This window comes from Ruegeria sp. YTSA219 (assembly GCF_059609985.1).
This window is the reverse complement of sequence record NZ_JBXWMT010000004.1, coordinates 115,344-230,686: the sequence shown is the minus strand read 5'-3', so window position 1 is coordinate 230,686 and position 115,343 is coordinate 115,344. Positions and strand designations below refer to the sequence as shown.

The following is a 115,343-nucleotide window of genomic DNA, read 5'->3' as shown; positions in this document are numbered from 1 at the left end:
GACGGTGACGCTCCAACTGCCGCCGCTTACTGTGCCGCTGTAGCTTTGCCCATCCAGAGATACTGTCACCACCTGACCGTCCTGAACATTTCCTGTTGTGCCACTGATGGTCAGGTCGGAGGCGGTTTCGGCAGCGTTGATGACCGCACCAACGGACAATGGCGCGATATTCACCGAAGGCCCCGTCAGATCGACCGGTACCGAAGCCGTGGCCGGGACCGATGGGTTGCCTGCCACATCGTCAACGACAACACTTACCGAGGCCGGATTTCCGGTGGAGAGCGAGCCGAGATCGCCGCTGGGGATGGTGACACTCCAAGTACCGCCTGACACGGTGCCGGTATATGCTTGGCCATCGAACGTCACAGTGACCGTCTGCCCGTCTGCGGCGGATGTCGACCCGGTGACAATCAGGTCAGAGCCGATGTCCCCCAGGCCAATCGAACCGCCAGAGACCGGATCAAGCGTGATCGTTGGAGCGCTAAAGTCTGTGTCAAAGCTTGCGCTTGTCTGTATCGCCGGATTTCCTGCGCGGTCGTCGACATCGGCAGTCACTGAAACGGTCACCCCGTCAGGCAGGGCGGCCAGGTCTGTGGCCGGCACGGTAACATTCCAGTGGCCGCCGCCATTCACTGTCCCAGTATAAGTCTGCCCGTTTACAGATACCGTTACTGTTTGACCTCTCTCGGCGTCAGAAGTGCCCGAGATTGTAAGATCAGTCGCTTGCTCGGCGGCATTCAGAATGGCCCCGTCCGAAAAGCCCGTAATGCTGACCGTTGGTGGAAGAGTGTCCACATCAAATCTTACCGTTTCGACCGATACTTCCTCACCCGTTCCATCCAGGTTGCGGACGGTGACTGTTGTCACACCTTGAGGAAGGCTAGCCGCCTCAACCGCCGTAAGGGAAATACTCCAACTGCCATCTGGATTGGGCGTTGCCGTCTTGGTCAGTGACCCGATTGTCACCTCGACCGTTGTGGTTCCGGTCGGTGCCATCAGGTTTGCGCTGGCGCTGTTCAATGCGTTCGCTTGCAGACCAGCAAGGTTCAGGCTCTGGAAATTTGGAGCGGGCGCCGGAGCCTCGTCATCTCCACCGCCGCCGCCACCACCTCCCCCTGCTGCGGCTGCACCCGCCAGACCAAGGCCCCCCAAAACAGCACCGGCGCCGCTAACGCCGCCAGCGGCTGCTGCGGCTCCCCCGGCTTCGGCGGCCAGTGCGAATTGCGCGATTTCCGCCGCCGCATCTTCGGCAATCATGATGGAGCCGCCATCCAGGATATGAACATTCTCTGCCGAGACCAAAATCGTGCGCCCATCTTCCAATTTGAGGAGAACATCGCCATTTGCCAGCAGCTTTGCGCTGTTAACGCCGGGAATCGCATCAGCGAATTGGAAGGTGTCCAGTTCTTCGGTCGTGGCCTGTGCCAACGCAGGAAGGGCAAGCAAGGCCGAACTTAGACTGCCTGCGATACCGCGCCCGACCCAGCGACGCATTTTGTTGCCGATCCACTTGCGTATCTGTTGCCGCTGACCCGCATCGGGCCGGGTACTTGCAGGATTGCGTGTCATATCAGGTGTTTTGGTCATCTTGCCCTCACATGCTGTTTCCGCGCTGAAATCATGGGCAGCGACGTTTTGTTCATGTGTGTTGCCCATCGGATGTTCATGCGGTCGGACCAGAAAAAATTGTGTTAAACTGAAACCGAACTCCTCGTTTTCACCACAATCCCGCTTTGGTATTGGACCGGGCATCAGATCATCCTGTTCAAGAGCCAGGTTTTGGCGTGGGGTGATTTGGTATGATGCTTCAGTTCGGCGGAGTAGTTGCAACAGGGAGCGCAGCGCTCAATTCAGGTATCGGCGATACGGCTTTAGAAACGTTTAACGGGGAAACGTATCTGTACAGCCTGACCGGACAGGGAGGGGGCATTGTTGTATGGCACCTCGTCGAAGGCGCGGTTCCCCAGCAGCAAGACATAGAATATTTCAGTGGTACAATCTCGGGCACAGTTGGACGTTCCGGGGTAATGGTTTCTCTGTTGGGGGGCGATCAGATCGTTCTGGATGTCAGGTCCGCAACCGGCCTTGTCAGCTACGAAATCCTTCCAGACGGATCTATCGGAGAATTACAGGAAACCGGGACCCTGAACGGTGGGGGTGGCTATTCGGCCTTAGTGCAGGTTTCCTTTGGATCGGTCGACATTCTGGCCGTGGCGCAAGAGGGCAGCGGGTTGATTTCGACCTATACGGTCGGCTCAGACGGCTCACTGACCTTTGCGGGGGCCGTTGCAGGTCAGGCCGACTCGATCCAGACCGCTCAGTCCGGGTCGGATCATTTTGTCGTTGCAACCGACGCCACCAGCAATTCGATAACGACCTATTTGGTGGACAGCAGCGCGGGAACCTTGAGCCTCGCAGATTCCGGCGATGGGGTCTCGACCTTGGGCATTGGCGCCCCAACGGCCGTCGAAATTGTGCAGGCGCATGGCCATTCCTGGGTCATCGTTGCTGGCAGCGAAAGCAACACGATCAGCGTCATGGAGCTGTCTGGTGATGGCCGGTTGATACCCACCGATCATGTCCTGGATACACTGAATACCCGCTTTGAATCGGCTCAGGACCTGGCCGTGGTCGAAGTGAATGGTCAGGTGTTTGTCGTGGCCGGGGGAGGCGATGATGGGGTGACACTGTTTACCCTGACACCGGATGGTCAACTGGTCTATCTGGACAGTTTTGCCGATACGTTGAGCACCGGGCTGCAAAATGTCGAATCGCTCAGCGTGGCCCATGTCTGGGACGACATTCAGATCTTTGCCGCCTCACAAGAAGAGGCCGGGTTGACGCAGCTTACTTTTTCGGTCGCTGACCCGGGTATCGTAGCGGACGGTTATGGGACAGTCACTGGAACCGCGCAGAACGATATGCTCAGTGGCAGCATCCTTGATGCCTCTCTACTTGGCGGCGGCGGCGATGACATCCTGATAGCGGGGATTGGGGCCACTACGATGACCGGCGGTTCCGGGTCTGATATCTTTGTGATGCAGACCGGAAGCGCGATGACAACGATTACCGATTTTGAAGTCGGATCGGACAGGCTGGATCTGTTTGACTATCCATTCCTGCGCTCACCTGGACAGCTCACTTTTACGTCCACCGCGCAAGGTGCGCAGATCGGGTATCTGGATAATGTGGTTCAGGTGTTTTCGGCGTCAGGTGCTCCGCTGACCAGTTCAGATGTCTTTGGCGCCGGATTTGGCGGGCCAGACCATATTCCGGTGGATTTGAACGGTTTGGGCGGGCTCGACCCGGACAGTTCAGCAGGCATTCAAGGGAATATTACCATTGATTCACAAGCTGCAAATCCCGGTCTGTCAAACGCTGAAATACGTTTCACCCCGGACGGAGGCGGCACGGTTAGTGTCCAAGCCGACGATGAAGGGAGGTTCGATCTGGATCTGCCTTCGGGCACATTTATCGGTGAACTGGATATCATAAAGTCCTATTCGGCTGGGACCGGCGAGATCACGGCCTTGGACGCATTGCAGGTCTTGCGGCTTTCTGTGGGACTGGACCCGACATGGGGGCAGGCAGCACCGGAAAACCTAATTGCAGCCGATATCAATCAAGATGGCCTCATCAACGCTCTGGATGCGCTGGCTATCTTGCAGATCGCCGTCGGATTGCCCACAGCGCATGAGGCAGAGTGGGTGTTTCTGGACGCAGACGCTGATTTGTCGGGGATCACAAGTTCAAACGTGACCTACGAAACCGGTGTCGATGTCGTCGCGGTAGACGGAGTGATCACGACTGACATGACTTCGATCCTGTTGGGCAATCTCGAAGCGGTTTAAAGACGACGGAATCTATTCCCGGAAGGCCCTGTTAAAGTAATCGGCCATCGGTTTTATCAGATATGAAAACGGGGATCGCTCGTCCGTCTTGATCATCGCTTCGACTGGCATGCCGGGTACAAGACGTTGCCCGTTCAGGCGCTCGATCTGGTTGGCATCAGGTAACATTTCAGCGCGATAAAATGTGTGTCCGGTGTTCTCATCAGTGAACGTATCGGCAGAAATCGTGACAACATGCCCTTCGATTTCGGGGGTTTCGCGTTGGTTGAAGGCGGGAAATCGCAGGAGGGCGGGCTGCCCAATATATACTTGGTCCACATGAATCGCATCTACGCGAGCGGCGATCAGCAGAGGAATTTCCTGTGGTACGACATACATCATCGGTTCTGCCGGCTGTACAACCGAATGCAGTGCAAACACCTGGCTTCCATAGACAGTACCGGAAACCGGCGCCCTAATATCCAGCCGCGATAGACGAACAGCCAGCGAGAGCCTGCGTTCAGACAGTTCGGCGATTTTCGATTGCGCATCGCGTAAGGCGGTGATTGCTTCTTCGCGGCGTGTCGCCTGCAGTTCTACAATCTTGATCTCGGTTGCCGCGATTTGGCCTTTGAGCCGCGCGGCAGCCGCTTCGAGCCTGCCTATTTCACCTGTCAGGCTGGCTTCTTCGCGTTGCAAGGCGGATACCCGACTGGCTTGTGTCAGGCCGCGTTGAAGCAGGCTTTGCTGGTCCTGCAGCTCCTCCTGTATCAGATCGACCTGACGGCGCAGCGAGACCAGTTGCGCCAAGGTGCCCTCGATCTCGCTTTCTATCTGAATGCGTTGCTTGCTCAACTGCTGAGTCTGCTGATTTAGGGTATTCAGACGTGCCTCGAACAGGCGTTGCTGGCCGGCGATCAGCTCAGGGTCAATGTCTTCTTGTTTCTGTACGTCGTTCAGCGCGGATGTCAAAACAGTCAGATCAGTGCCATCGCGTTCGGCCTGAAGCCGCGCCTTTCGGACGAGTAATTCAAACAGCTGCGCCTCAACGATGGTCTTTTCCGAGGTCAGAAACGTGTCATCCAGACGTAACAGAATGTCGCCGCCGGTGACGGAATCACCGTCGCGCACAAAAATCTCGCCGACCACGCCACCGTCTGGATGCTCGACTACCTGGCGGTTGCTTTGAACTTCGATGACGCCCTGCGATACAATGGCGCCTGCCAGCCTGGTCTGCACCGCCCAAAAGCCCAACCCGCCGATTAAAATAGCCAGTGCGAGAAACCCGACCAGAGCAGGAAATGTAATGCGCCAAACAGGGCGCGTATCATTATGATTGGGCTTTTGCATTACTCACCCACCCGTGCCAGACCTTTTTTGATCGCATTTGCGTTCTGAACCATGGCGCTTAGCACCTCATCGCGGCTGCCGGATTTCACGACCTGGCCATTTTCAACAACAGCAAGATTGTCGCATTCCGAAATGGCCTGTGGTCGGTGCGTCATGATGATGGCTGATTTGCCCGCGGCCTTCAGTTCTCGGATAGCGGTGTTCAATGCCTCAGTGCCATCAGCATCCAGAGCCGAGTTCGGCTCGTCCAGGATCAGCAGGACAGGATCTCCATACAAAGCGCGCGCCAGAGCAATACGTTGCTTTTGGCCACCCGACAGTTGACTGTCATTGCCTTCCAGAAACGTGTCGTACCCCTTTTCCAATGTCAGGATCAGGTCATGAGCCTTGGCTTTCTTGGCTGCAGCGATGACCGCTTCCGAATCCGGGTTTTGGGACATCCGGGCGATGTTTTCGGTCACTGTTCCGTTGAACAAAGTGACTTCCTGCGGCAGATAGCCGATGTGTTGGCCCAAATCATCAGTCCCGTATTGATCCAGTGTAGCGCCTCCAAGCCTGATTTCGCCAACGGCCGGTTTCCACAATCCTAACAGGGCCTTGGCAAGCGTGGATTTTCCTGACCCGCTTTTGCCGATCACGCCCAAAGCTTTGCCCGGTTCTAGTTTCAGTGAAACGTTCCTGAGTGTCGGTAAATCGGCGCCGGGTGGTACAACGGTCAGTCCTTTGGCGATCAGGCGCGCATCTGGTACAGGCAATTTGGTCCGGTCCGGCTCGGGCGGGGTGGTGTCCAGGAATCGGTTCAGTGAAATCCACGCAGATCGCGCACGCTCCACCAATGCCCATTGGCCCACCGCCTGCTCGACCGGGGCCAATGCGCGCCCAAGCAGGATGGACCCTGCAATCATTGCCCCAGGGGACAGTTCGTTTCTTAAAACCAGCAAAGCTCCCAATGCCAGCATGGCAGATTGCAAGAACAGCCGCATCGACTTGGTTAATGAGGTAAAGCTTCCGGTCCAATCGCTGGCCGAGATGGTCTGTCTCAGCGCATCGGTCCTCTGGGTCAGCCAGCGTTGCGAGATGTCGTGCTGCATTCCTTGCGAGCGGACAACTTCTGCGGCTTGTCTGGCATGTTCCGAGAATGAGCCTGCCCGCGCCGAGGCCTGCTGTGCAGCGGCAACCTTTCTATGAGTGAGCGCCTGATTAAGCAGAGCGATGACAATCAGGATCGCGCCACCCGCAACCGCAAGCCATCCAAGCATCGGGTGGAATAGGAAGATTGCTGCCAGAAAAACCGGTGTCCAGGGGATATCCATTACGGCCAGCAAAACAGGTGAGGAACACAGGTTCTGGATTGCCTCAAGGTCGCGCAAGGCAGTGGCTGGGGCTGCACGGGCCTGCGGAACAAGAGATTTTCGCAGCGTTGCCTCGAACACCCGCTCGTCCAGTTGCGACTGGAACCTCGCTCCGAACCGCGCAACGATACGTCCTCGCGCAAAATCCAGCATGGCCATAAGGCTATATAATAGAGCGACAATCAGAAACAGCGCCGTGAGGGTTTCAACCGCCCGAGAGGCAAGGACCCGGTCATAAACCTGCAGCATGAATAAAGGCCCCGTCAGCATCAGCAGGTTGACAAAGATGCTGAACAGGAAGGCCAGTGCCAGAAATGACAGCCCCTTGTTGCGCACCTTGCGCAACTCATGTCTGGCAGGCAGGGACCTGGGAATTTCAGAGCTCACGTTGTTAGCCTTGGGTTACTGTTCGATACGGGCATTTGCGCCTTAATTTCTTGCACATTAGCCTTTGGTAAGCCTAATGCAAATGTGCGACTTCCCGGTTCAGGGAAATGGGCTGATATGTCAACATGATCACCACAGTCTCAAGCGGGTTTCTGCCAGACTGGGGCGATGGATCGCAAGGTGCTAAACGCTGCACACAAATGAGCAACTTACGATCTGTAGGAAAGCAAAAACTGACGAACCTGAATCCGGCGTCAGCCTGAATTCTTTTGATGCAGGTCAATGCGCAGCGCCAGCGAATGGCGTTCATGTAGAACCGTTCAGGTCGCCTCGGGGTCATTCATCCTTAGAAATCTCATATTGAGACTGTATGAAGAGACCGGAAGTTTCGAAACCCAATCTCAGCTCTTTTAGGAGTTTGATGACATGAAGCTCAAGTTTCCAACTGCATATACAATTCTGTTTGCGTTGATAGCACTGGTCGCCATTGCAACCTGGTTTGTTCCCGCTGGCCAATATGACCGCGTCGCTAACGAAGCCCTGGGACGCGATGTTCCGGTACCGGGCAGCTATCAGGTTGTCGAGCCCAATCCGCAGGGGTTCTATGATGTCGTACTGGCCCCTATCGGGGGGTTCTATGACCCTGTCAGTTATGAAGCGCGGGCGATTGATGTTGCACTTTTTGTGCTGGTGATTGGCGGTTTTTTGGGAGTTGTAACGCGAACCGGGGCGATTGACGCCGGGATTGCGCGCGCAATGGTGCGTCTGAAGGGGCGCGAGAAATGGATGATCCCCATCTTGATGGCCTTCTTTGCTGCGGGGGGCACAATCTATGGCATGGCCGAAGAGTCACTGGCTTTTTACGCGCTGATTATCCCAGTGATGATTGCCGCGCGCTATGACGCGGTAGTGGGTGTGGCCATCATCATGCTGGGGGCGGGGGTTGGCACGCTGGGATCGACGATTAACCCGTTTGCCACAGTCATCGCCTCGGATGCGGCGGGGGTGCCCTTCACCAATGGCATAATGCTGCGCTTTGCGCTGTTGCTGGCATGCTGGTTGGCCTGTGTGGTCTTTGTCATGCGATATGCAGCCAAGGTCAAAGCCGATCCGGATCTGTCCATCGTTGCCGACAAGCGCGAAAGCAATGAGGCGCATTTCCTCAAAGGTGGCCGCACGGGCGGTGAAGCTCCGACCTTTACGAGTATGCATGGGCTGATCCTTTTGATCTTTGCGGCCAGCTTTGGCGTGATGATCTGGGGTGTCGCGGCAGGAGGCTGGTGGATGGCCGAGATGTCCGGCCTGTTCATTGTGTCCTCGATAATCGTGGGATTGATCGCACGGATCGGGGAAGAGGAATTCACCTCGACCTTCGTTGACGGTGCCCGGGATTTGCTGGGGGTTGCGCTGGTGATCGGGATCGCGCGCGGGATCGTAGTGGTCATGGACGCAGGAAACATCACCGATACCATTTTGTATTGGGCAGAAGGTGCCGTGGATGGTTTGGGCAAAGTGGCCTTTATCAATGCGATGTTCGCCTTGCAGGGGCTGTTGTCCTTCCTCGTCCCGTCATCCTCGGGCCTGGCGGTTCTGACCATGCCGATCATGGCGCCGCTAGCAGACTTTTCCGGCGTAGAACGGTCTTTGGTCGTGACGGCCTATCAGTCAGCCAGCGGTTTGGTGAACCTGATTAACCCCACCTTTGCGGTGGTCATGGGCGGGCTTGCCCTGGGGCGTGTGCCCTATGAACGCTGGCTCAGGTTCATGTGGCCGCTTTTACTGATCCTGATCATCATCATCATGGCCGGGCTCAGCCTTTCCGCGTTGGCATGAGGTCGCATTATGCCCACCGACACCCGATCTAAACCCAAAGGAACCCTTGGGTTCTGGATGTGCACCGCGCTGGTGGTGGGCAATATGATCGGGTCCGGTATTTTCCTGCTGCCCTCTTCTCTGGCCGTGTTCGGGCCAATCTCGATGGCGGGATGGGTTCTGACCGCAGGTGGCGCGATTGTGCTGGCCCTGATCTTTGGACGGCTGGCGCGATTGTCTTCCAATACCGGCGGGCCATACGCTTATGCGCGCGAGGGCTTTGGTGATTTTGCCGGTTTCCTGATTGCTTGGGGCTATTGGATCGCGCTGTGGTCTGGGAATGCCGCCGTTGCCGTCGCCTTTGCTGGCTATCTCAGCTTTATGGTACCCGCCATCGGGGAAACTGCGCTCGCGGGATTGGCGGTCTCACTTGGTGCGATTTGGCTGCTCACCTGGGTCAATCTGCGCGGCGTTCGGCAGGCCGGGATTGTGCAAGTGGTGACCACGGTGATGAAGCTGTCCCCGCTGCTGGTGCTGATCCTGCTGGGCCTGGCTCATGTCCAACCTGAAAACTTCCGGCCGGTTAACCTCAGCGGTATGTCGAACATATCGGCGATCTCGGCCTGCGCGGCGTTGACGCTTTGGGCATTTGTGGGGCTCGAATCCGCAACGGTTCCGGCGGGCGATGTCAGGAACCCTACCAAAACGATCCCTCTTGCGACGATTGTCGGAACCTGTGTTGCCGCATTGGTCTATATCGCCACGACCTATGTGGCGCTTGGGGTAGTACCATCCGGCACGCTGGCCGGAAGCAACGCACCGCTGGCGGATGTTGCGCATGTGATGTGGGGGTTTGGCGGTGCGGTATTCATCGCGGTCGGGGCCTGCGTTTCGACCTTCGGCACGCTCAACGGATTTGTGCTGCTGACCGGGCAAGTGCCACTGGGCGCGGCGCGTGACGGGTTGTTCCCGGCCGGTTTTGCCCGGGTGTCACGGACCGGTACGCCTGCATTTGGCCTGATCTCCTCAAGCCTGCTAGCCAGCGCTTTGATCGCTATGAACTATACCCGATCCCTGGCTGAACAGTTTGAATTCATCATTCTGTTGGCCACCCTATCCACGCTGGTTCCCTACCTGCTGTGCGCAGGTGCCGAGATAATGATCCGCGCAAAACGCAAAGAACGCACCCGCCTGCCACCGCAGGCCTTTGTGCTGGCGGGTCTCGGTTTTGTCTATTCATTCTGGGCGATTTTCGGCGCTGGAAAAGACGTCGTTTTCTGGGGCGTCCTGTTGCTGTTGGCTGGGTTGCCCATCCATGTCTGGCTGCGTTGGCAGTCCGGCGCGATTACATCAAAGGAGATATCATGACTGGATTTGGCGCACATTCCGAGATTGGGAAACTTCGAAAGGTGATGGTCTGCGAACCGGGTCTGGCCCATTCCCGCCTGACCCCCGGCAATGCGGCAGAGTTGCTTTATGACGATGTCCTTTGGGTGCACAAAGCCCGCTCTGACCATGCCGATTTCCGCATGAAGATGGAGGATCGCGGGGTTCAGGTTTTAGAATTCCAGACGCTGCTTGCAGAAACGCTGAAGGACAAGGGAGCCCGTAATTGGGTTCTGGACCGCCGCATTACCGAAAATCAGGTGGGCGTCGGTATGCTGAATGAGCTGCGCGGCTGGTTGGATGAGATGGCGGCCAAGGATCTGGCCAGATATCTGATCGGCGGCATCGCGGTCGAAGATATGCCGTTCAAACCCTCAGGTATGTTCGGCAGCTATCTGGGGCCATTGGGCTTTGTGATTCCACCGATTCCAAATACGCAGTTCACTCGTGACAACAGTTGCTGGATCTATGGCGGCGTTACGGTCAACCCGATGTACTGGCCGGCGCGGCGCCCCGAAACCCTGTTGGTGACCGCGATCTACAAGTTCCACCCCGAGTTCCGCGACGCAGATTTCGAGATCTGGTGGGGTGACCCAGACAAGGATCACGGCGCGGCCACGGTCGAAGGCGGTGATGTCATGCCCTGGGGCAATGGCAGTGTGTTGATCGGCATGGGCGAACGTACCAGTCCGCAGGCGGTTGGTCAGGTTGCCCGCGCTCTGTTTGCCAAAGGCGCGGCGGAGAGGGTTGTTGCCTGTCAGATGCCCCGCAGCCGCGCGGCTATGCATCTGGATACAGTGTTCAGCCATTGCGACCGCGAGACCGCGACTGCCTATGTTGATGTCTGTAACGACATCCAGTGCATCAGCCTGCGCCCCGGAAACAAAGAGGACACGATCGACTTCCGGCGCGATGACAAACATCTGTTCGATGTGGCCGCCGAATGTCTGGGGATCAAATCTCTGAACATCGTGCAGACCGGCGGAGACGCATTCAATCAGGAACGCGAGCAGTGGGACGACGGCAACAACGTGGTGGCGTTAGAGCCCGGCGTGGTCGTCGCTTATGACCGCAACACCTATACCAACACGCTGCTGCGCAAGGCGGGGGTCGAGGTGATCACGATCTCGGGCTCGGAACTGGGGCGTGGACGAGGCGGCGGGCATTGCATGACCTGCCCGATCTGGCGTGACCCCGTGGATTATTGAACCCGATTACTGAAAAAGGAGATTGACCAATGGCATTTAACATCAAGGGCCGCAGCTTCCTGAAACTGCTCGATTTCGACCAGCGCGAGCTGCGTTATTTGCTGGACCTGTCGCGCGATCTGAAACGCGCAAAATATGCGGGGTCTGAAATCCAGCATCTGAAGGGTAAGAACATCTGCCTGATCTTCGAAAAATCCTCGACCCGGACCATGTGCGCTTTTGAAGTGGCCGCGATGGATCAGGGGGCTGGCGTCACCTATCTCGGCCCCTCGGGATCACAGATCGGGCATAAGGAAAGCATGAAGGACACTGCCCGCGTGCTGGGTCGCATGTTCGACGGCATCGAATATCGCGGCTTTGGGCAGGAACTGGCGGAAACTCTGGCCGCCAATGCGGGCGTGCCGGTCTATAACGGGCTGACCGATGAGTTCCACCCGACCCAGATGCTGGCCGATCTGCTGACCATGCAGGAATATGGAGAAAAGCCCCTGCATGACATCAAATACGCCTATGTGGGCGACGGGCGGTCCAATATGGGCCATTCGCTGATGATCGCGGGCTGCATGATGGGGATGGACGTCCGCATCGCCGCCCCACGTGATCTGTGGCCGTCCGACGAATTCCGCGGTCCGGCGGAAGAAGCCGCCGCGCGTTACGGCGCGACGCTGACCATCACCGATGATCCTGCGGCCGCCGTGGATGGCGTGGATTTCATCCACACCGATGTCTGGGTCTCGATGGGCGAAGCACCAGAGGTCTGGGACAGCCGGATCAAGCAGCTGACCCCCTATCAGGTCAACAGCGCGTTAATGGCAGCGGCAAACAATCCAAACGTCAAATTCATGCATTGCCTGCCCGCCTTCCACAATACCGAGACAAAAGTGGGCGAAGACATCCACGAGAAATTCGGCATCACCGAAATGGAGGTCACCGAAGAGGTATTCGAAAGCCCCGCCGGTATTCAGTTTGAACAGGCCGAAAACCGAATGCACACAATCAAGGCCGTTCTGGTCGCCACTCTGGGGGCCTGAGTCATGCGCATCGTCGTCGCCCTAGGGGGCAATGCGCTGCTGCGGCGCGGTCAGGCCCTGACCGCCGAGAACCAGCGTGAAAACACGGCCATCGCCGCTCAGGCGCTGGCCACCATTGCCGAGGGGAACGAGTTGATTGTGACCCACGGGAATGGCCCTCAGGTGGGATTACTGGCCCTACAGGGCAACGCCTATAAACCGAATGAGGCCTATCCGCTGGACGTGCTTGGGGCGGAAACCGAGGGCATGATCGGCTATATGATCGAGCAAGAGCTGGGCAACCGTCTGCCGCCCGAGACGCCTCTGGCCACGCTGCTGACCATGATTGAGGTCGATGCCAAGGATCCCGCCTTTGACGACCCCACAAAATTCATCGGTCCGGTATATGACAAACCCGAGGCTGAACGATTGGCCACCGACAAGGGCTGGCAAATTCGTGCGGATGGTGACAAATGGCGACGGGTTGTTGCCTCTCCGCTGCCGAAACGGATTTTTCAAATCAGGCCGATTAAATGGCTGCTGGAACGGCAAACCGTGGTGATCTGTGCCGGTGGCGGTGGCATTCCCACGGCCTATACTTCTCCGGGTTATCTGGAGGGGATAGAAGCGGTGATCGACAAGGATCTGGCCTCGGAGCTGCTGGCCCGAGAGGTCGGGGCCGATTTGTTCATTTCGGCAACGGATGCTGATTGTGCCTATCTGGACTGGGGTACCGATACTCAGCGTGGCATAAAAGCCGCCTCACCAAAGGCCATGGCCAAGTTCAATTTCGCTGCCGGTTCGATGGGCCCAAAGGTCGAGGCCGCCGCCCAGTTTGCGCGGCTTACCGGCAAATCCGCAGCCATCGGCGCACTGGCCGATCTGGCGGATATCGTTGCGGGCAGGAAGGGCACAACCATAAGCAAAGACGCAGCTGAAATCCTATTTCACGACTAACTCAGATGATTGCTGGGGCTGACGGCACTTCTAACAGAACCGCCAGCATGTTCAGTTCCACCTAAGTGGTTCTGTTTGAATTCTGGCAACAAGGGCGAGGCGGCACCGGACGTGTATTCTCCAGAACCAATAACGGCTTGAACTTTCATTTTCTTTGCGCGACTTGAAAGCATGAAGACTTTGAACTGTCCAAACTGCGGTGCGCAAACCCCGATTGCGCTGAAAGGGATAAAGGTTGCCACCTGTGCGTCCTGCGGTACGACGTTGATGATCAATGATGTCCAGGTTCAATCGGCGGGCCAGCAGGGTGAGATGCACGATGCACCGCTTTTGTTCGGGATAGGCGATCAAGTGCAACTGGGTCGAACGTCGACATTGATTCTTGGTCATGCGCGCTATTCCTACGGGCGGGGGTTCTGGGATGAGTTCTGCGGTGTCGATGGTGATGGCCGCACCTGCTGGATATCGCTCGATGAGGGAGATGTCGTTCGGCAGAAACGCTTGACCGAAAAGGACACGCCGAAATTCATGCCTCCGTTCAAGCTGGGCGAAACGCTGGATTTCGACGCGGCCACATTCACGGTTACCGAAGTTGAACATGCCAAATGTATCGCCCTGCGTGGACAGTTCGATGAGGTGCTAAAGGTCGGGGAAAGCCATGAGTTCGTGAACGCATCCGCCGGGGATGAGGCACTGTTGTCCGGCGAATTCTGGCCGGGTCATGCGATCTGGTTCTACGGTCGGTGGTACGACGCATTTGACGTGAAGGTTCAGCGGCAGCCATGACCCGAGATCCAAGTCTTCTTTCGATCAACTGCACCTGCTGCGGCGCCGGTCTGGATGTGCTGGGCGGGGGCAGGGTGATCGTGCAGATCTGTTCCTATTGCGGGGCCGAACTGGATGCACAGAACAACTACCGGACTCTACGCCAGTTCAAGGATCAGAAACGCCCGGAAACCCCGCTTTCGATTGGGATGAGTGGGTCGTTGTATGGTGCTGAGTTCACCATAATCGGTCTGATCGAGCATGCCGAACGCTGGGGCGGACGGGTCTATCAATGGATAGACCATCAGCTCTATTCGCCAACTCACGGCTATGCCTGGCTAACGCTTGAGGCGGGGCATCTGGTGTTTTCCAGACGCTATCGCGGATCGGCCTGGATGTCGGAGCGGTGGGTTGAGACAGCGGAATCTCCTCCCTCTGTGACGACCGAGGATGGGCGCTTTGTGTATTACGAGACCACCACAAGCGCGGTCACCTATGTCGAGGGCGAATTCACCTGGACGCCTTCACTGGGCGAAAAGACAAAGACGATTTCAGCGATGTCTGATACGGCGATGCTGGGGTTTTCAACCACTGGGTCCGAGCGTGAGACCTATCGCTTGTTCTATGTTTCGAAACAGCAGGCCGAAGCAGCTTTTGGGGTTTCATTGAACCTGAACCCACATCGGGTGCATCCGCTGCAACCTTTCATCGAGGGCCCAAACTATAGATTTTTGCTGGTCGTATCATTCGTGTTTACGATCCTCTGTCTTGTGATGGCGGTCTCCTTCTCTCAACGATCAGGTGAGAGGGCGATAGAGCGTCAGGCGCTAAAACGTGGCGACTTCCCCGCCGAGATCACAATCCCGCTTGAAGCCAATAGCCAACTGACGAACGTTACCTTTTCGGGCAATGTTGAAAACAGTTGGATCTATCTGGACATCGAGATGCTTGATCCGGACGGAGAGCCGGTGTTCCAGGCGGGTCGAACAATCGAATATTACACCGGTCGCGACTCGGACGGCACATGGCGTGAAGGCAGCAAATTTGCGAGCCTGACGTTTCGGCCAGATTGCACGGGTGATTACACATTGGCACTGGACGTGCCAGAGCAGGGGCTTTGGAACGGACAGGGCGCAGATCATGTGCCCGGGCAGCCGTTCAGCCAGTTGCAAGTCAGTGTCAAAACCGGACTGTCCAGTGGTCTCTGGGCATTTGCGCTGGCCGGGGTTTTTGGAGCGCTGTTCCTGTTCCAGTTCGGGCGCAAATGGATTCATCAACGCGCCCGGTGGTCGGGAACTGATTGGGTAGATGAGGATTAGAGTGACAGCTTTCAGGATCATTTTCATCGTCATTTCGACCCTGGCCGTGGCTGCCACAGGTTATGTCTCGTGGCATGGGTATTGGGCCGAAAGCCGTGACTTGGACACTTCGGTTCGGGTCGGCAGCGGTGGCGGCGGGTACTATCGGTCAAATCGGATAAAATAGTGAGGAATCAATGGACTATATAGCAGCAATTCAGATTGCAGAGATCATCAGCACAATCTTTTACACCCTTCTGGGCGTGACGCTGATGTGGGTCGTGTGGAAGGTGATCGACTGGATGACGCCCTTCTCGGTCGTGCACGAGATTGAAAAAGATCAGAATATCGCGTTGGCGATCCTGATCGGGCTGCTATTTGTGGCGGTGTCCATCATCATCGCGGCCGTCATCCTGTCATGACCCAGCCCCGCGCGGTTGAGGCGCGTGCCGCGTGGTTGTTGCTGGCCACCTTTCTGGTGGCTGTCGCCGGTCTGATCTATGAGCTGATTGCAGCCACTCTTTCGAGTTATCTGCTGGGGGACTCCGTCCGCCAGTTCTCGTTGGTGATTGGTATCTTTCTGTCAGCAATGGGGGTCGGGGCCTGGCTATCGCGCTTTGTCTCGGATGCGTTTTCCGGATTTGTCTGGGCGCAGATCCTACTGGGCATTGTCGGCGGGTTTTTGGCGCCGGTGCTGTTTCTGAACTACGCGTGGATGGGGCAGGTGGCCTTGCCGCTTTACGGCGCCTTGATTGCCATTGGTATCCTGTCGGGGATGGAAATCCCTTTAATCGCCCGCGTTCTGGAACAGATTGGGGCGCTGAAATTCCGTTTCGAAAACGTGCTGAGCGTCGACTACATCGGTGCGCTGGTCGCCTCGCTGGCCTTTCCACTGCTGGTAATCCCATATCTGGGGTTGATGTCTGCCAGCCTGGCCTTCGGAGGGCTGAACCTCGCCGTCGCAGGCCTGTCCCTGCTGGTATTTCGGGAATGGGCCACGCGAGTCCAGGTTGCGGTTTGGGCGGTGGCCTTTGTGGCAACACTGGGCGCGTTGTGGCAGTCCGAGCGGCTGGTCTCGGTCACCGAGGCTGAGCTGTTCGAGGATGATGTCATCCTGTCCGAGGCCACGCCGTATCAGCAGATCACCGTCACCCGGTACCGCGACCGGGTGCGCCTGTTTCTGGATCATTCGATCCAGTTCGATTCCCTTGACGAACACCGCTATCACGAGCCACTGGTGCATCCGGCCATGGCCCTTGCGCCGCGCGCGCGTGACATTCTGATCCTGGGGGGTGGAGACGGCATGGCCGCGCGCGAGGTGCTGCGCTATCCCGAGGTGCAATCCGTGACGCTGGTGGATCTTGATCCGCGTGTGACGCAGTTGTTTCGCGACCATCCAGATCTGTCCAAGCTGAACGACAATGCTCTCAGCGACCCGCGCGTGACGGTTGTCAACGAAGACGCCTGGAGGTTTCTGGAGCGGGAAACCCAGATTTACGACGTGGTGATCATTGATCTGCCAGACCCCAAATCCATCGCCTTGTCCCGGTTATACACCAAGCAATTCTACGGCTTGCTGGCCGAACGGCTAAGCGGGCAGGGGGTCTTTGTCACCCAGGCCGGATCACCGTTCTTTGCTCGGCAGGCCTTTTGGTCGGTGGCCGAAACGATCGAGAGCAGCCGCAATCCGCAAAGGCCCGGGCGGGGACTGCAGGCGGTTCCCTATCACAGCTACGTGCCGAGCTTCGGCGAATGGGGGTTTGTTCTGGCTACATTTGAACCATTGACCGACCGTAGAATCGAACTGCCGGATGGGTTGAGCTATCTCGACGATGATGTTTGGCGCGCGGCACAGATTTTTGGCGGTGATACCGACCGGGTCGATGCCGAACCTAATACACTGCAATCGCACGCATTGATGGGATATTACTTAGACGGTTGGGACTACTGGTTCCGGTAAACCGCGGTTGACGCGCGTAATTTCAACTCGGGCAGGGCGCAGGTGCTTCTCAAGATATGCGACCGCTTTGTCCGGTTGCGTTGTGCCACACATGAAGATGTCGATGGCGGCATAATCATTTTCCGGCCAAGTGTGGATCGAGATATGGGATTCTGCCAGCAACAACACTCCGGTCACACCGCCATGCCCGCCAAATTTGTGGAACTTGCCCGACAGTATCGTTGCGCCAGCCTCCCGCGCCGCGCGGGTCAGTGCCTCTTCGATGCGCATAACGTCGGTTAGGTATTGGCTGCCGTAATGATCGACCAGAATATGCATTCCCGAGCCAGCCAGCGTGCCTGTGTCAGCGTTTTTGATTGCCGGTATGGTCATGATCCTGGTCCTTTCTGCGATTTGATTTTTCGCAGATTCTTAGGGGTTTGTGCGCGGCAAGTACCTAGTTGGCTTCGCCCTTCAGGGCAATGGAAATGAAATTGAGGGACGCAAAGAGGACTCTTCGAATTTAATAGTTAAGAAAGAAGAGCGTACTCAGGTTAAATTTTCTCTTGATCAAATGGGACGCAGCTTTCCACGATTATGCTCGACCTAAGGTCCAGACTTGCGTGTCATGATTTTGGGGTGAAGGGCCGAGACGATAGGGTTTCACTGGACAGTAATTTGGAATTTTATCCTTGTAAATCTTCCACCAAATGGAATAAATGCAAGGTATGATCAAGCGCGGTGATAGAAAGTCAGTTGAAGACTCTCTCGAGAACCAGGCGGGCGTAGTCCTGCTTGGGCCGCGGCAAGTTGGGAAGACAACTCTCGCGCAGGATATCGCTGAAAGCCGTGACGCTGTCTATCTTGATATGGAGAGATCTGCTGATCGCCAGGTGCTCGAAGAGCCAGACCTCTATCTCGACGAGCAGGTTGGGCGCCTGGTGGTGATCGATGAAGTTCAGCTTATGCCGGGCCTGTTTAAGGCATTACGCGGTCAGATTGACCGACGACGAAGACAAGGGTATCGGACTGGGCAATTCCTGCTGCTGGGGTCGGCCTCGAACACGCTTCTGCACCAAAGCGCAGAATCCTTGGCTGGCCGGGTCAGCTATCACGAACTGACGCCTTTCATCTTGTCGGAAACCGGAGTGGACTCGATCTCTGCGCTGTGGTTGCGGGGTGGGTTTCCAGATAGCTTCCTTGCCAAGAACGACAAAACCAGCCTGGCATGGCGCGAGGATTTCATTCGCACCTATCTGGAACGCGATGTTCCGGCTTTTGGGTTGCGCATCCCGGCGGAAACATTGCGCCGGTTCTGGACAATGCTTGCCCATGAGCAAGGCGGGTTACTCAATGCGGCGAAACTTGCGGGAAACCTGGGTGTCTCTGGCCAGAGCGTTGCGCGCTATCTTGATTTGCTGGTCGACCTGATGCTGGTGCGCCGTTTGCAGCCATGGCATTCCAATGCCGGAAAGCGTTTGGTCAAGTCTCCCAAGGTCTATATTCGCGATTCCGGGTTGGCCCATGCACTTCTTGGGATCGAAACGCAAGAAGACCTACTGGGGCATCCGGTTGTCGGCGGCAGTTGGGAAGGGTTCTGCATCGAAAGCCTGATCACCGCGGCACCGCGCGGAACAGAAGCAAACTTCTATCGCTCTTCAGCAGGGGCTGAGGTAGATTTGTTATTGAAACTTCCCCGCGGCGGCCTCTGGGCCATAGAGATCAAGCGGACGACATCAGCGAAGGTTACGCGTGGGTTTCACATCGCGACAGAAGAATTGGACGTCTCAGAGCGCATCCTTGTCTATGCCAACGACAAGGAAGTGCCGGGGCAGGGAGGTGTGCGGGCTATGCCTCTCATGAGCGCAATGAAACGGCTGGCGTCAGCATAGACGCAAGAGGGACCGCGCCATTGGCTCAACGTCATGCCCTAAATTCGAAGAAAACGTGGTCGTAGAAGCTATCGAATCCGACTGCTTGTAGTAGATTTCCCGAAGGAGTAGTCACGTTGACCGCCAGCCCGACAGGGACAGCCGGTTTACAGACGGTTGAAAGCTCTACAGAAAAACGCCTGTTTTGATTATTCCAAGCCTGCGCTTCTGCCGCGTCTCAACAAATTGAACCGAATGCAGCGAGGGTCTCAAGCCGCTACTGAAAGGGAGCAGTACGGACAGGATACGGGATTTTCAGCGCATCTGCCCCGGTTCGTGGCTATACAATAGACAAGACACTCGTTAAGGGGCTGTCTTTACCCATGGATGATGCATTGATTGCAATACCGCACAATCCCATCTCCTGACCGATGAAAAGAACCACCGCTGTGAAACAAACCATTGCAAATGCGCTGGCTCGCAAGGGCTATGACACCTTAACCCAAGTTCAGCAGGCTGTAACCCGGCCCGAACTGGAAGGGAAGGATATGCTGGTTTCGGCCCAAACCGGATCGGGTAAAACCATCGGATTCGGTCTGGCGATTGCACCGCGACTTTTGGGTGACGCTGAGACTTTCGAAACCTCGGGCGCACCGCTGGCACTTGTTGTAGCACCAACAAGGGAACTGGCGCTGCAGGTAAAGCGTGAACTGAGCTGGTTGTTCGCCGATGCGGGCGCGTTTCTGGCGTCCTGCGTCGGAGGCATGGATATTCGGGATGAACGTCGCGCGTTGGCGCGTGGCGCGCATATTGTTGTTGCCACTCCGGGACGGCTGCGGGATCATATCATGCGGGGCTCGATCGACCTGACGGCCATTCGCGCCGTGGTTCTTGATGAGGCCGACGAGATGTTGGATCTCGGGTTCCGAGAGGATCTGGAATTCATTCTGGATGAAACACCATCAGACCGTCAGACTTTGCTGTTTTCTGCCACTGTCCCACGTGCGATTGCCAATCTGGCGACACGGTATCAGCGCGATGCAGAACGTGTGAGCACCGTCAGCGAAAAGACGCAGCACGCCGATATCGATTATCGTGCTATGATGGTCGGCCCGCGCGACGGCGAGAATGCAATTATCAATGTGTTGCGCTATTATGAGGCGCCGAACGCCATCGTGTTCTGCAATACCCGCGCGATGGTGTCACGTCTGACCGCGCGCCTGTCAAACCGGGGCTTTTCGGTCGTCGCCCTATCCGGAGAATTGACCCAGAGCGAACGCTCGAACGCCTTGCAGGCCATGCGCGATGGGCGTGCCAGGGTCTGTGTGGCAACGGATGTTGCCGCCCGCGGTATTGATTTGCCTAACCTTGATTTGGTGGTCCATGCGGAACTGCCAAACAGCCATGAAACACTGCTGCACCGCTCGGGTCGAACAGGCCGGGCCGGACGCAAGGGCGTTAGCGCACTAGTGGTTGCACCCGCGTCGCGGAAAAAGGCGGAACGTATTCTGAAATTCGCCAAGCTGACCGCCGATTGGGGGACAGCCCCGTCAGCCGAAGAGGTGACCGAACGCGATCAGGTGAGGATGTTCGCATCGGATGACTGGCAAGCAGAGATCACGGAAAGTGAACGCGCAGCAGTTCAGAAAATGGTAGAAAGCTTTACCCCTGAGCAGATTGCAGCAGCTTACCTGCGGCAGTACAAGCTGCGTCATTCCGCGCCAGAAGAGTTGTCGACGGTCGATCAGCAAAGCCAGAAACCGCGCGCGGCCTTTGGCCCCAGCGTCTGGTTTTCGCTGTCCGAGGGGCGCAATCAAAATGCGTCGCCGCGTTATATGCTGCCGATGATCTGCAAGTCAGGCAATCTGACGAAGGATGACATTGGGGCCATCCGGATTGCCGATGATGTGACCTATTTCGAGATCCGTGAGCCCAGCGTCGAAGGGTTTCTGACAGCCGTTGGGCCCGAGATGAAGATCGAAAAGGTCAAGAATCTCGTGCGTCTGGACACGGCACCGGACTTTGCTGCAACTGGCCGGACCAAGCCCATCGGAAAGCAAAAAGGCAAACCGATTACGAGCAAACGAGATACGACTCCGACCGAACGGAGCGGCACTGCAACCTATGGACGTCGCAAGCCTGAACCCGAGGGCCGGGCACCTTCCAGCCCTGCAGAACGTTCCACAAGGGCCGTCAAATCAGCCAAAGTAGAACGCCAGCGTGCTTCGAAAGACGAGGCAGATGCCTTGTTCAAACCGGTTGGTGCAAAGCCAAAGGCACGTAAGGGCGGTAAATCTGAAGCCAAAGGCGGCGATATCAAATCTGCCCGAACAGCATCAAAGGGTCCGCCTCCACCCAAAGGTAAGTCAAGCAGCAAGAAGAACCGAGCGCGAGTCGCAGCGGCCAAATCTACAAAAGGTGGCGATTCTGTCCCGAAACGGCGGAAGACTTAGCCTGCATTCCATTCCGAACCTGGTTTTTTGGCTTTGGGCATTACCTTTAAGGGACAATGGAAGGCATGGGTGAAAGAAACCGCTCCATCACGACCAGGATCGGACTATCCCCCACAATGTACCTTTGGTTCACGGGTCGAGATTGTGTGAGAGGCTCACCATGGAGAGCCGACAAGCCTATCCAGTTGCTGTACCACGCGGGTAGCAGAGATGCTGGTGGAAACCATTAGGCAGAGGTTCTTTCGTATTCGTTTGATCCCAGAAAGTTTAGCAAACTTCACATCAGAACGAGGAAAGTTTCGCGGACAGATCGAAACCCATGTCTGTAATTGTCGAGAGGCAGATGTAACTGCCTCTCGACAAATTGAACCACAATGGCTGCCTATCTGTTGAGGAACTCCATTTCGTACTTATCCTCAACATCTGGCACTGGGTGCTCAGCGTGAAGCGACGAGACAATACCATAGATCATGAACAACAAGATCACAGCGATTGGTAGCCCTGCGACGATGGACGCTGTCTGTAGCGCGCTCAACCCACCGGCCAGCATTAGGACACCGGCAACAACGCCTGCGGTAATACCCCAAAATACACGGAACTTGATTGGCGGATGCTCGTCACCCATCGACAGCATTGTGCACATCACGAGTGTCCCCGAGTCAGAAGACGTGACAAACCACGAAATCAGCAGAACCGTAATCAACACTGTGATCGGGTACACCAACCATGTGTAGCCAAATCCTTTGACCGTTTGGAATACGCCAGCGGCGTAGTCATTGTTGACCGCCTCGACGACACCTGCGTCGTAGAACAGATCAACCCCGGCTGCTGCGCCACCAAAGACACCCATCCAGAGCATCACGACTGAGGTTGGAATAAGAAGAACGCAATAGCAGAATTGCTTGATCGTCCGCCCCTTTGATACCCGCGCAATGAACAGTCCAACAAACGGGCACCATGCGATCCACCAGCCCCAGTAAAAGATCGTCCACCAGCTCTGCCATTGGTTTTCGGGCTCACCGTTGATCCAGAAACCCATGGGTATCACCGTCCAGAGGTAATCTCCAAATCCGGATATGGTTATACCCAACAGGAATGCCGTGGGTCCCAGAATGATGAACAGGAGCAGCAGGCCAACACTTGCCATAACGTTGGCTTCAGACAAGATACGCACGCCTTTGCCAACACCCGATGCAGCAGAAGCCGTGCCAAGACAGGTGATGATTGCGACGAGGATCAACTGATTTGTCTGGGTGTTTGCCATCCAGCCAAGATCCTCAAGACCGGCGGCGATTGGTGTGACGCCCAACCCCAATGAGGTTGCGAGGCCAAAGATTGTACCAAATACGCCAATCAGATCGACAAGATGACCCCAGGGACCATAGATCCGTTCCTTCAGCACAGGATAAAGAGCGGTGCGCAAAGTCAGAGGAAGCCCATGGCGGTACGAGAAATATGCAAGGCAGAGGCCAACCAGCACATAAAGAGCCCAACCGTGGAAACCCCAGTGGAAATTCGTGATCGTTACTGCAGAAACCGCGGCGTCAACCGAACCTGGTTCAATTCCCGCCCGTTCAAGGAATGGGCTGCCTTGGATATGGAACATCGGCTCTGCAACGCCCCAATAGATCAGACCAGATCCCAAGCCCGCACTAAACAGCATGCAAATCCATGAAAACGTTGAAAAATCAGGCTCGTCATCATCCTTGCCCAGCTTCACGTGTCCGAACCGGCTGATCATAAGCCATATTACAAAAAACAGCGCCGCGTTAACGACCAGTACATAGAACCAGTCCAGGCTACCGATGATGAAGTTTTTACCTGTCGCAAAGATCGCACTTGAAGCTTCAACATCACGGATCGTGAAGAACACAAACCCCAATATCATCACCATCGAAGCGATACCCATCGTCGGATTCATACCTTTGAACAAGCCGCTCTTTGCTACAAGATTGTCAGGTTTCTGTGTTGATTGATCACTCATTTTGCACCTCTTAGACCTGTTGTTTCGGCTTACCGTGTTGAACCCGCAGCGCCCTGACGGGCGGAGGTTGCGAGCCAGGACTGGAACGCCTCTTCCAGGCGCCCGTGGTTGGTGGCCCACCACTCGGCGTCCGACAGAATGTAAAGATTGTCTTCATACGCCGGACCGTTCGGGATGCGCTCCAAAACGTCGTCTGACAGGAGTGTCATCGAAGATTTTCGGGTTGGACCATTTGGGAGGTACCCGACCATATCGGCCAGCGAATTTGAGCTGCTAGCAAAGCGAATAAAATCAATGGCCTCTTCTTTATTCTGGCTTCCTTTTGGAATGCCGAACAGATCCAGCTCAATCACACGGCCGTCCATGTTGACCGTAAAATCGGAACCATCTTCCTGGGCGGCCGTTGCACCGGTAGTGGCCCAAATCGATGACATAGCAATGTCGCCAGAGTTCAGCAGACGTACGGGTTCGCGCCCGGTTTCCCAGATTTGCAGGCCGGTTTTTATGTCGTCCATCTTTTTCAGCGCGCGCTCAACACCTTCTTCGGTTTCTAGCGTTGGATACACATCATCGCGGGCTACGCCGTCGGCCATAAGGGCCCATTCCATGATCACTGTCGGATCATTTCGGATGGCACGTGGCCCAGGATAGGTTTCTGTGTCGAAGAAATCCGAAATGGTTGATGGAGGCGTTTCTGCGAATTGAGAATTGTTATACGCATATGCGGTGCCCCATACGATGACTCCTACGCCACAATCATTTAGGGCACCTTCGACAAAATCCTCTCGAAATGGTGTGCCATCGACGCCATCAGGCAGTTCTATGTCAGATATGTTCTCCAGCAAGCCCTCTTCGCAGGCGCGAAGTGAATCTGCTTGCGTAAGGTCGACCACATCCCAAATCACATTTGCGCTTTCGACCTGATCGCGGATTTCCGAGATGCCACCATTGTAATGTGCAACATGCACATCAGCGTTTTTGGCTTGCTCATAAGGGCGCACAAACCCAAGCATCTGACTTCGCATGTAAGGGCCGGTCCAGGATGTGAAGGTGATGGACGGCCCGGGCTCTGGGATTGTGGTTTCGCTCTCAGAGTTACTTTGCGCCATCGCATTACTCAAAGAGAGAGTAGAAAACAGCGCAGCTATCATTATCCGACAGCCCCTGACCGCCTTTAGCCTATAGTACATCATCAAATTCCTCCCTAGTCGCTTCTAATTTTGTATAAGCGCTTTGTTTGGGTCGTTCTCCTGGTCAATTCCCAGCACATTCAGCAAGAATACATCAAATTCACCCTGATGATCAGCAATAATCAAAAATTGCGAAAGCTAAATACGACTATTACGCCAGACAGAGCGACAGATTTGGCAGAGCCACCAAGAAACAAGGCTTGCGGTTACAGGTTGTTTTCCAGAAGCCAGCGATACAGAGAAACCGGTTCCTGTTCATCGACCACAGTTAATTACGGACCTGATCTTGGGGCCTATCTCACCTTCGGCGAAAGAGCCTCAGGGGCGTGCGCGGGCGCTGGAATGACGACGCCCAGGACATGGTGTGCCACTTCGCACACGCGACGGATATCAACATCGCGGAGCTTTGAAGTCTTGATCAACATTCTCATGACAGCTGCATGATCGCCGCCGCCCACGGGCGTAGGCAAATATATCCTGCGCGCTTTGTGATTTGTATGTCGTTCGCTGTGTAACCGTTCAGGATGTCGATAGGGGCCAGTAACTCTGTGACTTGCTGGTTGAAGTCGCAAACCACCAAGCACCGGCCGAGCAATTTGATACAATTTATCTTGCCCTCGACGCGCCTCCAGCGATGCTCGTTGTCTCAATTTTACCTGATGGCGCGACAGAGGTTTCTAGAGGCGCGCAGGGCCTCATTCCTTGCGCCGAGCCGTTTCAACGCTTCATTGTAGGCCAACCAGTTCGTCATTTTGACTTCGTGGGAGTAAAGCAGTTCATACCACACAGCTATCACCTTGGATTCATGCAGTGAATCCTCGAACCAAATTGTGCGGAAAAGTAGGTTTATTGGTCAAACAGCAAAAAATCTTTGCAGTTGAAACCTTGCTTTATTGGTCGGAGTGAGAGGATTCGAACCTCCGACCCCTGCCTCCCGAAGACAGTGCTCTACCAGGCTGAGCTACACTCCGACCGTGGCGGGTGATTTATACCTGAGGGTTTGGATGTGCAAGAGGGATTCTGGGTCTGGTTTGTGATTAGTAACAGGCTTTGGGCAGGCTCAAAATCCCTGTGATTAGCCCCATGTCAGATCAGGTGATCAGTGCGATAAAGTCGGATTTTTGTGCCGCCGTGATCCACTACCGGCCCTGCCGGAAGCAAAGGAAGGCGCGTGGCATGGGCCAGGGATGGGGTGCTTGTTACGATGCCAACGCGCCAGCCTTTGAAGCGTGACATCAGAACCTTGCCGAAACTCCCATACAAGGATCGCAGCCGTTTTTCATCGCCTATCCGGGCGCCATAAGGGGGGTTTACGATCACCAACCCTTCAGCACCTTGCGGGGGCTTCAGATCGCTGATGGAGTGGCAATGAAATGTTGTATTGGTCGAAACACCGGCTTGTTCCGCGTTGGCTTTTGCGGCCTCGACTGCGCCTGCATTCCTGTCGGAGCCGAAGAACTGAACCTCGGGGGCAGGGGGTTCTGACCCGGCGCGCATGTCGGACCAGATGTCGGGATCAAAACTCCTTAGGCTTTCGAATGCAAAATTACGCGTGCGACCGGGAAGCAGGCCCAATGAGATCTCGGCAGCCTCGATGACGAAAGTGCCCGACCCGCACATGGGATCCAGCACCGGTTCGGTCCCGTGATAGCCACATTCGCGCAGGAACATGGCCGCCATTGTCTCGCGCATGGGGGCCTTGGCGACGGAAGTCTTGTGACCTCGCTTGTGCAGGGGCTCTCCGGAGGTGTCGATCGAGAATGTGCAGATGTCTTTCTCAATCCGCAAAAGCACGCGCAGGGCTGCATCTGTCGAGATTGGAGTCCCCAGTGTCTCGGCCAGCGCTCGTTCGATCCTTTGGCGCGCGGCACCCGCATGATAAATGCGCGATTTGCGGCTTGTCGCCTCGACTTTTACCGGCACTTCCGGGCGCAGGAAATCTGACCACGGAAATTTTCTGGCGCGTTTGTCCAGTTGTGCCAGATGGACAGCGGGAAAGCTGCCAATCCGAACCAGAACTTTATTTGCGCCCCGAAGGCAAAGGTTGGCACGCCATACTTCGGGCCACCCGCCCCGACAAACCACGCCACCGGCAATGACCTTAGCATCGGCGAATCCCTGTTCGGTGGCCTCGGCATGCAGCGGCGCCTCTAGTCCGGGCGTTGCTACCAGAAAAATTTCCAGATCGTTCGTTTGTTCCATCAAGGGTGCTTACACCGGACATGATCGGGGCGCGACAGGCAATTTCAGCGAAAGTGATACAAGAAAGTGAATACCGTGAGGGAATTTTGACGGTTACAGGTTTGCTTTTGGTATCATCCCCGCGTAAAGGGGCCACAATCAGAGGGACGGCCGCGGATTTCAGTCGCAATTCGACGCTTTTGCGACGACTGTTTGGAATTCTCGCGTTATTGTCTGACACTAGATAGGTGTTGGCTCAGCCGGCACAGGTAAAGAGGCTTGGAAGACCGTAGCGACATGCAAACTTTCAAACTGAAAAAAGGGTTGGAGCTGCCGGTGCAAGGCGCACCGGAACAAACCATCCATCCGGGTCCAGAATTCAAGACTGTTGGGGTTTTGGGGGGCGATTACCTTGGCTTGAAACCGCGAATGCTGGTTCAGGAGGGGGATGACGTTCAACGTGGCACTCCGCTATTCTGTCACAAGGACGCACCCGAGGCGATGATGGTCGCCCCGCTAAGTGGTAAGATCGTTGCCATCAACCGTGGTGCGCGCCGGGTTTTGCAGAGCGTTGTGATCGAGATTGCGGATGCCAACGACACGGGTATCGATTTCTCGGGTGTTGGTGATGCGGACAGCGCCGAGGGTGTTACCGCCAAGCTATGCGCCGCGGGGCTGTGGACCGCTTTCCGTACGCGTCCCTATTCCAAGATGCCAGTTCCGGGCACTAAGCCAGCAGCGATTTTCGTCACCGCCATGGATAGCGAGCCACTGGCCGGAGATGCAGAACTCATCATCAATGACGCGGGCAAAGCATTTGCGGATGGTCTGGTAGCCGTATCCAAGCTGACCGAGGGCAAAACCTATTTGTGCCAGCAGGACGGTGCTTCAGTTCCGGGTAGCGATCTGCCAGACGTGGAGGCGGCGGCATTCTCTGGTCCGCATCCTGCGGGTTTGGCCGGAACCCACATCCATTTCCTCGAACCGCTTGCGGGCGAAAAGCAGGTCTGGACCATCGGGTATCAAGATGTCATCGCCATTGGCCGCCTGATGCAGACGGGCCATCTGGACCCTAATCTGGTGATCGCCCTGACTGGCCCGGGTGCCCGTCAGCCGCGCCTGATCCGTACGGTGATGGGAGCGTCGACCGAAGACCTGACCAGGGATGAGATTGATGTGGAGGGCACGGCACGGATCATTTCGGGCTCGATCCTATCTGGTCAGCATGCGGATGGCCCAACGGCTTATCTGGGGCGTTTTGCAAGGCAGATGACCATCATCCGTGAGGACCACGACCAGATTCCGATGGGTTGGATCCGCCCGATGCCTTCGAAATTTGCGGTTCAGCCGGTGCTGGGTTCTGCTTTCGCCAAAAAGCTGTACGCGCTCAGCTCGAATCTGAATGGGGGGCGCCGCGCCATGGTGCCTACGGGTACGTTCGAAGAGCTGATGCCGCAGGACTATCTGCCGACGCAACTGCTGCGGGCACTACTGGTGATGGACACCGATACTGCGCAAGCTCTGGGCGCGCTAGAGCTGGACGAAGAGGATCTGGGCCTTGTCGGCTTTGCCTGTCCGGCAAAATATGAATACGGGCTGGCGTTGCGCGACTGCCTGAACAAGATTGAAAAGGAGGGCTGATCCAAATGGGTTTGCGCAGCTTCTTCGATCGGATCGAGCCGAACTTTACCAAGGGCGGCAAGTACGAAAAGTATTTCCCCATCTACGAGATGGTCGAAAGCTTTATCTACACTCCGAAAACCGTGACCTCTGTGGCCCCGCATGCGCGGTCTTACGTGGATATGAAGCGGATCATGACCTATGTCGTGATCGCGACCATTCCCTGTATCCTTTGGGGGATGTGGAACACCGGCTATCAGGCCAACTCGGCCATCGCCAGCCTCGGGCCGGACTCTGCCGCCGGTTGGCGCATCGCTCTGCTGCAGATGTTTGGTATCTCGCTGGACCCCAGCAGTGTCTTTGCAAATGTGATGCACGGGTTGATGTATTTTCTGCCTATCTACATCGTCACACTGGTCGCAGGCGGCATATTCGAGGTCATCTTTGCCACCGTGCGCGGTCATGAGGTGAACGAAGGTTTCCTCGTAACATCAATGCTTTACACTCTGATTATGCCGGCCACTACACCCTTGTGGCAGGTGGCTTTGGGCATTATCTTCGGTGTGGTGATCGGCAAAGAGGTATTTGGCGGCACCGGCAAGAACTTCCTTAACCCCGCGCTGGTTGGTCGTGCGTTTTTGTACTTCGCTTATCCTGCTCAGATGTCGGGTGACTCGGTTTGGACCCCGGTTGACGGGTTCTCGGGTGCAACCGCGCTGGCGGTGTCAGCGGCCGAGGGCGTACAGGCTCTTGCTGCCGAAGGGATCACATGGTCCAGCGCTTTTTACGGCACCATTCAGGGCAGCTTTGGCGAGACCTCGACCTTGGCCTGCTTGATTGGTATGGCCTTCCTGCTGATGACCAAGATTGCCAATTACCGCCTGATCGTTGGCTGTCTGGCCGGGACCATCGGATTTACTCTGCTGCTGAACCTGATCGGGTCGGATACCAACCCGATGTTCGCGATGCCGTGGTATTGGCATGTGGTTCTGGGTGGGTATGCATTTGGCCTGGCCTTCATGGTGACCGAACCGGTTTCCGCCAGCCACACCAACCTGGGCCGCTATATCTATGGCGCCTTGATCGGAGTGATGGTTGTGATGATACGCGTGATCAATCCGGCCTTCCCCGAAGGCATGATGCTGGCCATCCTGTTCGGCAATGTCTTTGCACCGCTGATCGACTATTTCGTCGTGCAGGCCAATATCAAACGGAGGGCGCGTCGCCATGTCTGATCCGCAACCTCAAGAACCCAAGGGCGCATTGGCTCGCTTTCTGGCCGCCTCGCCGGATTCGGTTGGCAAGACGATCTTCGTCGCCGTTGCTGTCTGTCTTGTTGCCTCGATGGTGGTCTCCGCCGCTGCGGTCAGCCTGCGCCCGGTGCAAGAAGCCAACGCGCTGAAGGACAAACAGGTTAACGTTTTGCAGGTGGCTGGTGTCTTCGAGCCGGGCATAGATGTGACCGAAGCCTTCGCTGCGTTCGAGCCGCATGTGCTCGAGCTTGCCACCGGCGAATTTGTCGACGATCAGTTCGATCCGGCAACCTTTGATGACCAGGCTGCTGCAAGTGATCCTGAACTCAGCGTAGCATTGGACACTGACCCGGCGGGTATTGGTCGTCAGGCCAAGTACCGAGTGATCTATCTGTTGCGCGATGATGCGGGCGATTTAGACAAAGTGATCCTGCCGCTGCATGGTTATGGCCTGTGGTCGACGCTCTATGGTTTTATCGCTCTAGAAAGTAACGGCAACGACATCTACGGCCTGCAGTTCTATCAGCATGGTGAGACCCCCGGCCTTGGCGCCGAGGTGGACAACCCGCGATGGAAAGGTCTGTGGAATGGCAAGAAATTGCGCGACGATGCAGGCGAGCTGCAGATTACCGTCGCCAAGTCGCAGCCCGCCGCCGGTCCCGATTTCTATGTCGACGCGCTTGCTGGGGCCACTCTGACCTCGGTTGGTGTCGATAACCTGGTGAAATTCTGGATGGGTGACGCGGGCTACGCCCGGTTCCTGGCCAAACTGCAAGCAGGAGAGTTTTGATGTCTCAGACCAAGAAAGAGATGCTGGTCGACCCGCTTGTCGACAATAACCCGATCACGCTGCAGGTCCTGGGCATCTGTTCCGCGCTGGCCGTGACTTCTTCGTTGCAGGTGGCCTTTGTAATGGCGCTGGCTGTGACCTTCGTGACCGCCTTCTCGTCGATGTTCATTTCGATGTTGCGCAACCAGATACCCGGCTCAATCCGGATCATCGTTCAGATGGTGATCATCGCGTCGCTGGTGATCCTGGTGGATCAGGTTCTCAAGGCCTATGCCTTCCAGATTTCGAAAACCCTGTCGGTTTTCGTTGGGCTGATTATCACAAACTGTATCGTGATGGGCCGTGCCGAGGCATTTGCGATGAAGAACCCCCCGATAGCATCTTTTATCGACGGTGTTGGCAACGGCATGGGCTATGGGCTGATCCTGCTGCTAGTCGGCTTTATCCGCGAGCTGTTGGGGGCCGGGTCGCTGTTCGGTGTCACCATCTTGCAGACTGTGAACAATGGCGGCTGGTACGTACCCAACGGTATGCTGCTGTTGCCACCTTCGGCGTTCTTCATCATCGGCCTGATCATCTGGGCCTTCCGTACATGGAAGCCGAACCAGGTCGAAGAACGCGAATACAAAATCCAGCAGGTAGAGGCGCACTGATGGAAGGGCTTATCTCACTGGCCGTAAAGGCCATCTTTGTCGAAAACCTTGCGCTCAGCTTCTTTCTTGGCATGTGTACCTTCATCGCCGTGTCCAAGAAGATCTCGACCGCGCTGGGTCTTGGGATCTCGGTCATGGTCGTGCAGGCGATCACCGTTCCCGCCAACAACCTGTTGCTGACCTATCTGCTGAAGCCGGGCGCGCTGGCCTGGGCCGGGTTCCCGGATGTGGACCTGACCTTCCTTGGCCTGATCTCGTATATCGGCGTGATAGCCGCGATGGTTCAGATCCTCGAGATGGTCTTGGACAAGTATTTCCCCCCGCTCTACAACGCGCTGGGTATTTTTCTGCCGCTGATCACGGTGAACTGCGCCATCCTGGGTGGCTCGCTGTTCATGGTCGAGCGGGATTATAACTTTGCCGAGGCCACGACCTATGGTCTGTCCTCCGGCTTTGGCTGGGCGCTGGCGATTACCGCTATGGCGGGGGTGCGCGAAAAGCTGAAATATTCGGACATTCCTGATGGCCTGCAGGGTCTGGGGATCACCTTTATCACCGCGGGTCTGATGGCGATGGCCTTCATGTCCTTCTCGGGCGTGAAACTGTAAGGGGGCGGCAATGGAAACCTTTAGCCTAGGCGTCGTTCTTTTCACGCTGATCGTTCTGGCGCTTGTCGCCCTTATCATGGCCGCCCGGTCGCGGTTGGTGTCGACGGGCAATGTCAACATCACCATCAATGGTGAGAAAACCGTGTCCGTGCCCGCCGGTGGCAAGCTGTTGCAAACCCTGGCAGCTGAGAAACTGTTCGTGCCATCGGCCTGTGGCGGCGGCGGGACCTGCGCACAATGCCGCGTACGCGTCCATTCCGGCGGTGGCGCGATCCTGCCGACCGAAGAAAGCCATATCACCAAGCGCGAGGCCGCTTGTGGCGACCGTCTGTCTTGTCAGGTTGCAGTTAAACAAGACATGGATATCGAGGTCCCCGAAGAGGTCTTTGGCGTCAAGAAATGGGAATGCACGGTTCGGTCGAACGAAAACGTTGCCACCTTTATCAAAGCGCTGACGCTGGACCTGCCCGAAGGTGAGGATGTGAATTTCCGCGCTGGTGGCTATATCCAGATCGAAGCCCCCGCCCATGCGCTGAAATACACTGATTTCGATGTCGAGGAGGAATATCGCGAAGATTGGGATCGCTTCAATCTGTGGCAATACGACTCGGTCGTTGCCGAACCCATCGAACGCGCCTATTCCATGGCCAACTATCCGGACGAAAAGGGCATGATCATGCTGAACGTCCGGGTTGCCTCACCGCCTCCGGGTTCCGAAGGGATACCGGCGGGCCAGATGTCGTCGTATATCTTCAACCTGAAACCGGGTGACAAGGTCACGATCTCGGGTCCATTCGGTGAATTCTTCGCCCGCGAGACCGGAAGAGAGATGGTGTTCATCGGTGGTGGTGCTGGTATGGCGCCCATGCGCAGCCATATTTTCGACCAGCTCAAACGGCTTGAGAATCGCGACCGTAAGATCACCTTCTGGTACGGTGCCCGGTCCAAGAAAGAGATGTTCTTTGTCGAGGATTTCGACAGCCTCGCGGAAGAGTTCGACAATTTCGAATGGCATGTCGCCCTGTCGGATGCCCAGCCCGAGGATGACTGGAAAGGCTATACCGGCTTTATCCATAACGTGCTGTTCGACGAATACCTCAAGAACCACCCGGCACCCGAGGATTGCGAGTTCTACATGTGCGGACCGCCGATCATGAACCAGTCGGTCATCAACATGCTGCTGGATCTGGGTGTGGACCGCGAAGATATCATGCTCGACGATTTCGGCGGGTAATCAGTTATCCGGCGCCCTGTGGCGCCGGTTTCATTTTAGGTCTTTTGGTTCGATTACAGGCGCAGGTCGCTTGCCTCGCGTGGCAGGCAGGATTTGATGTCGAAGACTACGCTGTTTTCTTTGCCATAGGCTCGAAACTGCAAAGGATCGAGTGCCCGATATTCCGCATGCGCGACGGCCAGGACGACCCCGTCATAGAGCCCTGGCTCAGGTTGGTCGATCAGGGCCAGGTCGTATTCTTCGTGCGCGGCTTTGGGGTCGGCATGAGGGTCGTGGACATCGACGCTGATGCCATAGCTTTGCAATTCTTCGATAATGTCGACGACACGGGTGTTGCGCAGGTCGGGGCAGTTTTCCTTGAACGTCAGGCCCATCACCAGAACACGGGCGGCGCCAACATTGATACCGCAACGGGTCATACGTTTGACCAGTTGCGACACCACATAGCTGCCCATCCTGTCATTCAGGCGCCGCCCTGCAAGGATGATCTGCGGGTGATGGCCCACGGCCTCGGCCTTGTGCGTCAGGTAGTAAGGATCCACGCCGATGCAATGCCCGCCGACCAGACCGGGGCGGAAGGGCAGGAAGTTCCATTTGGTTCCGGCTGCGCGCAGCACAGCCTCGGTATCGATGCCCATGCGACCGAAGATCATCGCCAACTCGTTCACCAGAGCGATATTCAGGTCGCGCTGGGTGTTTTCGATCACCTTCGCGGCCTCAGCCACGCGGATGCTTTCGGCCTTGTAGGTTCCAGCGGTGATGATCCGGGCATAGAGCGCGTCAACTAGATCAGCGACCTGCGGGGTTGAACCAGCGGTGACTTTGCAGATGTCCGCGATACGGTGGGTCTTGTCACCGGGGTTGATCCGCTCGGGGCTGTAGCCTGCAAAGAAATCCGTGTTGAAAGTCAGGCCCGAGGCGCGTTCCAGCACCGGAACGCAATCTTCTTCGGTTGCGCCGGGATAGACGGTGGATTCGTAGATCACCAAATCACCGGGTTTCAATACGTGGCCAACTGTTTCCGACGCAGCCAGAAGGGGGGCTAAATCAGGCTGCTTACCTGCGGTGATCGGCGTGGGGACGGTTACGACATAGGTATCGCAATCGGCAATCTCCGAGGGGTTGGTTGTGAATTTCAGGCCGCCCGCCGCGCTCAGGTCATGTGGCTCAACCTCATGCGTTGCATCTACGCCAGCGCGTAGTGCCTCGACCCGCGCCGCATTGATGTCAAATCCGATCACCTTGCCAATTTTGCCGAAGGCCACGGCCAGGGGCAGGCCGACATAACCCAGCCCGATCACAGCAATCTTTCGGGAATTGGGGTCGGTTTCAAGCATATGCGTCACTTACCATGATAGTCGCGGAACCATTCGACAAACTGGGCGATTCCATCTTTGAAATTTGTCTGCGGACGATAGCCGGTCAGCTTTTGCAGCAGATCACTATTCGCCCAAGTGGCAGGAACATCACCCATCTGCATAGGCATGTAATTGCGGATGGCTTTCTTGCCGATAGCTTCCTCAATGGCTTCGATAAAATCCATCAGCCGCACTTTGTCGCCATTGCCGATATTCACCACGCGCCAGGGCGCCGCCGGCGACAGGCTGTCACCTTCTTCAATCTCATCTGCGCTGTCCGGCCGCACCGGAGGGACGTCGATCAGCAGTCGGATACCGCGGACAAGGTCTTCGACATTGGTGAAATCCCGATACATGTCGCCGTGGTTATAGATATCGATCGGGCGGTCATCCAGGATGGCGTCCACAAATTTATAGAGCGCAAGATCGGGTCGCCCCCAGGTGCCATAGACGGTGAAGAACCGGAACATGGTCGTGGGCAGGTTCCACAAATGGGCATAGGAATGGCCCATCGCCTCATTTGCCTTTTTGGTCGCGGCGTAAATCGTGAGCGGCGTGTCGGCCTTTTCGACCTCGGTGAAGGGCATGACCTCGTTGGCGCCATAGACCGAGGATGTCGAGGCCATCAGAAGGTGATCCACCTTATGCTCGCGCGCGATTTCCATGACGTTGAACGTGCCGACCACGTTGGAATTGATATAGCTGCGCGGGTCCTCAAGGCTATAGCGGACACCAGCCTGCGCCGCGAGATGCACGATCACCTCGGGCTGGAACTCCTCAGCGACCTTTGCAAGCTGCTCGTAGTTTTCCAAAAGATCCTCGGTTGCGGAAAACCCAGGGGATTGCAAGAGCATCTGATGGCGGCGCTGCTTGAGCGAGACGTCGTAATAATCCGTCATCCCATCGTAGCCGTGAACCTGAAACCCCTCGGCCAGTAGTAGTTTTGCCAGGTGAAAACCGATGAACCCTGCTGTGCCTGTGACTAATACGCGCTTCATTTAACCCTCGACCCAAACCAAAACCGTTTGAAACATCAGGGATACTTTCAGCCCCTCAAGGTCAAGGGGATTTTCCCACAAACCGCGCCATTGGGGCAATCCAGAACCCGAATTCACTTGCGGATTGTTGTTGCCCGCCAGTCAGGGTAGGAAATTGCGATGGTGTGGGATTGGATCAAAACCAGGTGGAAAAAACCTCAGGCGGCACAGAATTCAGTTTCTGACATCGCGCCTGACCAGAGGTTTTATGCCGTGGGGGATATCCATGGGCGATTGGATCTGTTGCAGACTTTGCTGGCAAGGCTGGATCCAGATTGCCCCACAATCTTTGTCGGGGACTACATTGATCGTGGCAATTACAGCGCCCAGGTGCTGCACCAGTTACGGCACCTTAGCCGGGTCCGGGGCAATGATTTCATTTGCCTGCTGGGTAATCACGAGGAGATGCTGTTGCGGTTCACCGATGACCCAAAACGGGTCGGCAGGCTTTGGCTGCAAAACGGTGGCCTGCAAACGCTCGCCTCATTTGGAATTACCGGTGTGGATGAAGACACGGTTGGTGCGGATGCTGTCTCGGTGGCTGACAGATTGCGACGCGCAATGGGAGAAGATTTGCTGTCATGGCTGCACGACCGTCCCCTGACCTGGACCAGCGGCAATGTCACAGTGGTGCATGCAGGGCTGGACCCGGGCAAGCCATTGGATGAGCAGACACGCCAAGTCCGCCTGTGGGGCCATCCGAATTTCTCACGGCAGATGCGGGAAGATGGCCAGTGGGTTGTCCATGGTCATACGATCACGTCAGAGCCCCGCGCTGAGAATGGCGTTGTTTCGATCGACACCGGCGCCTTCTTCAGTGGCAGGTTGACCGCCACTGATATTCGCGCCGGCGAGGTCCGGTTCATCGCAACCAACGAGCAGCCGGAATAGCTGTCAACCGACGATCATCTGCTTCATGCGAAGGGCTTCATACTCCAGCTCTTTGAGGCGGAAATGCACGACATCACCGATCGTGATCACGCCACGAAGATGGCCATCGCTGAGGACGGGCATGTGGCGAAAGCGCCCCTCTGTCATGGTTTTCAGTACATCGTTCAACAGATCCTCGGGCGCGCAGGTCTGTACACTGCGGGTCATCAGATCTTCGACAGATTGGGGGAGGGTCTGGCCCGGAGTATCGGCCATACGGCGCACAATATCACGCTCGGACAGGATACCCTGAAGCGTACCATTCTGATCTGTCACCACCACAGCGCCAATACGCTTTTCCTTGAGGATATTCACCACCGAATGAATTGTGTCTTTCGGGCGCACGGTAAAAACCGCGTCCCCTTTGCCAACAAGCAGCTTTTCGACTGTTGTCTGTGTATGAGAAAGGTTCGATTCAACCGACTGGCTATGCGAGGCAGCCGCGGCCTTGTCGCCGCGTGTCGGTGGCTGGTAAGAGCTTGGGGCCATGGGCAATCTCCTCTTGCTTTGCTTTTCACCTTACCGCAGCCATATGACCTGTATAGGGTACAAATGCCCTAACCGGGGAAAACTGCCAAAAACCAAGGAAATCCGGCCCGTTGTCCAACTTTTATCTGACCCCCCCTGTTGCCGCGCTGATATTTTTTGCGGTTGTCGTTTGTGGCCATAATTTTCGCATGACCTGGAAACAGCAGGCTCCGGGATGGCAGAAGAAAGCATGGCTGTTCGGGGTGCCCGCCGGAATCGGTTTGTTGGCGCTAGGCTTCCTGCCGCTGAAAGCCTGATGCAGGTTTGACTCTGATTGGGGCCGCTGTCATATGCCGGGCACGCTTTTCCTCAGGAGGGACCCATATGCGTTTCTTGCCAGTCCTGTCTGTCGCCACACTTATTTCCGGCTGCTTGTTCGACAAAGAGCCCGAGGTGGTACGCCTGTCAGGCGAAACGATGGGGACGACCTTCAACATCACGGCCATCGGTGTCGATGTTGATGAAGAAGCGCTGGCGGGTGCGGTCGAACAGACACTGGCCGAAGTTAACGCAAAGATGTCGAACTGGGACCCGAATTCCGAGGTTTCGACCTTCTCGGACTCGGGCAGCACTGAACCTGTAGCCGTTTCGGATGAATTTGCGCTGGTGCTTGATGCCGCGAATGATGTGCACGAGAAATCCGGGGGTACATTCGACGTGACTCTCGGCCCGCTGATCGAGCTGTGGGGCTTTGGTCCGCGCAAACCGGAAGATCCGGTGCCCGCAGATGCTGACATCCAGGCGGCTTTGGGCAGGGTCGGACAGGCCAGATTGCTGCAACTGGATCGCGATGCCGGAACTTTGGCGAAGGCCGATGCCGGAGTCGGCATTAACCTGTCCGCCATTGCCAAGGGGTATGGCATCGACGCCGTGGCCGAAACGCTGCGCTCGGCTGGGATTGAGGACTATATGGTCGAGATCGGCGGCGATCTGGTCACAAGAGGCGATAACGACAAGGGTGAAACTTGGCGGATCGGGATCGAAAAACCCCAGGCCGATGCGCAGAATCTGCAGTTGATTGTACAGCTTGATGATCTGGGTATGGCGACATCCGGCGATTACAAGAATTTCTTTGAACAAGATGGTGTGCGGTATTCGCATATCATTGACCCAACTACTGGCCGCCCGATCACGCATCGGACCACTTCGGTCACGGTACTGGCCGAAAATGCTATGATGGCAGATGCTTGGGCGACAGCGATGTTGGCCTTGGGTCAGGAAAAGGGTTTGAAACTTGCCGAGACGCATAAACTTGCCGTGTATTTCATCTCGCGGGATGTGACAGGCGGTGAGGATGCCTATATCACGGTACACAGCACAGCGTTCAAAGAGGCGTTGGGCACCAACTGACGGGTTGAGCTGAGATGAGCACTTTTATTCTGGCCTTCATTCTGCTGCTGATCATCATGGTTGGCATGTCGCTGGGTGTGATGTTGATGGGTAAGACCATCAAGGGCAGCTGCGGAGGCCTGAATGCGATCTCGGGGGCGGATAAATGTGTGGTCTGCCAAAAGGACGTGGACCCTAACAGCCCCTTGCGCGACAAGCTTCAGTGCAAACGCGCCCAAAAGATGCTTGAGCAGATGGAACGGCAAGCCTAATAACTTAGCGCTTCGTTTGGCGGTTGGAATTGGCTAAGCAGGTCCCTGAATAACGGGGGCGCAGATTTGGCCAAAGCAAGAAACATCCTGTTCATCATGTTCGACCAGCTGCGCTGGGACTATCAGAGCTGTTACGGGCATCCGCATCTGCACACCCCCAACATAGACCGCTTGGCTGCGCGTGGTGTGCGGTTCGACAGGGCCTATATTCAGTCTCCTATTTGCGGTTCCTCCCGTATGTCGACCTATACCGGGCGCTATGTGCATTCGCATGGGGCTTCTTGGAACGGTATCCCGCTGAAAGTGGGTGAGATGACCATGGGTGATCATCTGCGCAAGGCCGGGATGGACTGTTGGCTGGTAGGCAAAACCCATATGCGCGCGGATGCTGAAGGCATGGCGCGGCTGGGGCTGGAACCGGACAGTCTGGTTGGTGCGCGCGTGGCCGAATGCGGGTTCGACGTGTTCGAGCGTGATGACGGAATGCTGCCCGAAGGGCCGGATGGGTATTATGACCCGGACGGAGCCAAGGAATACAACAAATATCTATCGGCCAAAGGATATGACAGCGACAACCCCTGGCATGACTTCGCCAATTCAGGTCTCGACGCTGAGGGCAATGTTCTGTCGGGCTGGTTTCTCAAGAACTCGTCCCAGCCGGCGAATATTGCCGAGGAAGATAGCGAAACGCCCTATCTGACCGGGCGCGGGATCGAATTCATGGAAACCCATGACGGCCCCTGGTGCTGCCACCTGAGCTTTATCAAACCGCATTGGCCCTATGTCGTGCCGGAACCCTATGCCTCAATGTACGGACCGGAACATATCCTGCCCGTGGTCCGGTCTGAGGCGGAACGCCGGAATGCCCATCCGGTGCTCCGGGCATTCATGGACACCAAGGTTGGCGAGGCGTTCTCGCGGCAGGATGTGCGCGACGCCGTGATCCCCGCTTATATGGGTCTGATCAAGCAGGCCGACGACCAAATGGGCCGGCTGTTCGCATGGCTGGAAAAGACGGGTCGGATGGAGGACACGATGATCGTGTTAACCTCGGACCACGGGGATTTTCTGGGCGATCACTGGATGGGTGAGAAGACCTTTTTCCAGGACGCATCGGTCAAGGTGCCGTTGATCATCTATGACCCATCCCCCGAGGCTGAGGCAACCCGTGGCACTGTCAGCGACGCGCTGGTCGAGTCCATCGACCTCGCCCCAACATTCTTGGACATAGCCGGAGGCGAAGCGTCGGGTCACATTCTGGAAGGTCACTCCTTGTTGCCGATCTTGCGTGGCCATCAGGTCGAGACACCTCGGGAAGTGGCAATCAGTGAGTATGACTATTCCGCCTCGCCCATGGCGGAAAAGCTGAATGCCTCGGTTCGGGATGCAGTGATGTTCATGGTGGCCAACAAGAATTGGAAGCTGATCCATTGCGAAGGCGGGCATCGGCCACTGCTGTTCGATCTTGAAAACGACCCGAATGAACTAACCGACCTTGGCAACAGTGCTGAACACGCGGATATCATCGCCAAGATGTATGACCATCTGTTCACTTGGGCGCGTCGCCCGTCGCAGCGCACAACACGTTCCGAACAGCAACTGATCGATATGCGCACCAATAGTCGGGGCAGAGGGGTGGTTATTGGAATCTATGACGAAAACGACGCACCACTGGAATTGACCGTGAAATACAGAGGCCGCAAAGCGCGCCCCTATCAGGACCATACCGGCAAGGAATAGCCTTTGTAACATGAATTCTGACCTGATCAGGGCAAAAGGCGGTTCACCCTGCGCGGGGCAGGCGATACAAGACCAACCAAGAGCAGCAAACCCGGAGAGCCGAAATGACCGCCCCGAAACCCGTCGTCCTGTGTATTCTTGATGGCTGGGGCCTGTCCGAGGACACCGAGGCCAATGCGCCTTACCTTGCCGACACGCCAACATTTGATGCGATCATGGCCAAGGGCCCACACGCCAAGCTGATCACCCATGGTCCGGATGTTGGTCTGCCAAGTGGTCAGATGGGCAATTCCGAAGTCGGTCACACAAATATTGGGGCTGGCCGCGTTGTTGCGATGGATTTGGGCCAGATTGATCTGGCGATTGAGGACGGTTCTTTCTTTGCCAACTCCGCGCTGCAGAACTTTATCGGTAAGGTAAAGGCTGCAGGTGGCACCGCACATCTGTTGGGGGTGGTCTCGGACGGGGGAGTGCATGGCCACCTGAACCATATCATTGCTGCGGCAAAGGCGATAACGGATTCTGGTGTGCCCGTTGCCTTGCACGCGGTTACGGATGGCCGGGATGTGGCCCCGAAATCAGTGCTGACCTATATCACAGAGCTTGAGGAGCGCTTGCCCGACGGCGCCCGTGTTGCCTCGGTCTGCGGGCGCTATTTTGCCATGGACCGCGACAACCGATGGGAACGTGTTAGCGAAGCCTATGGTGCAATGATCAAGGGGAAAGGGCGCAGCGCTGTTTCGGCGCGCAATGCCGTGGATCAGGCCTATCAGCAGTCGGAAACGGACGAGTTCATCGTTCCGACCGTCCTCGACGGCTATCACGGCATCAAAGACGGAGACGGGTTCTTCTGCCTCAACTTCCGCGCCGACCGGGCCCGCGAGATTCTGCGGGCGATTGGCGAACCCGGCTTTGATGATTTCGACACCGGCGCGCGCCCACAGCTTTCAGCCCTGCTGGGCATGGTCGAATATTCCGACGGGCACAGCGCTTATATGACCACTGTTTTCCCCAAACGTGACATCATCAATACACTGGGCGAATGGGTGGCAAAAAATGGGCTCAGCCAGTTCCGTCTGGCCGAGACCGAGAAATACCCGCATGTGACCTTCTTCCTCAATGGCGGCAAGGAAACGCCCGAGGCGCACGAAGACCGCTTTATGCCGAAATCGCCAAAAGTGGCGACCTACGACCTACAACCCGAGATGTCATCGGCCGAAGTGACCGCAAAATTCGTCGAAGCCATCGGGGCGGGCTATGATCTGATCATAACCAACTATGCCAATCCGGATATGGTTGGGCATACCGGCGACCTGCAAGCGGCAATCCGCGCCTGTGAGGCTGTGGATCAAGGGCTGGCGCAAGTCGTCGCCGCGTTAGAAAAAGTGGGGGGCGCAATGATTGTAACGGCCGATCATGGAAATTGCGAGATGATGGTCGATCCCGAAACCGGTGGGCCGCATACAGCCCATACGCTGAATCCCGTGCCTGTGGCGTTAGTCGGGGGACCAGCAGGGGTATCCTTGCGGGATGGTCGCCTGTCCGATCTGGCGCCCACACTGCTGGAACTGATGGCGTTGGATCAGCCCCCTGAAATGACTGGAAAGAGCCTGCTTTCATGACGCTTCGTGCGCTGCTTCTGGCGATTTTCTTTGCATCCAGGGCGGTTGCCCAGACCGACCCCGCGACCGCTGCATTGAATGCAGCGCAGATGCTTGAGCAGGCATCAGTATCGTTGACCGAGGCCGAAAGCGCCCGCGACCGGGTCCGTGCCCTGACCGAAACCATACAGGCGTATGAGGCGGGCCTGTCGGCCATGCGGGATGGCCTACGACGGGCGGCAACACGCGAAGCCCAGTTAACAGCCGAGTTGCGCAGTCGGGAAAAGGACGTGGCACAGCTGTTGGGCGTATTACAAACGATCGAAACCACGGCGCCTCCGGTTCTGATGCTACACCCGTCAGGGCCGTTGGGCTCGGCCCGGGCCGGTATGATGCTGTCCGAGGTTACGCCAGGTCTGAACGCAAAAGCGCAGTCTCTTGCGCGTGATCTTCAAGAAGTGCGCACGCTGCGATTGTTGCAGCAAAGCGCCTCGGAAACCTTGGTCGAGGGCTTGACCGGCGTTCAGAATGCCCGCACCCAGCTCAGCACCGCCATCGCAGACCGAACGGATTTGCCGCGCCGCTTTGTCGAGGACCCGATCCGCACAGCGATCCTGATCTCATCGACTGAAACGCTTGACGGTTTTGCCAGCGGGCTTTCCCAGATCTCCGAAGGGCAAATCGCCGAAACGGATGCGGATATATCAAGTATCAAGGGTCAAATTGCGCTGCCGACGCAGGGCATCATCCTGCACCGGGCAAATGAAACCGATGCGGCCGGTGTCAAACGCCCTGGTATCGTATTGGGCACCCGACCGCGCGCAATAGTCACCTCGCCAACGGCGGCCACGATACGGTATCGCGGGCCACTACTGGAGTTGGGGAATCTGGTGATCCTCGAGCCGCAACCGGGGCTTCTATTTGTCTTTTCCGGGCTACAAGAGGTCTACGGAGAAGCCGGTCAGGTGATTCCCCGGGGGACGCCAGTCGGATTGATGCCTGCAGAATCGAAGGAAATCGGCGCAATTTTGTCAACAAGCAGTGATGGCACTGGAACTGACCGGTCAGAAACGCTCTATATAGAGGTAAGACAGGATAACAGCCCCGTGGACCCGGAATCGTGGTTTCGGACCGACAAGGATGGATAAACGAGTATGAAGAAATTTGTGATGGCCGGTTTGGCTGGAACTATTGCAGGCCTGATTGTAACGACGCAGATCGCCGGTCCGTTGCTTGCCCAAGAAGCCGAAAACAAGGCCAGTGTCTATGAACAGCTGGATCTGTTTGGCGATATTTTCGAACGCATCCGCGCGCAATATGTCGAAGAGGTTGAGCCCGAAGACCTGATTGAGGCGGCCATTGACGGTATGCTGACCTCGCTGGATCCGCACTCCAGCTATCTGTCGCCGGATGATGCCGAACAAATGCGGGTCCAGACCCGTGGCGAGTTTGGCGGTCTGGGTATCGAAGTCACGCAGGAAGAGGGCTTTGTCAAAGTTGTCTCGCCGATCGACGATACGCCTGCGGATGAGGCCGGGATCGAAGCCGGAGATTTCATCACCCATGTCGATGGCGAAAGCATACTGGGCCTGACCCTGGACAAAGCGGTCGATCTGATGCGCGGGCCGGTGGGCTCGGAAATCGTGATCACCGTTGTCCGCGAGGGTGAACAGGAACCTTTTGACGTGCCTATCATCCGCGACACAATCAAACTGACGGCAGTACGCGCGCGCACCGAAGGGACCAGTGTGGTTCTGCGTGTGACCACCTTTAACGACCAAACCTATCCCAACTTGCAGGAAGGTCTGGCCGAGCAGATCGAAGAGGCCGGAGGGATCGACAAGGTGAATGGTGTCGTTCTGGACCTGCGCAACAATCCCGGTGGTCTGCTGACACAGGCAATCAAGGTTTCGGACGCATTCCTAAACGAGGGTGAGATCGTATCAACCCGTGGCCGCGATCCAAGCGATGGTGAGCGTTTCAACGCAACAGTGGGTGATCTGGCAGAAGGAAAGCCGATTGTCGTGCTGATCAATGGCGGGTCCGCCTCGGCATCCGAGATTGTAGCCGGCGCGCTGCAGGATCATCGCCGCGCAATCGTTGTGGGAACCAAAAGTTTCGGCAAGGGCTCGGTCCAGACCGTTATGCCACTGCGGAGCGATGGTGCGATGCGTTTGACCACGTCGCGTTATTACACGCCATCGGGCCGTTCGATTCAGGCGCTTGGTGTCAGCCCCGACATCATCGTCGAACAACCCCGTCCAGCCCCGGAGACCGAGGAAGAAGAGGCCAATGGGAACACCCGTTCCGAGGCTGATCTGCGTGGCAGTCTGAACAATGACAGCCTGAGCGAGGATGAAATCCGCCAGATCGAAGAAGATAGGGCCAAGGCCGAAGCCACCGCCGAATTGCGGGAAGAGGATTACCAGCTGGCCTATGCCATCGACATCCTCAAGGGGCTGTCAGCCTTCAACCCGGACGGGCCATCGCAATAAAGAAGCCGGGCCGCCTGACAGGCGGCCCTTTTCCTGATGGGGCCGCTGCCGATCGAGGTAAGGTGGCTGATTAGAGCCCGATGCCACCTATGTTGTCTCCCAACCAACGTCCGCTCTGTGAAAAGCTAGTCAGAAAAACACATCTTGTTTCCATCCAGGTCTCGAACGTATGCAGAGAACTTTGGCCCGCGTTGGTTGGGGGCCCCCTCACAATCACCCCCGAGATCTGTGGCTAAAGCGTGCAGCCTTCTGACTTCTGCTTCGCCACCAACGCAAAATCCAACCATCGTTCCATTACCGTTAGTGGCCGGCAACGTGTCGAAGGGTTTGGCCACGGCGAAGGCAAAATCCTTTCCAAGCCAGTAAGTCATTCTTTCTGAAGGCGACATGCTTTGGAGACCCGATTGCGAAAACAGTGTGTCGTAGAAGGTTCTTGCAGCTGCCATGTCATTCGTTCCGACAACAAAGTAATTCATTTTCATCGATTTAGCTCCTGCAAGTGAGTGGCCTGCGTCAGGCATTGGTTTCAGTGACCCAAGCTATATCGACTAATGTGCCATTTTATGTCTTATTTGATTCATGGCACGGGCTAATACACACAACAGACTGAGGCGATTGGAATTGCTTGCGGTTCAACTCAAGCAAGATGCCCATTGTACGGTTAGAGACTTGGCGCAACAGCATGGTGTCAGCATGCGCACGATAGCCCGCGACCTTGTGCTTATGCGGGACCAAGGCATGCAGATAGACGCTGATCGCGGTCGTGGAGGAGGTGTGCGCCTCGACCGCAACTGGGGCGTTGGTCGCATGAACCTGACATACGCTGAGGCGGTCGATCTGCTAATCAGCATCGCTGTCGCAGAGCAGATGAAATCACCAATGTTGCTTGCGAACTTGGCATCGGTAAGGCGGCAGCTTGTGGCCTCGTTTTCACCCGAGAAACGCAACAAGGTGAACCAGCTCAAGTCCCGTATTCTCATAGGCGTCACGGCTTCGACTTATGTTCAAGCCAGCGCGAGCGCCCCACCAAAAAGGATTGTGCAAGCGGTTCATCAGGCTTTCGTCGATCAAAAGGTCTTGGAGCTGCAATATCAAAGAGAAGACGGTGTTATTTCCAACCGGCAAATTGAGCCTCAGTATCTCTTGTTGAAGTATCCCATTTGGTACGTCGTTGCGATCGACCGTCTGAGAAACGAACCAAGGACATTTCGGTGCGACCGGATGCTTGGGGCCTCAATGGGCGAAACGCGCTTCAAGCTGCTGCCGAAAGAAAAATTTCAACCCTCATTGGTAATTGATGATTCTTCGATGTGATCGGGTCATGGCCAACAGTAAGCGTACAATGACACCTGAATTATAGGCACGCACTTCGTCCGCCCTTCTACCGCCTACTGAGACCGGCGAAAGACTCGTTTTAGCATATCAAGCTCTGCTCGCATCAGGTCCAGTTCGGCGCGCAGGTCATCGGCGGCGGCGTTTCCTGCAATGATCGAGAACCCGCCCAGTTTAAGCCCTGAAACAGAATCTGAGATTACAAAACTATGGACCCCGTCAGACAGGGCCACATCAGGCACCTGTACACGAAGCTCCCATCCGGTGTCGGCTGGTGACAGGTGAACCTCATCCAGCGCGTCACCACGGTAGGACACGCTGATCTCGGGCTGCGTATCAGCCTGCAGGTGGCCCATCCAGGTGCCATTTTCCAGGCCCAGTGATGTGAGTATCAGATCGGTCATGGCTGGGTTCTCATAAATCGGCGCGATGGTGACGACAGACGGTCAGGTCCTGCAACACTATCCGGTTCATCCGAGGATTATCCAGAATGATATCCAGCCAGACTTTGTCCATGCGGCGTTCATTCAGTGGTAAATGTGCAAGATCAAAATCCACGCTGTTTGAAGGACCAGTGGGATCAATTTTGCGCAGAACCTGTTCGGCGTTTGGGCCGTGTCGAATATTGAGCCGCGCGAACAATTCCTGTGGGCGTTCGGCCTCAATATGGCAATCGACTCGGATCAGATGCTGCTGCGTCAGCCCTTGCACAGCCTCTTGTGGAAGCTCGATAGAGAGAGAGAGAAATGATCCCTCGAACCCAAAAACCTCGACCGCCAAGCTGAACGGTGACAGATCATGCTTGCGCGTGTTCCTGATCTGGCGCGTGCTGATTTCCTGGCGCGGACAGTCGTGAAACAGCGTTGCCTCATCGTTGATACGTGCCTTACGCGGGGCCGAGGCGACACCGGGGCGGGGCTGAGGATAGCGCCACAGCTCGGGCCTCCAGCTCCAGTCGGTGCCCAACGGTTTCGGGAAATGGGTTGATCCCGCCACAGGCCGTGTAAGGCGGCTGTTGGCCTGAAGGATCAGCGCATCCAGCTCGGATCGCAAGCGACGTGCATCATCACGCTGCAGCCGCAATTCAGAAAGCACAGCTTCGGGCGCTGCCCGGGCGTCCCGCTGCCAGCGCGTAAGTGCTTTGCGGTGAATATAGCGATCCAGTAGCTTGCCCATGATCCCAATCTATTGCTCCACACATCTTTTGTCGGATATCCACCCGAGGATAAAGCCGATTTGCATCATAGCGTCGGTAAATTACCGAAAATGTGAACACGCTTTTGGCTAGGCAGCAAAGTTGTGACCTGTTACGGAGGGCGCCGTTCTTGCAATCGACCCGGTCAGTGCGTACCGTCTGACACCTGATTGCAGTGGACCATCCGTTACAACCCTATAGCAATATTTCCGAGGCAAAGACGGGGCATGGAACCCACTCTATTCGCATTCATCTGGAAGCATTCCAAGAAACAGCAACTGGTATTGTTGCTGCTGACATTGTTTTCTTTTCCCTTCCTCTATGCATCATTGGAGCTGCCCAAGCAGATCATTAACGATGCGATTGGTGCACCAGGCAGCTCGGTAACTTTCTTAGGAGTTACGGTGACGCAGGTGCAGTATTTGTTGATTCTGTGTCTGGCCTTTCTGGCGACGGTCATCGCCAGCGGTCTGATGAAAATGCGGATCAACACGATGAAAGGTGTGTTGGCCGAACGCATGTTACGCCGACTGAGGTACACGCTGATCCACCGAACTCTGCGGTTCCCGAAATCCTATTTTGCCACCACCAGTCAGGGCGAGTTGGTGTCGATGATCACGTCCGAGGCTGAACCGATGGGCGGCCTGATGGGAGATGCGATCGCACAACCTGTATTCCAGTTTGGTCAGATGATGACCATTGTGACGTTTCTGTTCATGCAAAGCGTGTGGTTTGGTCTTGCAAGTATTGCGCTGATTCCGCTGCAGGCTTGGTTGATTCCAAAATTGCAGCGCCAGATCAACCTGTTGAACAAAGACCGAATCCAGGAAGTTAGGCGCTTGAGCTCAGAAATCGGCGAAAGCGCAGCCGGGATTAGTGATCTGCGCACCAACGGAGGCTGGCGGCACAGATTGGCCCAGTTCAGCCATCGTTTGGGAACTTTGTTCGAGATCCGATTCAAGATCTATAACAAAAAGTTCTTCATGAAGTTTCTCAACAATCTGATCACTCAGATGACCCCGTTTCTGTTTTATTCGGTGGGCGGATACCTGGCGATCACGGGCGAGGTAACAGTGGGCGCGCTGGTGGCGGCGCTGGGAGCGTATAAGGATCTTAGCGGACCTTGGAAGGATCTGCTGACCTATTACAATCAGGTTCAGGACATGTCGTTGCGGTGGGAAATCGTGACCGAACGCTTCGCACCCGACAACATGGTACCCGAAGAGCTGTTCGAGGGCGAGCCTGATTCCATTCCGCATCTGACTGGCGAGATCAAGCTGCAGAATATTACCGTTCGGGATAACGATGGGAAAACTGTTCTCGAGGATATAGACCTCGTCATACCCAAAGGGGCCCGCGTGGCCATCAAATCCTCGAATGCGGCCGAAAGAGGGGCATTGGCTCAGCTGCTGACCCGCGAATTGCTGCCGGTTCAGGGCGACGTCACGATTGCCGGGCATGACATCCAATCCTTGCACCAATCCGTCATCGCGGCGCGGATCGGATATGCCTATTCTCGACCATATCTGTTTGATGGGTCGATTGGGGACAACTTGATGATGCCCCTGAAAACACGCCCTCAGCATGAAGCCGACGCCGCCAGGGCCCCTAGCCGCCGCCAGATCGAGGCCGCGCGAGCGGGGAACTCGGTGGATTCGCTGTCAGATGAATGGATTGATCCCGGTCTGGCCGGGCTCAACAACACTGACGACATCCAGGATTGGTGGTTCAAGCTGGTCGAGGCGATGGGAACGGATGAATTCATGTTCCGCCGCACCCTGCGCAGCCAGTTGAATCCGGATCAGCATCCCGAGTTTGTGCAAAATATCATCGACCTCCGTGGCCCCATCCATGACAAGTTGGTGGAAAAAGATCTGGACCGCTTTGTCTACCGGTTCGATCCGGACAGGTTCAACCCAACTGTGCCTTTGGGCGGCAACCTTCTTTATGCAGCACCGTCGCAGGAAATCTCGCCGGACATTCTGGCCGGCGATAATCGGTTCATGCAGATGCTGCGTACACATGAGCTTGATGACGACGCGCTGAGTATCTCAAGCGCTGTTCTAGAAACGCTGAACCATGCTTTTGGGCGGGACGGAACCGACCATCCGCTGTTCCTGCGCCTGGGCTTGAGCAAGGATATGTTCCACCGGCTGCTGGCGATCGAAGACAAGCGCAAGGCAAAAGGAGTGGACGAGCTGTCGCAGCGCGAACACGCCTTTCTTCTGACTGTTCCGTTCCTGCTGACCGCCGAACAGATAGGCCCTGATTTCCCGGATGAATACAAACAGAAGATTCTGAAAATCCGCACTGAACAGGGCGAAAGGCTACGTGGAAGCCTGCAGGAGATATTTGTACCGGTCACACCGGACACATACATCGCGCGTATGACGGTTATGGAAAATGCGCTTTTCGGGCGGGTGTCTGTGACGGCGGGAGCTCATGCTGACGAGATAGAGGATGTGGTTGCCGAAGTGATCAATGCCGCAGGTCTGCGCAGACAGGCAGCGGCCATCGTCTATGATCTGTCCGCAGGGCTGGGTGGGAACAATCTGACAACCGTCTTTCAGGAACGAATTGCCTTCTCGCGCGCCGGGATTAAACGGCCGGATTTGCTAATCCTGGATAAAGCGTTGGCCAGCCATGACTCTGAGAGCCGTTTACGCACCCGGTTGAAACTGCGCGAACTGCTGCCCGATTCCATCATGATTTTCATGGAGGACAGTTTCGCCCATCCCGAGGCCTATGATCTGTTTGTTGAAATCAAGGATGGCCGCATTGACGGTGTCTCGAAAACGCAGCTCGAACAAGAATCCGGCACCACCGCTGACCTCAGCCGCAAGCTGAAGATTATCTCATCAACTCCGCTTTTTGCCAATATCGACGGCCGCAACCAGAGATTGCTGGCGTTTTCGGCGCAGTGGTATGATGCTGCCGCTGGTCAGGTCATTTTCTCTCGTGGGCAGGCGCCGGATGCGGCCTATCTGTGCATTTCGGGTCATGCGAAGCTTATGTGGCACGAAGAAGACGGTTCGACTCGGTCCATATCTGTCATTGAACCCGGGCGCCTGATCGGTGACCTGTCTGTTATCACCGGTGAGACCAGACAGTTGGATCTTGTGGCAGGCGAAAACTGTTCATTCCTGCGGATTGGTGCAGTGGAACTGCGCGCGGTGATCGAAAGCGATGCAAGCGTTGCGGTTCAGTTGCTTGAAACAGTTGCCGGATACCTGACAACCATTTCGGAAAAGATCAACGCCACCAAGGCATCGACCTTGTTCTTCGATGATGAGGACCAGACCGAAAGTTCCCACCAGAATGTCTGAAATCCGCGCGCCCTCTTACGCCCCGCATGAGCAACTGGTCGCCGACGCACGCGACAAACCACAGCTGTGGCGCCTGCTGGCCGGCCTGGCAACAATCGTAGTCGTTGCAACCGTCTTCAATCTGATCCTGTTTGCAGTCGTAACCGTGGCCGGACCGCAGGAATGGGCCAGCGGGTTGATGAACGGCTCGACCCCGATCTCGATGGTGATCCTGCTGTCAAGCTTTGGGTTTGTCACATTTGGTGTGTGGACCGCAGCGCGACAGTTTCAGAAGCGGTCCCTGGGTTCTATTTTAGGGACTCGGGGCAAAGCGGCCAGACAGTTCTGGCTTGTGCTGCGCGCCCTGATGGTGCTTGGCGTGGTTATCGTAACCGTGCCGCACGTCATTTTGGGCGCGCCGCTTGTTCAAAACCTGTCCTTTTCGGTTTGGCTGGTATTCCTGCCTCTGTCGCTATTGGCTGTGTTTGTCCAAATCAGTGCAGAGGAGCTGCTTTTCCGCGGATATATGCAGCAAAGCCTGGCGGCGCGATTTCGTTCTCCGATCATCTGGATGGGGGTACCGTCGCTTCTATTCGCAGTGGGGCACTATTCGCCCGATGCGGCGGGCGGCAATGCAGAGTTGCTGGTGCTGTGGACTGGTCTGTTTGGACTTTTGGCTGCGGATTTGACCGCGCGGGCGGGAACCCTGGGCCCGGCCATAGCGCTGCATTTTTTCAACAATGTCATAGCGCTCTTGTTTGTCTCGCTACCTGACACCCTCAGCGGTCTTGCCTTATTTGTACTGCCCTTTGATATGACCGATACTCTGACATTGCGGCAATGGTTATATGTGGATTTTGCCGTGATGATTGTCAGCTGGTTTATCGCGCGCCTTGCGCTCAGGCGCTGATTGCAATTCTTTCCGTAGCGTCTTATGTGACGTCAACGCCGTACTAGCAAGGTTCCGACATGAACTGGATCACAAACTACGTCCGTCCCCGGATTAATTCGATCTTCTCACGCCGGGAAGTCCCCGAAAACCTTTGGCACAAGTGTGACGAATGCGGCACGATGCTGTTCCACCGCGAATTGGCGGAAAACCAGAATGTCTGCACCCAATGTGATCATCATATGGCGATCACACCGCGCGACCGGTTCGGGCACCTGTTTGACGGTGGTATATTTACCGAGGTCGATGTTCCCGCTCCCAAAGATGATCCGCTACAGTTCCGGGACCAGAAGAGATACCCCGACCGGATGAAAGCAGCGCAGAAGAAAACTGGCGAGCAAGAGGCGATGCTGGTCGCCAAAGGTGATATCGGACGTACGCCGGTCGTGGCAGCAGCCCAGGATTTCTCGTTCATGGGCGGCTCGATGGGTATGTATGTCGGCAATGCCATCATTGCGGCGGCGCAAGAGGCAGTGAAGTTGAAACGCCCGCTGATCCTGTTCTCGGCAGCGGGTGGCGCTCGAATGCAGGAAGGCATCCTGAGCTTGATGCAGATGCCGCGAACCACCGTGGCGGTTGAGATGCTGAAAGAGGCAAAACTGCCCTATATCGTTGTACTCACCCATCCTACCACCGGAGGCGTGACCGCTTCTTATGCGATGCTGGGCGACGTCCATATCTCGGAACCCAATGCGCTAATCTGCTTTGCAGGCCCGCGCGTGATCGAACAGACCATTCGGGAAAAGCTGCCCGAAGGATTTCAGCGCGCAGAATACCTGCTGGACCACGGAATGCTGGACCGGGTAACGAAGCGTACCGAAATGCGTGACGAATTGATCACGATTACCCGCATGCTGATGAATCAGCCTCCTGCGGTCAAAGGTGATTTGCCCGCGCCCACCCCCGAAGCCCCAGAGAAAGACGCGGATCAGGAATGACTTCGCCATCGTCAGACGTCATCCTTGATCGGATGATGGCGCTGCATCCCAAGATCATTGACCTGACGCTGGATCGGGTGTGGCGTCTGCTTGCCGCACTGGAAAGCCCTCAGACCAAATTGCCTCCGGTCGTTCATATCGCAGGGACAAATGGCAAGGGGTCTACGCAGGCTATGATCCGCGCCGGTATGGAAGGGGCGGGGAAAACGGTTCACGCCTATACCTCTCCGCATCTTGCCCGGTTTCACGAGCGTATTCGGCTGGCAGGTGAGTTGATTTCGGAAGCCGAACTGACAAACGTCCTTGATGAGTGCTATGCCGCCAATGGTGGTGAGAACATCACCTATTTCGAGATTACGACCTGTGCGGCCCTGCTGGCCTTTGCCCGCAAACAGGCTGATTATACCTTGCTTGAGGTCGGCCTTGGCGGGCGCCTGGATGCAACAAACGTAGTGCACGAACCCGCCGTGACGGTTATCACGCCGGTTTCCATCGACCATGAACAGTTTCTAGGCGACACGTTGGGCAAGATCGCAGCCGAAAAAGCCGGGATCATCAAGCCGGGCGTCCCTTGTATCGTCGGCCCACAGCAGGACGAAGCGCTTGAGGTCATCGAATATACAGCGGCCCGTCTGGGCGCCCCATTGCTGGTACACGGTCAGCACTGGCATGTGATCGAGGAAAACGGACGTCTTGTGTATCAGGACGAAATCGGGCTGCGGGATCTGCCGCTACCCAACCTGCTTGGCGCACATCAAATTCAGAATGCGGGTGCGGCAATAGCGGTATTGCGCCATCTCGAACTTGGTGATCAGGCCTATGAGGCCGCCGTTACCAAGGCCGAGTGGCCAGCACGGATGCAGCGTCTGAAATCCGGCCCGCTTGTTGAACAGGCCGCACAGGCCGAGCTGTGGCTGGATGGTGGGCACAATGCCGCCGCGGGAATTGCGCTTGCTGAAGTGCTGAGAAAATTACCGCAATCTCCGACACATTTGATCTGCGGAATGCTCAGCACCAAAGATGTCGCTGGCTATCTTGCACCGCTTGCCACGCAGGCTCAAAGCCTGACCGCAGTGTCGATACCGGGTGAGGCCGCAACGCTTAGCGCTGAAGATACGGCGCAGGCTGCTGACCAGGTTGGCTTGAAAGCCGACACAGCAGAGAGTGTATCCGCGGCCCTGCAGAAAATCACAGACCAAGACCCTCAGGCCCGTATCCTGATTTGCGGATCACTCTATTTGGCGGGCAACATCCTACGCGAAAACGGATAAGTCTTCACCTGGCTGAAATACCTTGGGGGAGGCGCGCAAAACGTGACGGGGCAGCGCCCCTATGCCCCCCAATCCTCGGCCTGCATCTCGCGCAGTCGCGAGGCAGTGCGTTCGAACTCGAACGTCCCTTCACCCTCGACATACAACATCTCGGGCTCTGCGGCCGCCGAACAGATCAGGCGAACCCGCGCCTCATACAAGGCGTCAATCAACGTCACAAAGCGCTTGGCCTCATTGAAATTATTCCGGGACAGGCGCGGGATGTCCTCCAGAACCAGGACTTTGACCGCCTCGGCAACGGCCAGATAATCTGCAGGGCCCAGCATCCGTCCGCACAGGTCATAAAAGCTTGCTCGGGCTATCCCGTTCCGAAAGGCCGGCAATTCGACAGCACGGCCATTTACCTGTAACACCAGCGGTTCCGCCGCACCGCCCGCGAGATCGTTCCAGACGGATCGGATATTCTGTCGAGCCTCGGGGCCGATCGGCGTGAAATAGACTGGCGCACCTTCAAGACGGTTCTGTCGGTAATCAGTGGGCGAGACCAGTTCCCATATCTGAAGCTGTTCCTTGATATGCGCGATGAATGGCAAAAAGAGCTGGCGGTTCAAGCCGTTCTTGTACAATTCATCCGGGTGCCGGTTGGATGTGGTGATGACCACGACCCCGCCAGCATGCAAAAGATCAAACAGCCGCCCGACGATCATCGCATCGGTGATATCGGTGATCTGCATCTCGTCAAATGCCAGCAGTTTTACGGATTTGACAACCGAGTCCGCGACCGGTGCAAGCGCATCCTCAACTCCGTCCTTACGAGCTTTGTGCATTCCCGCGTGGATTTCCTGCATGAAAGCATGAAAATGGACGCGACGGGCGGGGATGTCGCCAAGCGCGTCGACAAACATATCCATCAACATCGACTTGCCACGACCAACTCCGCCCCACAGATAAAGTCCCTGGGGCGGCGGGGGTGCCTTGCGAAAGAAACCACGCTTGACCGGGGTAGCCAAGGCCGCGCGAATGCGTTCGAAATGCGGAAGGACAGCCTCTTGCGCATCGTCCCGCGTCAAAGTGCCATCGGCGATGCGTGTCTCGTAAAGCGATATCAAATCTGACATATCCCGAGGGATACCTTCACCTCAGGGCGTTGAAAAGAAGGCATTTGGAAGATGCATCAATTTTGCTTATCCGCGGCGTCAAAACTCCTGAATTGACCACGGTACAAATTTGCGTACCGTCGCGGCTCTGCCATCCCGAGGATTCAATGCCCCAACACGCGCGCCTGCTAAACCCGATCTTGATCGTCGGCTGCATCATTATCGCAGTCAGTTTTGCAGTGCGGGCATCCTTTGGCGTATTCCAGATCCCCATTGCGACTGAATTCGGCTGGCTGCGCACCGATTTTTCGATGGCGATTGCGATCCAGAATCTCGCTTGGGGAATTGGGCAACCCATTTTTGCCGCCATCGCCGAGAAGGTGGGGGATCGCCGTGCGATTGTGCTCGGGGCATTGACCTATGCAGCGGGCATGGTGTTGTCGGCGTGGTCCGTTACCCCTTTCGAGCATCAGATGTACGCCTGGCTTGTGGGCTTTGGGATTGCCGGCACGGGGTTTGGTGTCGTGCTTGCCGTAGTTGGACGGGCGTCCTCTGATCATAACCGCTCTATGTCTCTGGCCGTCGTGACAGCGGCAGGAAGCTTTGGCCAGGTTTTGGGTGCTCCAACGGCGGAATGGCTTTTGTCTTTTATGCCCTGGCAACAGGTTTTCATCGTGTTTGCCGTTGCCATCCTGGCACTGGTCATGACTCTGCCCTTCATGCGCGCCCCCCAAGCCGCAACCAAAGCCGAAATCGAAGAGAGCATGGGCCAGATTCTGGGTAAGGCCTTCCGGGACCCGTCTTATACCCTGATTTTCCTGGGATTTTTCAGCTGTGGTTATCAGCTTGGCTTTATCACAGCGCATTTTCCCGCTTTCGTTACCGAAATGTGCGGCCCGATTCAGCCGGGTGGAATACTGCATTCCATTGGTATAACGACAACTTCCGCATTAGGGGCTGTGTCGATTTCATTGATCGGGTTGGCCAATATCGGAGGGACATTGCTGGCGGGGTGGGCCGGAATGCACTTTCCCAAGAAATACCTTCTGGCCTCTATTTATGCCGCCCGCACGCTTACAGCGGCGGCTTTCATAATCCTGCCAATCACGCCAATCACGGTTGTTGTATTCTCATTGGTCATGGGTTCGCTCTGGCTGGCAACGGTTCCACTGACCTCGGGGCTTGTCGCACATTTGTACGGGTTGCGCTACATGGGTACGCTTTACGGCATCATCTTCTTCAGCCATCAGGTCGGCAGTTTTCTTGGCGTCTGGCTAGGCGGCCGCATGTATGACCAGTACGGAGATTACACCTTTGTCTGGTGGGTCGGCGTGGCCATCGGCGCCTTCAGCGCCATCGTTCACCTTCCCATCCGCGAGAACCGGCCGCTCTCCGTCGCAGCCTGATCTAGCGGGCCTCTTCGCGGGTCAAAAGCCCCTCTGCCACCAACCGGTCTGCCCATCCTTGCGGGCCCTCAAAATGATGCGTTTGCCAGCCTCGCGCCTGCGCCGTTTCGATATTGTCGATCCGGTCGTCGGTGAACAACAACGCCTCAGGCGCCAGACCACAATCGACCTCTACCTTCTCGTAAATCGGGACATGCGGTTTCACGGTCTGCATGCGACCTGAAACATACAGCCGGTCGAACTCGTTGAGGAATGGATAGACCGTGGTTGCATACTCAAAATTCTGCACCCCGAAATTTGTGAGCGCAAAGACCGAGATGCCTTTGGCGCGCAGCGCACGTTGCAGTCGTACCGAGTGGGGAATTTCGGGCGTGGCCAATTCGATCCATTTGTCGTGCCACATCCGGATTTCATCCCGCCATTGGGGATATTTTTCAGCCCAGCCATAGATGGTGTCCGTGAAGTGATGCCCCTGATCAACCAGATCATTCATTCCATGCAGGTCAACCTCGGCAAACATGGCCCGGCGACGGTCTTCACCAATAACCGCATCGTAGTACTGTTCTGGCTGCCATTCTATCAGGACATTCCCGATGTCGAAAACCACCGCTTCTATTGGCATGAATAATCCTTCTTAGAATCTCTGCTAGGGCTGACTGAATCAATCCTTGCTGCGCTTTTCAAGACAGGAACTGCAGCGCGCAGCGCTGCCCGGCCCAACCGGAGGGGACGCATCTCTGATGCGTCTGTGACGGGCGGGAGGGTCACGCCATTAGTGCCGCCCGCAATTCCCGTTCCAACGCATCCAAAAACCGGGACCTATCGGCCTTGCCAAAAGGCTTGCCACCGCCCCCTGCGCCCAGTGGGTTTGCCGAACGCAGGTCTGCCATCAGGTCGCGCATCGCCAGTTGCTGACCAATATTGGCGGCGGTAAAGGCCTCGCCGTTGTGACGTAATACACGCGCACCTGCTTCAACACATTTCGCGGCTAAAGGAATGTCTGAGGTCACAACCACGTCCCCTGTACCACAACGCTCTGCGATCCATTTATCGGCCTCATCCGCACCTGCGGACACGATCACAACCTGTACCAGAGGATTGGCCGAAGGTCTCAGACCCCCGTTCGAAACCAGAGCCATCGGAATCTTATGTCGGGTCGCTACACGCTCGGCCTCGGCCTTCACTGGACAGGCATCTGCGTCTATGTACAGGGTTGTCACGCTTTCTTTGCCTGTTTCTCGGCAGGCTTCTTCTTGACCTTGAATTCCTCGGGGATGGGCATCCGATTGAACGCATCCAGACCAGCGATCTTATAGGCCTCGGCCAAGGTCGGGTAGTTGAATGTGTTTTGAACGAAATAATCCACTGTGCCTTTCAGGTTCAATACAGCCTGTGCGATATGGATCAGCTCAGTCGCGCCTTCGCCTACGATCTGCACACCAAGAACCCGGCGGGTTTTCAGCGAAAACAGCATCTTCAACATGCCATGTTCCAACCCCATGATATGCCCGCGAGAAGTTTCGCGGAATCGCGCGACGCCAACCTCGTAAGGGATATCGCGCTCCTGTAGTTCCTCTTCGGACATGCCGCAGGTGGATATCTCGGGCACCGAATAGATGCCGTAAGGGTACCAGGGGCTTTCCGGCAGGGTCGGGGTCTCCAACGCGTGACATGCCGCCACGCGCCCCTGCTGCAGCGAGGTTGATGCCAGCGAGGGATGTCCGATTACATCTCCGGTCGCATAGATATGCGGTACCGCTGTCTGATAGGTCTTGCGATCGACCTCAATCCGGTTGCGGTGATCGGTTGTCAGCCCGACAGCATCCAGATTCAAGGCCGAGGTCGCGCCCATCCGCCCGGCGGCAAACAGCAACATCTCGGCCCGGACATGCCGTCCATTCTCGAGCGTCACTTCTACGTGGCTACCTCCATCTTCGATCTTTTCAACGGCAGAGCCCAGCCGCAAATCCACGCCGTTTTCGCGGATTTGGTGGGTAAAGTCGTGGATCAGCCGGCTGTCGATGAAATCCAGAAACGTCTCGCGGGGTTCAATCAGGGTGACACGTACATCAAGCGCGGAAAACATCGTGGCATATTCAACACCGATTACACCGGCCCCGATCACGCATAGCGAGCGCGGTATCTCGGCCATCTCCAGAAAATCATCGCCATCGACGATGGTCTTCCCGTTGAAGGGCACATAATCGGGACGATAGGTCTTGGTTCCGGTGGCAATCAGGAACTTTGCGGCGGACAGACGTGTGGTTTCGCCTGCGTCGGTTGCAACCTCAATCTCGTGGGGACCGACAAATCTTGCCAGACCATTTAAGGTTTCCACGTGGTTCCGATTGAACTGATGTTCCAGCACATCGACCTCATGGTCCAGCGTCATGTGCAGCCGAGCCTTGAGGTCTTCGGCCCGGATCTGATCCTTTACCCGGTACGAGCGCCCGTAAAAGCTGCGCTCGCGCCAGCCAGACAGGTTCAGCACTGTCTCGCGGAGGGTTTTTGACGGGATGGTCCCGGTATGGACCGAGACCCCACCCAACCGATCCTTGCGGTCGATAACCAGCACCCGGCGTTTCAACTTGCCTGCCTGAATCGCCGCCGAACGACCGGAAGGGCCGGACCCGACAATGATCAGGTCATAGTCGTATTTGCTCATGCCTCAGTCTCCATACAGTGCTTCGGCGTGGAAAGTGATGTGGTCTTCCATGAAGGTCGACACAAAGAAGTAAGAATGGTCATAGCCGGGCTGCAGACGGAAAACTGCCTGTTGGCGACGTTCGGCTATCGCCTGGGCCAGCGCCTCGGGGCGCAACAGGTCGATGAACTGGTCATTGTCGCCGGTGTCGATCAGGACAGGGCCGTCGAAACCGGTGTTCTTCATCATCAGCGATGCGTCGTGCTTGGCCCATTGGGCCGCGTCATCGCCCAGATATGCCTTCAGTTGTTTGCGGCCCCAATCGGCGCTTGTTGGGTTTGAAATTGGTGCAAATGCCGAAACCGATCGGAACCGACCCGGTAGGTTCATTGCCAATGTCAGGGCGCCATGGCCGCCCATGGAATGGCCGGTAATGGCCTGGCGGTCTGCGTCGATTGCAAAGGTTTCAACCAGCAGAGCGGGCAATTCCTCGGCCACATAGTCCCACATGTTGAAGTGCGGTGCCCAGGGTGATTGCGTGGCATTCACATAAAACCCCGCGCCCTGGCCCAGATCGTAGTCCTCGTGATCGGCGACGCCTTCGCCGCGCGGGGATGTGTCAGGGAAAACAAGGGCGATACCCTGTTCCGCGGCCCAGGCCTGCGCCCCGGCCTTGGTCATGGCGTTTTCATGGGTGCAGGTCAGGCCAGACAGATACCATAGAACCGGAACCGGGCCGTCCTTTGCCTCGGCGGGCAGGAACAGTCCAAAAGTCATGTCGCATTGGCAGGCAGCCGAGGCGTGGCGATAGACGCCCTGGACGCCTCCGAAACAAGCGTTTTCCGAAAGGGTTTCCATTTGGTTCCGTCCTTACGTTAGGTTCGCGCCATGGCTATCGTTACTCGGTCCGTGCGTAAAGTCTGTGTTCCTGCGGCCAGCGAGTATTTTTCCCTATCTGTGGCTTAGAATGTTCCGGCTATGGCAATCACCAGCGGCAGTGTCAGGATGCTGACCACGGTGGACAAGAGAATTGCGGCCGAAGCCCGATGGGGTGCGACCCCGTAATAGGCCGCCAGCATATAGACATTCCCAGCGACAGGCAGTGCTGCCGCTGCAATGGCAACCGAAGCCGAGAAGCTTTCCGCCGGGATCAGCCAGATTACGAAAACAGCAACGCAGAGCGGATGAATGATCAGTTTGCAAAAACTCAGCCAGGCAGCGATCTGAACACGCTCGGCGGATTTGCTGGCGAGCGATGCCCCTATCGCAAACAAGGCTCCCGGAGTGGCTGCCCCGCCCAGGATTGTCAGAAAATCGTTCAGTGGAACGGGCACGGGAATTTGGAAGGCTGACCACAAAAGCCCCGCTGAAATAGATACGATCATCGGGTTTTTGAGCAAACCGAGGCCAATCAACCTAAATGTTGCCGGCGTCAGCCGCCCATCGCGTCCGGCATTGATCAAAATCACGATCAGCGAGGAAAACACCACAAGGTCGACAGTCAATACCAGCATGACCGGGCCGATTGCTGCTTCGGTGAACAAAAGCGCAAGCATCGGCAGCCCCAGAAAGCCCACATTGCCGATCGCAGCGCATTGGGCCTCGACGGCCGAGGTTGGTATGTCAAGGCCGCGCATCCACGCGATCAGACTGGCCAGAGCATAAACCGTAAGCGTTCCCAGCAGATAGCCCGCGACCAATCTGCCGTCGAATATCTCGGCAAAGGGCAGGGTGGCGGCAAAGCGGAACAACATTGCCGAAAGCGCGAAATAGAACACGAATTTCGTCAGATAGGCCGTGGCTTCTTCCGAAAAGAACCGACTGCGCCCAGCCCAATACCCCAGGCCAATAATCGCAAAGAACGGCAGCGTACGCAGAAAAATATCAGCCATGGCCAGAGTGTTAGCACGGTTTTCTCTGGCGGCAACCCCTGGCCAATCAGGCCCCGCCGAACGACCTTCGCGGACTGACCTAACGGAAAAATTACCATAATCCCGCCTGCCCATGGCCGAAATCCTATGCGAATCGTTGTATCTGAACTGATCAGTTTATAGATTCGACGAATTCACCCCTGAAGGAGAGCGCATGTCCGAAGCAACTGCCATTTTGCGAACAGGCCGAAAATTTGATCAGGTCCTGCAAGGAGCCCGATCAGTGTTCATGGCAGATGGTTTCGAAGGAGCTAGTGTAGATGACATTGCGCGCGCGGCGGGTGTTTCCAAGGCGACTTTGTACAGCTATTTCCCGGACAAGCGTCTTCTTTTCATGGAGGTCGCCCAGAACGAATGCTGCCGTATGGCCGAGAATGTCGTTTCGATGGTTGACGATACAAAACCCGCACGCGAGGTGCTGACCATCGCTGCGACCCAGCTGGCCGCATTTCTGGTGTCGGATTTTGCGCAGCAGGTGTTCCGCATCTGCGTGGCCGAGCAAGATCGGTTCCCCGAACTTGGCCGCGCCTTCTATGAGGCGGGGCCGCAAAATGGCACCCGGCAACTTGCAGAATATCTGCAAAAAGCGGTGAATAAAGGCGAATTGGTTATCGAGGACCTTCAATTTGCCGCTGAACAGTTTTCGGAATTGTGCAAGGTCCGCCTTTGGCCCCGATCCACATTCGGCATTCAAAGCAGCTTTTCAGAGGCTGAGATTGAAGAGGTCGCGCTGCAGGCTGTCGACATGTTCATGGCCCGTTACGGCGCCTGACATTTGGGTCGGATCGACTCGATTCAAGATATGGATGTGGAGGTCGATCCCTGAAGCCCGCGGCATTTAGGATTGATGGCATTCAAGAGTTCGGACGCTCCTGCCCGGTGGCTTCGCCACTGCTTGGCTCTAATCGCCAAAGAACCGAAATCAGTTAGAAAACAGGCTCGACCAGGCAAATCATAACGCTGTACCTGCCCTCTTTTTTACTTCCTGATCGCTGGGCGGTGAACTCAGTTGACAATGGATTTTGTATTTTGGATACATTGGGCAGGGATTTCGCTGCGGTGACAGTCATCAAAGATTGTTCTGACTAGAAATTAGAACAACGCGAAAATCTGAAGAAAAAACATTTCTGGGAGAAACTCATGAAACTTAGATTGATGGCCGCAACTGCAGCGATTGCGTTGTCCAGTGCTGCGGCCCAAGCAAATACTTTGGTATATTGCTCGGAAGGATCACCCGAAGGCTTTGACCCGGCGCTATTTACTGCAGGGACAACCTTTGATGCCTCGTCACACCCGATTTACAACCGTCTGCTCGAGTTTGAGACCGGTACTACCAATGTTATCCCCGGTCTGGCTGAAAGCGTTGAGGCCAGCGATGATGGTCTGGAATATACCTTCAAATTGCGTCAGGGCGTCAAATTCCATTCGAATGACGAATTCACGCCGACGCGTGATTTCAATGCTGATGACGTGATCTTCTCGTTCATGCGCCAGAAGGATGAAGGCCATGCCTATAATCAGGTATCTGGTGGTACCTGGGAATATTTCCAGGGCATGGGTATGCCGGACCTGGTCGAGTCGATTGAAAAAGTCGACGACTACACAGTGAAGTTCACCCTGTCCAAGCCTGAAGCGCCTTTTGTGGCCAACATGGCGATGGACTTTGCCTCGATCCTGTCTGCGGAATATGCGGATGCGATGATGGCCGCGGGTACGCCTGAGAAGCTGAACACAGCACCGATCGGGACTGGTCCGTTCTCGTTTGTAGCCTACCAGAAAGACGCGGTGATCCGCTATGCGCAGAATGCTGACTACTGGAAGGCCCCTGCGGATGTGGAGAACCTGATCTTCGCGATCACGCCGGATGCATCGGTTCGCTATCAAAAGCTGAAAGCGGGCGAATGTCATATCATGCCTTATCCGAACCCGGCCGACATTCAGGCGATGCAGGACGATGCAGATATCAACATGTTGGAGCAGGAAGGCCTGAACGTCGGCTACCTCGCCTACAACACCACCATGGCACCGTTCGACAATCCGAAGGTCCGCAAGGCGCTGAACATGGCGATCGACAAGAATGCGATCATCGACGTCGTGTTCCAGGGCTCGGGCCAAGTTGCCAAGAACCCGATCCCGCCAACCATGTGGGGCTATAACGACGCCATCACCGATGACGCGTATGATCCCGAAGCGGCCAAGGCGATGCTGGAAGCCGAAGGCGTATCCGACCTGTCGATGAAGGTTTGGGCTATGCCGGTACAGCGTCCCTATAACCCGAATGCACGCCGTATGGCCGAGCTGATCCAAGCGGATTTTGCCAAGGTTGGTGTCGACGTCGAAATCGTGTCCTATGAATGGGGTGAATACCTGTCGCGTTCGAAAGATCTGGACCGTGACGGAGCCGTTCTGCTGGGTTGGACCGGTGACAATGGCGATCCAGACAACTTCCTGGCGGTTCTGCTGGGTTGTGACGGACGCGAAGCCTCGAACCGGGCGCAGTGGTGCCACGAGCCCTTCGAAGAGCTGATCCTCAAGGCCAAGCAGTCCACCGATCAGGCCGAACGCACCAAGCTGTACGAAGACGCTCAGGTAGTCTTCAAAGAGCAGGCGCCTTGGGCAACGATCGCACACTCGGTGGTCTTTATGCCGATGCGCAACGAAGTGCAGGGCTATAAAGTGCACCCGCTGGGCGGCCACATCTTCTATGGTGTGAGCGTCGAATAATTCATCACTTACCGACCGGAGCCGCCCGCGTGGCGGCTCCGGTTTCTTATTGGAGGTCGGCCCTGATGCCGAATTTGTCCGAGTACCGTCAACTGGCAAAGGACATGTCAGTTGATGCCGTGGCCCTTGTGCCCGGCCCGAATTTCACCCGCGCATTGGGAAAACCTTTCATGAGCCACGAGCGGCCCTTTGTGGTCGTGGTCCCCGGCGAAGGTTCTCCTGCGGCCATCGTTCCCAACCTTGAGCTCGGCAGTTGGGACCTGGTTGAATTTGAAGGCGCCGTTTTCGACTGGTTCGACCAGACCGGATATGATGACGCCTTTGCAGCCCTCGCCAAGCATATGCCGCTGACATCGCTGGCTGTGGAAGGGCAGGTGATGCGAGTCTTTGTGTCGAAAGCGTTTACCAACGCGTTACCGGACCTGCGGATTGTCGATGCCGAGCGTGAAATTTCTGGCTTGCGCATTATCAAGACAGAAGACGATATCGCAGCGCTTCAAGCCGCGATCGACATCTCTGAACGCGCATTAGAGCGCGTGATTGCGGATGTGCGCGTCGGTCAGACCGAATTGCAGATTGAACAGGCCTTGATTCAGGCGCTGTTTGCGGAAGGCGCCGCCTCGCTGGCATTTTCGCCGATTGTTGCCGCCGGGGATAACTCGGCGCGGCCCCATGGTAAGGCGCGGGCGGATTACCAGATCAAACCGGGCGATGCGCTTTTGTTTGATTTCGGAGCCCGCAAACATGGGTTTGCCGCCGACATCACCCGCACGTTCTTTGTCGAAGAGGTCTCGGACGAGGGCAGGGCGGTCTATGACACCGTTCTGCGCGCCAATCTGGCAGGATTCAAAGCCTGCCGTCCCGGTGTCACGGCGCATGATATCGACGATGCCGTGATCGGCGTTCTCGAAGCGTCACCCTATGCCGATCGGATCCGCACCAAAACGGGCCACGGTCTGGGCCGCGACGTTCACGAAGCGCCGTATATCATGCGTGGAAACGACCAGAAAATCCTGCCGGGCATGGTTTGGACAAACGAGCCGGGCCTTTACGCGCTGGACAATTTCGGCGTGCGCATAGAAGATGACGTGCTTGTTACAGGGGATGGCTGTCGGTCGCTAACCCACTTTCCCAAAGATCTCACAATCATAGGTCGCTGATGTTTGGCTACTTTCTTTCTCGTCTCGGTATGTTCATTCCGACATTTCTGGGTGTAACGCTTATCTCCTTCATGTTCATTCGCGTTTTGCCTGGTGATCCGATCATCGTCATGGCCGGCGAACGCGGAATGTCCGAGGAACGCTATCAGGAAATGGTGGTCAAACTGGGCTTCGACAAGCCGGTCCTCCAACAATATTGGGACTATCTGACCGGCGTTATGCAGGGCGATCTGGGCGAAAGCTTTGTCACCAAGAAACCGGTCTGGGACGAGTTTTTTGCCCTGTTCCCAGCGACGCTGGAATTGTCGATCTGCGCGATGATCTTCGCGGTGGCCCTTGGGTTGCCCGCCGGTGTCATTGCCGCAGTCAACCGGGGCAAATTCTTTGATCGGGCGCTGATGTCATCTGCGCTGGTGGGATATTCGATGCCTATCTTCTGGTGGGCGCTGCTGCTGATCATCGTGTTCTCGGGCAATTTGGGCTGGACACCTGTTTCGGGTCGGATCGACCTTCTGTATTACTTCCCCAGCGTGACCGGCTTTATGCTGATCGACAGTCTTTTGTCGGGGCAACCCGGGGCATTCACGTCGGCTGTTCGGCATTTGATTCTGCCAACGATTGTTCTGGGGACGATCCCGCTGGCTGTCATTGCGCGTCAGACGCGCTCGGCAATGCTTGAGGTTCTGGGCGAGGATTACATCCGTACCGCGCGGGCAAAAGGTCTGTCACCCACTCGGATCAACGGGCTGCATGCTCTGCGTAATGCGTTGATCCCCGTGATTACGGTGATCGGCCTGTCGGTTGGAACTTTGCTGGCTGGTGCAATTCTGACCGAGACGATCTTTAGCTGGCCGGGCATCGGCAAGTGGATGGTCGACAGCATCTTCCGGCGCGATTACCCGGTGGTGCAGGGCGGTCTTCTGATGATCGCCGTGATCGTGATGCTGGTGAACCTACTGGTCGATGTCCTTTATGGCATCATCAATCCAAAAATCCGGAGGCGGTGATGGCTGAACTATCTGCAAACGCACCCAAAACCGAAGACCGCCCAAGCGCCTTGCGCGAATTCTGGTTTTATTTCAGTGAAAACCGCGGCGCTGTGATTGGCCTGTGGGTATTCGCTGCCTTTGTCTTTTGTGCTGCCTTCGCACCTTTGCTGGCCCCCTACGATCCAACCGAACAGTTCCGCGAGCATATCCTGCAGCCTCCGGCGTGGCAGGAAGGCGGCAGTTGGGCCTTCCCGCTGGGGACTGATCCACTGGGCCGGGATATGCTTTCGCGGCTGATTATGGGATCTCGCTATTCCTTCTTTGTCGGTATCGTCGTGGTTTGTGTGGCCGTGTCAGGCGGTGTGGTTCTTGGCCTGCTTTCCGGGTTTGCACCCAAATGGGTCGACACGATGATCATGCGCGTGATGGATATTATCTTGTCCTTTCCGTCGCTGCTGCTGGCACTGGTTCTGGTCGCCATTCTGGGCCCGTCTCTGACCAATGCAATGATCGCCATCGCCATTGTGTTTCAACCACATTACGTGCGCCTCACCCGCGCCTCGGTTCTGGCCGAACGGCAAAAGGATTATGTGACCTCGGCCCGTGTGGCCGGCGCAAGCAAGGCACGCCTGATGTTCAAAACCGTGCTGCCGAACTGTCTGGCGCCGATCATTGTCCAGGCGGCGCTGTCCTTCTCGACCGCGATCCTGGATGCTGCGGCACTTGGCTTTCTAGGCATGGGGGCGCAGCCGCCCACGCCGGAATGGGGCACAATGCTGGCCGAAGCGCGCGAATTCATTCTGCGCGCGTGGTGGGTGGTAACTTTCCCGGGCCTGGCCATTCTGGTCACGGTGCTGGCAATCAACCTGATGGGCGACGGTCTGCGCGACGCGCTGGACCCCAAGCTGAAACGGAGCTGACGACATGAGCCTGTTGGAAATCCGAAATCTTTCGGTCGAGTTTGCTACTGCGTCGGGTGAGTTCCGCGCTGTGGATGGCGTTGATCTGTCTGTCAACAAGGGCGAGTTGATGGCCATTGTCGGGGAAAGCGGCTCGGGGAAATCCGTTTCAATGCTGGCGCTGATGGGGTTGCTGCCATGGACGGCGACAATCACTGCAGATGAAATGAGCTTTGAGGGTCGCGACCTGACCAAAATCTCGGCACGGGATCGGCGCAAGATCATCGGCAAAGATATTGCCATGATCTTTCAAGAGCCGATGTCTTCGCTAAACCCCTGTTTCACGGTCGGTTTCCAGATCAAAGAAGCACTGCGTATCCATCTTGGGTTAAACCGCAAAGACCGTCATCAGCGCGCGATTGAGCTGTTTGACCTGGTGGGTATCCCGGCACCCGAGAGCCGTCTGAATACATTCCCTCACCAGATGTCGGGCGGCATGAATCAGCGGGTCATGATCGCGATGGCGATTGCCTGCACCCCGAAACTTCTGATCGCGGACGAACCCACTACCGCACTTGATGTAACGATTCAGGCGCAGATTCTGGATCTGTTGGTCCGATTGCGCGATGAGCAGGGGATGGGCCTTGTTCTGATTACCCATGACATGGGTGTTGTGGCAGAAACCGCCGAGCGGGTTCAGGTCCAATATGCCGGTCAAAAGGTCGAGGAACAGCCGGTACGCGATCTGTTCCGCACACCGCGCCATCCTTATACCTCAGCTTTGCTGAACGCTTTGCCTGAACGGGCAACTTCGAAATTGCTGCCGACGATTCCAGGTGTTGTTCCTGGTCAATTTGACCGTCCCAAAGGTTGCTTGTTCAGCCCGCGATGCCAATTCGCCGATGACTTGTGCCGGAACACACCACCCGCTCCGCATGGAGCAGATTTCGGCAAGGCCCGCTGTCACCACGTCAAGGAAATCACCGCTGGAGAATTGGCATGACCGCCCCGATCGTTCAGGCAAACGCGTTGGCCCGGCACTATGAGGTCAAAGGGGGATTGCTGTCGAAATCGGCAACGGTCAAAGCCCTTTCCGGTGTGGATTTTACCCTAAAGCCTGGCAAGACGCTGGCCATTGTAGGAGAGTCCGGGTGCGGTAAATCCACCCTCGCTCGCGTCGTAACGATGATTGAAGAGCCCACTTCGGGAACACTGACCATCGACGGTGTCGATATCACCCCTTCAAAATGGGCTGAGATGCGCGAAAACGTGCAGATCGTGTTTCAGGATCCCTATGGTTCGCTTAATCCGCGACAACGGATCGGTCAGATCCTGCAGGAACCTCTGATCATCAACCGGCCCGATATGACCGCTGCGGAACGGGAAACTCGCGCACGCGAAATGATTGATCTTGTCGGTCTGCGCCCCGAGCATTATGATCGCTACCCCCACATGTTTTCGGGTGGCCAACGGCAGCGGATTGCGATTGCCCGAGCCCTGATGCTGAACCCCAAGGTTCTGGTTTTGGATGAGCCGGTATCGGCGCTGGATGTTTCGATCCAGTCACAAATCCTGAACCTGCTGGTTGAACTGCAAGAGCGTCTGAACCTGGCCTATCTGTTCATCTCGCATGACCTGTCGGTGGTGAAGCATTTCGCTGATGACGTAATCGTCATGTATCTGGGACGTGCAGTCGAGAAAGCTCCGAAAGAACAGTTGTTCGCGGCGCCCCGGCATCCTTACTCCAAAGCGTTGTTGTCGACGACACCGCGTGCCGACCCCGAGGCGCGTAAGGAACGGATCAAGCTGGAAGGTGAGTTGCCCTCACCGATGAATATCCCCAAGGGATGTGCCTTTGCTCGGCGATGCTGGCTGGCAACTGACGAATGCCGTGCGGCACCACCCGATCTGCAAGGAACAACCCATCAGGCTGCATGCCTGCATCCGCTGGGTTAGGTTAGCTCTCGGAACTGCGCGTTGCGGTGACCATCGCAAGCAAATGGTCTTTTGTACGCCCAATATGTTGGGTCAACAGCGCGCAGGCTTCCTCAACTTGCCCATTCTCGGCCAGCGTCAGCAGTTGGCGATGGTCCTTTTTCGCGGGCTCGCGTTGTTCCATAACGCTCAGGTGCATACGGACATAGCGATCGGACTGTAGATTGATCCGTTGTAGTATATCATTGGTGATCCCACGGCCTGCTGCAGCGTAAAGCGCATTGTGGTATTCGTAGTTCAAACCACCCCACCGCCCGACATCATAGGCTTCGTAGGACGTTTCCATTTCGTCCAGAAACCTTTCGCATTCGGCAAAATTTGCCTCGGTCATCTGTGGAATTGCACGCCTGAACAGGTCGACCTCCAACATTATCCGCAGGTCAAATATCTCACCGATTTCTGACAGCGAATGTCTTGTCACCGCAGCGCCGCGATTGTTGGTCAGCTGCACAAGACCCTCTGCATCAAGCCGTTTTAACGCTTCTCGTATGGGCATGCGTGACACGTCATAGTCTTCTGCCAGGGCTTCTTGACGGATGGCTTCACCTTCTGCCATCTCACCGCTTAGAATCCGCTCGCGCAGGTCATTTGTGATGACATCGGGCAAACTTTGCCTGGGAATTGCGCGGGTTCTTGGCATTGTTACAGTCTCTGCTGGTGTAATTTTGTATCCAAAATACAAAATAGACACCGATTTTCCAAGAGCCTTGCATTCACTAATGAATATAAAGTGTTGATTGATTTCAAGCCGCCTCGGCTGCCACAGTAAAAATGGTCACGTTCTATAAGGATTAAACATGAAAGAGGATCGTATGGATAATCCGCGCTTTTTGCCAAAAGGCGCAATTTCCGTGGACGTTTCCTATGACGGGCCGCCCAAGGCCTTCTATTTTCTGCTTTTACCCAACACGACGATGCTGGCTTTCAGTGCCGCGATTGAGCCTCTGCGCATATCAAATCAACTGTCCAGAAAGCAGCTGTTCGAATGGTACGTGCTCTCCACCGACGGAGAACCCGTGACCTGTTCCAACGGCATACGTGTTCAGGCGGATCACTCGGTCCATGACCTGGAGAAGGGAGCGTTTGTCTTTGTGTGTTCCGGAACGCAACCGATGAGGTCTTTCAACACAAATGTCCTGAACTGGATTCGGCGACAAAAGGCGCATGGATGTGAGTTCGGTGGGATTTGTACCGGTGCATTTGCCTTAGCAAAGGCGGGCGTGATCGGAACCAGAAACTTTACCGTCCATTGGGAAAACCGGCCTGGCTTTTGTGAGAACTTCCCAACAATGGAGCCGACCCAGAACCTCTATGAAATTGACGGGAAACTTAGAACATGCGGGGGCGGGCACGCCAGCACTGACATGATGCTTGAAGTTATCGAGGAATTGTTTGGCAACGCCTTGGCGAACAATGTTTCGGAAATGTGCCTGCACAGAAGGCTGGGAGAAGGCGGCAGCAAACAGGTATCGCCGGTTTCGGCGCTTTTGGGCACGCGAAATGCCAAATTGATCGAAGCGGTGCAAATCATGCGCGAGAATATTGAAACGCAGCTTAGCCTCGAGGCAATAGCGGATCAGGCGTCCCTGTCCCGGCGGCATATGGAGCGGCTATTCAGGCAGCACACTAACATGTCGCCGGGACGGTTCTATAATGAACTCAGGCTGGACCGTGCTTTTGCCCTGTTGAATGAAACAAACCTGAGCGTTTCTGAGATAGCCTTTGCATCCGGGTTTTCCAGTACGGATAGGCTTTCTGTGCATTTCCGGAACCGATTCAGAATATCACCGCATAATTTCCGGCGATCCTGGTCCGAGGAAACCCACCCAGAATGACTGGATGAGCACCACTTGATAGGTCCCAGGGACTATCCCTGTATAACGTTCTGACGTTGAACCCCCAGACCTTCGATCCCCAGTTCCATCTTGTCTCCAGGTTTGAGGTAAACCTGCGGATTTTGCCCCAGACCCACACCGGGGGGTGTCCCGGTCGAGATCACGTCGCCGGGTTGCAGTGACATGAATTGCGACAGGTGCGAGATCACCGCTGTGACACTGAAATGCATCGTTCTGGTCGAGCCATCCTGATACCGATGCCCGTTCACCTCAAGATACATTGGCAGGTCTTGGGGATCAGGGATTTCGTCCCGTGTCACCAGCCAGGGACCGATTGGGCCGAACGTATCTGCGGATTTACCTTTGACCCACTGACCTGAACGGTGCAGCTGAAAATCCCGTTCTGACAGGTCATTGATCACACAATATCCTGCCACATGGGTCAGTGCTTCATCCTCCGAGATGTATTTTGCTTCTTTTCCGATGACGACGCCCAGTTCCACCTCCCAGTCGGTCTTGACTGACCCGCGGGGGATTTCAACCGTGTCATCGGGGCCTATGATGGCGGATGTCGCTTTGAAAAAGACCACCGGCTCAGCAGGTAGGTCCATGCCGCTTTCGGCCGCGTGATCGGCAAAGTTTAAACCGATGCAGATGAACTTGCCGACACGTCCAACACAGGCGCCGATACGGCTGTCGGCATCGACGGGTGGCAGGGTTTCAAGATCCAGCGCGCGCAGCCGTGCGAGGGTTTCATCGCTAAGCGCTTCCCCAGCAATGTCGGCGACGATCCCCGACAGGTCCCGGATAGTGCCGTCTTTATCAACTATGCCCGGCTTTTCCGCGCCTGCTGGGCCGTATCGTAGCAATTTCATTTCACATTCCTCATTTGCTTCAGATCGTCCAGCCGCCATCAATGGCAAAGGGCTGTCCGGTTGTGTATTTGCTGGCATCGCTGGCCAGATAGAGCGCAAGTTCCGCGATCTCATCTGCGGTTCCGATGCGGCCCATGGGTTGCCGCGCGATAAAATCAGTCATTGCTTTCTCGTAATCCCCAGTTGCGCGCAACCGGTCGTGCAAGCTGGGGCTGTCGACAGTGCCGGGGCAGATCGCATTGCACCGGATGCCTTGAGTGACGAAATCGGCTGCGATCGATTTCGTCAGTCCGATTACGGCGGCTTTCGAGGCGCAGTATGCAAACCTGTTTGGAACGCCCTTCAACGAAGAGGCGACCGAAGACATGTTGATGATAGACCCGCCACCATGTTCCAGCATTGTTGGCAGGGCACATTGGATCAGCCGGTACATCGATTTGACGTTCAGCTCAAAACTGGAATCCCAGTCACGTTCATCACATTCCAGAATGGACCCGCCAGCCACATATCCTGCGCAGTTGAACAAAACATCCAACGGGGGCGTGCCCGCGACGAAGTCCTGCACTGCCGCCGCATCGGTTACGTCAAGTTTTACCGACGTAACGCCTTGGATATTTTGCAACTCTGCCAGAGAGGTATCATTAATGTCGCTGGCAAAAACCTGTGCACCTTCGGCGGCGAACAATTCGGCTGTTGCACGCCCTATGCCCTGTCCCGCGGCGGTGATCAGAGCAGTTTTTCCAGCCAGACGGCCAAGGTTTTCGGATGATGTCATATCTAATTCACTCTCCTTCTAAAATCCAAGCTTCTGGGAACCACGACGGCAAAATCCCATCGGCATACAGCCTCGGAAAGATCAATCTAGTTCCTGAGATCATAGGCATGGGCAGCATTACCGCCCCGTATCGCCTGATGCTCGTGTGGTGACAGACCGGTTAACAGCGTATCGGTCGCCTCGAGCCATCGTTCATAACTGCTGTTTAATGTGCAAACCGGCCAGTCGCTGCCCCAGATCAGGCGATAGGGCCCGAATGTGTTCAGCAGGTGATTCACATAAGGCTTCAAATCTTCTACCGTCCAATTCGCCCCGGCCTCGGTCACCAACCCGGAAAGTTTGCACCAGGCATTTGTATTTCGGGCCAATGTCGACATGTCTTCTTGCCAGCCCTCCATGACTCCCTCCCGGATCAGGGGCTTGGCACCGTGATCAATCACCGTGCGCATATGTGGGTGCCGATCCAGCAGCTGTTGAAGCGGCCCCAGATGTCGCGGCAGGGTCAGCGCATCAAAGGTAAGGTTTGACTGTTGCAGAGAGTCAAAAGCCGGTGTCAGCCCATCCTTGAGCATCCATAATGGGTCGGGAATGTCCTGAACCATGGGGCGCAAACCGACAAAAACCGGGTGGGCAGCCAGTCGTGCGATTTGTTCCGGTGCGTCGGCGGCCTCAAAATCAACCCATCCGACAACGCCTTTTATGAACGGGGCCTGCTCGGCGAGTGACAGCAGATATTCGGTCTCAGCAGCTGTCGGCGCAGCCTGTACTAAGACCGTACCGTCAATTCCCGCTCCTTTCAGCAATGGGGCCAGATCTGCGGGCGCGAAATCCGCGTAAATCGGCCCCAGATCCGGAGTCAGCCAGCCATAGTCTTCGCGCGCCAATGTCCAAAAATGCTGATGGGCGTCGATCTTCATCCAAGAACACCCTTTTTCAGGATGATGTTGCCATACAGCCGACGTTCGCCGGTTTGCACGATCGCAAAAGCTGTGGCCGCCCGGTCGTAAAAGGCGAAACGTTCAAGGCCCTGTATCGTGGCCGGGTGGTCCGCTATTTCGCTGATAATGGTCTGAAAATCGGCGATGGCCTCAGGTATAGCATCCGGATCGCCAACAACCTGCATGGTCAGGGCCGGGTCAGGGACAAATGTGTCCAACGGCATGACAGACAAAATAGCTCTTAGGATTTCGCTGGCGCTTGACCCGTCGGCACGTATGCAGCCCGGCCCAGAGTTGGAGCCGGGGAAATTCGCATCCGCAATCACGATTTCATCACCATGCCCCATAGCGCGCAGGGTGTACAACAGGTCAGGCGACAGGATGGGATCAATATTACGCAGCATAGGCAGCCTCTCCGGGAAGGGGGGCGTCGGAACGGATCAATCCTTCCGAACACAGATCAGACCAAAGCGCAGCGGGGATTTGACGTTCGAGCAGGGCCGCATTGGCCTGCACCTCGGCAGCATTCACCGCGCCGGGGACAACGGTTTTGACGCAGGGATGGCCAAGGACAAATTGCAAGGCAGCAGCGATCAGTGGTGTATCATGGGCTGAGCAGACAGCCTCGATCTGGCGAACTCGGGCAAGGATGTCTTCGGGTGCATCAGCATAATTGTATTTCGCACCGGGAACAGCGCCGGTTGCCAGGATACCCGAGTTGTACGGCCCGCCAAGAATTATGCCCACGTCCCGCTTTTCGCAAAGAGGTAGAAAGCTGTCTAAAGCGTCTTGTTCCAAGAGGGTATAACGGCCTGCCAGAAGAAACCCGTCAAAGTCGCCCAAGCCCAATAATCTTTCGCAGACCTGCCATTCATTTACACCTGCTCCAATGGCGGCGATTTCACCGGCTTCACGAAGTTCGACCAGAGCTTTGTATCCGCCGCCATCGAACAGTTCCCGGATCTTGGCATCAGATGCCTCCTGACTGCCCTGACTGAACGCACAGACGTCATGCACAAGCAGGATATCGGCGCATGAGACACCCAACCGGTCGCGGCTGGCGTCGTAGGATCGCATGACCCCGTCATAGGTATAGTCGAAAACGATACGTTTCTGCGGCACATCAACAAAGGCTTCGGGTGTGACCTGATGCGGTGCGCAATCCAGCAGCAGACGCCCGATCTTGGTCGAAAGTTGAATCTCTTCGCGTCCGAACCGGGCAATAGCCTGGCCAAATCGTTGCTCGGAGCGGCCCAACCCATATTGCGGTGCGGTGTCAAAAAATCGGATGCCCAAATCAAAGGCTGCCTGCAGCGCAGCCTGCGCATCCTCATCTGATACTTTGCGATAGAGATTCCCCAAAGGCGCGCCACCAAAACCCATCCGAGTCAGCGGAACGGGTCGCGCCGTGCGGCCATTTAGAAGCTCTGTTGCGGTAACTGTCATCCTGCCTCGCGTATTGGATGAGGGGAGTCCGTGAAAAGGTGGGACTGTTCCTGCTGCAAGCGTTGAATCCGAGGCATCAACTGCCCCAGATGACGTTGCATGGCGTCCTGTGCAGCTTTTTCATCTCTCTCAAGAATCGCGTTGAAAATGGCGCGGTGTTCGGCCAGTGTTTCCACAACCCGGCCCGGGGTGGGCAGCAGCAGCATTCGCGCTCTGGTCACTTGCAGTGAAACGGTTTGCGCGACGTCGCTTAACCTGTTGAATCCTGTGAATTTCATTAGCAGGCCGTGGAATTCTTCATCCGCCTCGTAAAAGCCTGGGACATCTTCATCTTCGATCAGCAGCTCTTGCAGACGCATGTTGCGGCCCAGTATCTTGCGCTGATCCTCGGTCAAATCGCGCGCGACTTTGGCGACCGTCGCAAGTTCAAGTGCTTCACGCAGGAACATGCCCTCGCGAATTTCGGACATCGAGAAATAGGATACGCGCGTGCCGGATTGGGGCACGACATCCACCAGACCCTCAGAAGCAAGTCGGGCAATCGCCTCGGTCACGGGCGCACGCGAAACGCCAAGGCGTTCGCATATCGGCGCCTTCCTGAGGTTGTCGCCCGGCGCGAAGTCCAGCGACAGGATTGCATGCTTGATTGAGAGGTAAACGCGCTGAGACAAAGAGCCCTCAGACGTAGAAATATCGCGCAGGTGCAGAGCGTTTATGTCCTGTGGTTTGTTCATATTTAGTGACCTAGCATACTAACATGTTAGTTGACAAGTGCGTGTCCGACGATTAGCAGTCGGGATCAGCAAACAGGAAAATGATGCAACCAGATCAGAAAATAAAGGCTTCTCAGCCCGCAGCGCGCGATACAGTCAGGTTGAACCCGGACGACAATATCGTCATTGCACTCCGAGATCTGAAGATCGGCACGCAGCCTTCAGGGCTGAATGTCCCGCTTCGGGATCAGGTTCTGCGTGGGCACAAGATTGCTATTGCCCCAATTTCTGCCGGAGAAAACGTCATTCGCTATGGTCAGATCATTGGTCAGGCAAAGGCAGATATCGCAGCCGGAGATCACGTCCATGTCCACAATCTTGGTATGGGGGCCCATCAGCAGGACTATGCCCATGCGACCGCAAATACCCCTTTGCCGCATATCGACGAAGAGCGGAGTTTTCTTGGGTATCACCGGTCCGATGGGAAGGTTGGCACGCGCAATTATATCGGAATTCTGACGACAGTGAATTGTTCGGGTTCAGTAGCCCGGTTCATCGCCGAAGCGGCCTTAAAACATGGGTTGCTTGATCCATATCCCAACGTGGACGGGGTGGTGCCCATCGTGCATGGCACGGGCTGCGGTATGTCGGCCAAGGATGACGGCTATGCTACGTTGATGCGCACCCTGGCCGGGTACGCCCAGCACCCGAACTTTGCCGGCATTCTGCTGATCGGGCTGGGATGTGAGGTCATGCAAGTGGCCAGTCTGGTTGATGGCCGCCCCATCCGCGAGGACGGTGCCTTGCGCTATATGACCATCCAAAACGAAGGCGGTACGCGCCGCACGATCGAGCGCGGGCTTGCCGAGCTGGAGGGGATCGCGCGGCTGGCCAATCAGGCGGTGCGCAAGCCCGCTCCGATCAGTGCGATTACGGTCGGGATGCAATGCGGTGGCTCGGATGGTTATTCCGGCATCACTGCCAATCCGGCGCTTGGATATGCCTCTGATCTGCTTGTGCGCCATGGCGGAACAACAATCCTGTCGGAAACCTCTGAAATTTATGGCGCCGAGCATCTTTTGACCCGGCGCGCAGAAACGCCGGAAATCGGCGAAAAACTGATCGAACGTATCCATTGGTGGGAAGATTACACCAAGCGCAATGGCGGCGAGATGGACAACAATCCAAGCCCCGGAAACAAGCGCGGTGGACTGACGACCATTCTTGAAAAGTCTCTGGGTGCGGTGGCCAAGGGGGGCACGGCCCCGATGCGCGACGTCTACAGATTTGGCGAAATTATCGACAAAAAGGGCTTTGTCTTCATGGACAGTCCCGGGTTCGATCCTTGCTCGGTCACTGGTCAGGTGGCGGCGGGTGCCAATTTGATCGTGTTTACCACCGGCAGGGGGTCGGTCTCCGGATATCAACCCACGCCCTGCATCAAGCTGGCGACGAATTCGGAAATGTACGCCCGCATGTCCGAGGACATGGATCTGAATTGCGGCGACATCGTCACTGACGGGGTCAGTATCGAGGCCAAGGGCGAAGAGTTGTTCGAAATGTTGATCCGTGTCGCATCGGGCGAACAAACAAAAAGCGAAGAGCTTGGTTTTGGGGGCGTTGAGTTTGTCCCCTGGCAAATCGGCGCTGTGATGTAGCCGCAGGTTCGTCAGAGGTAGGGGCAAAATGGGAGGAGAGATGGAAAAACTGGTCGAAATGAAGGGGATCGAAAAGTATTTCCCCGGTGTGCACGCGCTGAAATCCGTGCAGTTCGATCTGTTTTCGGGCGAAGTCCACGCGCTTATGGGGGAAAACGGGGCGGGGAAGAGTACGTTGATGAAAATCCTGTCCGGGATCTATCAGCGCGATGGCGGCGACTTGGCCATTCAAGGCAAATCAGCCAGTCCCACATCCCCGCGTGAGGCTCAGAACCTCGGGATCGGGATCATCCATCAGGAACTGAGTCTGATGAATGATCTGACCGTAGCGCAGAACATCTTTATCGGACGCGAGCCCCGGAAACGTTTTGGTCGCCTGGACGAGGCCGCGCTGAACGCTCAAACCGCTGAAATCTTCGGGGCGATGAACCTGAACCTTGATCCCAAAGCGCTGGTCGGCGGGTTGACCATTGCCAAGCAGCAGATGGTCGAAATTGCCAAGGCGCTGTCCTATCGCTCCAAGGTTCTGGTCATGGACGAACCGACCGCAGCCCTGAACGACGCCGAGATTGCCGAGCTGTTCGTCATCATCCGCCGCCTGAGGGCGGAAGGGGTGGGGATTGTCTATATCAGCCACAAAATGGACGAGCTGAAACAAATCGCCGACCGTGTGACTGTCATGCGCGACGGTGAATATGTTGGCACTGTCGGTGCCAGTGACACGCCGATCAGCAAAATCATTGCGATGATGGTTGGGCGCGAAGTATCCGAAGACCCTCTGGATGTGCCGGACCTGAGCGATGCCGAGGTTTCTCTGGAAGTCGCAGGACTGACGCGGGGCACGGATCTGAAAGATGTCAGCTTTTCGGTCCGGAAGGGTGAAATCTTGGGCTTTGCTGGGCTGATGGGGGCAGGGCGGACCGAAGTTGCGCGGGCAATCTTTGGGGCTGACACTATCGATGGCGGTGAAATCCGGGTACATGGGCAGATCGTGCCCATCCGTTCCCCTGTGGATGCCGTGCGGGCCGGGATCGGGTACCTGTCCGAGGATCGCAAGCATTTCGGCCTCGCCACGGGAATGAACGTCCGCGACAATATCGCTCTGGCTTCGATGGATAGGTTTACCAGTGCCACCGGTGTTCTGAACGATAGCGAAATCAGCACTACGGCCAAAGGCTATATCGCCCAGCTTGGCATTCGCACACCCTCGGATGTGCAAGAGGTGCGCCTGTTGTCCGGCGGCAATCAGCAAAAGGTAGTCATCGCAAAATGGCTTCTGCGAGATTGCGACATCCTGATCTTTGACGAACCCACGCGCGGTATTGATGTCGGTGCAAAATCGGAAATCTACAAACTGCTCGAAGAACTGGCCGCGCAGGGAAAGACGATCATCGTGATCTCATCCGAATTGCCGGAAATCATGCGCCTCAGCCACCGAATTGCCGTCATGTGCGAAGGCCGGCTGACCGGAATTCTGCCCGGCGGAAACAACACCACTCAGGAAGACATCATGCATCTGGCCACCCAACGCACGGCGGCGATGCAGGTCACAGGGACAGCAATATGACCACAGCAACGGATATAGACAAGAAAAAGCCCCTGGCGGGCCTGTCGGAAAGCGGCGCGTATCAAAAGCTGCTGGCCTTTGCCAGTCTCATCGCCCTGTTGATCGGCTTTTCGATCGCATCGCCGAACTTCATGCAGACCTCGAACATAATAGCCATTCTGCAGGCAACTTCGGTCAACGGCGTACTGGCCGTTGCCGCAACTCTGGTGATCATCACGGGCGGAATCGACCTGTCGGTTGGCACTTTGATGACCTTCTGCGCCGTGATTGCGGGCGTAGCCCTGACTTATCTCGGCATGCCCCTGCTTTTGGGTGTTGCTGCAGCCATTGCAGCGGGTGCGTTTTGTGGTCTGTGTTCGGGCACATTTGTGGCCAAAATGAAAATCCCGCCCTTCATCGCGACGCTGGGCATGATGCTGATCCTCAAGGGTCTATCGCTGGTTATCTCGGGCACACGACCGATCTATTTCAATGACACGCCTGGTTTCGATCAGATCTCGCGCGGGTCTCTGATCGGAGAAATCGTTCCCTCGGTGCCTATCCCGAACGGCGTGCTGATCTTGTTTTTGGTCGCGATTGCAGCATCCTATATCCTCAGCCGTACTGTTCTGGGCCGCTATACGTTTGCTTTGGGATCAAACGAAGAGGCGGTCCGCTTGTCGGGTGTCAACACCGACGCCTGGAAGATGCGAATCTACGCGCTGGCCGGGGGAATTTGCGGCATCGGCGGCATCCTGATCGCCTCGCGCCTGAACTCGGCACAACCCGCTTTGGGGCTGGGATACGAACTTGAGGCCATCGCGGCTGTGGTCATTGGCGGAACCTCTCTGTCCGGCGGGCGCGGCACGATCCTGGGAACGCTCATCGGCGCGCTTATCATGGCTGTCCTGACCAATGGGCTGCGCGTTCTATCTGTAGCGCAGGAATGGCAGACCGTTGTCACCGGCGCGATCATCATTCTGGCCGTCTATGCCGACATGGCGCGGCGCAAGAAGACCGGGTGAACAATTTTAGGACCAAAGAAGATGACGACCAACTGGAGGAGAATATCATGTTAACACGTCGTTTCGTTCTGGGGGCGCTCAGCGCAGCCACCCTCGCAGCTCCGGCCTCGATGGCCATGGCGGAAGAAATCTATATTCCGCTGGTATCCAAAGGGTTCCAGCACCAATTCTGGCAGGCGGTAAAGCAGGGCGCCGAACAGGCAGCCGAAGAGTTTGACGTCACAATCACATTCGAAGGACCGGACAACGAAACGATGGTCGACCGTCAGATCGACATGCTCGCCGCAGCACTGGCAAACAATCCCAAAGCTATCGGCTTTGCCGCACTCGACAGTCAGGCCGCCATTCCGTTGCTGAAGCAGGCAAATGACAAGGGTATCCCGATCATCGCTTTTGACAGCGGTGTCGACAGTGATATTCCTGTTTCTACTGCCACAACTGATAACCTAGCTGCAGCGGGGCTTGCCGCTGACAAAATGGCCGAAAAGATTGGTGGAAAAGGCAAAGTTGCAGTGGTAGCCCACGACCAGACCAGCCGCACTGGCATTGACCGCCGCGATGGATTTGTGAACCGCATTGCGGAAAAATACCCTGATATCGAGGTTGTCACCGTTCAGTACGGGCAGGGCGATCATCTGAAATCAACCGAGGTGACAAAAGCGATCCTCACTGCAAACCCCGATCTGGATGGTATTTTTGGCACCAATGAAGGCTCTGCCATTGGTGTCGTGAACGGGGTACAGGAATTGGGCACCGAAGGCCTTGTCATCATTGGCTATGACAGCGGCAAAGCCCAAAAAGACGCGATCAAAAGTGGTCTGATGACCGGGGCAATCACCCAGAACCCGGTTGGTATCGGCTATGAAACGGTCAAGGCGGCCGTCGCGGCGATGAAAGGCGAAGAAGTCCCCGCCCTAATCGACACCGGCTTTTACTATTACGATGCTTCCAATATTGACGATCCGAAGATCGCGGCAGTTCTTTACGACTAAGAGCCTGACAGCTTAATACGGACCGGTTCGCCCGATCGGCGGACCGGTTTTTTTGTCTTACTGGGTTGCAACAATCATCTTTTCTGTTTGCGGCGTTTTCATGCTATCCTCTACAGGTTATTTTTTTGATGTTTATTAAAGGTTGAAATTCCGGTGAAAAAAAAGCCCAGCAACAAGACCTATGTCCTGCGTCCCCTGGAAAAATCCGATCTTGAGACAATTCTGCCCTGGTTTCAAAATGTAGAGGATTTAGCCAAATTCGAACGCGTGTCCCGAATTCCTCTTAATCTTGCACAGACAGAGGAAAGCTGGAGCGACATGTTCACCGGCTCAGCCATCGGCCGCAGGTGTTGGTTCGTTGTTGAGAATTCGGCGGGAAAACTGGTCGGCATGAGCGGCCTCGAGGGGATATCGCCGATCAATCGCGATGCTGTCGTTGCGATGTTCGTCGATCATTCGGTGCGCCGCCATGGAGTTGGTATCAGGGCGACGGCTTTGGTCGCCGATTTCGCCTTTCGACAACTGGGGCTGAACCGGCTGACGTCGTATTATAGGGCGGATAATGTCAGCAGCAGAGACCTGGTTGCCAGACTGGGGTGCCAGATCGAGGGGTCGATGCGTCAGGCCTGGTTTGCAGATGGTCAATTTCACGATATGGTTGTGGTCGGGTTGCTGAGCAGCGGTTGGTTCGAAAACCGAAATTCACTGGCGAAAGAATTGGGCGGTGAAACCATCGTTAAGCTTGGCAATAATGCCTCGGATTGCTGGTGTTGGCCCCCGCAAGAGACTGGGTCGGACTAAGAGACGTTATTACCAATCGTTTCAAATCTTTTTTTGTTATACAAAAGTTAGGGTTCGTTCAGAACTCAGGAATCGAGTACCGCCAGTGAATACAGTTAACCCGAATTCATCAATCACTCAGAAGCTGGGTGCAGTCTTATTTGCAGATGTCGTCGGCTATTCTCGCCTGATGAGTGAGAACGAACTCGACACCTACAACGCTTTGAAGACACTTCTATCGCAGATCGAAGCCGCATGCGCCCGTTATCAGGGGCGTGTGGTCGAAGTGCGCGGTGACGGCATCCTGGCCCTGTTTGAAACAGCGACCAGCGCGGTCGAATTTGGTGTTGAGCTGCACCAAATTTCTGCCCAGCACAACGATTCAGGATCAGATCAACAGCAAATCAAGTTTCGCGTTGGCATCCATCTTGGAGAGATCCTAATAGATGAGCGTGGAATTCATGGCGACAACGTCAACATTGCAGCGCGATTGCAAGAAATTGCGGAACCCGAGCGGGTCTATGTCAGCTCTGCGGTGTATGATCAGGTTTGTAACCGGTTGCGGTATGGGTACGAATTTCTTGGTCCGCAGCATCTGAAGAACATTCTTTCGCCGGTTTCAACCTACTGTGTCCGCAGCGAGGTTGCCGGTGCTACTTTGGCGGGCACTATGCGTCCCGACGCTATTGTCGATCTGTTGGAACGCCCGGACACTCCGTCGGTCGCTGTGCTACCGTTCAGCATCAGCGGCGGGGATGAGTCTGACGGCTGGATTGCCGATGGTCTGACCGACGACATCATTCTGAACCTTTCCAAATTCAGAAACCTTTTCGTCATCGCCCGAAACTCATCATTCTTCTTCAGGGCGCAGTCCATGCCACCGAAGGAAGCCGCAAGAAAGCTGAATGTCCGGTATATCGCCCGTGGCAGTGTGCGTCGCTCTTCCAGTCGAATCCGCATTACTGCGGAACTGGTCGATGCTAACACTGAACGCACGATTTGGGGTGAGCGGTTTGATCGAAACATTGACGATATATTTGATATTCTGGACGAGGTGACTGAATGTATTGTCGCGGCCACGGCCGTAATGATCGAATCCCATGAGCGCCAAGTTATGGTTCAGGCCGTTCCTTCAGATCTGGAGGCATATGGCTCTGTCCTGCAGGGGCAGCAGCACATCTTCAAATACACGCGCAACGACAACCGCAAGGCACAGAATTTCTATCAATCTGCGCTGGAAAGGGACGGCAACTATGCCCGTGCCGCCGCCGCCTTGTCCCGAACGTTGAATCTGGATTGGCGATACTCGTGGACCGAAGATCCAGGCAGTGCATTCGAGCAGGCGCTGTCTTTGGCACAGCGGTCGATCGAATTGGACCCGACAGACGCACGGGGATTTGGCGAGCTGGGATTTGTCCATCTGTATCGCAAGGAACATAGTGCGGCGCTACAGTCTTACCAACGTGCTTTGGCTCTCAACCCCAATGATGCGGATATGCATTCGGATTTCGCCGATGCGCTTGCACATTCGGGGGAAAATGAGACCGCCATCACGCATCTGCAACAGGCCATGCGTCTGAACCCGTACTTTCCGGATCAGTATCTCTGGCACCTCGGCGGCGCCTATTACAATCTCAGGCGCTATGAAGATGTTATCGAAACCGTCAACAAGATGAACAATCCGACCGAGGGTCAACGGATGCTGGCCGCCAGCCATGCGCAGCTGGGCAACATGGATATGGCACGTATGATTGCTGAAAAGCACCGCGCCGCACACCCGAACTTTTCTTTGTCACGCTGGGCCAAGGTGCTGCCCGACCGTCTGGAAGACGACACGCAGCACTTTGTCGAAGGGCTGAAAAAAGCGGGATTTTAGAACGGAAAAAGGCGCGAGATCCCGCGCCTTCTTTGCTGACTTTGTCCGAAGATCAGTCGCCGCCGCGTACTTTGGCTCCGCTAACCTTGGCGCCACTGACCTTGGCACCGCTGACTTTCGCGCCACTGACCTTGGCACCACTCACTTTGGCACCGCTGACCTTTGCACCGCTGATAGCAGGGCTGTCAAAGCCAAAATAGAGGTCTAGAAGAACCTGTTCGAACTGGCCTGTCATGACATCCATGCGCATGGTCTGATCGGACTTATCATAGCTCCAGAACTTGATACCGTCAGCGACCTGATAGTCCGCCGCCGCAACACCGCCAATCGAAGGATCCGTGGGCGCGCGCGAGGCCTGGTTTGGTGGCTCGCCCTTTTTGGCGACATCTTGACCATCGCCGTGAACCAGGAAAATCACCGGCTCGGGCAGGTCGTAGTAGGTGCCTTCATAGGCAAACCCGTAGATCTTGGCAAATTTGGCTTCGTCATTTCCTGAATTCGCGAGTTGCTCATCAAGATGTTTGTTGTTGCCTTTTCCTCTGCTTTTCTTTTTCGCAGGGTCGTAATCCAAATCGTCGATAACTCTGCCGTAAATCAACACTTCCGAAAAACTGAGCAAGGATTCCGCCATAAACTCATCTCCCAAATATGGGTCCATCACCCGAACCCCCTTCGATTAAATCCCGAGGATGACCGCATCGGTGTCTCCTCAAAAATCACCCCGCCTCTAAATGCCATAAATCTGCCGAAAAAAAAAGAATTTTGCTGTCATCAGTCTGGAACCTGCGTGCGGACGGAGTGTGCGTGACTGTCTTCATCAGGGTCAGGCAGCCGCGGACCGGCAGTTGCCACCCCGATATCACGCATCCGAAAGTTTCCTTCGATGATCCGCCGGAAGGCACCCCCGGTAATTTCCTGATCCACCGCCAGCATGGCCTTTTCGACACCGAAATAGCTGAGCATATCGGCGTCCAACATGCTCCAAGCGTCGGCCAGATAGGTGCCCAGGAAATCGCGCGCCTCAAGAAGTGCTACGCGGAATCCATCGGGGTTTTCGGCATATCGCTTGTCAAAAATACCCTGCATGACCTCGCTGTAATCGGGTGAATCCTCTAGCTGATCGGACAGGTCTTCCTCTGCCTGTGTGATAAGGCCATGAACCAACAGGCGCTCATGATAGATGTCCACCAAAATGTCGAACATTGCACCTGTCAGTGGCTCGGAAAGTGCATGTTCACTGGACCATCCGGCAGCGAATTCCGATAGTGACCGGTTGTTTGCGGCCGTTCTGATCTGTGCATTTTCCGAAAGCTCGGCAAAGCGATTCAGTCGATTGAAGCTGTAGAGATTGCCTTTGGTGTTTTCCAACAGCGCCTCTACCACCGAGCCAAAATGCAAAGAGGCCAGAAGCGCCACCATATCGGCGGCGGATTCATGGAACCCGTAATACTCACCCGAGACATCTCCGTCGGTGGGCATGCCCACGACGCTGTAAATGATTGAGTGGCCGATTTCATGTGCGACCACGTCGAAATTCAGGCTGTAGGGGCGATATTCGTCCCCGTGTTCATGGGTGCCCCCGGTTTCAAGGAAACCCCAACCGATATGCGCATTGTCCAGGCTTGGCAGCAGCGACAGTTCGAGCCGGTTAAAATCACGGGCGAAATGCCATGGGATTGGTCGGTCAAAATAGCCCTGCCAGACGTCCATCGTGAAATGCGCCGAGCCAAACAGATGCGCTGCCTCAAAAGCCGGGTCCGACGGGCCAATATGGATAAAGTTACCGAACTCATCAGGCATTGCCGGGGGATGGATATATCCGTTCCAGGGCGGCAGATACATTCCCGGACCATCCGGTCCGGGCACGATGGCCCCATAGGGTGTAGTCTTTCCGACAGGGTTAACCGTGTACATGCGCGGACCCGATGGACCAGGGCCGATACTGCCCTGCGGGGCCGATATTTCGACTAGCTCAAGCTGTGGGTCCTCTTCCAGAAAAGGGGATTGCGGATACAGCAGAAATCGCGTTCCAGGCTCTTCTTCATCAAGGTGATCTGGTAAGTTCACAATACCCCCCTTTCAGGCCACGCCTCGGATCCGCCTTGGGGCGGCTAGTCAACGGTACTATTTAATCCGGCATCCGCGTGACAAAACAAATACTCTGCTTCTATCAAATCAAAAAATGCTTCCCGCCCGGCCAATCCAAGTGAAACTGCATATGATTCAAGATCATCCGGCACTGGTTGGTCAAGCTGTGTTTCAAAATACCACATAACCATAGGTAGGCGCCTGCTTGCGGGACCGCCTCGGGCAGTCAATGATTCAGCTCCCCTTTGTGCCTTGCGATGGGCACGATCCCGCAATTCGGCATAGCTCCCGTCACGGCGCAACTCGCGCAAAAGCGATGTCTCAAGGACCGAAGCCCGAGAGGTAATATGGCCGTGCACCCGAGCGGCATCGGCCAGCATCGCCTCGTATTCCTCGACACTCAGATCATTCTCGTCCAGCCATGCCATCAAAGCGGCGCGGCGCGACAGGCCGGCTTTTTGCCGGTGCGCATCCATCTGTGCCATCAGGGCAGGGCGGTCAGGCTCTTCATCCCGCCGATCAGCCTCTTCCCGCGCCAGCAGAGTCAGCGCGGCCCGTTCACGCAGCCGCGTATACATGTCCGGGTTCAGCCTGACTTCGTCGATAACCGCCTGATCGGCCTTCTGATCGGCATCCACTCGGGCACGCAGCCCTTTCCACATCAGCGTTTCTTCGGTCGGTTGCTGCGTCGCCGGGAAGGGTAGGTCGTTTGCCAGATCTTCGGCCATACGCCCAAGCATCTCAACGGCATCACGCGCTTTTGCATCGACCTTGCCGTTTGGCAGCCAGTCCACAAAACTCTGGATATCAGAAAGCCCGTTCAACGCGTCAATTATGTTAGGCCAACTGCGCTGACGATAGTTCAAGCCTTTGGCAATCCGCAGAACCTCTGCGGCACGTTCAGCGACCAACATGCCTAGATTATGTGCCTCCTCAACCGTTGCTCGGACCGAAACCATGGGTTCGCTCAATGGCAAATAGCCCAATTCTGCCGGGCTGTGCAGGACCGCAACTTCGTCGTCATCCTGCAGGGTTTGGCTGTAGAAATCCTCAAAGATTCGACCCACGCCGATCATACCAAAATCAACCAACTCTGCCGCGCGCAAAGCACCCATGCTGGCACTGCCATAAACGGGGATTCCCTGATTCATGGCCCAAAGAATCTCTTTGTGCCAGACCGACGGGACGCCCTCAAAAAAGCCGTCTATTATCCCGATCGCGCGCGGACGATCACGTGCCACGCGATATACGTCCCCCTGCCGGACCGGGGGCAAGATCACAGGGTCTAAGCATTGGGCCACAGCATCGGCTGTCAACGTCGGGCCCACAAAAATAACGACACTCATCCGTATGTTTCCATTACACGCTGCGCGCGTTCCCCGGCGATGTAATCGGGGTCGTCATGAGGCGCTTCAAGCCCCGGTATGACAGCTCGGACAACGGCGATCTCATATTCCGGGCGCGATAGATCGACCGTGATCACCTGCGAAATACCTACAGTTTCGAGGCGGGTAGTCAGCAAGTTCAAATCCTCTTGGAATGATCCGGTGGCATATGTCGGAGTATTCGAAAAATCCTGCGTCGCGTCCGAACTGTCTATCTGATTGCGAATATAGGCACATCTTTCTATCTGCGCCTGGTCAGTAAACTCTTCTGGGTCCAGATCATCACGCGCGCCAGAGATATAGGTGAGGCGGGTTTGTGCCGCTTCGGTCAGGGCCCGCAACAAAGCAATGGCGCGATCTGGATGGCAGCCATCACCGATACCGATGTGGCCGTTCTGCCCGTCCGGCTCGCAGATCGTACAGCGGAAACAGGCGATTCCGATGTCCGAGGTGGTGTCCCAGATGCCCAGGTTCAGGCCCGCCGCCTCAACCATGCTTATTGCGTCCTTGCACCTCTCATCATCGATAGTGTCTGGGTGGATCCGTGCTGGCGCGGACTGAAATTGCCACAGTGTGGTGGCATCGCGTTCGATGAGTTCAAAGATCGCATGGCAACTGGCTTCAAACAGGTTGTTGCCGGATGCCAAACCGTTTGTCGTTCTGGGAAAAGCAACCTGCCCACCCATCGGCAAAGACGTATAATCGGTATCGACCATCTCCATTGGAACCCAACGGGCGCAAGTGGAATTCAAATCCCGACCCTCTACCCACAATCTGTTCGCATCAGGATCAAATCGGCCACCAGTCACGCGAGGTAGCTTATCAACATCCACCACCGGCGCATCGCGCGCTATATCGGTAAATCGTGCCAGACGTTGAGGCGCCGTTACCCGTTCCGCGTGCCAGCTTTCGATCGCTTCCATAACCCCCGACGCTTGCGCGGCCGGGACTGACAATCCCTTGCCGAGCGACACCGAAACCGATCGGGAATTCGGGCGCGCAACCATGACCGTGGGCAATCCGATACGATCCAGGCCGGTTAAGTTCGCAATTCGAGTAATGCCCATTTCACGCAAATAGGGCGTTACGATTTCCAATGTTTGGCTGGGGCTTCGCAGGCGATGAGTATCAAGCACATATTGCTTTTCCGATACGTCAGACATGATGCAACCTTGCCAAAAACAAAAGAAATTGGCCACCAGGCGAAAATACATGCCGGTGACCGGATCAGCTCAGGATGGGGGATGATTTCATAGGGGTCAACTCTGCCGCCCATAATTGTCTCAACACGACAATCTACTTGCTGGACGATGATGAGCGCGGGCTGAACCAACTGTGTCCAGCAGCCAGCACCTAAAATCGAATTGCAGCTACGATATTCAAAGGATGTCGCATTATTTTAACATAATCTTCATTCTGCGATATTTACTGCGGGACCGGAAACCCAAAATGTCTCGAAAAGCTGTCAGAAGCGCGCCTTCTTTCGTGCGAAGGTCTCAGGGCAATCGGGAAAGTTGCTCTATTGGGTCAAATTTATAAATATAATCAATGCAATACAATGAACTATGGTGCGGGTGGAGGGACTTGAACCCCCACGCCTTGCGGCGCCAGAACCTAAATCTGGTGCGTCTACCAATTTCGCCACACCCGCACGACCAGCAGCTGCTGCCGGAATGCCGCTCAATAGCAAAGCTTTTGAACGAGTGCGAGAGGGAAATTGTAGTTTACACGAAGAATATTGATGCCCGTTTCAGAACAAACCCAACCTCTGCTCAGAGGCACCACACAACCCGAAAACATATGAAAGACCGCACGACCACACCGACCGGAAAGGCCAATGGACTTTCAGCTGACCAAGCTTTGCCTGACGCCGCCCAAAACAGAAATCTCGCAGACCAGGTAGCCCCCAAAAAAAACTATGTGAAACATAGCGTCCTGTTAAAATTCACCATTGATGAACCTGCCAAATTTAAACACCCTCACGTTGTGCCGTGTTGTTGTTGCCTTTCCCGAAAGCGCACTTTGTTTGGGCGATGGATTCTGTCTCATGACAAGATTTTGCCAAATATGGAGCTGACCGCATGTATGTAAAACTATAATTTAATAAATAGTTACACCCCATTTGGAGACCAGTTATCAAATTCGGCTCGCTGTGAACTTCAGCAGATATGCTCATATTTTTATACGCTTTTTAGTTTAGTAGTGGGCCCGGGCAAGCCCGCAGCCATACTTGCGCCACAATTCAAACGCCAAAAAATCTTATTCGCGTCAAAATAAGACCGCCTTGCCAGTAGTTGATGGGTGGAAAGGAGTTAATGAGTCTTTTGCCTTCGGGCGTCTTACCAGTTCGTTCGCTTAACTCCAGTACAAGGGTCTTTACCGTGACCAACATGATGAACTCTGCATCTGCCGAGCAAGACGCGATTGGTCTTGCACGCGAAAGTTTTCTTGGTGAACTCAAAACCCTGAATCGCGAACACCCGAATACCGGGTTTGGCATCTCGCTGCGCACGCATTCTGGCGGGCATTATTTGCTTGCCAATTCCCGAATGCCCCTGCCCGAGGTCAAATCCCAGGGTTTCCCAACAGGGCGCAGTGTTGCGTGCCTGGAAAATAGCGACTGCTTCAGCTCGATCGAAGTGCTGGCCGATGCCCGCGCATATGAATCGATCACACCAAGCGCCGAAGCCGCAATTTTGGGTAACGCCCTGAACCTGATCGCCCGGATTGATACGCTGACTAGCGCACCTCACGGGCAGATCGAACCTCATATCGCCGCTACAGGAACCGGAGGCTAACCATGGCGCGTAACGATCATCTTTTGTCTGTTGGAAACGAAGCGCTGACCCCAATGACTTCGGCCATGTCGGCATTGACGACACAGATTGACCAACTGACAGAGGTGGCGGACGCGCGCTCCTCGGCACGTCTTGCGACGCTCAAGACACGCATGGAGAATTTCACTGCCAGCGTCACGCTGGTCGGTCAGGTCAAGGCGGGAAAATCTTCGCTTGTGAACATTCTGTCCGCACGCCCTGCCCTGCTGCCTTCGGATGTGAACCCCTGGACCTCTGTGGTTACCACGCTGAACATCAACACCAGAACCCAGGGTGATACAAAATCCCGGTTCACTTTCTTCGAACAAGAGGAATGGGACAATTTGATGGTTGGCGGCGGCCGGCTGGGAGAGCTGGCCAATCGGGCCGGCGCCGACGATGAAATGGACGATATCCGCCGTCAGATCGGCGAAATGAAAGCTAAGTCCGAGGAACGACTGGGTAAGCATTTCGACCTGATTCTGGGGCAAAGCCATCAATACGACTATTTCGATGAGGAACTGATCCAAAGGTATGTGTGTCTGGGTGATGAAGACGACCCGGACATCAACCCCAAGACCGGTCGTTTTGCGGATGTGACAAAGTCGGCTGAGCTGTACATGGACATCCCTCAGTACCCGATTTCCCTCAAGCTGTGCGACACACCGGGTGTAAACGATACGTTTATGGTGCGTGAACAGATCACCCTGCGCAGCCTGCGCGGGTCCGAAGTCTGCATTGTGGTTCTGGCAGCCAGTCAGGCTCTGACCACAATGGACATGGCGCTGATGCGGATCATCGCTCAGTTCGAAAATCGTCAGATTATCCTGTTTGTTAACCGAATTGACGAACTTGCAGATCCGGTCACCCAGGTTCCTGAGATTCGGGATCGGATTCTGGACACGCTGAAACAGAACAATATCGACACCAAGGCAAGTGTCGTGTTCGGCAGCGCCCTGTGGGCCGAGGCCGCGATAACTGGCAATCCCGATATTCTGTCTGAGGAATCCCGGAAAGCCCTGAACACGTTCTATCTGGCGGCCGGGTTTGGCGATCAGGCCCCGTCACTGGACAAGATTTGGGCATTGTCCGGTTTGCCCGACCTATTGCTGGCGATGAATGAACGCATTGCCGAAGGCGCAGGAACTCGACTTCTGGACCGTGTACGCCACCGGGCGCGTAACATCGCCAGTCAGATCCGGGCGACCGCCGTGGCCAAAAAACTATCCGACAGCGAAGGGATCGTGCGAGAGCTGAACGGGGTAGCACCCGAAGACGCCGTGGCCGAGGTCAACGCAGAATATGAAAAGAAGGCCGCTGAGCTTACTGCTTCCTTGCGCGCGAAAGTGCTTGAGCGTCTAAACTCGGCCGAAGCCAACTTTGTCAAACGTGCCACCGATTCTCTGATCGCGCATCTTGAGCAAAATGGCGAGCAAGGAACGTGGCAGTACGATCCTGCCGGGCTGCGGACCTTGCAAAAAGCGGCCTATTTTAGCTTTGCCCGGTCGATGCGCAAAGAAGTTGGTGCGTTGTATTCAGCGGCAGCCGCTGACATCGAAGCGTTGTATCAAAGCCTGCTGGGCAACCATCTGGGAGAGTTCAGCATCGAGGCACCAATCGTCCCGCGGGTACCACCTCCACTGGGTATCGGACGCACGATTGCCCTGGACTTGCAAAGCACATGGTGGCGCCGCTGGTGGCAACGCCGCAATGGTTTCGAGGCCTATGCGGCGGATTATACGCGCCTGATCACATCGGAGGCGAATTCGATCACCAAGGATATCGAAGAAAACCAGATTGCAGCAGTTCTTGAAAATGTCCGCGCCGCCCTTTCCGACTTTATGCGCGAGCAAAAGGAGACTCTGTTGAACATTTCGGCCTCGGCCGAAAAGGACCCCGGTCGCAGTGCAGCGCTGATGGAGGGGCTGGCCCCTCAGAAATCCCGCGACGATATCCTCGGCGATATCCTGAAAGATCTTAGTAACGAGGCAGCATAAGTAGCGATATGGCAAAAGATTCACAAACCCGCTTCGTCTCTTCAAAAGCATGGGACCGCATTGAAAAATGGTCCCGCAGGAAACCTGTTTTCGCACTTATGGGGGAATTCAGCGCCGGCAAATCAACCTTGATGAACTTTCTGCTGCGCTCGGAGGCACTGCCTACACAGGTTACAGCCACACAGCTGCCACCAGTTTGGTTCAGTTGGGGTAGAAGGTCGGCCTATGTACAACGCCCTGACGGAACTCGCGAAAACATCAACCTGGACCAGTTGGAACAAGTCGGGGTGAATGATGCCCAGTTTATTCGCATATTTCTGGAATCCGACATTCTTGAAGCCGTCGACCTGATTGACACTCCGGGTATTTCCGACCCCAAGATTTCTACTGATGTCTGGCGACGGGCTGTCGGTCAGGCAAATGGCGTTATTTGGTGTACGCACGCCACGCAGGCATGGCGCGAAACTGAACGGGCAACCTGGGTTTCCCTGCCCGAACGGTTGCAACATAATTCATTGCTGCTGGTCACACGTGCAGACGTTTTGGATGTCAAGGATCGCCAAAAGGTCCTTCGTCGTGTGAACCGCGAAGCAGGTCACCTGTTCAACCGTTCGATCCTGTTTTCAGCCCGTGATGCCATCATGGCCCGCGACAAAAGTGGGGACGCCGAATTGTGGACCCGCAGTGGCGGTGGCAAGATGGTCGACAGCTTCCTGGAAATCACAGAACTGATCATGGACAGCCGCGCTCATCAGCTGGCGCGTTATCAAATTGACACCAGCTTGTCCGATGCTCCTCAGGTACACCCGCTGCGCCCGCGGCGCAATTTCTCGAATGTACAGGGAACCGCTCCGCTGAAGCTGGTAAACCCGCTGCATGAGGGAACAGAGCCCGAGGTGGTGACACAATTCCCCGTGCGCCCTGCCCGGGTCGAACTGCGCCCTGATGAGGTTGAACGTGCCCCGCGCATTGACCCACAAGAGGCCGAACGTCTGCGCGCCGACATGACCTCGGGCGCCGAGATCGTAAAAGAAGAAAAAGAAGACGAATTGCGGGCGTTCTTCCGGGAGACCACTCCCGAGGACTCGGACGTTGCCGATCTGTCCGTTGCTCCTACCGAGGATGATGAAACAGACCCACAGGCCGTATCCGTCATTGATGAAACTGACATTGTTGAAGTTCAGCCACTTTCTGCGGAAGCCGAAGTTGCTGAAGAAGAAAACCTGTTCAGTGACGAAGACGAAGCTGACACATTCATGGCCTCTTTGGAGGACCAGCTTACAGATGTTCCGGAGCCCGAAGAGACCGCTCAGGCAGAGCCGGAAGAAACCCCGGTCGAACTTTCCGTATCCTCGATCACAGCGTTGATGGCTGAACAATCAGATGATGCCGAGGATGAGTTCGAACCAGAGCCGGAAACCAATGGCCTGATGAACACTCAGGTTGTTGCCATGCCAGAGAGCAGACCGGAAATCGCGGGCTCGTTTGAAGATATTGTAAACGTGTCCGTCGACACCCCGCTTAGCGCGGCGGCGATGTGGCGCGAGGTCACGGATGGCGAAGACATGCCCACCAACCCAGAAGCGTTGAAGAAGGTATTTCAAGCATTTCTTGAGGAGTTTGACCAAATCACGGCCGACCACAATGCGCGAAAATCAGATAACGCGGTAAGGCCCATGGCCAATACCTCTGAAGACACGGGTGTTGAACGACATGTACTTTAGCCGTGAGAAACCTAGGAGACAGGGCAACTGATGTCTATCGAAACAGCATTAAACGATGCGATGGCGACCATACCCGACTGCATAGCAGCCGGGTATGTCGACATGAAGACAGGTATGTTGCTAGGCACCCATGTCACAGACTCGGAAAGTGCCGAAGCCTTGGATACTCTGGCCATTGCGGTGGCCAACCTTTTTCAGGGGCGCGGTGTGATCGCGTTTGAGAATCTGCTGCGTTCGACCGACGCCGACGATACGGAAAATCCTGGGTTTGGCGAAATCGCAGTGTTTTCAAAGGATCGGCTGAATATTTTCCTGCGGACCCCGGACTACCCGGACCATGTGGTCTGCTACATCTGTCGCGACAGTGCCAATGTGGGGCTGGCGCTTACTAAATCGCACATAAGCCTAGGGCCGGTTACGGCCGCTGTATAACGGGACCAGAGGGGGTCACGGCATGATGGATACTGACATACTGGACATGCTCGAAGACATCGGGCGGTTGTCGGTCGCCCGTTTGAATCCGACGGTTACATTAGCTGCTGAGACGACTGAGATTCGTCGTGAAAAGATCCTGCGCACCATTCGCGGAACCATTTTGCCGCGCCGGCTGGAATTTACGGCGGCCAATGGCGATTGTCTGGCAATGGAAGTCAACAGCTCTCGGGTAACTGATGTTTTTCGGGTCCGCTCGGGCATGATACCGGATTTTGAAACTACTCCGCGTGAAGAGCTTGCGACCCGCTTGGCCGAATTGGTGTCCGATATTGCAGCAGCCCCTGCCCCGTTGGAGTTGCTTTCTCTGCAGCCGGACACGGCGCTTGAGGTCGATGATGTCGGTGTGACTTTCAGCGAGATTGCAAAGGCTTGCGGCACTATCGAGCTGCCGCCCGAGACGGTCGTTTCTTTGGTTCCCGACACGCCTGCCCCGCAAGAAACAGATATTCCAGCGTCCGCCGCCGGGGCGACAGCAGGAACCATTGCCAGCGCGTTTTTTGATGGCGCTGAACGGTTCGCATTGGGACGCGCCGAAGTTTCCGTGGACGGTGCAGCCATCTCGCGGCTCGAAGGAGTATGCGACGTCGGGCAACCCATGCACGCCGATCAGGATCTGCTTCGTCAGTTTGCACAGGATCTTGTTGGGTGGGACGGTGACGCCGCCACCGCGCTGGATCATCCTCAGCTGATTGTAATGCGGCCTTCAGGGGGCAAAGGGGATGCGCTTGCCGTTCTGCATGACGGGTCACAATTTGCGCTGGCCATTCATGAAGCGCGCAAACTGGGAGCCGTCGTAAACCTTTGGAAATCAGTTACGGGATCGGAAAAATGATCCGGTGCCAACAGTTCAATTTTTCAACGAATTCGATCCGTGAAATAAAGTAGTCAGGGTATGTGTTATGAGTGAGAATAATCGTCGCGAGTTACTTCGTATAGCCAACGAGATGAAAGGCGTCAGCAATGACGAAACCGGGCAGTTTATCTCTCGGATCATTGGTGATCTTTCGAACCTGAAGCCCTCGATTGCTTTTGTTGGTCAGATCAAGGCCGGCAAATCCCGACTGATCAATGGTTTTACCGGACAGGCCGAATATCTGCCGTCGGATGTGAACCCTTGGACAACCGTAATCACTGATATGCATTTCGGCCACCCGTCGGGCCGGACGCAAGGTGCCGAGTTCCATTTCTTCGACAACCGTCAGTGGCAGTCCCTGATTGCCGAAGGCGAAGAGCTGCGCAACATGTTCCCCGATGACGAGGACAGTTATAAGCGCGAGATGATCGAAGAACAGGTCGACGCAATGAAGACCCGCGCCAAGCTTCGGCTGGGCGATAGCTATGAACAGCTGCTGGGCCAACATCATGATCTGGAAGACCTGAATTCGGATGATTTGGCACGTTATGTTTGCGCAGGCGATGACCCGACCGAGGGTGGGACACATGATCCGGCATCGGACCGGGGCCTTTACAGCGACATCACCCGAAAGGCCGAGGTCTATTTTGACATCGGACATTTCCCATTTCCGCTTACGGTCACCGATACACCCGGCGTAAATGACCCTCTGTTGATCCGCGAAGAGATCTCTCGCCAATACCTCAAAGAGTCCGACTTCTTTGTGGTTGTACTGTCGGCGCATCAGGCGCTTTCTCGGGCGGACTTGAAACTGTTCCGCCTAATGCAAGCGCTGGAGTTGGGCCAGATCGTGGTTTTTATCAATCGCGTGGACGAATTGGGAAATGGTGCCGAAGATGCCTTCAAGGTGCGGGCCGATGTTCTGGACGGGCTTGAGAAGGCGCTTGGAAACTCGAACATTGACGTGCTGACCGGCAGTGCCCAATGGGCGCATTACGCCCTGACCGGTGACGAAGCCGGTATCAATCACGACGATGTCCTGGCCTGGCTGCGCGCGCACCCCGATCAGATGAAGCAATATCTGGACGGTGTCGAAGAGATCAAACAAGGCCCCGGCCCGATCAGCCGCGAAGGTGTTTTGCGCTTTGCCGCTATGATCGCCTCCGGGTTGCCCGATCTGCGCCGGCATGTGACCCGAGCGCTGACAGAAGGCCCGCGCGATGAACAACTGCGTATGGCCTGGCAGCATCTCAACAGCTTTGCCCAAGGTGAATTGGACCGGTCCAAAGCGCATCTGCGCGCGATCGAGAACGACACCACAACCTCGGCAGAAGACGCTGGTGAAAACAACAGGATATTGGCCGATCTGCGGAACTCGGTCAGCGACAAGACCACCAAGATCATTGACGAAATGGATGACGTCCTGGCCAACCTGAGAGGCGTAATGGATGACACCGTGGCCGAGGCCGTGTCGGGCGTTGTTCGCGGCCCGAACGGAGATTCTCCGCTGTTGTCGAAAACCGGAGAAACCGAGCTGAATTTTACGCCGCTGCGCGACCGCATGCGCGAACTTGTTCAGGGGGCCACCCAAGTTGTCCGCCAAAGAATGCTGAGCGAGCTCTACGCAATCGACATGCAAAGCAATGCCACGCTGCGGGCTCTGCCCGGCTGGCAGGACGCAACCGACAATCGGATGAACACCAGCGCAGTTCGCTGGTTCCGTCCGGACACGTCCGCTTTGACCCGTGGCATCACTGTTGAACTTCGGGTAAACTGGTTGTCCCGGCTGATTTCGCGTAAAAGTGTCGTGTCCCGTGCCGAACGCATGATCGTTCAGGAGTTTGAGATGATCGGAGATGATCTGGTGGATACCGCCCGCGGTGATTTGACCGAGCGGCTTAATACCGTGCTGGACCATTATCTGGCCCTGCTCGCCACACATCTTGAACATCGTGCCGGAACCGGCGAAACAAATGCCCGGGCCGAGGCGCAAGCCGCATTCAACCACGCACAACATATTTCTGACGAGCTGGGCACCCTATTCAGCCAGCATCAAACAGATGAAAGACTAGCAGAGGCAGCGGAATGATCGAATTTCCCGGAACCGACAAGGAAGTGAGGCAGCTTGAGCGCTTTCTGACCGCGACCGAAAGCCTGCCGAGCGACGTGGCGCTCGAAGATATGCGCGCCCGTGCCTTGGCGCATGCCGAACGCTTGTCAAACGCGGTAAATATTGGATTCGCCGGAGAATTTGGGGCGGGAAAATCCAGCCTGGCCAACATGCTGGCCGGGGCAGATATTCTGCCTACCGGGCCGCAACATCTGAAACTGCCGCTCGTTATTGTGGCATATTCCGAAACCCCCGAAACAACTGTCGGGTGGTGGGACCGGGAACCTAAAGTCTATTCTGGAATTGCACTTGAAAAAGCCGCCAAAGACGAACCCGACTTTATCTCTGTTGGATTGAACACCCCTGCCCTGCAAGAGATATCGCTCTACGATCTGCCTGGGTCAGGCGCTTTGGATGATACCTATAAACCGACGCTCGATCTGCTCAAATTTGTGGATTGCGCAATCTGGTGCACCAACGGCACAAATGCATGGCGCGAAACGGAACGCCATCTTTGGGCTAAGGTTCCGGAAGAGTTGCGAGCAAACAGCATATTGGCTGTGACACATACAGATTTGCCTCCGGTACGCGACGCGCTTGACCGGGTGTTGGCCCGCTTGAACAAAGAAAAGCGCAATATGTTCCGCTCGGTTGTGCCGATCGGCACCCCAGTGGCTGTCCGTGCCATGGCGCAAGAGCCAGAACCGGATTTCGCCCTTTGGGAAACCTGCGGTGGACAGGGGCTGGCCGAACAGGTGCTTGATATTGCTTCGAACCGGCGACAGGCAGACCTGAGTTCGGCGCGCGAAGATCTGGAACAGCACTTTCTGCCCTATCTGAAATCGATTGACGTTCAGGTGCCGGACATAGCCGCCCTCGACGCGCCCTCTATGCAGGCTACGCTGGAAAACGTGCTACCCCCTATCGACAATCCGATCCTGGAAGACTGGCTTGCCGCAATTGCCAGTATCTATGAGGACCTGCGGGAAACCTCAAATATGGAGCCTGCGGCTTTCCTGCAAAGCTGTCAGGAAATCGTTGAGGATTTCGCCGAGCGCCTGGAAAACGATGGCGAGATTGACCCGACGGCGGATTGGATTCCGGGTGAGTTCGAAAAGGCCACGGACTTGTTGCTTTTGCTTCAGTTCGAAAGCGGCGTTGCGCCACTGAAGGATGCGATTAGCATCCTGGCACAGCTGAGTGACAACCTTGCTTGGGCCGGCAGCCGGGTTGAATCGGCACAGCCAAAGACCGGAACCTGAAATTTCCGCTCAAGGCTGAGCGGCAATTCCGCGAATCGTAGATGCGATTCCTACGAATCTATTGTTTCGAATTTGTAGACCAATCCTTAAGAATTTGTTTTTAGCTTTCGATTTTATCACAATATATTTCTATATGTAGTATAAATTGCCAAGTATACACTACATATAGATCAATCGCAAAAACGATCCTTAGTGAAGCCATCAGGCGGCCCCAATAAAGTCAAATTTGAATCGTCTAACCGACTTGAGTGTCCTGCGGTTGTTTTTGGTTGTGTGTTTGCGGGCTATTTGCCCAGGTTTTTTGCCGCAAAACGATTAGAACGGGCGGAATGAAATGAGCCATAACCAGGCTGTCGGTGCAACGCACGACGAACCTAAGATTGAAGGACTTGAACCTGGCGCAAAGCTGTTGCGCGGGCAGTATGAGATTCTTCGTTTCCTCAGCAATGGCGGGTTTGGGATTACCTACCTGGCCCGCGACAGCCTAGAGCGCGATGTCGTGATCAAAGAGTGCTATCCGGGCGCTCTGTGCCGTCGGAATGGTGACGCGGTTGAACCCATCAATCCCGACCACAAAGAAGATCTGCGCGCGATCATCGACCTGTTCATTCAGGAAGCGCGCAATCACGCCCGACTGGTTCATCCCAATATCGTTGACGTACATCAGGTCTTTGAAGACAACGACACGGCGTATATCGCTATGGACCTGATCCGGGGTTGCGATCTTCTAGATTATTCCGAGAACCCCGAAAACGACGCTGGCCCGGATTTCATTGTCCAAGTCACCGAGAAAATGCTGTCGGCCGTTTCGTTCATCCACCAAAGCGGAATGCTGCATCGCGATATCTCACCGGACAATATTCTGATTGACCAAAACGGAGACCCGGTCCTCATCGACTTTGGTGCCGCGCGGGAACAGGCAGCCAATCAATCAGCTGCCCTGTTGACTTTGCGGGTTATCAAAGACGGCTATTCCCCGCACGAATTCTATGTACGCGGCGCAGATCAGGGACCCAGCAGCGACCTCTATGTTCTCGCGGCGACGCTTTATCACGCCATCAGTGGCGAACGTCCGATCGACGGGCAAACCCGACTGAATGCCTTCAACAATGGCCAGGATGATCCCTATACGCCCCTCGCAGGTCAGTACAGCGACTATCCCGATGGGTTCCTTGAAGCGATCGACAAAGCGATGGAAGTTCACGCAACAGATCGTCTGCAAACGGCCCTGGATTGGCTGCGGATGTTCCGTGGTCCCGGCGTCATGTTTGACTCGTTCGCCTATCGTCCGGTCTCGGTCATCGTAGCGATGGACCGTAAGGACGAAGTCGAAGAGCAAGCCCGGATCAAAGCCGAAAGTGAAAATGCCGAGGCGGTGGTGACTGCCTTGTTGGCTGGGAACCCTGACATTGCCCTGGGTAATGAGGATAAGTTTGAGGGCGATCTGGCCAAGTTTGCACAAAAAGAAGAGGCCGCGGTTGCGGTCGATACGATCGTCAAGAACGGATCAGGCGGCAGCGGTAAAGTCATCGCAGGCGCTGCTGCGGTGGTGGTTGCCTTGGCTGCAGGCGGATTCGTTTTGTTCAGTGGCAGCGAAGAAACCCCCGAACCGACAGCAGCGCCGGTCCAAGTGACCGAGACAGAGGCACCAGCCTCGGAACAGCCGGAAGAAGCCGTGGAAACGGCGGCACCGGCCGCTGCGGAAGAGGTCGTGGAAACGGCAGAACCGGCCGCTGCGGAAGCTGAAGCACCAGAACAAGAAGTCGCAAGCGTAGAACCTGTTGAGCAGACGGATACCCTCACGGCGCAAAACGCCGAAGCGCTACCTGTCGAGGCAACCCCAGTTGCTGCTGACCCGGTAGAAATCAGCGCTGCTGCTGGCCAACCGGCAGAAACGCAGATTGCGTATTCTCATTGGGATGTGGAAATACCGTTCCAGACCTCGAAACGCCGCGCCTCGACTGGCAGCGTCGTTGTCGTGACCGGCATTGACCCCACGCTGGATACTTCCGTGATCGGAGAATGGGTGCAGCATGGGGCGTCGATTTATACTCTGAACGGAGTGCCGGTCCAGGCAGATGCAAGTTTTGCCGCCCAGATTTTGGATGACCTGAAGGTCGATCCGGATGGGTATATCCGCATCACTGCCCGTTATCGGGAACTCGGAAAAACCCGTGCGCAGAACGGATTGCTGGCCCTGCCCGCCATTCGCATGTTGGGTCTCGAGAATGGTTATGTGTTCACTATCAGAAACAGCAATGGAAACGGCTGGGCAACTGTTGTTGACACTGCACCAGACGCGCCCGCAGCAGGTAGCCTGCGCAAAGGCGATGTACTGATCTCGGAAAATCATACCGGTCAGAACATTACCAACCCTGAAGGGCTGGACGCGCTTTTGCAGCTCCTTGTTTCTGAAAACCAGTCCGAAGCCCGCTTTACAGTTCTGCGCAACGGTACTGAAACGGGTGCGGTTATGCCCCTGGTACAGGAGTAATGATCCGGTCTGATTGTGATCTGCCTGTGTGTGTTTGCTGAGAGTGAAGCGAAAGCCATCACTCTGACGGGGACCGGCCCGTCGCAGAAGGTAAATGAGTTTTTTGTTCCCAATCATCAGTGCCTGTGTACCGAACGTGCAGAGGTGAGTAGCAGCCCCATGGGACGTAGATCCTGTGCCAAGAAACAAAGGTGTCGACACCATGTTTAAATATAAAAGCCCCCTTAGCCGGCTTCTCGAAGGTGCCGGCAAACCTCAAGAGACCGAAACCGAGGAGGTCGCGGCACCTGAGTCTGATAACGCTGAACCGATTGCGGATTTCAACGCACTTCGTAATGCACTGGCAGGCGGCAACACTACCGCTGATAGCTACGATGAAAGCGAAGAACTATTACCCGAAGACAAGATGCCGGAGTTCTCCGAAGCAGAACAAGCCACTGCCGATGAGATTATCGTCGAGGAAGTGGTCGCCGAAGTGCAAAGCGCCACCGAGGTTACAGTTGATGCCGACCCAAAGGACGACGAACCGGTTGTGACACTGCATGTGTCAACCGAAGAACTGACAGCCACGATTGAAGATCCCGCGCCTGAAATGGCGATGGAAGAACCGGTCGTAGACGTAGTCGTCGAGACAGTTGATCCGGAACCAGAAGCGCCTTCTGCCCAAGAGGTCGAGGTACAACCTCAGCCTGCTCCTGCGGCAAAAGAAGACAGACGCAGCCGTGTGAAAACCACCTTCCTGGGCTTCGAGCGCGCGGATACGCATGTTCAGGACCTGATGGAATCGGCCGAGCCGGTGGCTATGGCCAAGACCGAGGCCGCGCAGGCGACATTCCCGGTGGGATGGCTTGTTGTAACTTCCGGCCCCGGCCGCGGTTCCAGCGTTACGCTGACAGAAGGCCTGATGCAGATTGGGCGTAATGATGATCAGGCGATCCAGCTGGACTTTGGCGACACTGGGATTTCCCGCAGCAACCATGCGGTAATTGCCTATGACCCGGAAGACCGCAAATGCTATTTGGGCCATGGCGGCAAGGCCAATCTGGTGCGCCTGAACGGCAAACCCGTTCTCAGCACGGTTCCACTCTCCACTGGCGATCTTATCCGGATCAGTGAAACCTCAATCCGTTTTGCAGCCTTCTGCGATGACGGCTTTGATTGGCGGGATGCTTAATTGATGCTGGCGACCCCGGCATATGATCTTGCGCTGATCCTGGATCAGGGTCAGCGCGACACGCAGGAAGACGCGGTCGCGTCGCGTATGTTCGACGCGGCGGATGCGGGCTATGTCATCGTCGCGGACGGAATGGGTGGGCATGCGGCAGGAGAAGTGGCATCTGAACTGGTAGTCAAAGCCTGGCGCGATGCACTGGATACCGAACTTGAAGCAGACGCTCCGGCTGAGACTGCGCTGATCGACGCCTTACCCTTGGCAGCCATGCAGGCAAATGCCGCGATTTCGACTTACTGCGAGGAGCAGGGTGAAGATTTCAACATGGGATCAACCATGTTGGGAGTTTTGCTGCTGGAAAAGCGCGTCTTCTGGATTTCGATTGGCGACAGCCCCCTTTATCTCTATCGCGACCGTACCCTCAGCCAAATCAACGAAGACCATTCGATGGCTCCGATGATTGATGCTCAGGTTGCTGCAGGTACCCTTACGCCAGACCAGGCGTCGTCTCACCCCGACCGAAACCAACTGACTTCGGTGATAATGGGCGCCGCAATTCCCAAGGTCGATTGCCCGGAAGAACCATTGGGTCTTAGCACCGCGGATGTGCTGATCGTGGGAAGTGATGGGCTGCAATATCTGAGCAACACAGAAATTCAGGCAATTCTTGAGGAAAACGAAGATGCGCTGGCTCAAGATATTGCGGATGCGCTGTTGCGGGCACTGAGAACCAGGAACGACCCGGATCAAGACAATACGTCGATTGGCGTCATCAAACTCAGAAGAAACGACTAGAGGCAAAGCAACCGGACCAATGAAACTCCATCTGATCATATCCAGCCTGGCACTAGCTGCCGCGACGGGCGCTGCTTCGGCACAAGAAGCATGCTCAACCTATGAAATCCAGCGAGGCGACAGCCTGCGGGAACTGACCATCGCAGTCTATTCGACCGAAGATTTTCGGATCATCTTCGAGGCAAACCGCGATGTAATCGGAAATAATCCCAATGTCATCCGCGTCGGCGACGTTTTGACCCTGCCGTGTTTGGAAGATATCGGGCGCGCGGCTGCCGTGCCGCAGACAGAGGCCGAAGCAATGGCCGCCGAAATGGCCGCCGAACTTGTCAAGGCTGCGGAAGATCGCGCTGCCAAAGCTATCGCCGAAGCCGAGTCCCGCGTGGCCGAAGCCAAAGCAGAGGCGGTCATCGCCGCCAAGGCTGCGGCCAAGGATGAGATCGAGGCCGCGCGTGCTGAAGGTGCTGCCCTAATCCGCAATGCAGGTACCGGTGAACGTCCTGAAATCCGGGACCGTCAGTTGATTTTGATCACTGGCGGCAACTATTCCCCGTTCACGGATGAAGCTCTGCCGCATCGTGGTCTATATACAAATCTTGTTGAAACCGCGATGTTGCGCGCAGCGCCGGAACAGTCCTACAAGATCCAGTTCGTCAATGACTGGTCTTCACATCTGGATCTGTTGATGCCGACGCTGGCATTTGACGCAACCTTCCCGTGGTCGCGTCCAGATTGTGACGACGCAGATGCACTGTCTGAAAATGACCGTTCACGTTGTGAAACCTACAATTTCTCAAACCCGTTCTATGAAGTTGTGGACACGTTCTTTGCTCGCGAAGGTTCGGGCTATGAAGAGACCCTGACATATGCGGATTTTGCCGGTGCAACCATCTGCCGACCCGAGGGCTGGTCTCTGTCGCATATGGATGCGGTGGGGCTGTACGAGCCCGCGATCACGATACTGCGCCCGGTTTCGCCGGATGAATGTTTCCATGCATTGATGGATGGAACCGCCGACATCGCCGCAATTGAGGCCCATCTGGCCGTCGAGGCAATCGGTCGGCTGGGTTACGAGCATCGCATTGTAGAAAACCCCAACTTGGCAGCGATCAAGTCTCTTAACATCATGACTCACAAGGATAATCCTGATGGAGAAGCGATCCTTGAAACGCTTAATCAGGGTCTGGCGATCATGCAGCAATCAGGAGAGTGGCGCGACATCGTCTCAACCGCTCTGCGTTATCAAATGGAAAATGGCTAAGGCCCTTATTGGCCTAAACTCAAAAAAGTCTGGAGGAAGTGGACATGTATAAATTTAACCTGAAGAAAGTCGTGATTTCGGCCACCGCCGTCACCGCCCTGAGCGCCGGAGCTGCCGCAGCACAGGAAGCCTGTAGCAACTATACCGTCGCGGATGGTGACACGATGGCGACCATCGCCATCGCGGCTTATGGCACCTCGAACTATCAGCCGATCTTCAACGCCAACCGCAACATCATCACCAACCCAAACGCGCTGGCGCCTGGATTGGTTCTGTCCCTGCCCTGTGAAGACGGTAGTCTGCCGAATGGCCAGTCAGCACAGGAACTGATCGCAGCAGAAGAAAAGCGTGCGGCCAGTGTGAAACGTTCGAACGTCTACGCCCCGCCAATCAAGCTGGTAGCGGGTAACGGATGGGAGCCATTCACAACCGAAAGTCTGAGTGGTGGTGGGATCATGACCCGCCTGGCGACCACAAGTCTTCAGCGTGCCGGCAACAGCCGTGATTTCTCGGTCAGCTTTGTCGACGACTGGACTTCGCATTTGGAAACTCTCTTGCCGCTCGGCGCATTCGACATCTCGATCGCCTGGACAGTTCCAGATTGTACAAACCACACCTATGAGTGGTCTGCAGCGACTGAATCCCGGTGCAACGAGTTTGTTGCTTCGGTTCCGGTCTATGACATCGTCGGCGGCTTCTTCACTCTGCCGGAAAGCGAATACTCACAAGCGACGGCCTTCGAAGACCTCAAAGGTGCAACCCTGTGCCGTATGGACGGCTGGAGCATGGTTGTACTTGAAGAAGTCGGCTTGAATTCCGAGAACCTGACGTTGGTTCACCCCAGCTCGGCCCGCGAGTGTCTGGATGCCGTTTTGACCGGCTCAGCCGATGTGGCCGCGTTCGAAGTCGATCTTTTCGCTGCAACCATGAAGGACATGGGCCTGACCTCGGAAGATATCGTAGAAAACCCCTATGTTTCCACGCTGTCCTCGATGAGCTTCCTTGCGCACCGCACCAACCCGTTTGCACGCGAATACATCGCTATGGTCAACAAGGGCCTGAACGAAATGCGTGAATCCGGCGAATGGTACGCGATCATCTCGGACACGCTGCGTGAACAGAACGAAAAGCTGAACGCCGCGTCAAACTAATACCGATACATATGAACAGTCGCAGGGCCGGTCTTTGGACCGGCCCTGTCTTTTTTCAAGATCAGAAGATTTTTGCGACAGGAATGAGAGTCCGAATAATGGCTGCCGCGGTTTGATGCCTAAAAGGGTCGACCTTCCCTTCGAAGCCGAAACAACTTGGCCCCGGTGGCACTATCTACCGGCGTTTGATCCAAAAGACTCGACTCTGTAAAAGTGGAAGCATAAAAAGAACAAATCAAGAACATATTGGTATCTGGCATGTTCGATGGAATGCAGCGTCGCGTCGTTTCATTGTGGTTTCCTCGGTTGGCAAGCGACCGGGTTCTGCGTCGACGCCTGGTGAATGGGCCCTTTGTCCTGACGCTCAAACAACAGAATGCCAATCGTATTTATTGCCTGAACGCTCAGGCTGCGGAACAGGGGCTGCATCAGGGCATGTCCTATGCGGATGCGCGCGCCTTTTGCCCCGCTTTGCAAAGCTGCACAGCCGATCCTCAGGCCGATATGCGTTTCCTGCACATCCTGCGTCGCTGGGCAACGCGCTATTGCCCCTGGGTGGGGATGGAAGGCGAGGATGGGCTGGTGCTTGACGTCACCGGGTCAGCCCATCTCTTTGGCGGCGAAGAGGCGATGTTGGCTGATATGCGCGGACGGTTTGCGCGCGCAGGGCTCTGGGTGCAGATCGGGTTGGGGGATACGCGCGGTGCGGCTTGGGCGCTTGCCCGTTATAACGAGGGGGTCGCAGCCTCTGGCAATATGCTGACGGCCCTAAAGTCGCTGCCGGTGGCGGCCTTGCGTCTGGATGAGAAGACCTCGGTCGCCTTACAGCGCATGGGCCTGCGCAAAATTGGTACATTGGCGGCAGCACCGCGCGCACCGCTGACACGGCGTTTTGGTCCCGGTCTGCTGCTCAGGCTGGATCAGGCTCTGGGCGCGCAACCCGAAGCAATCACGCCGCTGTCCGATCCCCCCCATTACGCGGTGCGCATGACCCTGCCGGACCCCATCGGATTACTGTCGGACGTGATGGCTGGTACCGAACGGCTGTTGGCCCAGCTCTGCGCCAAGCTGAAGGCGCAAGAGATGGGCGCCCGGAAACTTTGCATGACATTGCGTCGGGTGGACCAGGACTGCCAGCAGGTTGAACTGCGTCTGGCCCGACCTCTGCGCGATCCTCAGCGTATCCTGTCTTTGTTCGAACGCGGTTTGGGGGAAATAGATGCTGGCTTTGGCATTGATCAAATGCGGTTGGAGGCCACCGGGGTTGAAGCGCTGCCAGTACAACAAATCAGCCATGTGTCGGACCACAGCAAGAGCCGGCTGGATGACCTGATCACCCGGCTGGGCACCCGGGTCGGGCTTGAAAACATACAGCGTTTCCTACCTGCGGACAGCCATATTCCCGAGCGCAGTTTCATCATCGCGGCCGCCGCCTATTCCAACCCCTCCAGCGGCTGGAGCATCCTGAACCCACGCCCGCTCTACCTGTTTCCACCCGAACCTATTGCGGCAACCGGCCCGCATCCGCCCGCGCGGTTCCGCTGGAGACGTATGTCCCTGACAACCGGCCATGCCATGGGCCCCGAACGCATCGCGCCCGAGTGGTGGCATCAGGATGAAAGCTGGCGGTCCGGTCTGCGGGATTACTGGCGAGTGGAAACCACGCAGGGGCGCAGGCTCTGGCTGTTTTACACGCCTCAGAATCCGGGCTGGTTTGTACAGGGAGAGTTCGCATGATCGCCGCAAACCGCCCGATAGACGCCCTGCATCGCCACATGCCAAAACCCCATGCACAGGGGCTGGGGTATGCCGAACTGTGCGTCACCACGAATTTCACCTTTCTGACCGGGGCCTCCCACCCCGAAGAGCTCGTCCTGCGCGCCGCCGAGCTGGGATTGTCGGCAATAGCCATCACGGATCACAATTCATTGGCAGGGGTTGTGCGCGCATGGTCGGCACTGCGAGAGCTTAAGCGGCAGACCAAACAGCCCCTTCAAATCAGATCCGAACATCGTGTTGATGCCTCTTCCCGGCAAGAGGTTGGCCACAGGCAGGCGCTTCCGAAACCGGACTGCACTGTTCTGCCTAAACTGATTACCGGCTGCCGGCTGCTGCTGCGCGACAGTGCGGTAGATTGGGTGGCGTTGCCCTGTGATCTGGCAGCCTACAAACGCTTGGCCCGCCTGCTGACGTTGGGCAAGCGGCGTGCGGATAAGGGTGATTGCGAGCTCTATACGCAAGACATGCTGACGGCCTGCAAGGGCATGATCCTGATCGCCCTGCCCCAGACCACCCTGTCAGAGGCCGCATCGGATATTCAAACCGTGCGGCGACGATTTCCCAATCATGTTTTTCTGGGTGCAGTGCCACGCTATGACGGCAGCGATCAGACCTATCTGGCCGAATGCGCCCAACTGGCGCAGAAAAGCTGCGCCCCCATGGTGGCGGTCGGGGATGTGCTGATGCACCGCGCCCACCGCAAGCAACTGGCCGATATCCTGACCTGCATGCGTAAAAACATCACGATTGATCAGATCGGCACCCGCGCATTGCCCAATGCCGAACGCCGCCTCAAATCCGGCCAGGATCTGGTCCGGCTGTTCCGCCATCACCCCAGCGCCTTGCGGCGCACGATGGAGATTGCCGACAGGTGCAGCTTTGATCTGGCGGAGCTTTCGTATGAATACCCCGATGAGATTGCAAGCGGGGAACATCCGCAAACGCGTCTGGAACGTCTGGCACACGAAGGGTTGCAGCGCCGGTACCCCGAAGGGCCGCCCGACACGGTGGTCGGGCTGATGCGCAAGGAACTGGCGGTGGTCGCGGATCTGCAGTTTCCCGCTTATTTCCTGACTGTACATGACATCGTACAATATGCCCGGTCGCAGGGCATTCTGTGTCAGGGGCGCGGGTCCGCGGCCAATTCGGTGCTCTGTTACCTCTTGGGCATCACGGATGTCAGCCCCAACCAGATCGCCATGGTCTTTGAACGGTTCGTGTCCAGATACCGGGGCGAGCCGCCGGATATTGATGTCGATTTCGAGCATGAGCGGCGTGAAGAGGTGATCCAGTGGATTTACGAGAAATATGGCCGCGAACGTGCTGGTCTTTGCGCAACTGTCATCCATTTCCGCACCCGTGCAGCCATTCGCGAGGTGGGCAAGGTCATGGGGCTGTCGCAGGATGTGACCGCTGGGCTGTCGAGCCAGATCTGGGGCATGAGCAATGGCGGCGTTGATCTGGACCGTATTCGCGAGCTGGGGCTGGACCTCAGCGACCGGCGCCTCATGCAAACCATTCATCTGATTGGCGAAATCATCGGCTTTCCCCGCCATCTGTCCCAGCATGTTGGTGGTTTTGTGATCACCAAAGGACGCCTGGACGAGCTTTGCCCGATTGAAAATGCCGCAATGGAAAACCGCACCGTCATCTGCTGGGACAAAGATGACATTGATGCTCTGAACATCCTGAAAGTCGATGTGCTGGGGCTTGGTATGCTCAGTTGTCTGCGCAAATCCTTTAGCCTGCTGCAACAGCATGAAGGCCAGACCCTGAGCATCGCCAAGGTGCCTCAGGACGACACCGCCACATATGACATGCTCTGCCGGGCGGATGCGATCGGCGTCTTTCAGGTCGAAAGTCGGGCGCAGATGAATTTCCTGCCCCGGATGCGCCCCCGCGAGCTTTATGACCTGATAATCGAAGTTGCTATTGTGCGCCCTGGCCCCATTCAAGGGGATATGGTGAAGCCCTATATCCGGCGACGCAATGGGCTGGAAAACCCCGAACCCTTTGGCCCGGAACTGGAACAGGTGACAGCGCGCACATTGGGCGTCCCCCTGTTTCAGGAACAGGCCATGCAGATTGCCGTGGTCGGGGCCGGATTCACGGCGGAAGAGGCCGACCATCTGCGCCGCTCATTGGCTACGTTCCGGCGAATGGGCACAATCGGCACATTCCGGGATAAATTCATCAATGGGATGCTGGGCAACGGCTATGACATCAAAGTGGCCGAGCAGTGTTTTTCCCAGATCGAAGGCTTTGCCGATTACGGGTTCCCGGAAAGCCATGCGGCGGCCTTTGCCATGCTTGCCTATGTCTCCGCCTGGCTGAAACGCCATCACCCGGCGATCTTTGCCTGCGCGCTTTTGAACTCTCAACCCATGGGGTTTTACGCGCCCGCTCAGATCGTGCGCGACGCCCGCGAGCATGGGGTCGAAATCCGCCCCATCTGCGTCAATCATTCCGAGTGGGACAATATACTGGAACGCCGCCCCGATGGCGCGCTGGCGCTGCGGCTGGGATTCCGCCAGATCAAGGGGTTCAGGGAAGAAGACGCCGGCTGGATTGAGGCCGCCCGCGGCAATGGATATCAGGATCCAGAGGCGCTGTGGCTGCGTGCGGGGCTGCGGCCTGATGTACTGACGCGCTTGGCCGAGGCAGACGCTTTTTCCGATATGGGGCTGACCCGGCGCGATGCACTCTGGCAGGTCAAAGCCATTCAAAGCCCCAAACCTCTGCCCTTGTTCAATGATCCGATTGACGGGGAAACGGTTCACGAACCCCCGGTCAACCTGCCCGCCATGCAGCTGGGCGAAGAGGTGGTCGAGGATTATGTTGCCACCCGCCTGACCCTGCGGGCCCACCCGATGGAACTGCTGCGCCCCTCTCTGCCAGGGCTGACCACACATGTCGCCTTGCTAGAGGTGCCCCTGGGGCGGCACAGCGTTTGTGGTCTGGTTATCACCCGTCAGCGGCCGGGCACGGCGTCGGGCATAATTTTCCTGACGCTAGAGGATGAAACCGGGGTCAGCAATGTGGTGGTCTGGCCCAAGGTTTATGAGCGTTTCCGCCGGGCCGTGATGGGCGGGCGCCTGCTGCGGATCACAGGGTATCTGCAGCGTGAAGGGATTATCGTGCACCTGATCGCCCAGGACGTTCAGGACATGTCACATAAGCTTTCCGAATTGGGGCACCCGCAACCAGAGGTCCTAAGCACCGAAGGGTCCCGCACTGATGATACACCGAAGAAATCCCGCTATCCTGCCAGGGCAATGCACCCACGGGATCAGGCAAAGCGGCTGTTTCCAAGCCGGGATTTTCATTGAACCGCACTGCTGCATATCTCTGGCAGGGTCCGCACTGTCGGATTGCCGCAACTCAAAACAATATTGAGGCAAACTCACCCCTACCCCGTTCACAGGGCAAGACACCCTGTGCTAGGTTAAGCACGTATAATTGTTTATGAATTGGTGAGTTTTCGATGGCGCGAAAATGTCTGGCAATCCTGATTACGTCGGCGGGTCGCCGTGTTGGCCTGCTGCAATGCTTCAGGGCGGCTGCGGAACGTCTGGATGTTGACCTGACCATCATCGCCTGCGACCTGAACCCAGATGAAAGCGCGGCTTGCGCGCTTGCCGATCACGCCGCCGCCGTGCCGCGATGTGACAGCCCCGACTATGCAACCTCGATCCTCGAGATTGTGCGTCAACACGGAGTCAGCTTGGTGATCCCCACAATCGACCCGGAACTGATGCCCCTGGCACAGGCCGCGCCCGCCTTTGCCAATCTGGGCGCGCGAGTCCATGTCTCGCCGGTGAACGTGATCGAGGTTGTCCGGGACAAGCGCCTGACAATCCAGAAACTGTCCGAAGCCGGGGTTCCTGTTCCGCGCACATTGGATCATCAGGAATTGCTAGAGCGGCCACAGGACATCAGTTGGCCCATCTTTGCAAAGCCAAGTGGCGGCAGTGCAAGCCGGGGGCTGGATGTATTCGAAACCCTCGCTGATGTCCCCTCTGAATTCCCCGAACCGATGATCTTTCAGGACAAGCTGAACGGACCGGAATACACAATCAACATGTTTGTAGATGCCTCGGGTCAGCTCTGCACTGTGATCCCGCATCTGCGCATTCAAATTCGCGCCGGTGAGGTTGAAAAGGGTGAAACCAGGCGACGCAATGATCTGCAAACCATCGCCGAAGGCATTGCACAGGCCCTGCCCGATCTGCGCGGTGTCGCCTGTTTTCAGATCATCGATGACCCAGAACATGGCCCCGCAGTGCTTGAGATCAATGCGCGTTTCGGGGGTGGCTACCCTCTGGCCGATCATGCGGGCGCACAGTTCGCACAGTGGCTTTTGGAAGAGGTTGCCGAATTACCGTCAACCGCCAATAACAACTGGCGCGATGGTGTGAAAATGATGCGATATGACAGTGCGGTGTATCAGGGCTGATGCTGGTATTTGATCTGGACGACACCCTGTATCTGGAGCGAGATTTTGCCTTTAGCGGCTATAACTGGCTGAACGGTTGGGTCCACGAAAAAACCGGCGCTGAAGGGTTCGGACAACGGTGTCAGGCCGCGTACAATGCGGGGGAAAGACGACGCATATTCAATGTGGCTTGCGCGCAGACCGGCCTTGATGCGACCGATTCTTTCCTACAGGACCTGATCAGCAAATACCGATCACACCCGCCCCTCATTTCGCTGTGCGAAGACGCCGAGCGGTTTTTGACAAACGCAGATCAGCCGATGGGGTTGATCACCGACGGGCCCGAAAAGATGCAGCGCAACAAGATCGCCGCGCTGGATCTGGACCGCTTTATTGCGCATATCCGCCCGACCGGCGCCTGGCCGGATGGCTACGGGAAACCGCATCCCCGCGCCTATGAAGAGATGGAATTGGCCGCGCAAAACCCGCGCAGAATGGTCTATGTCGCGGACAATCCGGCCAAGGATTTTATCACCCCGAATGCCCGAGGCTGGCGGACGGTTCAAATCCTCCGGCCCGGAGCGGTTCATGATCCTATTCCACCCAGTACCCAGCATACCGCATATGCCACGGTCACCAGCTTAGACCAGCTTACAGAAGTTCTGTCAGACCTTTAGCCGTGCCGGCTTTGGCAGCAACTCCGATTTGCACATTGGCAATCAAAGAATCCCAGTCCGACAGGACGTGCTGCGGTTCCAGCCATTCCCTGTTATGGCGCGCATTCTGACGCATTTTATGCAGTAAGGCATCATCCTTTGACAGGCTGAAAATCGCCTTGGTCAGACCGGCAACATCCTCGGCCGGAACAAGCAATCCGTTTTCCCTGTCGCGGATCAATTCCCGTGGCCCATAGGCGCAATCGAACGATATGACCGGCAGACCTGTGACCGTGGCCTCGGCAACTACATTCGGGAACCCTTCAAAGCGAGACGGGAATACAAGAATATCCGCGTCTTGCATCCAGTCTCCGGGTTTTGGGCTGGCGCCGGGCAATGATACTACATCCGATAAATTCGCAGCAGAGATCTGCTGTTCCAACGCGTCGCGCTCTGGGCCCTCGCCAAAGATCGTCAACCGGATGTCTGGGTTGTCGCGCAGCACTTCGGGCATTGCCCGCAGCAGCATATCGAACCCCTTTTGACGATCCAAACGCCCGACAGCCACAAGCCGGGTCTGTCCGGACCCGATGTGGATCCCCCCCAGCGGAGCACATGGATTGGGGATTACACTGGCCTTTGGGATCAGGTCCGCAGGCAAATCCAAACGCGCACGTTCGGTCTGCATGACGATTCCGGACGCCCCCCGCGCAAGCCTGTTCACCGCTTTCAGCCACATGGGATTTCCGCTTTGGACCAGTGGATTGTTCCGCTCGGAAATTACAACCGGCACCCCGGTTCCACGCGCGGCCAACATGGTCAGCACATTCACCTTGGTCAGAAACGAGATGATCAGATCGGGACGCACAGCCCGGATGACCTTGCGAATATGCAAGTAGCGCCGTGCCTGCGTCAGTCGCCGCGAAATCTTTAGCGGCTGAATCATGTGCAAATGCGCGCACTCAGGATAGGCGAAGTAGGAACCAGAATCCTCTGTCGCCATCCCGGCGACGTGAACCTCGTCCCCGGCCGAGATCCGATGCGCGGCGATCATTGCGGCGATCTTTTCCGCACCGCCTGCTCCGAACCCAGCTTGCACCAATAATAGTTTCATTTTTCACTCAGCGGCGCTTTTTACACGATCAGCTTGCTGTACCAGATCCAGAGTTTCCGGACGGTTCAACTCTTGTTCGACAATGGGTCGGTTCAAGTCTTTGGACTGCAGGAAAATCCGCCCAATATATTCGCCCATTATTCCCAGGAACATCGCATTCAAGGTCATAGACAGCAGCAACAGGATGGTGGTCGTGGCAAAACCGCCCGGCCAGTTCTGGCCAAAGAACAGCTTGCCGATCACATATCCGATCATCAGCAAAAACGTCCCTGTGCCAACCGTCAGACTGATCATCGAGGCAAGGCGCAAGGGCAGAAGCGAGTGGTTGATCAACCCGTCGACAGCAAGCGACAGCATGGCCCGAAACGGAAATTTCGACTCGCCAGCGGTGCGCGCATTGCGATCATATTCAAAGCCGATCTGGCGGAAACCCATCCCACTGATTAACCCGCGAACATAAGGAGAGCGATCATCGACCCGGCGCAGCTCGTCCAGAATACGCCGGTCAGTCAGCCGAAACTCGCCCGCATTTCTCGGCAAATCATCATTGCTGATCATGTCGATCAACGCATAAAAGCCGCGCCGCGCGGCAGCGACGATGGGGCCGTCCGGCAGGCTACGGCGAATGCCGTAAACCACGTGATATCCCTGCCGCCAGGTATCCAGCATCTGCGGGATCAGCTCGGGCGGGTCCTGCATGTCGCAATCCAGTTGGATCGAACAGGCCCCGTTTGCGGATCGATAGGCCGTCAGAACTGATGACTGATATCCCATATTGCGGGCAAACCGGATAACCCGGACACGGGGATCAGCAGCAGCAATATCCGACAGGATTTCAAATGTACGATCCGTGGAATGGTTGTCAGTGAAAATGATCTCGGGCTCATAAGAGGGCAGATCGTCAAACACCTTGGTCACACGTTCATAGGCCGTGCGAACGTTATCTTCTTCGTTCAAAGCGGGGATCAGGATTGAAACCAAAGTCACGCGTTCATCTCCGCTTGTTGTGACTGTTTTGTCCATTGAACCGTCCTTTCAAGGCCTTCACGCAAAGCGATTTTTGCCGACCAGCCATAACGTTCCGCCATCTGTGAAGGATCCGAAACCAACAATATCGGGTCATCCTTCGGCGGCGCAGAGGAAACCATATCCGGAGCTGCTCCGGTCAACACCTGCAACTCTCTTGCGACCGCGGCCATATCCGGAGCATCGCCGGTGACAACATTAATGACCGACCCCGCCTTGTCCGGCGCGTCAGCAATCAGAAGCAGCGCTTCGACTATGTCGTCAATATGTATCAGATCACGCCGATCATGTGGACGATGAAGGAAAACCGGGGCTTTCCGCAACAGGCGGCCAATGGCATGGGGTATGAAGAAGTCTTCTGACTGTCCGGGACCATAGGTCAGCGCCAACCGAGCCGTAACAGCCTTGAACGGCAGCCGGGGCTGAGCCATTTCAATATAGTGCGTTCCGGCCACCAGAGAGGCGCCATAGGAATTTCGCGGGTTCTCTCGCGAAGTTTCGACATAGGGCAGCTTGATATCACCATATTCCGCAATGGATCCGGTGCGCACAAACGCATTGGGCGGCTGATCACAGATGGCCAAAGCCGACAGGATCGCAACCAGCGTCGAGAGATTTTGCAAAATACTGGCATTCAGATCTGCCAGGTCATCAGTCTCGGCAAATTTTGTCTGCGCGGCGGTGTGCAGAACTACCTGGGGTCGGAACGCATTCGCGACGCGTTTGATCGCGGCAACATCCGAATACCCATCGGTGAAAAAGCGGATTCCCGAAGCACCTTGCAAACGGTCCAGAGAGGAACCCGGCCGCGTAAGCACAGCGACCTCATCGCCCCGGGCCAAACAGGCCCGAGCCAGATGAGAGCCGATGAATCCGCTGGCTCCGGTGATCAGTACGCGCGTCATTGTTTTCCCTTCAGGGAATAACTACTGGCATTGGCAAAGGCACGATGAACTTGCCGCCAGCGGCTTCGAAATCAGCCATCTGCTCGCGGATTTCGTCAAAGAAATTCCAGGCCAAAACCAGCAGGTAATCAGGTCTGCGTTCCATGACCGCTTCGGGGGCCAATACAGGAATAAGCTTGCCCGGCGAATACAGGCCCTGTTTCAACGTGTTCCGGTCAACCAGAAAATCCAGAGTTTCCGTGCCGATATCAAAATAGTTCAGCAACGTGTTACCCTTAGCGGGCGCACCGTAGCCAGCAATCGTTTTGCCAGATGCCTTAAGCTCGGCCAGCATGGAAACAAGGCTTTCCTGCATCGCGTGAACACGCTCGGCAAATGCTTCGTATGCCTCTTTGTTGGTCATGCCCGCGGCATCTTCGTCAGCCAGCATATCAGCAACAATCGGCGCCGGGGTTTTGTTCAGCGCGGCGGGTTGCATGAACACGCGCATCGAACCGCCATGAACCGGCAGTTTTGTGACATCCACTACATCAAGCCCAACGGACTGGCCCAGTTTGACGACGGACAGAAGGCTCAGTTCAGAGACATGTTCGTGATAAACATTGTCGAACTCGTTGGTCTCGAGGATCATCTTGCCCCAAGGCACTTCGATGATGAAGACGCCGTCATCTGTCAACAGGTCCAGAACACCTTCGGTAAAGCCGTGCAGATCGTCTATATGGTTGAAGGTATTGGTCGTCGTGATGACGCTGGCCGGCCCTTCGGTTTCGCGAATCTGCTGTGCGGTGGCGCGGTTGAAAAAGTCGACATGGACCCGGACGCCCCGTTCACCTGCGATCTTGGCAAGGTTGGCCGCCGGGTCGATGCCCAATGTGCGCCCGCCCTGATCGTTGGCATGGGACAGCATCAGCCCGTCATTACAACCGATATCAATGATCAGCCCACCTTGCGCACGCTCTACCGCGACCGAGGCGAGTTCGGCGAAATGCGTGTGCATTGTTGCCGCACCGGACGGGACATAAAGATAGTCCGTAAAGAAATCAGCAGGCACCTGATCTGCAACCTGGATCAAGCCACAATCCAGACAGGCCTGAGTATTCAGCGGGAAAGC

General features: G+C 56.0%; 97 protein-coding genes and 2 tRNA genes (2 of these 99 cut by a window edge). 62 read left to right on the top strand and 37 right to left on the bottom strand.

Translation table 11 applies throughout. From position 1 onward, the window contains the following. Nucleotides 1-1,587: the 5' portion of an Ig-like domain-containing protein gene (locus AC2FFB_RS08505; protein WP_496874787.1), read on the bottom strand. Its footprint begins 2,244 nt before the window's first position; 1,587 of the gene's 3,831 nt are visible here — the first part of the coding sequence; its start codon is at nucleotides 1,585-1,587; its stop codon lies off the left edge, out of view. A 212-nt stretch (nucleotides 1,588-1,799) separates the two neighbouring features. Between AC2FFB_RS08505 and AC2FFB_RS08500 the strand changes: the two genes are divergently transcribed. Next, on the top strand, nucleotides 1,800-3,851 hold the full coding sequence (locus AC2FFB_RS08500; protein ID WP_496874786.1) for a beta-propeller fold lactonase family protein: 2,052 nt from the start codon (nucleotides 1,800-1,802) through the stop codon (nucleotides 3,849-3,851). A gap of 12 nt (nucleotides 3,852-3,863) precedes the next feature. On the opposite strand, the gene AC2FFB_RS08495 is transcribed toward AC2FFB_RS08500, so the two are convergent. Both AC2FFB_RS08495 and AC2FFB_RS08490 read right to left on the bottom strand, forming a co-directional pair. Beyond that, nucleotides 3,864-5,180 carry an HlyD family type I secretion periplasmic adaptor subunit gene (locus AC2FFB_RS08495; protein ID WP_271948965.1) on the bottom strand — a complete coding sequence of 439 codons (1,317 nt, stop codon included), beginning with the start codon at nucleotides 5,178-5,180 and terminating at the stop codon, nucleotides 3,864-3,866. Next, on the bottom strand, nucleotides 5,180-6,919 hold the full coding sequence (locus AC2FFB_RS08490) for a type I secretion system permease/ATPase (protein WP_496874785.1): 1,740 nt from the start codon (nucleotides 6,917-6,919) through the stop codon (nucleotides 5,180-5,182). Before AC2FFB_RS08490 ends, AC2FFB_RS08495 begins: the two co-directional genes overlap by 1 nt. A 426-nt stretch (nucleotides 6,920-7,345) precedes the next feature. On the opposite strand from AC2FFB_RS08490, the gene AC2FFB_RS08485 reads away from it, so the two are divergent. Genes AC2FFB_RS08485 through arcC form a run of 5 tightly spaced genes read left to right on the top strand, consistent with a single transcriptional unit; the run spans nucleotide 7,346 to nucleotide 13,292 of the window. Next, the gene (locus AC2FFB_RS08485; protein ID WP_496713609.1) at nucleotides 7,346-8,752 is read left to right on the top strand and encodes a YfcC family protein; all 1,407 of its coding nucleotides are present in this window, start codon (nucleotides 7,346-7,348) and stop codon (nucleotides 8,750-8,752) included. 9 nt (nucleotides 8,753-8,761) lie between these two features. After that, nucleotides 8,762-10,099: an amino acid permease gene (locus AC2FFB_RS08480; RefSeq protein WP_496874784.1), complete on the top strand. Its 1,338-nt coding sequence runs from the start codon at nucleotides 8,762-8,764 to the stop codon at nucleotides 10,097-10,099. Beyond that, entirely contained in the window at nucleotides 10,096-11,325 is a 1,230-nt protein-coding gene (locus tag AC2FFB_RS08475) for an arginine deiminase (RefSeq protein ID WP_142636397.1), read from the top strand. Before AC2FFB_RS08480 ends, AC2FFB_RS08475 begins: the two co-directional genes overlap by 4 nt. Nucleotides 11,326-11,354: 29 nt before the next feature. Then, entirely contained in the window at nucleotides 11,355-12,356 is a 1,002-nt protein-coding gene (gene argF, locus AC2FFB_RS08470; protein WP_142636395.1) for an ornithine carbamoyltransferase, read from the top strand. A 3-nt stretch (nucleotides 12,357-12,359) separates the two neighbouring features. Continuing rightward, the gene (gene arcC / locus AC2FFB_RS08465; RefSeq protein WP_496874783.1) at nucleotides 12,360-13,292 is read left to right on the top strand and encodes a carbamate kinase; all 933 of its coding nucleotides are present in this window, start codon (nucleotides 12,360-12,362) and stop codon (nucleotides 13,290-13,292) included. Here arcC and AC2FFB_RS08460 read toward each other — a convergent pair. After that, the gene (locus tag AC2FFB_RS08460) at nucleotides 13,289-13,567 is read right to left on the bottom strand and encodes a hypothetical protein (RefSeq protein ID WP_496708006.1); all 279 of its coding nucleotides are present in this window, start codon (nucleotides 13,565-13,567) and stop codon (nucleotides 13,289-13,291) included. The genes arcC and AC2FFB_RS08460 overlap by 4 nt on opposite strands. Between AC2FFB_RS08460 and AC2FFB_RS08455 the strand changes: the two genes are divergently transcribed. From AC2FFB_RS08455 to AC2FFB_RS08435, 5 genes are read left to right on the top strand one after another with little or no spacing between them, the layout of a single operon-like run. Beyond that, nucleotides 13,560-14,078, top strand: a complete 519-nt coding sequence (locus tag AC2FFB_RS08455; RefSeq protein ID WP_496874782.1) for a DUF4178 domain-containing protein — start codon at nucleotides 13,560-13,562, stop codon at nucleotides 14,076-14,078. The two genes, AC2FFB_RS08460 and AC2FFB_RS08455, sit on opposite strands and share 8 nt — an antisense overlap. Next, a complete protein-coding gene (locus tag AC2FFB_RS08450) occupies nucleotides 14,075-15,376 on the top strand; it encodes a DUF4178 domain-containing protein (protein WP_496874781.1) in 1,302 nt (433 codons plus the stop codon). The genes AC2FFB_RS08455 and AC2FFB_RS08450 overlap by 4 nt, the downstream gene beginning before the upstream one ends. 1 nt (nucleotide 15,377) lies before the next feature. Beyond that, entirely contained in the window at nucleotides 15,378-15,542 is a 165-nt protein-coding gene (locus AC2FFB_RS08445) for a hypothetical protein (protein WP_496689284.1), read from the top strand. A gap of 10 nt (nucleotides 15,543-15,552) precedes the next feature. Next, nucleotides 15,553-15,777: a DUF350 domain-containing protein gene (locus AC2FFB_RS08440; protein ID WP_142636390.1), complete on the top strand. Its 225-nt coding sequence runs from the start codon at nucleotides 15,553-15,555 to the stop codon at nucleotides 15,775-15,777. After that, the gene (locus AC2FFB_RS08435) at nucleotides 15,774-17,315 is read left to right on the top strand and encodes a polyamine aminopropyltransferase (RefSeq protein ID WP_496689286.1); all 1,542 of its coding nucleotides are present in this window, start codon (nucleotides 15,774-15,776) and stop codon (nucleotides 17,313-17,315) included. Before AC2FFB_RS08440 ends, AC2FFB_RS08435 begins: the two co-directional genes overlap by 4 nt. Here the strand turns inward: AC2FFB_RS08435 and speD are convergent. After that, the gene (speD, locus tag AC2FFB_RS08430; RefSeq protein ID WP_496874780.1) at nucleotides 17,286-17,687 is read right to left on the bottom strand and encodes an adenosylmethionine decarboxylase; all 402 of its coding nucleotides are present in this window, start codon (nucleotides 17,685-17,687) and stop codon (nucleotides 17,286-17,288) included. The two genes, AC2FFB_RS08435 and speD, sit on opposite strands and share 30 nt — an antisense overlap. Before the next feature lie 335 nt (nucleotides 17,688-18,022). On the opposite strand from speD, the gene AC2FFB_RS08425 reads away from it, so the two are divergent. Beyond that, a complete protein-coding gene (locus AC2FFB_RS08425) occupies nucleotides 18,023-19,186 on the top strand; it encodes an ATP-binding protein (protein WP_496874779.1) in 1,164 nt (387 codons plus the stop codon). A gap of 410 nt (nucleotides 19,187-19,596) precedes the next feature. Beyond that, on the top strand, nucleotides 19,597-21,618 hold the full coding sequence (locus AC2FFB_RS08420) for a DEAD/DEAH box helicase (RefSeq protein WP_496874778.1): 2,022 nt from the start codon (nucleotides 19,597-19,599) through the stop codon (nucleotides 21,616-21,618). Nucleotides 21,619-22,000: 382 nt separating this feature from the next. On the opposite strand, the gene AC2FFB_RS08415 is transcribed toward AC2FFB_RS08420, so the two are convergent. The 4 genes from AC2FFB_RS08415 to AC2FFB_RS08400 all read right to left on the bottom strand — a co-directional run bounded on the left by AC2FFB_RS08415 (nucleotide 22,001) and on the right by AC2FFB_RS08400 (nucleotide 26,994). Further along, entirely contained in the window at nucleotides 22,001-23,602 is a 1,602-nt protein-coding gene (locus AC2FFB_RS08415) for a BCCT family transporter (RefSeq protein ID WP_496698393.1), read from the bottom strand. 29 nt (nucleotides 23,603-23,631) lie between these two features. Continuing rightward, a complete protein-coding gene (locus AC2FFB_RS08410; protein ID WP_271948936.1) occupies nucleotides 23,632-24,711 on the bottom strand; it encodes an extracellular solute-binding protein in 1,080 nt (359 codons plus the stop codon). A gap of 975 nt (nucleotides 24,712-25,686) precedes the next feature. After that, nucleotides 25,687-25,763 (bottom strand) — tRNA-Pro (locus AC2FFB_RS08405). Nucleotides 25,764-25,878: 115 nt separating this feature from the next. Beyond that, nucleotides 25,879-26,994, bottom strand: a complete 1,116-nt coding sequence (locus tag AC2FFB_RS08400; RefSeq protein ID WP_496874777.1) for a THUMP domain-containing class I SAM-dependent RNA methyltransferase — start codon at nucleotides 26,992-26,994, stop codon at nucleotides 25,879-25,881. 276 nt (nucleotides 26,995-27,270) lie between these two features. Between AC2FFB_RS08400 and AC2FFB_RS08395 the strand changes: the two genes are divergently transcribed. From AC2FFB_RS08395 to nqrF, 6 genes are read left to right on the top strand one after another with little or no spacing between them, the layout of a single operon-like run. Beyond that, nucleotides 27,271-28,614 (top strand): Na(+)-translocating NADH-quinone reductase subunit A, encoded by a 1,344-nt coding sequence (locus AC2FFB_RS08395; protein WP_496874776.1) that lies wholly within the window; start codon nucleotides 27,271-27,273, stop codon nucleotides 28,612-28,614. 5 nt (nucleotides 28,615-28,619) lie between these two features. Next, nucleotides 28,620-29,828 carry an NADH:ubiquinone reductase (Na(+)-transporting) subunit B gene (locus AC2FFB_RS08390; protein ID WP_142636382.1) on the top strand — a complete coding sequence of 403 codons (1,209 nt, stop codon included), beginning with the start codon at nucleotides 28,620-28,622 and terminating at the stop codon, nucleotides 29,826-29,828. Beyond that, nucleotides 29,821-30,636 carry a Na(+)-translocating NADH-quinone reductase subunit C gene (locus tag AC2FFB_RS08385; protein ID WP_496677034.1) on the top strand — a complete coding sequence of 272 codons (816 nt, stop codon included), beginning with the start codon at nucleotides 29,821-29,823 and terminating at the stop codon, nucleotides 30,634-30,636. The genes AC2FFB_RS08390 and AC2FFB_RS08385 overlap by 8 nt, the downstream gene beginning before the upstream one ends. Beyond that, nucleotides 30,636-31,289: an NADH:ubiquinone reductase (Na(+)-transporting) subunit D gene (locus AC2FFB_RS08380; protein ID WP_142636378.1), complete on the top strand. Its 654-nt coding sequence runs from the start codon at nucleotides 30,636-30,638 to the stop codon at nucleotides 31,287-31,289. The genes AC2FFB_RS08385 and AC2FFB_RS08380 overlap by 1 nt, the downstream gene beginning before the upstream one ends. Next, on the top strand, nucleotides 31,289-31,897 hold the full coding sequence (nqrE, locus tag AC2FFB_RS08375) for an NADH:ubiquinone reductase (Na(+)-transporting) subunit E (RefSeq protein WP_142636377.1): 609 nt from the start codon (nucleotides 31,289-31,291) through the stop codon (nucleotides 31,895-31,897). Before AC2FFB_RS08380 ends, nqrE begins: the two co-directional genes overlap by 1 nt. 10 nt (nucleotides 31,898-31,907) lie before the next feature. Further along, complete coding sequence (nqrF, locus tag AC2FFB_RS08370; RefSeq protein WP_496874775.1) at nucleotides 31,908-33,131, top strand: NADH:ubiquinone reductase (Na(+)-transporting) subunit F; 1,224 nt, start codon at nucleotides 31,908-31,910, stop codon at nucleotides 33,129-33,131. Between the two features lie 53 nt (nucleotides 33,132-33,184). Here the strand turns inward: nqrF and tviB are convergent, their stop codons facing one another. Both tviB and AC2FFB_RS08360 read right to left on the bottom strand, forming a co-directional pair. Further along, entirely contained in the window at nucleotides 33,185-34,468 is a 1,284-nt protein-coding gene (gene tviB, locus AC2FFB_RS08365; RefSeq protein ID WP_496689481.1) for a Vi polysaccharide biosynthesis UDP-N-acetylglucosamine C-6 dehydrogenase TviB, read from the bottom strand. A 5-nt stretch (nucleotides 34,469-34,473) separates the two neighbouring features. Beyond that, a complete protein-coding gene (locus AC2FFB_RS08360; protein ID WP_281995105.1) occupies nucleotides 34,474-35,487 on the bottom strand; it encodes a GDP-mannose 4,6-dehydratase in 1,014 nt (337 codons plus the stop codon). Between the two features lie 159 nt (nucleotides 35,488-35,646). Here AC2FFB_RS08360 and AC2FFB_RS08355 point away from each other — a divergent pair, with 159 nt between their 5' ends. Then, a complete protein-coding gene (locus AC2FFB_RS08355) occupies nucleotides 35,647-36,417 on the top strand; it encodes a metallophosphoesterase family protein (RefSeq protein ID WP_271948909.1) in 771 nt (256 codons plus the stop codon). Between the two features lie 3 nt (nucleotides 36,418-36,420). Here AC2FFB_RS08355 and AC2FFB_RS08350 read toward each other — a convergent pair whose 3' ends face one another. Further along, nucleotides 36,421-36,945 (bottom strand): CBS domain-containing protein, encoded by a 525-nt coding sequence (locus AC2FFB_RS08350; RefSeq protein ID WP_271948907.1) that lies wholly within the window; start codon nucleotides 36,943-36,945, stop codon nucleotides 36,421-36,423. Between the two features lie 363 nt (nucleotides 36,946-37,308). Here AC2FFB_RS08350 and AC2FFB_RS08345 point away from each other — a divergent pair, with 363 nt between their 5' ends. The 6 genes from AC2FFB_RS08345 to AC2FFB_RS08320 all read left to right on the top strand — a co-directional run bounded on the left by AC2FFB_RS08345 (nucleotide 37,309) and on the right by AC2FFB_RS08320 (nucleotide 44,421). Then, a complete protein-coding gene (locus AC2FFB_RS08345; protein ID WP_496874774.1) occupies nucleotides 37,309-38,334 on the top strand; it encodes an FAD:protein FMN transferase in 1,026 nt (341 codons plus the stop codon). Between the two features lie 14 nt (nucleotides 38,335-38,348). Beyond that, nucleotides 38,349-38,585: a (Na+)-NQR maturation NqrM gene (gene nqrM, locus AC2FFB_RS08340; protein WP_271948901.1), complete on the top strand. Its 237-nt coding sequence runs from the start codon at nucleotides 38,349-38,351 to the stop codon at nucleotides 38,583-38,585. A gap of 66 nt (nucleotides 38,586-38,651) precedes the next feature. Beyond that, a complete protein-coding gene (locus AC2FFB_RS08335) occupies nucleotides 38,652-40,325 on the top strand; it encodes a sulfatase-like hydrolase/transferase (RefSeq protein WP_496713633.1) in 1,674 nt (557 codons plus the stop codon). Between the two features lie 104 nt (nucleotides 40,326-40,429). After that, nucleotides 40,430-41,947, top strand: coding sequence for a 2,3-bisphosphoglycerate-independent phosphoglycerate mutase (gpmI, locus tag AC2FFB_RS08330; protein ID WP_496874773.1), 1,518 nt, complete (start codon nucleotides 40,430-40,432; stop codon nucleotides 41,945-41,947). Continuing rightward, nucleotides 41,944-43,074 carry a murein hydrolase activator EnvC family protein gene (locus AC2FFB_RS08325; RefSeq protein ID WP_281972910.1) on the top strand — a complete coding sequence of 377 codons (1,131 nt, stop codon included), beginning with the start codon at nucleotides 41,944-41,946 and terminating at the stop codon, nucleotides 43,072-43,074. The genes gpmI and AC2FFB_RS08325 overlap by 4 nt, the downstream gene beginning before the upstream one ends. 6 nt (nucleotides 43,075-43,080) lie before the next feature. Continuing rightward, nucleotides 43,081-44,421 (top strand): S41 family peptidase, encoded by a 1,341-nt coding sequence (locus AC2FFB_RS08320; RefSeq protein WP_142636359.1) that lies wholly within the window; start codon nucleotides 43,081-43,083, stop codon nucleotides 44,419-44,421. A 125-nt stretch (nucleotides 44,422-44,546) separates the two neighbouring features. Here AC2FFB_RS08320 and AC2FFB_RS08315 read toward each other — a convergent pair whose 3' ends face one another. Continuing rightward, nucleotides 44,547-44,903, bottom strand: a complete 357-nt coding sequence (locus AC2FFB_RS08315; RefSeq protein ID WP_142636355.1) for a VOC family protein — start codon at nucleotides 44,901-44,903, stop codon at nucleotides 44,547-44,549. A gap of 133 nt (nucleotides 44,904-45,036) precedes the next feature. Between AC2FFB_RS08315 and AC2FFB_RS08310 the strand changes: the two genes are divergently transcribed. Further along, nucleotides 45,037-45,735 (top strand): helix-turn-helix transcriptional regulator, encoded by a 699-nt coding sequence (locus AC2FFB_RS08310; RefSeq protein WP_496689311.1) that lies wholly within the window; start codon nucleotides 45,037-45,039, stop codon nucleotides 45,733-45,735. Nucleotides 45,736-45,809: 74 nt separating this feature from the next. Here AC2FFB_RS08310 and AC2FFB_RS08305 read toward each other — a convergent pair whose 3' ends face one another. Together AC2FFB_RS08305 and AC2FFB_RS08300 are read right to left on the bottom strand one after the other, a co-directional pair. Beyond that, the gene (locus tag AC2FFB_RS08305) at nucleotides 45,810-46,157 is read right to left on the bottom strand and encodes a hypothetical protein (protein WP_496689313.1); all 348 of its coding nucleotides are present in this window, start codon (nucleotides 46,155-46,157) and stop codon (nucleotides 45,810-45,812) included. Between the two features lie 10 nt (nucleotides 46,158-46,167). Then, nucleotides 46,168-46,929 carry a DUF6478 family protein gene (locus AC2FFB_RS08300; RefSeq protein ID WP_496713635.1) on the bottom strand — a complete coding sequence of 254 codons (762 nt, stop codon included), beginning with the start codon at nucleotides 46,927-46,929 and terminating at the stop codon, nucleotides 46,168-46,170. A 246-nt stretch (nucleotides 46,930-47,175) separates the two neighbouring features. Between AC2FFB_RS08300 and AC2FFB_RS08295 the strand changes: the two genes are divergently transcribed. Genes AC2FFB_RS08295 through AC2FFB_RS08280 form a run of 4 tightly spaced genes read left to right on the top strand, consistent with a single transcriptional unit; the run spans nucleotide 47,176 to nucleotide 53,411 of the window. Beyond that, a complete protein-coding gene (locus AC2FFB_RS08295; RefSeq protein WP_142636344.1) occupies nucleotides 47,176-50,274 on the top strand; it encodes an ABC transporter transmembrane domain-containing protein in 3,099 nt (1,032 codons plus the stop codon). Then, on the top strand, nucleotides 50,267-51,163 hold the full coding sequence (locus tag AC2FFB_RS08290) for a CPBP family intramembrane glutamic endopeptidase (protein WP_496693760.1): 897 nt from the start codon (nucleotides 50,267-50,269) through the stop codon (nucleotides 51,161-51,163). The genes AC2FFB_RS08295 and AC2FFB_RS08290 overlap by 8 nt, the downstream gene beginning before the upstream one ends. A gap of 59 nt (nucleotides 51,164-51,222) precedes the next feature. Further along, on the top strand, nucleotides 51,223-52,140 hold the full coding sequence (gene accD / locus AC2FFB_RS08285; protein WP_496689318.1) for an acetyl-CoA carboxylase, carboxyltransferase subunit beta: 918 nt from the start codon (nucleotides 51,223-51,225) through the stop codon (nucleotides 52,138-52,140). After that, entirely contained in the window at nucleotides 52,137-53,411 is a 1,275-nt protein-coding gene (locus AC2FFB_RS08280; RefSeq protein WP_496874772.1) for a bifunctional folylpolyglutamate synthase/dihydrofolate synthase, read from the top strand. The genes accD and AC2FFB_RS08280 overlap by 4 nt, the downstream gene beginning before the upstream one ends. Before the next feature lie 59 nt (nucleotides 53,412-53,470). Here the strand turns inward: AC2FFB_RS08280 and zapE are convergent, their stop codons facing one another. Beyond that, nucleotides 53,471-54,529, bottom strand: coding sequence for a cell division protein ZapE (zapE, locus tag AC2FFB_RS08275; protein WP_142636336.1), 1,059 nt, complete (start codon nucleotides 54,527-54,529; stop codon nucleotides 53,471-53,473). 146 nt (nucleotides 54,530-54,675) lie between these two features. Between zapE and AC2FFB_RS08270 the strand changes: the two genes are divergently transcribed. Continuing rightward, on the top strand, nucleotides 54,676-55,914 hold the full coding sequence (locus AC2FFB_RS08270) for an MFS transporter (protein ID WP_496813714.1): 1,239 nt from the start codon (nucleotides 54,676-54,678) through the stop codon (nucleotides 55,912-55,914). 1 nt (nucleotide 55,915) lies between these two features. Here the strand turns inward: AC2FFB_RS08270 and AC2FFB_RS08265 are convergent, their stop codons facing one another. The 5 genes from AC2FFB_RS08265 to AC2FFB_RS08245 all read right to left on the bottom strand — a co-directional run bounded on the left by AC2FFB_RS08265 (nucleotide 55,916) and on the right by AC2FFB_RS08245 (nucleotide 60,450). Then, on the bottom strand, nucleotides 55,916-56,536 hold the full coding sequence (locus AC2FFB_RS08265) for an HAD-IA family hydrolase (RefSeq protein ID WP_496713641.1): 621 nt from the start codon (nucleotides 56,534-56,536) through the stop codon (nucleotides 55,916-55,918). 142 nt (nucleotides 56,537-56,678) lie between these two features. Beyond that, nucleotides 56,679-57,134, bottom strand: coding sequence for a YaiI/YqxD family protein (locus AC2FFB_RS08260; protein WP_496713643.1), 456 nt, complete (start codon nucleotides 57,132-57,134; stop codon nucleotides 56,679-56,681). After that, the gene (gene sthA, locus AC2FFB_RS08255; RefSeq protein ID WP_142636327.1) at nucleotides 57,131-58,579 is read right to left on the bottom strand and encodes a Si-specific NAD(P)(+) transhydrogenase; all 1,449 of its coding nucleotides are present in this window, start codon (nucleotides 58,577-58,579) and stop codon (nucleotides 57,131-57,133) included. Before sthA ends, AC2FFB_RS08260 begins: the two co-directional genes overlap by 4 nt. 3 nt (nucleotides 58,580-58,582) lie before the next feature. Next, nucleotides 58,583-59,416 carry an S-formylglutathione hydrolase gene (fghA, locus tag AC2FFB_RS08250; RefSeq protein WP_142636325.1) on the bottom strand — a complete coding sequence of 278 codons (834 nt, stop codon included), beginning with the start codon at nucleotides 59,414-59,416 and terminating at the stop codon, nucleotides 58,583-58,585. A gap of 104 nt (nucleotides 59,417-59,520) precedes the next feature. After that, on the bottom strand, nucleotides 59,521-60,450 hold the full coding sequence (locus AC2FFB_RS08245; protein ID WP_142636323.1) for an AEC family transporter: 930 nt from the start codon (nucleotides 60,448-60,450) through the stop codon (nucleotides 59,521-59,523). A 193-nt stretch (nucleotides 60,451-60,643) separates the two neighbouring features. Here AC2FFB_RS08245 and AC2FFB_RS08240 point away from each other — a divergent pair, with 193 nt between their 5' ends. The 7 genes from AC2FFB_RS08240 (at nucleotide 60,644) to AC2FFB_RS08210 (ending at nucleotide 68,217) form a co-directional block, all read left to right on the top strand. Beyond that, nucleotides 60,644-61,261, top strand: coding sequence for a TetR/AcrR family transcriptional regulator (locus AC2FFB_RS08240; RefSeq protein WP_142636321.1), 618 nt, complete (start codon nucleotides 60,644-60,646; stop codon nucleotides 61,259-61,261). Nucleotides 61,262-61,629: 368 nt separating this feature from the next. Beyond that, nucleotides 61,630-63,213 (top strand): ABC transporter substrate-binding protein, encoded by a 1,584-nt coding sequence (locus AC2FFB_RS08235; protein ID WP_142636319.1) that lies wholly within the window; start codon nucleotides 61,630-61,632, stop codon nucleotides 63,211-63,213. 65 nt (nucleotides 63,214-63,278) lie between these two features. Further along, nucleotides 63,279-64,373 (top strand): M24 family metallopeptidase, encoded by a 1,095-nt coding sequence (locus tag AC2FFB_RS08230; protein ID WP_142636318.1) that lies wholly within the window; start codon nucleotides 63,279-63,281, stop codon nucleotides 64,371-64,373. Continuing rightward, on the top strand, nucleotides 64,373-65,380 hold the full coding sequence (locus AC2FFB_RS08225) for an ABC transporter permease subunit (protein WP_142636316.1): 1,008 nt from the start codon (nucleotides 64,373-64,375) through the stop codon (nucleotides 65,378-65,380). Before AC2FFB_RS08230 ends, AC2FFB_RS08225 begins: the two co-directional genes overlap by 1 nt. Beyond that, nucleotides 65,380-66,282, top strand: a complete 903-nt coding sequence (locus AC2FFB_RS08220; protein WP_185956667.1) for an ABC transporter permease subunit — start codon at nucleotides 65,380-65,382, stop codon at nucleotides 66,280-66,282. Before AC2FFB_RS08225 ends, AC2FFB_RS08220 begins: the two co-directional genes overlap by 1 nt. Nucleotides 66,283-66,286: 4 nt before the next feature. Next, nucleotides 66,287-67,264, top strand: coding sequence for an ABC transporter ATP-binding protein (locus tag AC2FFB_RS08215; RefSeq protein ID WP_142636312.1), 978 nt, complete (start codon nucleotides 66,287-66,289; stop codon nucleotides 67,262-67,264). After that, nucleotides 67,261-68,217, top strand: a complete 957-nt coding sequence (locus AC2FFB_RS08210; protein ID WP_496874771.1) for an ABC transporter ATP-binding protein — start codon at nucleotides 67,261-67,263, stop codon at nucleotides 68,215-68,217. Before AC2FFB_RS08215 ends, AC2FFB_RS08210 begins: the two co-directional genes overlap by 4 nt. Nucleotide 68,218: 1 nt before the next feature. Here the strand turns inward: AC2FFB_RS08210 and AC2FFB_RS08205 are convergent, their stop codons facing one another. Continuing rightward, the gene (locus tag AC2FFB_RS08205; RefSeq protein WP_271948861.1) at nucleotides 68,219-68,896 is read right to left on the bottom strand and encodes a GntR family transcriptional regulator; all 678 of its coding nucleotides are present in this window, start codon (nucleotides 68,894-68,896) and stop codon (nucleotides 68,219-68,221) included. 157 nt (nucleotides 68,897-69,053) lie between these two features. On the opposite strand from AC2FFB_RS08205, the gene AC2FFB_RS08200 reads away from it, so the two are divergent. After that, nucleotides 69,054-70,091: a GlxA family transcriptional regulator gene (locus tag AC2FFB_RS08200; RefSeq protein ID WP_246097212.1), complete on the top strand. Its 1,038-nt coding sequence runs from the start codon at nucleotides 69,054-69,056 to the stop codon at nucleotides 70,089-70,091. 32 nt (nucleotides 70,092-70,123) lie between these two features. Here the strand turns inward: AC2FFB_RS08200 and AC2FFB_RS08195 are convergent, their stop codons facing one another. The 6 genes from AC2FFB_RS08195 to AC2FFB_RS08170 form a co-directional block, all read right to left on the bottom strand. Then, nucleotides 70,124-70,966 carry a fumarylacetoacetate hydrolase family protein gene (locus AC2FFB_RS08195; protein ID WP_496874770.1) on the bottom strand — a complete coding sequence of 281 codons (843 nt, stop codon included), beginning with the start codon at nucleotides 70,964-70,966 and terminating at the stop codon, nucleotides 70,124-70,126. Nucleotides 70,967-70,985: 19 nt separating this feature from the next. Then, nucleotides 70,986-71,741, bottom strand: a complete 756-nt coding sequence (locus AC2FFB_RS08190) for an SDR family oxidoreductase (RefSeq protein ID WP_142636305.1) — start codon at nucleotides 71,739-71,741, stop codon at nucleotides 70,986-70,988. A gap of 86 nt (nucleotides 71,742-71,827) precedes the next feature. Then, nucleotides 71,828-72,658, bottom strand: coding sequence for an amidohydrolase family protein (locus tag AC2FFB_RS08185; protein WP_496689340.1), 831 nt, complete (start codon nucleotides 72,656-72,658; stop codon nucleotides 71,828-71,830). Continuing rightward, nucleotides 72,655-73,083: an RbsD/FucU family protein gene (locus AC2FFB_RS08180; protein ID WP_496874769.1), complete on the bottom strand. Its 429-nt coding sequence runs from the start codon at nucleotides 73,081-73,083 to the stop codon at nucleotides 72,655-72,657. The genes AC2FFB_RS08185 and AC2FFB_RS08180 overlap by 4 nt, the downstream gene beginning before the upstream one ends. After that, nucleotides 73,073-74,125 (bottom strand): aldo/keto reductase, encoded by a 1,053-nt coding sequence (locus AC2FFB_RS08175; protein ID WP_496874768.1) that lies wholly within the window; start codon nucleotides 74,123-74,125, stop codon nucleotides 73,073-73,075. The genes AC2FFB_RS08180 and AC2FFB_RS08175 overlap by 11 nt, the downstream gene beginning before the upstream one ends. Continuing rightward, complete coding sequence (locus tag AC2FFB_RS08170; protein WP_496697013.1) at nucleotides 74,122-74,859, bottom strand: GntR family transcriptional regulator; 738 nt, start codon at nucleotides 74,857-74,859, stop codon at nucleotides 74,122-74,124. Before AC2FFB_RS08170 ends, AC2FFB_RS08175 begins: the two co-directional genes overlap by 4 nt. Nucleotides 74,860-74,942: 83 nt before the next feature. Between AC2FFB_RS08170 and AC2FFB_RS08165 the strand changes: the two genes are divergently transcribed. The 6 genes from AC2FFB_RS08165 (at nucleotide 74,943) to AC2FFB_RS08140 (ending at nucleotide 82,715) form a co-directional block, all read left to right on the top strand. Continuing rightward, entirely contained in the window at nucleotides 74,943-76,496 is a 1,554-nt protein-coding gene (locus AC2FFB_RS08165) for a UxaA family hydrolase (protein ID WP_496874800.1), read from the top strand. Between the two features lie 40 nt (nucleotides 76,497-76,536). Next, nucleotides 76,537-78,063, top strand: coding sequence for a sugar ABC transporter ATP-binding protein (locus AC2FFB_RS08160; RefSeq protein WP_271948851.1), 1,527 nt, complete (start codon nucleotides 76,537-76,539; stop codon nucleotides 78,061-78,063). Further along, on the top strand, nucleotides 78,060-79,067 hold the full coding sequence (locus AC2FFB_RS08155; protein ID WP_496874767.1) for an ABC transporter permease: 1,008 nt from the start codon (nucleotides 78,060-78,062) through the stop codon (nucleotides 79,065-79,067). The genes AC2FFB_RS08160 and AC2FFB_RS08155 overlap by 4 nt, the downstream gene beginning before the upstream one ends. A 47-nt stretch (nucleotides 79,068-79,114) precedes the next feature. Next, on the top strand, nucleotides 79,115-80,059 hold the full coding sequence (locus AC2FFB_RS08150; RefSeq protein ID WP_142636294.1) for an ABC transporter substrate-binding protein: 945 nt from the start codon (nucleotides 79,115-79,117) through the stop codon (nucleotides 80,057-80,059). Nucleotides 80,060-80,212: 153 nt separating this feature from the next. Then, nucleotides 80,213-80,860 carry a GNAT family N-acetyltransferase gene (locus tag AC2FFB_RS08145; RefSeq protein ID WP_281995091.1) on the top strand — a complete coding sequence of 216 codons (648 nt, stop codon included), beginning with the start codon at nucleotides 80,213-80,215 and terminating at the stop codon, nucleotides 80,858-80,860. 85 nt (nucleotides 80,861-80,945) lie between these two features. After that, nucleotides 80,946-82,715 (top strand): adenylate/guanylate cyclase domain-containing protein, encoded by a 1,770-nt coding sequence (locus AC2FFB_RS08140; protein WP_281286267.1) that lies wholly within the window; start codon nucleotides 80,946-80,948, stop codon nucleotides 82,713-82,715. Nucleotides 82,716-82,767: 52 nt separating this feature from the next. On the opposite strand, the gene AC2FFB_RS08135 is transcribed toward AC2FFB_RS08140, so the two are convergent. The 5 genes from AC2FFB_RS08135 to AC2FFB_RS08115 form a co-directional block, all read right to left on the bottom strand. Next, nucleotides 82,768-83,373, bottom strand: a complete 606-nt coding sequence (locus AC2FFB_RS08135; RefSeq protein ID WP_246097208.1) for a pentapeptide repeat-containing protein — start codon at nucleotides 83,371-83,373, stop codon at nucleotides 82,768-82,770. Nucleotides 83,374-83,486: 113 nt separating this feature from the next. After that, complete coding sequence (locus AC2FFB_RS08130; protein WP_281972927.1) at nucleotides 83,487-84,782, bottom strand: gluzincin family metallopeptidase; 1,296 nt, start codon at nucleotides 84,780-84,782, stop codon at nucleotides 83,487-83,489. Between the two features lie 44 nt (nucleotides 84,783-84,826). Continuing rightward, nucleotides 84,827-86,149: a TfuA-like protein gene (locus AC2FFB_RS08125; RefSeq protein WP_496874766.1), complete on the bottom strand. Its 1,323-nt coding sequence runs from the start codon at nucleotides 86,147-86,149 to the stop codon at nucleotides 84,827-84,829. Next, nucleotides 86,146-87,351, bottom strand: coding sequence for a YcaO-like family protein (locus tag AC2FFB_RS08120; RefSeq protein ID WP_496874765.1), 1,206 nt, complete (start codon nucleotides 87,349-87,351; stop codon nucleotides 86,146-86,148). Before AC2FFB_RS08120 ends, AC2FFB_RS08125 begins: the two co-directional genes overlap by 4 nt. A 403-nt stretch (nucleotides 87,352-87,754) precedes the next feature. Further along, nucleotides 87,755-87,839, bottom strand: a tRNA-Leu gene (locus AC2FFB_RS08115). A gap of 664 nt (nucleotides 87,840-88,503) precedes the next feature. On the opposite strand from AC2FFB_RS08115, the gene AC2FFB_RS08110 reads away from it, so the two are divergent. The 16 genes from AC2FFB_RS08110 (at nucleotide 88,504) to AC2FFB_RS08035 (ending at nucleotide 111,208) form a co-directional block, all read left to right on the top strand. Beyond that, entirely contained in the window at nucleotides 88,504-88,986 is a 483-nt protein-coding gene (locus tag AC2FFB_RS08110) for a hypothetical protein (protein ID WP_246097206.1), read from the top strand. Between the two features lie 2 nt (nucleotides 88,987-88,988). Next, on the top strand, nucleotides 88,989-91,001 hold the full coding sequence (locus AC2FFB_RS08105) for a dynamin family protein (RefSeq protein WP_142636261.1): 2,013 nt from the start codon (nucleotides 88,989-88,991) through the stop codon (nucleotides 90,999-91,001). A gap of 8 nt (nucleotides 91,002-91,009) precedes the next feature. Further along, on the top strand, nucleotides 91,010-92,725 hold the full coding sequence (locus tag AC2FFB_RS08100) for a dynamin family protein (RefSeq protein ID WP_142636259.1): 1,716 nt from the start codon (nucleotides 91,010-91,012) through the stop codon (nucleotides 92,723-92,725). 30 nt (nucleotides 92,726-92,755) lie between these two features. Beyond that, nucleotides 92,756-93,157 carry a hypothetical protein gene (locus AC2FFB_RS08095; protein ID WP_142636257.1) on the top strand — a complete coding sequence of 134 codons (402 nt, stop codon included), beginning with the start codon at nucleotides 92,756-92,758 and terminating at the stop codon, nucleotides 93,155-93,157. Nucleotides 93,158-93,179: 22 nt separating this feature from the next. Then, nucleotides 93,180-94,052, top strand: coding sequence for a hypothetical protein (locus tag AC2FFB_RS08090; protein ID WP_142636255.1), 873 nt, complete (start codon nucleotides 93,180-93,182; stop codon nucleotides 94,050-94,052). 67 nt (nucleotides 94,053-94,119) lie between these two features. Continuing rightward, the gene (locus tag AC2FFB_RS08085; protein ID WP_496689350.1) at nucleotides 94,120-96,162 is read left to right on the top strand and encodes a dynamin family protein; all 2,043 of its coding nucleotides are present in this window, start codon (nucleotides 94,120-94,122) and stop codon (nucleotides 96,160-96,162) included. Beyond that, on the top strand, nucleotides 96,159-97,445 hold the full coding sequence (locus AC2FFB_RS08080) for a dynamin family protein (protein ID WP_271948831.1): 1,287 nt from the start codon (nucleotides 96,159-96,161) through the stop codon (nucleotides 97,443-97,445). The genes AC2FFB_RS08085 and AC2FFB_RS08080 overlap by 4 nt, the downstream gene beginning before the upstream one ends. Nucleotides 97,446-97,779: 334 nt before the next feature. Continuing rightward, nucleotides 97,780-99,939: a serine/threonine protein kinase gene (locus AC2FFB_RS08075; RefSeq protein ID WP_496713819.1), complete on the top strand. Its 2,160-nt coding sequence runs from the start codon at nucleotides 97,780-97,782 to the stop codon at nucleotides 99,937-99,939. 202 nt (nucleotides 99,940-100,141) lie between these two features. Then, the gene (locus AC2FFB_RS08070; RefSeq protein WP_281995082.1) at nucleotides 100,142-101,113 is read left to right on the top strand and encodes an FHA domain-containing protein; all 972 of its coding nucleotides are present in this window, start codon (nucleotides 100,142-100,144) and stop codon (nucleotides 101,111-101,113) included. 3 nt (nucleotides 101,114-101,116) lie between these two features. Then, nucleotides 101,117-101,905 (top strand): PP2C family protein-serine/threonine phosphatase, encoded by a 789-nt coding sequence (locus AC2FFB_RS08065; protein WP_281995081.1) that lies wholly within the window; start codon nucleotides 101,117-101,119, stop codon nucleotides 101,903-101,905. 19 nt (nucleotides 101,906-101,924) lie between these two features. Next, the gene (locus tag AC2FFB_RS08060; RefSeq protein WP_496689359.1) at nucleotides 101,925-103,166 is read left to right on the top strand and encodes a peptidoglycan-binding protein LysM; all 1,242 of its coding nucleotides are present in this window, start codon (nucleotides 101,925-101,927) and stop codon (nucleotides 103,164-103,166) included. A gap of 44 nt (nucleotides 103,167-103,210) precedes the next feature. After that, on the top strand, nucleotides 103,211-104,317 hold the full coding sequence (locus AC2FFB_RS08055; RefSeq protein WP_271948822.1) for a transporter substrate-binding domain-containing protein: 1,107 nt from the start codon (nucleotides 103,211-103,213) through the stop codon (nucleotides 104,315-104,317). Nucleotides 104,318-104,575: 258 nt separating this feature from the next. Beyond that, nucleotides 104,576-106,054 carry a Y-family DNA polymerase gene (locus tag AC2FFB_RS08050; protein ID WP_496874764.1) on the top strand — a complete coding sequence of 493 codons (1,479 nt, stop codon included), beginning with the start codon at nucleotides 104,576-104,578 and terminating at the stop codon, nucleotides 106,052-106,054. After that, nucleotides 106,051-109,425, top strand: coding sequence for an error-prone DNA polymerase (locus AC2FFB_RS08045; protein ID WP_496874763.1), 3,375 nt, complete (start codon nucleotides 106,051-106,053; stop codon nucleotides 109,423-109,425). The genes AC2FFB_RS08050 and AC2FFB_RS08045 overlap by 4 nt, the downstream gene beginning before the upstream one ends. A 155-nt stretch (nucleotides 109,426-109,580) precedes the next feature. Next, nucleotides 109,581-110,552 carry an ATP-grasp domain-containing protein gene (locus tag AC2FFB_RS08040; RefSeq protein ID WP_221929479.1) on the top strand — a complete coding sequence of 324 codons (972 nt, stop codon included), beginning with the start codon at nucleotides 109,581-109,583 and terminating at the stop codon, nucleotides 110,550-110,552. Continuing rightward, nucleotides 110,552-111,208, top strand: a complete 657-nt coding sequence (locus tag AC2FFB_RS08035; RefSeq protein ID WP_496874762.1) for an HAD family hydrolase — start codon at nucleotides 110,552-110,554, stop codon at nucleotides 111,206-111,208. The genes AC2FFB_RS08040 and AC2FFB_RS08035 overlap by 1 nt, the downstream gene beginning before the upstream one ends. Here AC2FFB_RS08035 and AC2FFB_RS08030 read toward each other — a convergent pair. The 4 genes in view from AC2FFB_RS08030 to AC2FFB_RS08015 are tightly spaced (at most 10 nt apart) and all read right to left on the bottom strand, a layout consistent with a single transcriptional unit that may run on beyond the window. Then, nucleotides 111,183-112,301 carry a glycosyltransferase family 4 protein gene (locus tag AC2FFB_RS08030; protein ID WP_142636233.1) on the bottom strand — a complete coding sequence of 373 codons (1,119 nt, stop codon included), beginning with the start codon at nucleotides 112,299-112,301 and terminating at the stop codon, nucleotides 111,183-111,185. The two genes, AC2FFB_RS08035 and AC2FFB_RS08030, sit on opposite strands and share 26 nt — an antisense overlap. Nucleotides 112,302-112,304: 3 nt before the next feature. Then, nucleotides 112,305-113,324, bottom strand: coding sequence for a glycosyltransferase family 2 protein (locus AC2FFB_RS08025; protein ID WP_185956666.1), 1,020 nt, complete (start codon nucleotides 113,322-113,324; stop codon nucleotides 112,305-112,307). Beyond that, complete coding sequence (locus AC2FFB_RS08020) at nucleotides 113,285-114,232, bottom strand: NAD-dependent epimerase/dehydratase family protein (RefSeq protein ID WP_496693743.1); 948 nt, start codon at nucleotides 114,230-114,232, stop codon at nucleotides 113,285-113,287. Before AC2FFB_RS08020 ends, AC2FFB_RS08025 begins: the two co-directional genes overlap by 40 nt. 10 nt (nucleotides 114,233-114,242) lie before the next feature. Then, nucleotides 114,243-115,343: the 3' portion of a class I SAM-dependent methyltransferase gene (locus AC2FFB_RS08015; protein WP_271948813.1), read on the bottom strand. The gene runs 144 nt beyond the window's last position; only the last 1,101 of its 1,245 coding nucleotides appear in the window; the start codon falls outside the window, past its right edge; the stop codon is at nucleotides 114,243-114,245.

What these genes read in the sequence shown, in the direction of transcription:
- AC2FFB_RS08475 (WP_142636397.1), top strand. Translation starts at nt 10,096, where the DNA reads ATGACTGGATTTGGCGCACATTCCGAGATTGGGAAACTTCGAAAGGTG.
- fghA (WP_142636325.1), bottom strand. Translation starts at nt 59,416, where the DNA reads ATGGAAACCCTTTCGGAAAACGCTTGTTTCGGAGGCGTCCAGGGCGTC.
- AC2FFB_RS08390 (WP_142636382.1), top strand. Translation starts at nt 28,620, where the DNA reads ATGGGTTTGCGCAGCTTCTTCGATCGGATCGAGCCGAACTTTACCAAG.
- AC2FFB_RS08290 (WP_496693760.1), top strand. Translation starts at nt 50,267, where the DNA reads ATGTCTGAAATCCGCGCGCCCTCTTACGCCCCGCATGAGCAACTGGTC.
- AC2FFB_RS08355 (WP_271948909.1), top strand. Translation starts at nt 35,647, where the DNA reads ATGGTGTGGGATTGGATCAAAACCAGGTGGAAAAAACCTCAGGCGGCA.
- AC2FFB_RS08235 (WP_142636319.1), top strand. Translation starts at nt 61,630, where the DNA reads ATGAAACTTAGATTGATGGCCGCAACTGCAGCGATTGCGTTGTCCAGT.
- gpmI (WP_496874773.1), top strand. Translation starts at nt 40,430, where the DNA reads ATGACCGCCCCGAAACCCGTCGTCCTGTGTATTCTTGATGGCTGGGGC.
- AC2FFB_RS08175 (WP_496874768.1), bottom strand. Translation starts at nt 74,125, where the DNA reads ATGACAGTTACCGCAACAGAGCTTCTAAATGGCCGCACGGCGCGACCC.
- AC2FFB_RS08025 (WP_185956666.1), bottom strand. Translation starts at nt 113,324, where the DNA reads ATGGACAAAACAGTCACAACAAGCGGAGATGAACGCGTGACTTTGGTT.
- nqrE (WP_142636377.1), top strand. Translation starts at nt 31,289, where the DNA reads ATGGAAGGGCTTATCTCACTGGCCGTAAAGGCCATCTTTGTCGAAAAC.
- nqrM (WP_271948901.1), top strand. Translation starts at nt 38,349, where the DNA reads ATGAGCACTTTTATTCTGGCCTTCATTCTGCTGCTGATCATCATGGTT.
- AC2FFB_RS08035 (WP_496874762.1), top strand. Translation starts at nt 110,552, where the DNA reads ATGCTGGTATTTGATCTGGACGACACCCTGTATCTGGAGCGAGATTTT.
- AC2FFB_RS08280 (WP_496874772.1), top strand. Translation starts at nt 52,137, where the DNA reads ATGACTTCGCCATCGTCAGACGTCATCCTTGATCGGATGATGGCGCTG.
- AC2FFB_RS08270 (WP_496813714.1), top strand. Translation starts at nt 54,676, where the DNA reads ATGCCCCAACACGCGCGCCTGCTAAACCCGATCTTGATCGTCGGCTGC.
- AC2FFB_RS08420 (WP_496874778.1), top strand. Translation starts at nt 19,597, where the DNA reads ATGAAAAGAACCACCGCTGTGAAACAAACCATTGCAAATGCGCTGGCT.
- accD (WP_496689318.1), top strand. Translation starts at nt 51,223, where the DNA reads ATGAACTGGATCACAAACTACGTCCGTCCCCGGATTAATTCGATCTTC.
- AC2FFB_RS08075 (WP_496713819.1), top strand. Translation starts at nt 97,780, where the DNA reads ATGAGCCATAACCAGGCTGTCGGTGCAACGCACGACGAACCTAAGATT.
- AC2FFB_RS08225 (WP_142636316.1), top strand. Translation starts at nt 64,373, where the DNA reads ATGTTTGGCTACTTTCTTTCTCGTCTCGGTATGTTCATTCCGACATTT.
- AC2FFB_RS08195 (WP_496874770.1), bottom strand. Translation starts at nt 70,966, where the DNA reads ATGAAATTGCTACGATACGGCCCAGCAGGCGCGGAAAAGCCGGGCATA.
- AC2FFB_RS08300 (WP_496713635.1), bottom strand. Translation starts at nt 46,929, where the DNA reads ATGGGCAAGCTACTGGATCGCTATATTCACCGCAAAGCACTTACGCGC.
- AC2FFB_RS08200 (WP_246097212.1), top strand. Translation starts at nt 69,054, where the DNA reads ATGAAAGAGGATCGTATGGATAATCCGCGCTTTTTGCCAAAAGGCGCA.
- AC2FFB_RS08155 (WP_496874767.1), top strand. Translation starts at nt 78,060, where the DNA reads ATGACCACAGCAACGGATATAGACAAGAAAAAGCCCCTGGCGGGCCTG.
- AC2FFB_RS08070 (WP_281995082.1), top strand. Translation starts at nt 100,142, where the DNA reads ATGTTTAAATATAAAAGCCCCCTTAGCCGGCTTCTCGAAGGTGCCGGC.
- AC2FFB_RS08350 (WP_271948907.1), bottom strand. Translation starts at nt 36,945, where the DNA reads ATGGCCCCAAGCTCTTACCAGCCACCGACACGCGGCGACAAGGCCGCG.
- AC2FFB_RS08395 (WP_496874776.1), top strand. Translation starts at nt 27,271, where the DNA reads ATGCAAACTTTCAAACTGAAAAAAGGGTTGGAGCTGCCGGTGCAAGGC.
- AC2FFB_RS08245 (WP_142636323.1), bottom strand. Translation starts at nt 60,450, where the DNA reads ATGGCTGATATTTTTCTGCGTACGCTGCCGTTCTTTGCGATTATTGGC.
- AC2FFB_RS08100 (WP_142636259.1), top strand. Translation starts at nt 91,010, where the DNA reads ATGGCAAAAGATTCACAAACCCGCTTCGTCTCTTCAAAAGCATGGGAC.
- AC2FFB_RS08215 (WP_142636312.1), top strand. Translation starts at nt 66,287, where the DNA reads ATGAGCCTGTTGGAAATCCGAAATCTTTCGGTCGAGTTTGCTACTGCG.
- speD (WP_496874780.1), bottom strand. Translation starts at nt 17,687, where the DNA reads ATGACCATACCGGCAATCAAAAACGCTGACACAGGCACGCTGGCTGGC.
- AC2FFB_RS08385 (WP_496677034.1), top strand. Translation starts at nt 29,821, where the DNA reads ATGTCTGATCCGCAACCTCAAGAACCCAAGGGCGCATTGGCTCGCTTT.
- AC2FFB_RS08495 (WP_271948965.1), bottom strand. Translation starts at nt 5,180, where the DNA reads ATGCAAAAGCCCAATCATAATGATACGCGCCCTGTTTGGCGCATTACA.
- AC2FFB_RS08435 (WP_496689286.1), top strand. Translation starts at nt 15,774, where the DNA reads ATGACCCAGCCCCGCGCGGTTGAGGCGCGTGCCGCGTGGTTGTTGCTG.
- AC2FFB_RS08450 (WP_496874781.1), top strand. Translation starts at nt 14,075, where the DNA reads ATGACCCGAGATCCAAGTCTTCTTTCGATCAACTGCACCTGCTGCGGC.
- AC2FFB_RS08500 (WP_496874786.1), top strand. Translation starts at nt 1,800, where the DNA reads ATGATGCTTCAGTTCGGCGGAGTAGTTGCAACAGGGAGCGCAGCGCTC.
- AC2FFB_RS08065 (WP_281995081.1), top strand. Translation starts at nt 101,117, where the DNA reads ATGCTGGCGACCCCGGCATATGATCTTGCGCTGATCCTGGATCAGGGT.
- AC2FFB_RS08320 (WP_142636359.1), top strand. Translation starts at nt 43,081, where the DNA reads ATGAAGAAATTTGTGATGGCCGGTTTGGCTGGAACTATTGCAGGCCTG.
- AC2FFB_RS08125 (WP_496874766.1), bottom strand. Translation starts at nt 86,149, where the DNA reads ATGAGTGTCGTTATTTTTGTGGGCCCGACGTTGACAGCCGATGCTGTG.
- arcC (WP_496874783.1), top strand. Translation starts at nt 12,360, where the DNA reads ATGCGCATCGTCGTCGCCCTAGGGGGCAATGCGCTGCTGCGGCGCGGT.
- AC2FFB_RS08045 (WP_496874763.1), top strand. Translation starts at nt 106,051, where the DNA reads ATGATCGCCGCAAACCGCCCGATAGACGCCCTGCATCGCCACATGCCA.
- AC2FFB_RS08060 (WP_496689359.1), top strand. Translation starts at nt 101,925, where the DNA reads ATGAAACTCCATCTGATCATATCCAGCCTGGCACTAGCTGCCGCGACG.
- AC2FFB_RS08415 (WP_496698393.1), bottom strand. Translation starts at nt 23,602, where the DNA reads ATGAGTGATCAATCAACACAGAAACCTGACAATCTTGTAGCAAAGAGC.
- AC2FFB_RS08190 (WP_142636305.1), bottom strand. Translation starts at nt 71,741, where the DNA reads ATGACATCATCCGAAAACCTTGGCCGTCTGGCTGGAAAAACTGCTCTG.
- AC2FFB_RS08230 (WP_142636318.1), top strand. Translation starts at nt 63,279, where the DNA reads ATGCCGAATTTGTCCGAGTACCGTCAACTGGCAAAGGACATGTCAGTT.
- AC2FFB_RS08315 (WP_142636355.1), bottom strand. Translation starts at nt 44,903, where the DNA reads ATGAAAATGAATTACTTTGTTGTCGGAACGAATGACATGGCAGCTGCA.
- AC2FFB_RS08485 (WP_496713609.1), top strand. Translation starts at nt 7,346, where the DNA reads ATGAAGCTCAAGTTTCCAACTGCATATACAATTCTGTTTGCGTTGATA.
- AC2FFB_RS08120 (WP_496874765.1), bottom strand. Translation starts at nt 87,351, where the DNA reads ATGTCTGACGTATCGGAAAAGCAATATGTGCTTGATACTCATCGCCTG.
- AC2FFB_RS08210 (WP_496874771.1), top strand. Translation starts at nt 67,261, where the DNA reads ATGACCGCCCCGATCGTTCAGGCAAACGCGTTGGCCCGGCACTATGAG.
- AC2FFB_RS08345 (WP_496874774.1), top strand. Translation starts at nt 37,309, where the DNA reads ATGCGTTTCTTGCCAGTCCTGTCTGTCGCCACACTTATTTCCGGCTGC.
- AC2FFB_RS08170 (WP_496697013.1), bottom strand. Translation starts at nt 74,859, where the DNA reads ATGAACAAACCACAGGACATAAACGCTCTGCACCTGCGCGATATTTCT.
- AC2FFB_RS08030 (WP_142636233.1), bottom strand. Translation starts at nt 112,301, where the DNA reads ATGAAACTATTATTGGTGCAAGCTGGGTTCGGAGCAGGCGGTGCGGAA.
- AC2FFB_RS08380 (WP_142636378.1), top strand. Translation starts at nt 30,636, where the DNA reads ATGTCTCAGACCAAGAAAGAGATGCTGGTCGACCCGCTTGTCGACAAT.
- AC2FFB_RS08360 (WP_281995105.1), bottom strand. Translation starts at nt 35,487, where the DNA reads ATGAAGCGCGTATTAGTCACAGGCACAGCAGGGTTCATCGGTTTTCAC.
- AC2FFB_RS08110 (WP_246097206.1), top strand. Translation starts at nt 88,504, where the DNA reads ATGAGTCTTTTGCCTTCGGGCGTCTTACCAGTTCGTTCGCTTAACTCC.
- AC2FFB_RS08180 (WP_496874769.1), bottom strand. Translation starts at nt 73,083, where the DNA reads ATGCTGCGTAATATTGATCCCATCCTGTCGCCTGACCTGTTGTACACC.
- tviB (WP_496689481.1), bottom strand. Translation starts at nt 34,468, where the DNA reads ATGCTTGAAACCGACCCCAATTCCCGAAAGATTGCTGTGATCGGGCTG.
- AC2FFB_RS08295 (WP_142636344.1), top strand. Translation starts at nt 47,176, where the DNA reads ATGGAACCCACTCTATTCGCATTCATCTGGAAGCATTCCAAGAAACAG.
- AC2FFB_RS08440 (WP_142636390.1), top strand. Translation starts at nt 15,553, where the DNA reads ATGGACTATATAGCAGCAATTCAGATTGCAGAGATCATCAGCACAATC.
- AC2FFB_RS08220 (WP_185956667.1), top strand. Translation starts at nt 65,380, where the DNA reads ATGGCTGAACTATCTGCAAACGCACCCAAAACCGAAGACCGCCCAAGC.
- AC2FFB_RS08305 (WP_496689313.1), bottom strand. Translation starts at nt 46,157, where the DNA reads ATGACCGATCTGATACTCACATCACTGGGCCTGGAAAATGGCACCTGG.
- AC2FFB_RS08135 (WP_246097208.1), bottom strand. Translation starts at nt 83,373, where the DNA reads ATGGACCCATATTTGGGAGATGAGTTTATGGCGGAATCCTTGCTCAGT.
- AC2FFB_RS08040 (WP_221929479.1), top strand. Translation starts at nt 109,581, where the DNA reads ATGGCGCGAAAATGTCTGGCAATCCTGATTACGTCGGCGGGTCGCCGT.
- AC2FFB_RS08055 (WP_271948822.1), top strand. Translation starts at nt 103,211, where the DNA reads ATGTATAAATTTAACCTGAAGAAAGTCGTGATTTCGGCCACCGCCGTC.
- AC2FFB_RS08090 (WP_142636255.1), top strand. Translation starts at nt 93,180, where the DNA reads ATGATGGATACTGACATACTGGACATGCTCGAAGACATCGGGCGGTTG.
- AC2FFB_RS08165 (WP_496874800.1), top strand. Translation starts at nt 74,943, where the DNA reads ATGCAACCAGATCAGAAAATAAAGGCTTCTCAGCCCGCAGCGCGCGAT.
- AC2FFB_RS08240 (WP_142636321.1), top strand. Translation starts at nt 60,644, where the DNA reads ATGTCCGAAGCAACTGCCATTTTGCGAACAGGCCGAAAATTTGATCAG.
- zapE (WP_142636336.1), bottom strand. Translation starts at nt 54,529, where the DNA reads ATGTCAGATTTGATATCGCTTTACGAGACACGCATCGCCGATGGCACT.
- AC2FFB_RS08480 (WP_496874784.1), top strand. Translation starts at nt 8,762, where the DNA reads ATGCCCACCGACACCCGATCTAAACCCAAAGGAACCCTTGGGTTCTGG.
- AC2FFB_RS08150 (WP_142636294.1), top strand. Translation starts at nt 79,115, where the DNA reads ATGTTAACACGTCGTTTCGTTCTGGGGGCGCTCAGCGCAGCCACCCTC.
- nqrF (WP_496874775.1), top strand. Translation starts at nt 31,908, where the DNA reads ATGGAAACCTTTAGCCTAGGCGTCGTTCTTTTCACGCTGATCGTTCTG.
- AC2FFB_RS08095 (WP_142636257.1), top strand. Translation starts at nt 92,756, where the DNA reads ATGTCTATCGAAACAGCATTAAACGATGCGATGGCGACCATACCCGAC.
- AC2FFB_RS08400 (WP_496874777.1), bottom strand. Translation starts at nt 26,994, where the DNA reads ATGGAACAAACGAACGATCTGGAAATTTTTCTGGTAGCAACGCCCGGA.
- sthA (WP_142636327.1), bottom strand. Translation starts at nt 58,579, where the DNA reads ATGAGCAAATACGACTATGACCTGATCATTGTCGGGTCCGGCCCTTCC.
- AC2FFB_RS08020 (WP_496693743.1), bottom strand. Translation starts at nt 114,232, where the DNA reads ATGACGCGCGTACTGATCACCGGAGCCAGCGGATTCATCGGCTCTCAT.
- argF (WP_142636395.1), top strand. Translation starts at nt 11,355, where the DNA reads ATGGCATTTAACATCAAGGGCCGCAGCTTCCTGAAACTGCTCGATTTC.
- AC2FFB_RS08325 (WP_281972910.1), top strand. Translation starts at nt 41,944, where the DNA reads ATGACGCTTCGTGCGCTGCTTCTGGCGATTTTCTTTGCATCCAGGGCG.
- AC2FFB_RS08185 (WP_496689340.1), bottom strand. Translation starts at nt 72,658, where the DNA reads ATGAAGATCGACGCCCATCAGCATTTTTGGACATTGGCGCGCGAAGAC.
- AC2FFB_RS08080 (WP_271948831.1), top strand. Translation starts at nt 96,159, where the DNA reads ATGATCGAATTTCCCGGAACCGACAAGGAAGTGAGGCAGCTTGAGCGC.
- AC2FFB_RS08085 (WP_496689350.1), top strand. Translation starts at nt 94,120, where the DNA reads ATGAGTGAGAATAATCGTCGCGAGTTACTTCGTATAGCCAACGAGATG.
- AC2FFB_RS08425 (WP_496874779.1), top strand. Translation starts at nt 18,023, where the DNA reads ATGATCAAGCGCGGTGATAGAAAGTCAGTTGAAGACTCTCTCGAGAAC.
- AC2FFB_RS08455 (WP_496874782.1), top strand. Translation starts at nt 13,560, where the DNA reads ATGATCAATGATGTCCAGGTTCAATCGGCGGGCCAGCAGGGTGAGATG.
- AC2FFB_RS08265 (WP_496713641.1), bottom strand. Translation starts at nt 56,536, where the DNA reads ATGCCAATAGAAGCGGTGGTTTTCGACATCGGGAATGTCCTGATAGAA.
- AC2FFB_RS08160 (WP_271948851.1), top strand. Translation starts at nt 76,537, where the DNA reads ATGGAAAAACTGGTCGAAATGAAGGGGATCGAAAAGTATTTCCCCGGT.
- AC2FFB_RS08050 (WP_496874764.1), top strand. Translation starts at nt 104,576, where the DNA reads ATGTTCGATGGAATGCAGCGTCGCGTCGTTTCATTGTGGTTTCCTCGG.
- AC2FFB_RS08105 (WP_142636261.1), top strand. Translation starts at nt 88,989, where the DNA reads ATGGCGCGTAACGATCATCTTTTGTCTGTTGGAAACGAAGCGCTGACC.
- AC2FFB_RS08205 (WP_271948861.1), bottom strand. Translation starts at nt 68,896, where the DNA reads ATGCCAAGAACCCGCGCAATTCCCAGGCAAAGTTTGCCCGATGTCATC.
- AC2FFB_RS08410 (WP_271948936.1), bottom strand. Translation starts at nt 24,711, where the DNA reads ATGGCGCAAAGTAACTCTGAGAGCGAAACCACAATCCCAGAGCCCGGG.